The following is a 115343-nucleotide window of genomic DNA, read 5'->3' as shown; positions in this document are numbered from 1 at the left end:
GGGCCTCGTGCCGTACGGCGATATCGTGCCGATGACCGCCGAATGCCCGACACTGACGTTCAACACGATCGGCCGTCACCAGTCCCGCCTCGTGCGCACTCGCGTGGCTTCCAATCTGAGCCCGTGGCTGGCCAAGACCTCGGTCGGTGACGTGCACACCGTCGCCGTCTCCCATGGCGAAGGCCGTTTCGTCGCCTCCGACGACGTGCTCGCCCAGCTCAAGGCCAATGGCCAGATCGCCACGCAGTATGTCGGTGAGGATGGCGTGCCGAGCATGGATCTGGATGTCAATCCGAATGGCTCCCTGCTGGCCATCGAAGGCATCACCAGCCCGCACGGACGTGTGTTCGGCAAGATGGGCCATTCGGAGCGTTCCGGCAAGGGCCTGTACGTGAACGTGCCGGGCAACAAGTATCAGCCGCTGTTCGAGGCAGGCGTGGAGTACTTCACCGCCTGACGATACTGACCAACGGCTCGAAACGATTGATTCCCCGCATACGGCATATGGCTTGTATGCGGGGATTTTCACATGGATGATGAGGGGGAAACCAGGCCCGCTCCGATTCGGATTCTCGACCGACCGGTGAAGCTTCTCGAGACGAAGTTCATGCTTGTGCTCGTCCGTCCCGTGCTTCTCCTGATCACGTCGCATTCATGTTCGTGGCAATCCCTTCATCGCAATAATCCACAAAGGACAGCCCCATGATCAACCAGGAAATAGAAGAAATAGAAAATGAGATGTATCGCAGGGCGGCGGCTCTGATAGCAACAAGATATCCCATGGGCTGGGGAGGAGCCGGCGTGGTTCATACCTCCAACGGCAACTATTACACAAGTGTCTCCATCGAAACGGCCAATGCTTCCGCCGTCCTGTGCATTGAAACCGGGGCGATGCTGGAAGCCCATAAGTTCAATGAACGGGTGACCCACTGCCTCTGCTTGGTCCGCGAAAGCGAGCAATCCCCTTATCAGGTGCTGTCCCCATGCGGAATCTGTCAGGAACGACTTCGCTTTTGGGGAGACACCGTGCAGGTGGCTGTCACCACGAAAGAGGAAAAGGCCAAATTTGTGGAATTAAGGGAGCTACAGCCCTACCATTGGTCTGCAGCCTATCCTGCCGAAGAGCTTGAACATTGGAAAGAGTAGGATGCCCCTGTCTGCGGGGATTCGAGGACTGCGGACGGCACGCTGCAACGCAGTCCATGCCGGGGAGAACGTTCGGAGGTGCTGGTGTACATATACCGCTATATGTCGCCTTTGGGAGGTATCACGCTGTCCAGCAACGGGACGCAGCTCACAGGCCTTTGGTTTGATGGACAAAAGCATTTCGGAAGCACGCTTGCGAAGGATTATGAGGAGCATCCTCTGCCGATTTTCGAACGATGCATCCGTTGGCTGGATACGTATTTCGACGGAGAGGCACCTGATTTCATACCTCCGATGCACGTGCGGGATACCCCGTTCCGCACGATGGTATGGGACATCCTGTTGACCATTCCATATGGATGCACCATGACGTACGGTGAGATCGCGCAGCAAGTGGCACAGCGGCAGGGACGTCCGACGATGTCCGCCCAGGCCGTCGGCGGTGCTGTAGGGCATAATCCCATAGCGCTCGTTATTCCCTGCCATCGCGTTGTGGGATCGGACGGCGCTCTGACGGGATATGCGGGAGGCATCGAAAGAAAGAAGAGACTGCTCGCAATGGAACGAGCCAGTGCATAGAGTATGTTTTCAATCGAAAACAGTGTCTCGGCTCCATCAATTGACACACCGATGCATCCCTTATCAGGCGAAGCGTCCATACGCGGAAAAGGGCGGGACAAGATGTCTTGTCCCGCCCTGAGATAGTGACCGCAAAACGGTATGGAGCCATTCCGCCGATGCGCCTACAGACCCATTTCAGCCTTCATTCTGGCCAATTCATCGTCGACGGACGGAGACGTGGCACCGGTCAGATATCTGTCGGCCAGCTCATCCGTGGAACCGGCCACCGTATTCAGTTCGGCCTTCGCCTGAGCCGCGTCCAGCATGCGGTCCGCCTTTGTCTCCATGCGTTCAAAGGCCTCCATCGAGGAACGTGCGCGGTCTCCGCCGCTCGTGATGTCATTGACGTGTTCCTGCGCCTTCGCAGCCGCAATCTTCGCCTTGATGGCGCTTCTACGCGCTTCAAGACTTCCGATGTCGCCGACAAGCTTGTCATGCAGCTGCCGCATCTTCGTCGCGTTCGTGTCCGCGAGCTCGTACGCGTTGGACAGGCTCACGCGCGTCTGCTCATACTGTTGCTTCTTGGCCAGCAGTTCGCGGGCGTCCGTCTCGTTGCCGGCCTGCAACGCGGCGCGTGCCGCTTGATCGTATCGCGCGATCGTCGCATCGCAATCGTCCAATTGACGTTTCGTGCTACGGGCGTCCGCCATGACGCCGGCGGTTTCGGTTTTGACTTCGGCCAAATCGTGGCGTAGGTCGAGCAGCATCTGGTCGACCATTTTCGCCGGGTCCTCGCATTTGTCGAGCAGTGCGTTGATGTTGCTGCGCATGATGTCGCTGAATCGTTGAAGGATGCCCATGTTGTCCGCCTTCCTTGGTGATGGTTATTGGGATGATTGTCGAATGGCTGGTAAGGGGATCATTGCGTCGGTTGTCGAGAAGGCTGCGGCGCATCGGATGACGGCGACGCCGGACCCATGCCCTGCATGTCGACGGCTGCGCCATCCCGCCGTATTGAGGATTCGTATTTCGCCAGCGTGGGATCAGCCAAATCGTCAAGCGGTGTGTTCAGGATCCGTTCGGTTTCCACAGCCTTCTGCCGATCGCGCTGCTGTTTCTGCCGTACCAGCACCACTACCGTCACGGCGACGCCGATGATGACCGCACCGATCACCACCGCCACTGCGACGTCGGTACCGGTCAGACTGCGGCGCATGATCCGGTCGGCCGTCTTATCAAATACTGTCACCATCAGATCATCGGTCGACATATCGGAATACCAGTATTCGTCGATGTACGCCCAGAAAATGTCGATGGCCTCCGAGTCCATCACCGACGAAATCTGTTTGCCGTTCACCAATGCCATGAACCCGACGTCATCATCGACGTCCTCTTCCGCGAAGTACATGAACAGCAGCGTGCCTTCGTTGTCAATGTTGCCGTCATACCATTGTTCGGCGTAATCCTGCTTCTGCGAATCACTGGTCAAGGAAGCGTCATACGCGCGGAATACGACATACGGCTGGATGCCGGTTTCGTCATAGAAGGATTGCAATCGACGCTCCGTCGACGCGACATTGTCGAACCAGCCAAGCTCGTCTTCCACGCAATCGTTGCGAAACGCGACACCGGTATCCACCTTTTCGCGATTCACCGTGCTTGACGGAATGGCGGCGCTGCCGAAAGACGATGAGCCCCGCCATGCGAACACGATAATGAGCAGCACGACGATGACACTGAGGATGATCCACGGCAGGGAGCCGTTGCGACGCCGTTGCGGATACGGCGATATCGGCTGCCGGTCGAAAGGAATCGTGGGAGTGCCTTGCGGATTGAATCCAGGATTCGCCGGCGATGCCGGCTGGGACGGCATGGGATTTGAAGTATTGAAAATCAGGATATTCGGCAGTCGAGGCGGACGTGGCCTCCCATATGGATTCGGATTGAAGGGGCCTGTAAAGAAGCCGCCGTTCGAGGGGACATCATGATGATTCCGATGATAACCGCCACCGGAGAAGCCTCTGCCGGCCCGGCCTCCACCCACTCGATGGCCGCTGGATGAACGGCCGCCACCATGACCACTGGACGAGCGGCCGCCGCCTCGTCCCGCACCTGCCCTGCTCATGCGATGGTCCCTTCCTTCGTTGGATATACACCAATTGTACCGGTCGGGTCTTGAGCAGAGCCGAATTAACTCTCGTGGCGATAACGGCAGGCGGAGTCACTTGGAATTCGCGTCGGTCACCAATGCCAACGACCGGATGCGTTCCGGGAACGAGAACCACCGGTTGATCAGATTGATTACCGAGCCGACGCATAGCGCGGAGACGACGGTGCCCCAGCCGACGCCCTGCAATGTGCCGAAGAACAGAAACGACAAGACCACGGCGATGACGATCAGGGTGACATCGAAGATGATCTTGGTCGTACCGTATGCCACTCCACTGACCGTGGACAACGCTTTCACAGCTCCCTCCCCCGGTACCATCAGCACATTCGGCGATACTTCAATCACCACGCCCAGGCCCAGCACGATGCAACCGGCAACGACGCACGCCACGCGCTGCCACATCGCGGTCACATGCCAAAAACCAAGCAATGCCGTACTCACATCGATCATGACGCTGAACACCAGATTCACGGCGACCTGCAGCAGCTGCACCGCGGGGAAATTCCTCCGCAGCAAAACAATCTCCAACAGAATGAACAGCAGGTTGATCACAAACGTGGTCGCACCGAAGCTCAGGGGGAATCTCAGGCTCAGCACGTAAGGAACGCTGGAAATCTGCGATGTTCCCAAATCGCCTTTGGTGATCAGGGCGATGCCGAATGAGTTGATGATGACGCCGGCCACGAAAATGCCGAACCGTTGCGCGATATGATTCACACAGTCTCCTTCCCTGCACATTCTAAAACGGGGAAGGACATCAGCATATGAATCCTTCCCCGCTACACGCCATGCAAAGGAGCGGACCGTGGCCGGGAGCATCCCGAACTTCCGCCGGAATGCGTCTATTTCGGCGCGATCTCCCGACCGCCGAATTCGTGGTCGGACAGCCGCAGCCGCAATTGTCGGACATGCGCTTCGATCGCGTCGATCACCGCGTTGAATTCGTCGTCGGATTTTCCGGTCGGATCGTCCAATCCCCAATCCTCACGCAGTCTGCATGGGAGGAACGGGCACTGCACGTTGTATCCCATCGTGATCACCACATCCACCGCGGGGATCTCCGACAGCAGCTTGCTGTGCTGCGTGCTTTCCATATCGATGCCATAGCGCTGTTTCATCAGCCGTACCGCATCCTGGTTGATATGCGGCTTCGTTTCCGTTCCGGCGGAGTAGCTTTCGAATACGTCCGAAGCCAGATGCCTGCCAAGCGCTTCGGCGATCTGGCTCCGGCAGGAATTGTGCACGCAGACGAACGCCACTTTAGGCTTATCCGTCACTGCCGTCCCCGTATCTCCTGGATGACGGCCTTCGCCTCGTCCTTGCTCAGAACCTTGCCGAACGACGCGACCGTGCCGTCAACGACCAGCGCCGGCGTGCTCATGACCCCGTATGCGGCGATCTGCGCGAAGTCCGTCACATGGTCGATGGCATCGTCCATGCCCAGCTCCGCCAACGCGGCGCTGGCGGAAGCCTCCAAGGCCTTGCATTTCGCACAGCCCGAACCAAGCACCTTCACTCCACCGCCCTCGTTGACGGATCGTGCGGGATCATCCTTTCCTGCACCGCAGCCGCAGTTGCAGCCGCAGCGTTTCGTTTCCTTCCTGTCTGAAAACAGTCCCATGATGCGTTCCTCCTTTGATTCAGATCACAATATATTGAAAAACGTTGAACAGATAGCCGACGAGAACGATTCCGACCACGCAGACCGCGATGAAAACAGCCAGAAGCTTTGGCTTCACCGCCCTGCGCAGCATGACCAGAGACGGCAGGGACAGCGTGGTGACCGACATCATGAACGCCAGCACCGTTCCCAGCTGCGCCCCCTTGTACAACAGAGCCTCCGCGACGGGAATGGTGCCGAAGACGTCGGCGTACATCGGCACGCCGACCAGTGCGGCGAGGATGACGCCGAACGGATTGTCGCTGCCCAGCAAGGTTTCGACCCAGCTCTGCGGAATCCAGTTATGGATCAACGCGCCGATGCCCACTCCGACCAGCACGTACGGAAAGACCTTTTTGAAGGTTTCAACGACCTGGTCCTTCGCATAGGACAGTCGCTGACCAACGGAGAGTTCGGGGGAATCGATGTCCACGCCGGCGGCATTGCGAACGAAGTCCTCGATGCACGGTTCCATATGCAGCCGTTCGATGATTCCGCCGCCGACGACGGCGACGACCAGTCCCACGATCACATATGCGACGGCCACTTTAGCTCCGAATACGCTCGTCAGAAGCACAAGGCTTCCCAGATCCACCATCGGCGAGGAGATCAGGAACGAAAACGTCACGCCGAGAGGCAGTCCCGCACTGGTGAAGCCGATGAACAGCGGAATGGACGAGCAGGAGCAGAACGGGGTCACTGTTCCGAGCAGTGCGGCGATGACATTCGCTCCCAGGCCATAGAACCTACCCAGAATACGGCGGCTGCGTTCCGGAGGGAAAAAGCTCTGTATATAGGAGATCACGAAGATCAGCGTGCAAAGCAGGACCGTGATCTTGATGACGTCATAGATGAAGAACTGCAGGCTGCCGCCGATACGTCCGTCCACGTCCATGCCCATCGAAGACAGCATGCCGCCGATCAATGCGTTCAGCCATTTCATGCCCAGGACCTGATCCTGGATGAATGTCCATATCATCGGCAATCACACGACCTTCCCTCTTTCGTGCAGGAAAACGCGTCGAAGTATCCGCTGAACGCCTCCATCGCGGGGCGGTTCAGCGAATAGTGATTCCATCTCCCTTCTTTCCTGGCATCCACCAACCCGCATTCGCACAGTATCTTCATGTGGTGCGAAAGCGTCGGCTGCGTGATGTCGAACTCCTTCAACAGCTCGCAGGCACACCGCTCCCCGCCCGATAGCAGACGCACGATCTTCAAGCGATTGGAGTCCCCGAGGGCCCTGCACATCAACGCGATGTCCATCGTGCTCACAAGCACCTCCTTACATAGATGAGTATCTATATAAGGAACAATACACCATACATAGACCATCGTCTATATATGTCGTTCGCTCAGACAAAAATTCGACAGCCACAGACATCCTCAAGACATCAACGTTTTTCAGTACGAAGCTCGTTGTCCAAGGCTGTTTGGCGAATGATTTCCTCATAACCGGTCAGGGCCGCGAACGGCATGAACTGGGCCGCACGGTTTTGGCGCAGCATGGGCGCATGCGTTGCGGAACGATGATGCGGCAGATCGACGATGTCGTCATAAAGGTCGGTACGCTGCAACGTCATGCGGCATGGCCTCCGATCTGATTGTTGCGCTGCATGCCGGTGGCGCCTTCCTCCAGATTCATCGCCTTGATGACCGCATTGGCGCCGAATTTGTGCTTTACGGCCAGCAAGGCCCGCTGCACGTCATGTTCTTTGCGCTGCAATTGCCGGAGTCCCTCTTTGTCGGAGGCTTCGCTTTCCGCCTCGGCGAACAGGTCGGGCTGTTCGTATGCGCCATGCCCGCCGGCCTCGATGACAGGCATGTCATTTTCCACGCCGTCCCCCAAGTCATTTTCCCCGGATTCCCCGAATGCCCCGGCTTTCATCTCTTTCAGATCTGCCGCAACCACATTGATACGTCGCACCGCATACTGCGGATTCACGATTCGGTCATATAGTTTCATCATCGCTTCCACAATGGCATGCGTGGATGAGGTGTACTCGCCCAGATCAGCGCCGCCGGATGCTGGCTTGGGTACGGTTCTGCCATACCAGTCGGATGCGAGCACGGCATCGCGCGATGCCGCTGCGGCCGCTTGTGACGTCGTGTCATAGCCGACATATAGCCCGACCTGATGCGCGGTCAGCCCCTTGTCCACCAGTTCCAGCGTAAGTACGTCGGTCATTTCGCGCACGACCAGCCTTGCATGTTTCCAATCGTAGGGATGCTGCAATACCTGCCCGGAGCTTAGGGAACTGCCTTGCGGCCTGTAAGCCTTGATGTCGGCCATGGTGCACGGTTCCCATCCCCACGCGTGGTCGATAAGCAGTTCCGCGTTGACACCGAACATACGGTATAGCAGGTCTTCGTTGTAATAGTCGCTGGCTCGTCCAAGCGAGCACCGTGCGATGTCGCCCATGGTCATCAGGCCTTGCGCTTCCAGTTTCTTGGCGTATCCTCGCCCGACCCGCCAAAAATCCGTGAGCGGACGATGACCCCACAATAATCTGCGATACGACATCTCATCCAGTTCTGCCACGCGTACACCGTCCTTATCAGCGGGAATATGCTTGGCGACGATATCCATGGCGACTTTGGCGAGATACATGTTCGGCCCGATACCAGCAGTAGCGGTGATTCCGGTGGCTTTCAGCACATCTTGTATCATGCTTACCGCCATCTCATGCGCACTGCCGCCGAATGCTTTCAAATACGACGTCACATCAATGAAGACCTCATCAATGGAATACACATGAATATCGTCGGGCGACGCATACTGCAAATACACGCCATACACGTCAGCGCTACGCTGCAGATAATGTGACATGCGCGGTTTGGCGACGATATACGATGCTTTCAATGCGGGATCCGCGGCAAGTCGCATCGCATCATCGGATTCGCCAAGAAAACGATGCCGCGGCGCATGTCCCATCCGTTCGGCGTTTACGTCGGCCATCGCCCGTTCGACTTCGAACAAGCGCGCTCGCCCCGGCAAACCATACGCCTTCATCGACGGTGAAATCGCCAGGCATATCGTTTTTGACGTGCGCGACAAATCCGCGACGACCAAATTAGTGGTCAGCGGATCACGGCCACGCTCCACGCATTCCACAGAAGCATAGAAGGATTTGAGGTCTATGGCGATATATGCGCGCGCCCGCTCGCCATCCCCATCGTTTCCGGCGTAAGCCGTTCCCATTGCCGCCTCCCGTCACATCGCGGCTTCAACGCCGCACTCCATCATCTGCGCTTTGAATGCCTTTCCATATAACATCGTTCGAACAATTGTACGAATACGGCACGACCTCGCATTCAGGTGTAGACACTCGTTGCTATCGTGGACGGGTAATACTCCCTTCGTCCTTCAAGGAGTTGCTTGCATGTCTGCTGAGCTCGAAGACATCCATGAGGAATGCGGCATTTTCGGAGTCTGGGGTCATCCTGATGCCGCCCGTTTGACATATTTCGGTCTACACGCACTGCAACATCGCGGTCAGGAAGGCGCCGGCATCGTGTCCAATGACAACGGATGCCTGATTGGGCACCGCGGCATGGGCCTGCTGACCAAGGTGTTCAGCGACGAACACGAAATCGAACGACTGAAAGGCGACAGGGCCATCGGCCACGTGCGCTACGCCACCGCCGGCTCCGGATCGGCCGACAACATTCAGCCATTCATCTTCCGCTTCCACGACGGCGACATGGCGCTATGCCACAATGGCAATCTGACCAACTGCACTTCGCTGCGCCGCAAGCTTGAAGACACCGGCGCCATCTTCCATTCCAATTCCGACACCGAAGTGCTGATGCATCTGATCCGGCGCTCGATGCAGCCGACCTTCATGGAAAAGCTCAAGGAAGTGCTGAACATCGTCCACGGAGGGTTTGCATACCTGCTGATGACCCAGGACATGATGATCGGAGCGCTCGACCCGAACGGCTTCCGACCGCTGTCACTGGGCCGTATGAAGAACGGCGCATATGTGCTCGCCTCCGAAACCTGTGCGCTCGATGTGGTCGGCGCCGAACTGGTTCGCAACATTCGACCGGGCGAAATCGTCGTCATCAACGACTCCGGATATCAGATCATCCAGTACACCAATTCCACCCAGCTGGCCATCTGCTCGATGGAATTCATCTATTTCGCACGTCCCGATTCCGACATCTACGGCGTGAACGTGCATTCCGCCCGCAAGCGCATGGGCGCGCGTCTTGCCCAGGAATCGCCGGTCGAAGCCGACATGGTGATCGGCGTGCCGAACTCCTCGCTGTCCGCGGCCTCCGGCTATGCGGAAGAATCCGGCCTGCCAAATGAAATGGGTCTTATCAAGAACCAGTATGTGGCACGCACCTTCATCCAGCCGACGCAGGAGCTGCGTGAGCAGGGCGTTCGTATGAAACTGTCCGCCGTGCGCGGCGTCGTCAAAGGCAAGCGCGTCATCGTCATCGACGATTCCATCGTGCGCGGCACCACGTCCCGCCGCATCGTGCAACTGCTGAAAGAGGCCGGAGCGGCCGAAGTGCACATGCGTATCAGCTCGCCGCCGCTGAAGTATCCGTGCTTCTACGGCATCGACATCTCCACGACGAAGGAGCTGATCGCCGCAACAAAGTCCGTGGATGAGATCCGTGATTACATCGGCGCCGATTCGCTGGCGTTCCTTTCGCTGGACGGTCTTGTCGAATCCATCAATCTGCAGGAGGATGCGCCGTACGGCGGCCTGTGCGTCGCCTATTTCAACGGCGACTATCCGACCGCGCTCGACGATTACGAAGAGGACTTCCTCAAGTCCCTCACTCCGGAAGACCGTATCCGTCTTCCTGAATTCGCCCTGTACAAGAGCAAGTACATCGGCAACGAATACGCTGTGCCGGTCCTCCAGCACGACATGGACAAGTAGACGAAGTCCAACCAATGCATCGTCGTCAGACAACACAACGAATTTCTTAGAGAAAGGACCAACATGCCCCAGGCATATGAGAACGCCGGCGTAAGCGTCGAAGCCGGTTACGAGGTCGTCAAGCGCATCAAGTCCCATGTGGCACGCACCAACCGTCCGGGTGTGGTCGGTGGAATCGGCGGATTCGGCGGCCTGTTCGATCTGGCTTCCCTCGGATACAAGGAACCGGTGCTGATCTCTGGCACCGACGGCGTCGGCACGAAGCTCGTCGTCGCCAAAATGGTCGGCAAGCACGACACGATCGGCATCGACTGCGTGGCCATGTGCGTCAACGACATCGCAGCCCAGGGCGCCCAGCCGCTGTTCTTCCTCGATTACATCGCCTGCGGCAAGAACGATCCGGCCCTGCTGGAACAGGTCGTTTCCGGCGTGGCCGACGGATGCGTACAGTCCGACGCCGGCCTGATCGGCGGCGAAACCGCCGAAATGCCGGGCATGTATGCCGAAGACGAGTACGATCTGGCTGGCTTCGCCGTTGGCGTTGCCGAAAAATCCGCAATCGTGGACGGCTCGGGCATCACGGAGGGCGACGTGCTGATCGGCCTGCCTTCCACCGGCGTACATTCCAACGGCTTCTCTCTGGTGCGTAAGGCCTTGTTCGAGCAGGCCGGCTACACCGTCGACACCGAGCTGGAGGAATTGGGCGGAGCCAAGCTCGGCGATGTGCTGCTCACCCCGACCAAAATCTATGTGAAGACCCTCTCCCCGCTGTTCAAGGCCGGCGTGGTCAAAGGCGTCGCGCACATCACCGGCGGCGGCTTCATCGAAAACATTCCGCGCATGATCCCGGACGGCCTGGCCGCTCGCATCAATCTCGGTTCCTGGCCGGTGCTGCCGATCTTCAACGTGCTGGAAAGGGCCGGCGACATCGATCATATGGAAATGTTCAACATCTTCAACATGGGCATCGGCATGGTGCTGGCGGTCAGCGCCGACAAAGCCGACAAAGCCATGCGCATTCTGGCCGAGAACGACGAGCCGGCATATGTGCTGGGCAACATCGTGAAGAAGACCGGCGACGATGTCGAGCTGGTCTGATCCGACGCAGGCTTAGGAAAGGAACGAGAATATGAAGGTTCTGGTCATCGGTTCCGGCGCGCGCGAGCACGCCATCGCTCATGCGCTGATGCGCGGCGGCAGCGTTGAGGAAGTCACCGTCGCTCCCGGCAATCCGGGTATGGCGCTTGACGGTATCCGCACCACGCAGCTGAGCTCCTCCAATCATGCCGCCCTGATTGATTTTGTGAAGAACAACGGCTACGACTGGGTGTTCGTCGGTCCGGAAGTTCCGCTGATCGAAGGCATCGTCGACGCATTCGCCGCAGCCGGCATCAAGGCGTTCGGCCCGTCCAAGGCCGCCGCCCAGATCGAAGGCTCGAAGGATTTCGCCAAGCAACTGATGGCTCGCCACGATATTCCGACCGCACAATACCGCACCTTCGACGATTTGGAAGCCTCGTCCGCGTATGTGCGTGAGCATGGCGCCCCGATCGTCATCAAGGCCGACGGTCTGGCCGCCGGCAAGGGCGTCACCGTCGCCATGGACGAAGAGACCGCCCTGGCTGCTTTGGAAGACATTTTCGTCGATCACCGTTTCGGCGCCGCGGGCGCGAAGGTCGTCGTCGAGGACTTCCTGGAAGGTCAGGAATTCTCTCTGATGAGCTTCGTGAACGGCACCGATTTCTGGCCGATGCCGATTTCACAGGATCACAAGCGTGCGTATGACAATGATGAGGGCCCGAACACGGGCGGCATGGGTGCCTACAGCCCGGTTCCGCAGATTGGCCATGATGTCATCGACATGGCCATCGAGACCATCGTACGCCCGACCGTCGAAGCGATGGCCGAAGAAGGCACGCCGTTTACCGGCATCCTGTACGCAGGACTGATTGCCACCGCCGACGGCCCGAAGGTCATCGAATTCAACGCCCGTTTCGGCGACCCGGAGACCGAAGTCGTGCTGCCGAAGCTCACCTCCGATCTAGGCACCGCCATCAACGCGATTCTCAACGGCGGCACTCCGGAATTCGCTTGGGATGATGAGAATGCGACGCTGGGCGTTGTGCTCGCCTCCGACGGCTACCCGAACGATGTCATCAAGGGCGCGACGATTCCGCAGATCGACGTGGATGAGGATTCCCACGTGTATTATGCGGGTGTCACCAAGGACGACGAAGGCAAGCTGGTGGCCAATTCCGGCCGCGTGCTCTTGGTCGAAACCACCGCAGCCGACATCAAGGCCGCTCAGGACAAGGTGTATGCGATTATCGACAAGCTGGACACCACCGGCATGTTCTACCGTCACGACATCGGCTCCAAGGCGCTGAAGGCCGCCGAATAATCGGCCAGCTACTTAACACTTCGGGGGGGATCCGACTTCGTTCGCCCCCCGAAGTGTTTTATACGCCGCCTATCAAACATCAAAAACATCTGTGACTGAAAAAGGGGGCCCAAACGGTCACAAATGCTGAATCGGACGCAATCCATCAGCAAATGTGACCGAAAAGGAGGTCCAAAACAGTCACATTTACTGAAGGAATACGTTCGCATCAGCAAATGTGACCGGTTTTAAGACCCGTAACGGTCACATTTGCTAAAAAGGTGAAGCTTTCGACGACGATATGAAGCCGCCGCACAATCAGCTGAGCAGATTCACGATATTGATGATTGCATTGCGCAGTTTGTTGAACGGCGGGTATACCAGTTGCAGGGTGTCGGGGAATTGCGGCTTGCACAATACGGTTTTGACATGGCTGAATGTGAGGAAACCGTATTTGCCGTGGTAGGCGCCCAAACCGGATGAGCCCGAGCCGCCGAACGGAAGACGACTGGAGATCAAGTGTCCCAGCGGAATTTGGAAGCCAATCGCGCCGGAATTCGTATCACGTTCGAAGCGCCTGCGTGTTTTCACATTGCGCGAGAATACGTACAATGCCAATGGACGACTATGCGTATTGATGAAATCAATGGCCGCATCGGCATCATCCACTATCAAAATCGGTAGAATCGGGCCGAAAATCTCCTCCTGCATCACCGGTGCATCCGGCGACGTGCCGAACAGCACGGTCGGCGCAATATACCGATCCGCCCTATCCGTCTGACCGCCGCACACGATGCTGCCGGCGGACGAATCATCCGGCGTCGGCAGCAGCCGCGAAATCCTATCGAAATGACGCTTGTTCACAATGCGCGCAAAACTATCAGATTTCTGCGGATTCTCGCCGTAAAATTCGCGAATCGCAACGGCAATGCGATCAGCCAACGCCCGGGCCACATCAGGTGTGGCCAGCACATAGTCGGGGGCCACACACGTCTGGCCGGCATTCGTGAATTTACCCCACGCGATGCGTCGGGCCGCAGTCGTCAAATTCACAGTATTATCAACGAAACACGGCGATTTTCCGCCCAATTCCAATGTCACCGGCGTCAAATTATCAGCCGCCGTACGCATCACGATGCTACCGACGCGGCCGCCGCCAGTGTAGAAAATATGATCGAACGGCTGCTTCAGCAATTCCGTCGTCTCCTCGGGGCCGCCCTCAACGACGGCGAATGCATCAGGATCCAAGTATTTCGCCACCAAACGCGACGTCAGATGCGAGATATTCGGCGACAATTCGGAAGGCTTCAAACAAATCGCATTACCAGCGGCAATCGCATCCGCCATCGGCTCGAACGACAGCAAAACCGGATAATTCCACGGCGAAATAATCAGCACAACGCCTTTCGGCTCAGCCAAAGTCCAACCGCGAGCAGGCTGCAGCAACCAATGAATCGGCTTATGATGCCGCGACGCCCACACCGCCATGCGATTGCGCACAAACCGGGCCTCCCCCAGCACCAAGTCGATTTCCATCAGCACGGTTTCAGCGGCAGGCTTGTCGAAATCGGCTGCAACGGCGGCGGTGATCTCATCCTTGTTTTCACGCAGCATGCGAATCAGCGCGTTCAACTGCGCGCGACGCCACTTGAGCGGCTTCGTGCGGCCATCCATATACGTGCTGTGGAGCTTGTCAAAAACTGGAAACGTCATGGCTGTGCACATCACTTCCCGTTGCGGCCCGTGAAACCGTCCATGCCTTCGTTCAAACCAAACAAGCCGTAAATCGGATCGGCGATCTTCGGTGGCAACGCGGCGACCAGTCCGGCAACGGCGGCGAACGGCGGCATGATCAGACGTTCATGGCCCTTGGCGACGGCGTCCACAATCTTGTTCGCCACTTCCTCTTCCTTCAAAATCGGCAACAGCAGCGGGAACTTCGTGGTCACGCCTTCGAACATGCCAGTATCGATGTAATACGGGCACACCGTAAGGGTCTTGATATTGGAGCTGCTCTTCTTCAACTCACTACGCAGCGAATTCGTGAAGCCAACGGCAGCGAATTTACTGGCCGCATAATCGGTCTGCTTTGCCACGGCCACAATGCCGGCGGCGGATGCCACGGTGACGACGGCCGCACGACGATGACGTTTCAATTCAGACAGGAACGCTTTCGTAGTCCAGAACAAGCTCAGCGTGTTCACTTCGAACGTGCGGCGGATTTGCTGTTCCGCCAGTTCTTCGAAAGGCGCACCAGAAACGATGCCGGCATTGTTGATCAGCACATTCACCTTGCCGAGCGCGGCAATGGTGTCCGCTGCGGCTTGGCACACCAGCTTGCTATCGGTAACGTCGACCGTGAATGCGACGGCGGCCGGCTGCGACGCACTGCGACCATTGTTTTCGGCAATGGCGCAGGCCATGTCGGCCGTCGTCTGTGCGGCCTCGGTATTGATATCCCAAATCGCAACGCGACCGCCCATCTCGACGATACGTAACGCCATCAAACGCCCAATGCCGGATCCCGCACCGGTAATCACCACGCTGGCGCCGGAAAAATACTGCTTCGTATTCATCTGCACCTTCTTTCGATATGCAATCAGAGTACCGCACAATCACCAATTCTTTATTGCGCCGCTCATGCCGAGACGGGATTGGCGGGAATTGATGAGGATTACAGCTGAATAGGCCGAACCGGCAGATGGATTTAAATCGATAAGAAGCACGGCCAACAGAAGATAACGAGATCCGATGACCGACAGCCCGCCAGTGAGCCAAATCGGTAGGTAAAATCCGTTTATCATTCCACTAACAGCGACTCAATGAGATGATAAACGGATTTTACCTACCGATTTGGCTCACTGAAAGACAGCGGCCATCCGCCCCGGACGTTGGAACGTCTTACGGCAAATCCATGAAATCAGTATCTTTCAGATACCCCTTACCAGTGGTGATGTCATATTGAATCAGCTTGTAGTCTTCCACCAGCTGCTTCGTCTCGGCATCGAAATCGCTTTCGACGATCGGATTGCCGTCGGAATCCAAATAGATGTTCTGACCTTCCGGAATGCGATCCCAGCCTTGAATATTGTTGACGACAGGCGGTTCCATCGCAGCGATTTTCTCATGCATCTTCGTCAGGAATGCCAAATATGGCGACACCTTCGCATTCATATGCTCGGCGGCCTGTGCCACGAAGAAGTTCGGCGACGAATATGAGCTGTTGTCAATCTTGCTGCCGGCCGACGTGGATGCCTTATTCGACCAGATGAAATAATCAGTCAAATGCAGGGCCAGCGAATTATTGTCGTCTTCGCTCGCCGTGGAATAGATGCCCGGCAGATGGTCGCCATAGAATACGACCGTGATCGGCTTGTCGATCTCGTCCAATGCATCCAGGAATTCCTGCGTGGCCTGATCGGTCAGGTATGCGCCTTCGGCGAATGTCCGGATGGATTCGGTTTCGTCCTCGCCCAGCGGCGCGTCCGAATCGGTGGAGGTCACCGTGAAATCATTGTTCTTGTACCAGCCATGGTACGGCATGTGGTTCTGCATGGTGATGACCTGCAGGAACTGATTGTCGTCCGTGGCTTCCACCTGTTCCAACGTGCTCTTATATGTCGCTTCGTCGGAAACGTACGGCGAATCATCGATCTTGTCCTGATGCGAGATGATGTCCTCGCCTTCCAGCGTGTAGAAATGCGAGAAGCCGAACTTCTTATAGTTGGTCGCGCGGGAATACATGGACGGTTCGTACGGGTGCAGGCCTATGGAGTACTGCGCGCCGCCCCACATCTGGTTGATGGTCGGCGTCCAATGTTCCGTGGGCACCAGCTGCTGGTAGGGGCTGGTCAGCGAAGAGTTGAAATTGGCCATGCTCAAGCCCGTCAATCCCATATATTCCAGGTTTGCGGTGCCGCCGCCATAGCCGGATGACAGCATCAGACCGGATGTCGTATTTTCCTTGATCTTGCGGATATTCGGCATGGCGTCCTTATTCAATTCCAGGCCTGGCACACGCGAGGGATCGGAAAAGGATTCGGACAGCACATAGATCACCGTGCTGTCCGTCATATCGACGGTACGGGTCTCATTGATCTCGTCAGCGGCCTTCTCATAGCGAGCAGCGACTTCCTTCATCGTTTCCTCGCTGTAGTCGTCGATGTCATCCATGATTTTCGGATTCAGCTGACGAACGAAAGCGACGATGGGGCCGTTGCGCTGCGCGTCGTAGACGGAATCCCACATGGATGGGACGTCCCCCACCGCCTGCGAAAAACGGTTCGCCCAGGAATCCACCGTCGACACCTGCATCGCGTACAGTGTGAGGAACGTTCCGGGCACGATGATCAGCAGCAGCCGGCTGATGGCGTTCACACGTTTGTCACCGCAGAACAAGCGGCCACGACGTCCGTCCATATGATTCAGGAATACGAATATCGCAATCATCACGGCGAACGCCACGGCGGCGCCAAGAATCATCCATTGCGCATCCGTCGGCAGGAAGCTCATCAGGTTGCCGGTATTCGATCCCAGGAAATTCAAATCCGATGGCAGGATTGCCTCATATCGGATCTCGATTTTGAAATGTTCGATCAGTGAAATGACTGTGGCGATTGCCAGCAGTATCGGCGTTGCGATCCAAAAACGATTGAACAGCATCAGCAATATCGTGTAGACGATGCCGATCAGCAGCATATTGAGCAGCAGCACGAAATTGCCGTTCGTCCACATCTTCGCGACAAGATCGCCGAAACCGTTGAGCGGGCTCGACAATGTGACTCGCGTGCTTTGCAAGGTGACGCCCCACTGCAGAATCGCCGCCGCGCAGAAATCGAACACGAAAAACAGCACCGCGTACAGCCAGCCAGGAAACGCCTTACGTTCCTTGTTCGCCGTCTTGGCCGACCTGTCGGCCAATGGGATGTTCAGCTCTTCAATCGGCGTATCCGACGGATTCGGCGTATTCGTCGAAGCATCATTCATTACACGCACCACCACTTACATATTCATTACAACGCTGTCCGCCCGAGCAGACACCGTGTTATATTCTTACCTGTTTTTCCAAAAAAGAGCAGAAACCAGCATAAGCTTTACGATTGCCGCATATTTTTCAGCCTAATGCGACGTTATACCGAACAATCCCTGATAGGTTCCGGAATTATCCCTGAAACGCCCCTGAGAATCACCGGGCTCCACTCGTATCTCAGCCGTTGGCGGCTGCAGCGGCAGGAGGCCGTGTCACAAAGACACCCATATTTACGTCAGAGGGTCGGTGGTCCTGCAGACGGTTTTCGGATTGCATGACCGCATAGAACGCCCGCGCTGCGGCGGACTACAAACGGGACCGGCAATCCGGGCAGAGACCGAAGATTTCCACCGTATGCGATTCGACGGTAAAACCGTAGGATTCCGCCATTTTCTTGACCCAAGCCTCGCTGGGCGGGTCGATTTCCACGGTTTTGCCGCATGCCGTACACACCATGTGATGATGATGCCCGTCGTCACCGCACAGACGGAAAAGCTGCTGGCCATCCATTCGGACGATATCGGCCCGCCCGGAGTCGGCCAGCGCGTTCAGCTGACGGTACACCGTGGCAAGGCCGATATGCACGCCGGCATCTTCAAGTCTGCGATGGAGGTCCTGCGCGGAGATGAATTCATCACAATCACGCAGGGCCTCGCGAATCGCATCCTTCTGCTTGGTTTGACGCACAATGCGTTCGCCCATGCTTGGATCAGGCCTCCTTGAGGTCATCCCAACAGCCGGCGGCCTCGATTGCGGCCACTGTTGCGGCCGTGTCGTCAGTCAATACGGTGATGTGGCCCATCTTGCGGTTATGCTTCGCCTGAAGCTTACCGTAATCGTGCATATTCCATTCGGGATGTTCGCCGATCAGAGCACGCGTCGGCTCAACATGCTGGCCGAGCACGTTGACCATGACGGCGGGCTTGAGCAGCTGCGGCTGCGGAATGGGCCATCCGGCGATGCCGCGAATATGCGCGTCGAACTGGTCGATGGAGCAGGCCTCGATCGTGTAATGGCCGGAGTTGTGCGGGCGCGGAGCCAGCTCGTTCACCAGAACGCCGCCGGCTGCGGTGACGAACAGTTCGATGGCCAGCGTACCGGCAAGCTTGAAGCCTGCGGCCAATGTTTTGGCCAATTCATGCGCCTTGTCGGCCACTTCTTGAGGCACTTCAGCCGGAGCGATCGTCAGATGCAGGATGTTGTTCTTGTGCACATTGCGTACGATCGGGAAGGTCACGTATTCTTCGCCGTCGCCTGAAACCAGAATCGAAGCTTCGAACGCGAAATCGACGAAGCCTTCCAAAATCGCCTGCGGAAAATCATCATCCGGCCATACGCGGGCCAAATCATCCTCGGATTTAAGCACGATCTGACCGTGGCCGTCGTAGCCGCCTTCGCAGGTTTTCAGCACCGCCGGATAACCGATTTCGTCCAGTGCTTCACGCAGTTGGGCGTGGCCGTTCACGGCACGCCACTGCGCGGTTTCAATGCCGTGCTCGTTGATGAACGTTTTCTCGGCGATGCGATTCTGGGTGACGCGCAGCAGGTCGGTTCCCTGCGGCACTGCGGTTTCTCCGCGCACTTCGTCCAGCGCATCGGCGTCCACGTTCTCAAATTCGTACGTCAGCACATCGCTGCGTTCGGCAAGCTCGCGAATGGCCTTCTTATCGGCGTAGTCGGCGACGATCTGGAAGTCGCCGACCTGCGCGGTCGGGCAATCCGGCGTCGGATCGAGCACACCGACACGGAATCCCATGTATTTCGCGCTCAACGCCATCATGCGGCCAAGCTGGCCGCCACCGACGATGCCGATGGTGGAGCCGGGCATCAGACGCTTCACGGCGCCTTTGGTTTCCTCAGACAAGCTGGGCATTGGATTCAGCCACCTTTTCCTTCAGTTCATCGCGGTACTCCTGCAGTTCTTCGGCGAGGCGGGCATCGGTGGTGCTCAGAATGCTGACGGCCAGAAGGCCCGCATTCGTGGCGCCGGAATTTCCGACGGCGGTGGTGGCCACCGGAATGCCGCCCGGCATCTGCACGATGGACAGCAGCGAATCCCAGCCGGACAATGCATGAGAGCGCACCGGCACGCCGATAACCGGCAGCGTGGTCTGGGCGGCGACCATGCCCGGCAGGTGAGCGGCTCCGCCTGCGCCGGCGATGATGACCTTCAGGCCGTTGGCGCGGGCTTCATGCGCGAATTCGCCCATGAGTTCTGGGGTGCGGTGCGCGGAGATCACCTGCTTGATGTACGGTACATCGAAGCGGTCAAGCATTTCGCAGGCGTGCTTCATGGTCTCCCAATCGCTGGCCGACCCCATGATTACGGCGACTTCGGGCTTGCTGTCTGTCATATTCAATAACCTCCACCTTATTGAGAATGCTTTTACTGTACGCCTAGGCGTTGTCCGCTGACGAGGCGCTCAGGCGACGGAGCAGTCACAAAGTGATTACGACTTTTCCGAACACGTCGCCGTTCATCACTTTTCCGAATGCGGCGCGCGCATCATCAATACCGTATGTGATGTCGATGATGGGATGCAGATCGGCATGCTCAACGAATCGCAGTAGTCTGTCGAAATCGTCGCGGCTGCCCATGGTGTTGCCTTGCACGCGAATATCCTGGAAGAAAATGCGCGTCAATTCGGCGCCTGGCTGATCGCCGCTGGTGGCGCCGCAGGTGACGATGGTGCCGCCTGGACGTACTGATTTGACGGAATGATTCCATGTGGCGGCACCGACCGATTCGATGACGGCATCGACTTTGTGAGGCAGACGCGCGCCGTTTTCGAAGGCCGCGTCCGCGCCGAGAGCTTGGGCTTTTTCGCGCTTGGCTTCACTGCGCGAAGTGACGAATACTTCCAGACCGGCCGCGTGGGCGAGCTGTATTGCCGCTGTGGCGACACCGCCGCCCGCGCCTTGAATGAGCACGGTGTCGCCGGGTTTGACATTGGCTGAGGTGAACAGCATGGAGTATGCGGTCAGCCAGCTTGTACCCAGTGCAGCGGCCTCTTGCATGCTCAGATTGACAGGTTTACGGAAAATATTGGCCGATGGCACAGCCATCTGTTCGGCCATGGTTCCGGCGTAACGTTCGGAGAGGATGCTGCGGCGTTCGGCAGGCATGACACCATGGCCGTCGGTGCCGATGAAGGTGTACGGCACGACTTCGTCGCCGGCGTGTACGTCTTTGCGACCTGGAATGTCTTCGGTGAGGATGCCTGCGGCATCGGTGCCAAGAATCATCGGCGTTTGTTCTGCGGAAAGGCCCACGCCTTGCAGGCTCCAAATATCATGATGATTAACCGTTACAGCTTTGACATCTACAACCGACCACATCGGCTGAGGTGTCGGTTTGGCGGCGTCGCCGATTTCCAATACGGACAGCGGATCGTCGTAATTGATTCCCGCGGCATATACGGCCTTCATTGGCGTTCCTTTCTTACATGTTGCGCACTTCCCGCGTTGCGCCAACGCTTATTTACGCTTCTCACCATTGTGCCTTCCAAACACACAGATATGGGGATGTTGGGAGCATATTATGCAGTCGAGAGGTTGATTGGCGCGCTGTAGTCTAATATGTCGTTTTTGAAATATTATCATCGATTCCCCAGGGAGGCACAGGTATGACCGCCGGCATTCTGCACACCATCACAGGACCGGCGGATGTGCACGCTCTGCCCAAGGAACAGCTTGAACCGCTGTGCGCGGAGATTCGCGAAATACTCATCTCCTACAGTCATACGCATGGCGGCCATATCGGTTCGAATTTGGGATTGGTGGAAGCGACCGTCGCCTTGCATCGCGTGTTCAACTCCCCTCTCGACCGCATCGTATTCGATGTGTCACATCAAAGCTACGTGCACAAGATGCTGACCGGTCGCGCCGGCGCCTATTTCAATCCCGCGCTGTACGATTCCGTGACCGGCTTCACCAACCCTGAAGAAAGCGAACACGATCAATTCGTGCTGGGCCACACCGGAACATCCATTTCGCTGGCCTGCGGCCTTGCCAAGGCGCGCGATTTGCAGTGCAACGGCAACGTCGACAGCACCGGCCGCAACACCATCGGCAACGTGATCGCCTTGATCGGCGATGGCGCGCTCAGTTCAGCAGTCGCGTTTGAAGGTTTGAATAATGCCGCACAGCAGGGCGGCAATCTCATCATCATCGTCAACGACAATGAAATGTCGATTGCCGAGGATTCCGGCGGCATGTATGGATCGCTCGCCAAATTGCGCGAATCAAACGGAACCGCGCAACCTAATTTGTTTGAAGCTTTCGGCTTGGATTATCGCTATGTTGAGCATGGCAATGACGTCAACGAATTGATCACCGCCTTTGAAGCGGTGAATAATATCGATCATCCAATCGTCGTCCATATTCATACCACTAAGGGTTTGGGATTGGGGCCTGCCGATGCCGCCGAAGAGGGACACTGCGAGGGAAATCATTGGATCGACGCCGATGCCGTACAGCATCGTCCGCTGGGGGCGCGCAAACATTACGGTCAGCTTGCCATGCAGGAATTGGAATCCCGATTTGATAGCAATCCGGAATTGGTGGTCATCTCCCCTGCGACTCCCGGATCGAATGGCATTACACCGGAATTTCGCCAGCGTGTGGGCGCGCATTATGTTGATGTCGGCATCGCCGAAGAACATGCCGTCGCGTTCGCTTCCGGCATCGCCAAAGCCGGAGGCCGCCCAGTCGTCGCCACATCGTCGACGTTCTTCCAACGCACTTTCGACCAGCTGCAGCAGGAATTGTCGCTGAATGCGAATCCGGTGACGTTGCTCTCGTTCGGTTCCGGCATTTCCGCCGCCGACAATACACATTCGGGCGCGTTCGATATTCCGATGTTTTCCAACATTCCTGGGCTTACCTGCTTGGCGCCGACCAGCGGACGCATGTTTTTGAACATGCTGAACTGGTCGACAAGCGAGGCGAATCGTTCCCCCGTCGTCATTCAGGTACCGGGCGAGCGCATTCTCGCCTGTGAACGCGCGGCTGGCGCGCAGGACGCTGCGAATGCTGCGAATGGTGAATATGATGATTCGTTGACTATGCCGCCTGCGGGTGTCGACGTTTGCCCCTGGCAGCGTTACGACGTTGTGCGCCGCGGCGCGGATGTCGCGATTTTCGGCCTTGGCAACATGCTGCCGTTGGCGTATGAGACCGCCGATATGCTGGCTGACATGTCGGAGGATGCTTCGACAGCGCCGATTCACGCGACGATTGTTGATCCGCATCAATTTTCGACGTTGGACAAGCCGACGTTGGAAGCGTTGTATGCCGACCATCGGCTGGTCGTCACGTTGGAAGACGGACAGCTTGAAGGAGGCTGGGGCGCGAAAATCGCAGTATATTACGGCAATCATGATGAAGCCTCATCAGGCCATCACATGAGGACGCTGTGTTTCGGTGCCGACAAGGAATTCACCGACCGCGTTCCAGCGGCTGAATTATGTGAACGCTACGGTCTGACGCCGGCGCAGATTGCAGCGCGCATTCGTGAGGCATTGCGCAGCTGACTGATGGACATTGACCGCGATTGCCGATGACGCCATTCACGCGCGATTACGTTTTGTGACCTCGTTTGTGAAATCACAAAACGTAATCGAGAAAACGTGAATCACACGTCACAGCACCAAATCGCGATGCGAAAACACCACCAACGACACGCCTGCCGATGCGGCGGCCACAATTGCCATCAACACCGCAAGCCCACCCGCCTGCGCGTCGCCATCCGACAGGCCGTATCCGTCGAACATCGTAAACAATGTCAAAAATCGCGCGTTTTTCATATCATCGCCCAACTGTGACACCATCTGTATGACGAATTCCAACAGGCACAGGCCACCACCGGCCCACGATGCCGCAGCGGTACCGGCGAACAGGCATGCCGATAGCAGACATATCGCGGCAAGCAGCAGCCATAATGCGCATAGGCCGACGTCCACCATCAGCAATCCAGCAATATCAAGATCATCAGGAAACATCACCATCGTCGTGGCCAATTCCAATACGGTGACGTACGCCATCAGCACGGCCAGAGATACGACAAGCACTGACGTCATCGTGCCTGCTATCGGTATACGACCATGCGGGGAAGCCAGTAAAAACGCCATGGCGCCACGCTCAATCGGGCGTGCCACCAAACGTTGTACCAGCAGCAATATCAGCGCCAACGGCAGCAACGTCAGCAACGTCAGCAGAAAACCGTATAGATAGTCCAATTGGAATCCCAGCAATGTTGTTGCGGCATGGCTCATGCCGAGCGCGGCGAACAAATCCGGCATCGCCTGCATCATCTGATCCAATGTCGCGTTCATATCCGGGTCATACATGGCGGTTACCGCGACGATGTATACCGTCAGGATCGCAGCGAAAACGGTGACCAATGGAAGACAGCTTTTGAATTCCTTGGCGAACAACGTTCCAATCATCGTGCCCCCTCTCCTGCGACAGCGTTGTCTTTGCTGCCGGCAATGAGATCATCCTCACCGTCATCTTCGCTATAGATATGCATGAATACGTCTTCAAGCGTCTGCTCACACGACACGATATCGACGATGCGGTAACGAGCAAGGTCTTTGACGAACGAGTCCACCGTGCCGGCGACAGGTATGGTCAAGGAGGCGGCTTGCCGGGCGAATTCTGTTTGCGCCATATGCTGCGAATCGCGCCGCACGGCATGCTCGTTGCAGTATCGTTCGCATTCTTCGACATCGACGAACGTCACCGTGTTATTCGCGTCGCCGCGACGCCTGCATTTCAGACATCGACGCCACGCGTCCGACATGGCCGGCACGAATGAACGCCACGCGATTGCAAGAACGTTCCACTTCCGGCAACCGTGAGATTAATGTCGAATATGCCGCGGCCCCGACCGTAATCCTTGGTCAGATGTTTGATGGCGATGGCATCGTCACCGCCGGACGGCGCCGCAACACGTGACTCCACTTCCATCGCTTTCTTGTTGGCCTTATTCACGACTGCGTGTTTGCCCATGCCTACAGGCTAACGCCGAATACGCTGCCATTTACGGAATGCTGACGTGCCGTCACGCACTAAATCATACGGTGCAACCACACGATACAGGCCACGCAATGCAGTCACGCCACATGGCACGGCCATGCACGCAACCGCCCGACGAATCGCCCTACCGTCACGCAAGTGGACGACATGCTGTATGATAGCTCTTTGTTCTGCCCTCGTAGCTCAAAGGATAGAGCATCGGCCTTCTAATCCGCAGGTTGCTGGTTCGAGTCCAGTCGGGGGCGCTTTGATAAAACCGTCCGCCCATATACAGGTTATCCTGATGCGGGCGGGCTCGTTTTCATATGTCGCAAGCCAGCGTTGTGTCCTTTTCACATGGGGCAAACGATGACCGTATGTCCAAACACCTGCAAAACGGTCCGGTTGCGTCCTTTCGCATATACGGACATGAATGAAAACACCGCAATAGGGCGCAAAACGGAAGATATGATGCAGGATTGCCTGCGCGATGCATCGGACATCGTTTATTCTTCGAATTCACAGTCCTGGATAACACGGCCCGACCTGTCGAGCTGTGTGGAGAAACGGCCGTAATCACTTAAAATCACGCTCATGTACAGAATATCGACGACGGCAGTGTGGGCGACTCTGGAGAAAATCGCATTGCCATAAATCATATGTTCGCTGCGTCCCGTCACCAGGCACACGTCAGACCAATTGGCAAGCGCCGCATTCGACGTGTTGGTGATGCCGATGGTATGCGCGCCCGCCGATTTCGCCAACCGCAATGCTTTGACGGTATCGGCGGAATTACCAGAATATGAAAATGCGATGGCGACATCATTCGACGACAGATGCGCTGCGCCAATCTGCTGCATATACGCATCAGCATTCAGCCGGCAATTCAATCCCAGATAGCTGAGCTTCATGTACAGATCAAGAGCTGGCGACAACGAATTCTCCACGCCATACACATCGATCAACGGCGCCGTAGCCAGCAAGGAAACCGCACGGCGAACGATTTTCGAATCCAGCACATGCTGCAATTCGTCCAATAACGATTTCGCGCCATGAATCGCCTTCGCCGGAATATCATCCGCGTTATCCCAAGGATTCAAATCGAATCCTTCCAAAGGTTCGAAGGTTACCTTATGTTCGTCCTGCGGATGCTTCAGCACAAAACGTAGTTCGCGGTAGCCGGAGAATCCCAGTTTCCGCGCAAAACGGATAACGGTGGGCTCACTGACCTGCGTCGCTGCGGCAAGCTGTCCGACCGTCAACGTCGCAGCACTGTCGATGTTGTCGCGGATGAAACGCGCCACCGCCTGCTCGGCCGGACGCAGCATCGGATACACGTGATCAATGCGAGCGCGAATGCCAAGTGACGACTGCATAAATCCTCCAGCACTTGCCGTTCATATTGTGCGCCACCAAGAATAGGCGGCCTATGAATACGGCCGGCTCATTGCATCTGTCGGCAAAATGAACGGGAGGTGAAATGTTATGCCGTAATCACGCGAAGTTCATGCAAGCGACATACATGCGCGACGAAAATCTCACACGGAAATCACTTTATACGATGCATCCTCACGCAATGTGATTTTGCCGTCGCATTCCAAAATATTCAGCAGTTCCGTAGCCTGCTGACGATTCAGTCCGACTGTGTTCATCACATGCTCTCGTGTCAATGCGACGCCATCACGCGTCAGTAGACGCAGCGTGGCCTGTTCAAGCTGCTCAATATTGACGCCAATCAATTTACGGATCTGCTGCGTCGTCAGTGAAGCATCGATCTCCGTACGATTCAGGGAAACGCTGTGCAACGGGGCACACGATAGCACGCGGGCTTCAGCCAACAGCATCGGCGCATCAAACGAATCAAACGAACGAATCTGCGGAAACATGTAGCGAATCGCCTTGCGTCTGTCTTCGCCGCCGCCATCATCATTCGAATTATTCATCATGTTTTTGCGATATCTGGTGAAATCATCATCGTCATCGTCAATCGTATGGTGAATCATCCGCGGCAACACCATTGCCATGGAGGACGGGCCGACACGCAGCTTCGGACTGACCGAAACGGCATCATACGCATCCGTGATCCGCTGAATGCCGGTGCCGTAGTTATCGCTCCAATCCAATGCGCAAAATAGTTCGGCAAGCAACGGATTACGCGGCTGCGAAATGCCGTTGAGCAGATCGTTGAGTTCCAAGCCAGCCACCAGACCGCCCAAGGAAATGATTTCCACACGGTCGGCGAACACATTGACCAATGTCGGGCCGGAAAAGTTGTAGTCACGATGCAACACCGCATTGACCAACGCCTCCTGCAGCGCGTCATGAGGCCAATCATCCTGCGGGCAATGCGCATTGAGGAATTGCATTGTCCCGTCCAACTGCGACAATACAGAGCCGCGGAATTCGCTGCGTTCCACGATATGCGTTTTGATCTCGGAATCGAATGCGGCGCATTTCACGGAAAACGGGCACTGGTCGGAAACAAGCAACGCCAGATTCGTATACATGTCCCGTTCACCACTGGTCACGTGCATATCGCGCAGTTTTTGCTCGGACCATTCCACGCCTGCAGCGGCGCACGCCGCAATGGCAGCTTCGAAGGTCAGTTCCTGTGTGTCGCTGAAACGCTGCTCGAATGGCATGTTCTGGCACCGCACGCATGCGATGGCGCCATCCGATTCGGCATTGGACAGCCTGTCGACGAATCCTGTCTGCTTTATGGTGCCTTGCTCGTTTCCCATATCTCGATAGTAACTTTTCCGCAGTATCTATGAGCCGCGTGTTTGAAGCGGCACACAAACTACAAAACTACGCCAATCCTATGTAGTTTTACTCAGAATTCACCATTCTTTTAGCGAGCTTTATATCAGAACAGGTCTCAAACCCCGTATCCGACGTGAAGATGGAAGCACAAGGCGCGATACCGAGCGTAACAGAAAACAAAAACCGCAAACCACTTGCACCCGCCTGGAAAGTGACAAAGCGCCGATGGGGAAACGGGCCACAAGAGACGGCCCGAAAGACAAGAACATGCTTGAACTGAAGAACATCAGCAAATCCTTCGGCGGCACCCGCGTGCTCGACGACATCAGTCTGACGCTAGATAAAGGCAAAATCATGTCGATTCTCGGCCCATCCGGCGGCGGCAAAACCACACTGCTTAACATCATTCTCGGCATTACCGATGCCGCCAGCGGCCAGATCATGTTCGACGGCGACGATTTGACGCATGCGGCGGTGGAAAAACGCGGTTTCAACATCGTCTTCCAGGATTATGCGCTGTTTCCGAATCTTTCCGCATATGAAAACATCACGTACGGCCTGCGCAATCACCCCGGCGTCTCCTCGCCGGAGGAAATCAAAGACATGATTGCGTTGCTCGACTTGGAACAGCATTTCGACAAGTCGCTCGACCAGCTTTCCTGCGGCCAGAAGCAGCGCGTAGCCCTCGCTCGCACTCTGGTGATGAAGCCGTGTCTGCTGCTGCTCGATGAACCGCTTTCCGCGCTTGACGGCGTCATCAAGGAATCCAACAAAGCGAAAATCAAGCAGATCGTCGAACAATATCATCTGACCACCGTGATGGTGACGCACGATCCCGAAGAGGTCTGCACGATGAGCGACCGCGTGCTGATTCCCAACAAGGGACGCATCGCACAATACGACACGCCTGACAACATCATCGAACATCCGGCTGATGAATTTGTACGCACCTTCATCCTCAACCAGCTTGAAGTCAAACACGGCAACATCTGCTCCCTGTTCAACAACGACGACGCGCATTCCATGCAGGAGGCCTGACATGCCGTTCGAATCCGTCCAAGCAGGCAAGCTGCTGCCGAATATCGCTCCGGAATCATCAATCATGAACGCCGTCCGAAGCCGCATCAACAGCGTCAAAGTCTCCGCCGCAGCGGCCGTGCCTTCCGTAATTTTCGCATTCTGGCTGTCATATACGGCGAATTGCACAAATCTTCCACATAGCGCGAAAAAGGCGATTACACTACTCACGCAGCTGCCCATGCTGCTGCCTACCATCACCTACGGTTTCGCCATTATCTATTCGCTGAGCAAGCAGGGCCTGATCACGAAACTGTTCGGCGGCCATGTGCTGATCGACATCTACGGTTTCAACGGCCTGTTGATCGGCTATGTGATATACACGCTGCCCGGCATGGTGCTTGGCACCGCGTTCCTGTTCGCCTTCACCGGCACGAGCCTGCAGAACACGTTCGCCATCATCATCGTGTGCAATATCGTGCACTATTTCGCGACGCCGTACCAGATGATGAAGGATTCGTTGTCCAAGATGAACGTGTCGTGGGAGATCACCGGCAAACTGATGGGCGACACGTGGATCAAAACCGTGATCCGCGTGATTACGCCGAACGCATGGCCGACGATCCTGCAAGTGTTCGCCTACTACTTCGTCAACGCGATGGTCACCATCTCCGCGGTCGTATTCCTTACCGACGCACGCACCATGGTAATGACCACGCAGATCTCGGCGCTGCAGCATCTAGCGAAGTTCGACGACGTGTTCGCGCTCTCCCTGCTCATTCTCGCCACCAATCTTGCGGCCAAAGGCATCATCGCGCTTGTCACTTCGCTCGGCACGCATCGTATGGCCAGCAAGCAGATGGAGCGCGCCCGTCGCCGCCGCGAGCGCCAAAGCCTGACGGCACGTCTGACTGCGACGCTGCCCGGACGTGAGGCCACGGGAACGGCCGCCGTGCAGGCCGTCGCGGTACAGGCGGCCGCCACACAGACTGCCAACAAATAAAACCGACAGACCAACAAAGAAAAACATCAACGGAAACCAACGACTTCGACCGAGCAATTCGACCGTAGTAAGCAAGGAATCCTCATGAAAGCTCGTATTCTCTCCCGATTCGCCCGTACCGCCTTCGCTCTTGCCGCCGCAGGCGCACTCGCCTTCGGCATGGCAGGCTGCGGCTCGGCCGACGCCGCCGGAGCCGACCAGGTCGTCATCTACACCGACGCCGACGACGAAGCGGTGACCGCCTTCAAGAACGCGCTCGACGACAACGGCTATGCCGGCAGCAAGTACGTCATCCAGAGCTTCGGCACTTCCGAACTGGGCGGCAAGCCGATAGCCGAAGGGACGAACATCGAAGACGACATGATCACGATGTCGTCCTACTGCATCGACAGCGCGCAGGAGAAGAACAACATGTTCGCCGACCTGACCGAAGTGCAATCCGTGCCGCTGAACGATACGCCGGATTACCACCGCGACACCACCAGCCAGGAAGGCGCCCTGTTCTACAACACCGAAGCCTTGGAGGCCGCCGGGCTGGATGCGCCGACCAGCATCAAGGATCTCGCCGATTCCCAGTACAAGGATCGGATCGCGGTCCCCGACATCATGGGCTCCTCCATCGCCTGGCTGATGATCCAGGATGTGATCGCCGCATACGGCGAAGGCGATGAAGGCAAGGAGATCCTCACCGACATCTACAAGAACGCCGGTCCGCACATCGAACAGTCCGGTTCCGCGCCGATGAGGCCGCGGTCGGCTTCGGCCTGCGCCATCAGGCGGTCGCCGACAAGAACGAGGGACTGCCGATGGAATACGTCGATCCGACCGGGGGCAACTTTTCGCTGACCGAATCCGTGGCCGTCATCGACAAGGGCGACAAGGCCAAGTCCGATGTGCAGAAGATGGCCGCGACCATCATTGACAAGGGCCGCGCAACTGCAGAAGACCTATCCGAACCCGCTGTATGAGGGCGAAGAGCCGGCCGCCAACGAATCCGCCTACCCGAAGACTTTTGGCCAGCCGCTGACTGTGGACCTGCTCGAACAGCACCAGAAGCTCTCCGAGGAATGCAAGTCTGCCGCGGAAGCCTGAACCAGCATGTAAGGCGGTGCATGGGGCACGCCTGATCCGGCCGCGTCATGCATCCGACAAGCTCGCATTCCCCGCAATCATCATCTCAACTACTGACTGTCTTTTAGAAGGCGCCCCGCGTCGCATACGGGCGGGGCGGTCTTCTATGCCCAAAACATAATGACTTGGCGTCATCAGCGCGAAAACCGCAAAGCGTACAAACATCAGACGCCGAAACCATAAGCAACAATCCCAATCGAACAATCAATAACCACAGGAAAGAATCCCATGAATCACGAATACAAACTGCTCCCCCCCCGGCCCGCTGACCACTACCCGCACCGTCAAAGGGGAAATGCTGTTCGACCACTGCACGTGGGACGACGTTTACAAGGCCATCACGCAAAAGATTCGGCATCAGCTGGTCGAGCTTACCCAGTGCGATCCGGCGCATTACACCGCCGTGCTGATGCAGGGTTCGGGCACGTTCGGCGTGGAAAGCGTGCTCACTTCCGTAATCGGCGCCGACGACAAAGTGCTGCTATGCACGAACGGCGCATACGGCGATTGCCAGGTGAAGATCTGCGAACATGCCGGCATCGACTACGTGCAGTATGACGAACCGTACAACACCATTCCGAGCGCCGAACGCGTGGCCGAAATCCTGGATGCCGATCCGTCGATCACACATGTGTCGATGATTCATTCCGAAACCGCGTCCGGACTGCTCAATGACATCCAGGCCGTCGCCGCCGTCGCCAAGGCGCATGGCAAAACCTTCATGGCGGATGCCATGAGCTCCTTCGGCGGCGTGAACATTCCGGTCGAGGACTGGGGCATCGACTTCCTTGTCTCCTCCGCGAACAAGTGCATTCAGGGCGTGCCGGGCTTCAGCTTCATCATCGCCAATATCAGCAAGATTGAGGCTTCCAAGGGCAAGGCGCGCAGCCTTTCGCTCGACCTGTAGGACCAGTGGAACACGCTGGAGAAGGATGGCGGCAAATGGCGTTACGCCCCCACACACATGTCGTGCTCGCATTCCCCAAGGCGTTGGATGAGATGACGGCCGAAGGCGGGCTGGCCGCACGGGCTGCACGCTATGCGCTCAATAATCATCTGCCGATCGCCCGCATGAAGGAGCTGGACTTTACCACGTATCTCACCGACCATCAGGGGCCGATCATCACCACCTTCCTCTACCTGGAAGGCGTCGACTTCGATTTCGCCGACATGTACGCATATATCAAGGAACGCGGCTACGCGATCTACCCTGGCAAGCTGACCGATGAAGAGACCTTCCGCTTGGGCAACATCGGCGAAATCCACACCGGCGACATCGAACGCGTCACTGAATTCTTCGCCATGTATATGGCTGAACGCAGCCTGCTTGAAGCCTCACGCGGTTCCGCTGATTTGCCGCCGCATTAGCCGCGATGAACGCCGCCGGCGATGCCGTCAAAGCACAACGACACTGATTCACGACAACACCGATTGCGGCGACTACCACAACTACGAAATTGCTGTAGTCGCCGCAATTACAAGCATTACGACTATTACGGCAATTTCTCGATTTCACGATTGCAAGTGCTATAAAAGGAGATTTTCTATGGCCACTCGTTTTGACGCAGTGATTTTTGATTGGGCCGGCACCACCGTGGATTACGGCTGCTTCGCCCCAGTGCGTGCTTTCCAGGAGGCGTTCATCCAGTTCGGTATTGAGCCGACCATGGATGAGACCCGCCGACCGATGGGCATGCTCAAGCACGATCATGTCAACACGATGATGCATATGGACCGTGTCGCCCGTGCTTGGGAGGATCTGCATGGTGCGGCACCGACTGCCGACGATGTGGACGCCGTGTATGCGAAATTCGAGCCGATGCTGCTCGGCATCCTTGACCAGTATGCGGATCCGAAGCCAGGCGTGCTGGAAACGGTTTCCGAATTGCGCGCGATGGGTTTGAAAATCGGTTCGACCACCGGCTATACCAACGCCATGATGGATATCGTCGTGTCAAAGGCCGCCGAGCAGGGGTATGCGCCTGATTATTGGATCAGCGCCGACGGCGTGAACGGTTTCGGACGTCCGTACCCGTACATGATTTTCGCGAATATGCAGGCCCTGCATCTGGCTGATGCGCGCCGTGTCGCGAAGGTGGGCGACACGTTGTCCGATATCGGCGAAGGCAAGGCTGCGGGCGTGTTCACGATCGGCGTCATCGAAGGCAGCTCGCAGATGGGCATGACACTGAACGAATTCGAAGCGCTGTCGGATGCCGAGAAGACTGCCGCCCGTGCCGCCGTACGTGACACGTTCGTCAAGGCCGGTGCCGACGCGGTCATCAACACCGTGGGCGGGCTGCCGGCCCTGCTGCGTCAGATCGCCTGATGCCCATCGGGTGTCGAAGCTTTTGGACCCCGGTTTCGGTCACTTTTGCTGACGACAACGCATCCCGTCAGCAGAAGTGACCGAAATAGGGCCCTAAAACGGTCACACCTGCTGATGGAGATGGTCTTCTTCAGCAAAAGTGACCGAAAACAGGGGCGGAAACGGTCAGACCTGCTGGCAAGCGGGTCAGATCTGCCGGCGAGAAGGATGGCCGGCAGAAAAAGGCTCCGCGGAGACCGAAATCAGCCGATGTTGTTGCCGTACACCTGGCTTTGCAAGTCTTTGCGAGCAGCTTCCATGGTGGTGACTTCGCCGAGCAACGCGATTTTCTCTTCACCGTCCGGCAGCTGGGCCATGCGGCGTCGGGCCGCGCCGATCTTGCGCATGAAGCCGATATCGAGCAGGCGCGCCAGCAGTTCGGTCGCATACTGACGTTCGGCGGCCGTGGCCTTACGCAACTGCACGGCAGCGGAATGACCATCCTGATCGGAGCCCTCTCCGGCAGCGCCAACATCGACGCCAGCCCCAGACGCAACAGACGCAACGCCGACGGCTTCATCAGCTTCCGCAACAGGCAACGGCAGAGGCATCACCGCCAATTCGTTAATCACCGGTTCCAGCAATGGCCCGCCCGCCTTGGCGAGATTATGCATCCACAATCCCTGCGGCGTATTGTCTTCCGGCAATCCCCCGGCGGCCGCAATCGCTTGGAACAGCGAACGGAACACCGGCGTGATGAAATTCGACAGCGTAAGCCCTGCAAACAGATTACGGTCCACGGCACGAGGCACTTGGATCAGAGTCGCCATAAACTGTTGTTCGCAAATGAATACGGCATCGTCGACTTTGAAATAGGTTTGCGTCACTGCGGCATGGCGTTCCAGATTGCGACGTACAGCCGGATTCGCGAACGGATTACGCCCTGAGACGGCGTCCATTCGCGGCTCGGCCGACACATTGGCATATCGTTTTTTCGGCGCATACGCATCTTCGTCGCGCACATGCAATTGACGACGTGCGGCGCGTACTTCTCGCTGCATGATGTCCAATTCGACACCGATGCCGCGGGCCGCCTTGCGCGCATAAAAATCCCACAAGGAACGGTCGCGAATCTGCGCGATCAGCGGAGCCGCAGCCTTCACCGCTCCCATCTGACCAGTCGTATAGCTGGTGTCGAAACGTGCGATGGCCGCTTCGATCACGAAATCGTACAGCGGCTTTGCATTGGCGATCAGCGACCGTATCGCCTCGTCGCCGCGTTCGATGCGCAGATCGCAAGGGTCGAGATTATCGTCGGCTACTGCAACGAAAGTTTGCGTCAAAAACGCGGAATCAAGGCCAAACGCATGAATGGCGGCCTTCTGTCCTGCCGCATCGCCGTCAAAGGTGAACACGATGCGCGAGCTCAATGCCTGACCTTCGACCTTCAGCGGCCCAATCAATTGCACGGCGCCCAACGAATCGTCGGCAATCAATCGACGCACGATTTTCGCATGTTCGGCGCCGAATGCGGTGCCGCAGGTGGCGATGGCGGTGTCGATGCCGGCCAGATGCATGGCCATGACGTCGGTGTAGCCTTCGACGATGACGACCTGGCGTTTTTTCACGATGGCGGATTTCGCCAGATCGATGCCGTATAGCACTTGGTTTTTGCGATACAGCTGTGTGTCGGGCGTGTTGATGTATTTCGCGTTGATGGCGTCGTCTTCGTAGAGTTTGCGTGCACCAAAGCCGAGCGTGCGTCCTGTCGAATCGCGGATGGGCCAGGTGACGCGGCCTCGGAAATAGTCATAGATGCCGCGTTGGCCTTGGCGCGCGAGGCCTGCGTCGAGCACTTCCTGCTGGGTAAAGCCTTTGTTGGCGAGGTGACGGACGAGATTGTCCCAGCCTTGCGGCGCGTAGCCGCAGCCGAAGCGTACGCAGTCGGCTTGGCTGAAGTTTCTGCCGTCGAGCAGTTTGCGTGCGGGCAGCGCTTCTTTGGTCATGAGTTGGGAGGTGAAGAATCGTTGCGCTTCCTCGTTGGCATCGAGCAGGCGGGCGCGTTTTGATCCAGCGTGTTCTTTACGCGTGCCGGACTGTTCGTAATGCAGTTCGATGTGATATTTGTCGGCCAGCACTTCGACGGCTTCACGGAAGTCCACGTTTTCGCGTTGTTCGACGTAGCCGAATACGTCGCCGCCGAGACCGCATCCGAAGCAGTGCCATACGCCCAGGGCCGGGCGCACTGAGAAGCTTGGCGTTTTTTCATCGTGGAAGGGGCACAGTCCCACGTATGTGCCGGTGCCGGAGGGTTTGAGCGTAACCGTCGCGGATACGATATCGTACAGATCCGCGGCGGCACGCACTTTTTCAACGTCTTCCTTCAGAATCATTCCCGGCATAGCTTCCAAGAATACCGTGACCACTCATCTTGAACACGGTTTTATGCGCTGTTATGCGCGGTGTTGTGCGGGTTGTCACGCGCGTCGCCGCTTGTGCAGGCGGCGGGCGTGCTGCGCGCCGGGCGGCGCCCGAGTTGCGGTCATACGGCCGTGCTGCCGGAAGGCGTTACCGGGCGCCGCAAAGCATGGCGTGCAATGCCGTGGCTGACCCGTCGGTGAGCGAAGCGACTTGATCGATGGCGACGCGCAGTCGCTCGTCGTCGTTGGAAGCCGTCCGCCAATCGTCACGGAAGGCCGGTTCGAGCGCCGAAGGCAGTGCGGGTGAGACGCTCATAAACGCTTCTACCAGGTCAGTGACGATACGCTGTTCTTTGAGATATTCGTCGTCGCGTTCACGCGGCATCATCATGAAATGCGCGGCGATGCCTTTGAGCAGGGTGATTTCGTAGGCGATCGATTCAGGTGTGACGATGTCGGCATGATATCGAGTGAGCGGTCCCGCTCCATGCGCGTCGCGGGTGGCATGTTCTACGGATTCAGCAAAGCGTCCGATAAGCGCGCTGGTGATGTTTTTCAGATTGGCAAGCGCACGACGTGATCCGTCGAAAGATTCAGGCAACAATTGTGCTGTTGCAAGGCGTTGGAATGCCGCAACAAGACCGTCGCCGCCCCATTGCCGGCCATACCATTCGCGAGCGTCTTCCACGATGGCGTCCAGGATGCGAGATTGGTTGAGGATTGCTGGGTCGAATGCGCCGATGGCGATGGCGTCTTCCACATCGTGCACGCTGTAGGCGATGTCGTCGGCGAGATCCATGACCTGCGCCTCGATCGGTTTCTTTTCAGGATGTTCCGCACCTTGCTTCAGCCATTGGAATACGGGCATATCGTCCGGGTAGACACCGAATTTGAGGCCACGCGGAGCGTCTCGCGGAATAGTGTCGCCGCGTTCTTGCACGATTTTGATAGCGGTGGCATAGTCCCATGGATATTTGACGGCGGCATCCAACGAGGCGCGTGTCAGATTCACGCCTGCAGAACGCCCATCAGCATGTTCTATTTTCGGTTCCAAACGTGTCAGCAATCGCAATGTTTGCGCGTTGCCTTCGAATCCGCCGATATTGGAGGCCAACACAGCCAATGCGCGTTCACCATTATGCCCGAATGGCGGATGGCCTAGATCGTGTGCAAGACACGCACAATCGACGACGTCGGGATTGCATCCTAGTAATTGCGCGATCTGACGGCCGATTTGTGCGACTTCCAACGTATGGGTCAATCGCGTGCGGGCAAAATCGTCACTGCCAGCCACCAATATCTGGCTTTTCGCGCCGAGCCTGCGCAAGGCCGACGAGTGGATGAGCCGCGCGCGATCACGTTGGAAAGCGGTACGCGAGCGCGACTTCGGCGGTTCCGTCGCCCAGCGTTCCTCGTCGAAGGTGCTATACGACGGCGTTATGCGATGTCCGTGCGACATATCGATCATGATATGGTCCTCGCTTTCTTCACGCCGTCGTATTCACATGCGTTTCTGCAGGCGATTACAGCAGGCTGGTCGGGTCCAATTTTGCAAGGTCTTCCGGCGCCAGCACATCCGCGGCGTGCAGATACAGGCGCGGAATGCGATTGCGTAGACATGTGAAGATTTCATAGCTGATGGTGCCTGCGGCGCGCGCCCAATCGTCGGCGGTCGGCTCGCAGCAGGATTCGCCGCGACCCGGGCCGAACAGTACAACCGTGTCGCCTTCGTGCACGCCGAGCAAGGACGCGTGCTCATGCAAGTCGAGCATGAACTGGTCCATGCATACGCGGCCGGACACACGGAACAGGCACGGACCTTGCGCGGTCATAACACGTACCGGGCCGCCGGCCTTCTCCACATGCTTCGCGCCCTGCATATCGAAACCGGAGGCGGAACGGTGAATGCCATCCGCATAGCCGACCGGCACGATCGCCGTGGACGTGTCATCCGGCGTCAAATAAGTGCGGCCATAAGAAATGCCATGGCCTGCTTCCACATCTTTGACCGTGCCAAGCTGTGCCTGAAGCGTCATGGCCGGGCGCAGCGCATATGTGGACGGCGTGCCCATTGCCGGATCAGGCTCGTAACCATACAGGCCAATACCCGGCCGAGTCAGTTCAAAGCGGATTTCCGGGCGATTCAAAGTTGCTGCCGTATTGGCCAAATGACGGATGCGCGGCGCAATGCCGGCCTTTTCCATGCGTGCCGTGAACGCGTTGAACGATTCAACCTGACGGTCGGTGGAGGCGACGAATTCGGGAACATCCGGTGAATCGGCCACCGCAAGATGGCTCCACTGGCCGACCACATCCAACACGCCTTCATGTGACAGCGGCGCCAACAATTGGAGCGCCTCGTCAAAACTTTCTTCAGTGAAACCGTTACGGCCGAATCCGGAATCCACCTTCACATGCACACGAGCGGTTTTGCCGAGCTTGCGCGCCGCTTCGGCGACGGCGGTAATTCCGGACATCGAACCGATCGAAATATCAATATCGTTATCAATAAGCTCATCAAACGGCGCTGCCATACCGTTATAGACCCAAGTCAGAATGCGGCAACGATCGGGACCGATGCCGAGCTGACGCAGCAGCAGCGCTTCATGCGACTGTGCCGCCCCCAGCCAGGTCGCGCCGCCCGCCAACGCCGCCAACGCGGAAGGCAACAGGCCGTGGCCGTATCCGTCGCCCTTCACAATGCCCATGACTGCGGTGCCGGAATCCTTGCCTCCGACCATATTCACCAAATGACGCATATTGTCACGCAATGCGGCAAGATCGACGATAGCCTGCGCGGGATATCGCCGGCAAGCGGTCTCATAATTCGCCTTGCCTTCAGGGGATGAAAACTGCCATTCAGGTGCTGCGCTCAAAGTCATATCGCCTATTGTGGCGCTGTGCTATGACGAACGCGGGATTGTTGTTCGAAATATTGCAAATTCATAAAAACATCAGTAGCAATCAGCATCAAATTTTACGCCATCCCCCTTCTCTTCGACACCACCTCGCCTCTTGTGACATCACATTACACAAGTGTCAAAGAGGAAGCGTTTTACCAACAAGGACACGCAAATTGCATCATGTTTGTCCACACTATTCCCATACACTTTCATGTTATGTGCGCGGCATTGACGCATGTTTTCCGATGCCCGCATATTCTGATTCCCGGCGTTGAGGCGTGCCGGGGTCCCGGAAAACCGTCCGGTCTAGCCCTTAATCACTGCATATCTTGGGAGAAGACCATGGATCTTTTTCGCAAAAAATTAGTGGATCAGCTTGTCGCCGATTCCACGCCGCTCAAGCGCACAATGAAAACCTTTGATCTGACGATGCTCGGCATCGGCGCGATCATCGGCACCGGCATCTTCGTGTTGACCGGAAAAGGCGCACTGACGGCAGGACCTGCGCTTTCCGTTTCCTTCCTTCTTGCCGCGGTCTGCTGCGGTTTCGCCGGCCTGTGCTATGCCGAATTCGCAGCAATGGCACCGGTTTCAGGCTCCGCATACTCCTACGCGTATCTTGCATTCGGTGAAATCGTCGCGTTCATGATCGGCTGGGATCTGATTCTGGAATACGCGCTGCAGGCCGCAACCGTTTCCGCAGGTTGGTCGGGATACTTCAACCAGCTGCTCGAAGGCATCGGACTGCATCTTCCCGTCGAGCTGACCGCCGCATACGGCACCACACCGGGCGTCACCACCTACTTCAATCTGCCCGCTTTCATCATCGTGCTGCTGATCACGTGGGTGCTGTCCATCGGCATCAACCAGACGAAAAAAACGAACGACATCATGGTGATCATCAAACTGGTCATCATCGCGTTGTTCATCGTGTGCGTGATCTGGTATGTCAAGCCCAGCAACTGGAAGCCGTTCTCCCCATACGGCCTGTACACGTTCCAGCCGGATTCGACCCAGCCGTACGGCATTATTCCGGCTGCGTCCATCGTGTTCTTCAGCTTCATCGGCTTCGATGCCGTGTCTTCCTCCGCCGAAGAGACCGTCAATCCGAACAAGACGCTGCCGCGCGGCATTCTGATCTCACTGGCCGTCTCCACCGTGCTGTACATCGTGATGACGCTGATCATGACCGGCGTCGTGCCCTATCAGGAATTCGCGAACTTCATCGATGCTCCGGTCGCCGGCGTTATCCTCGCCACCGGCATGAACTGGCTGGCCGTAATCGTCAACATCGGCGCACTCGTCGGCATGACCACCGTGATGCTGGTGCAGCTGTACGGCCAGTCGCGCATCTGCTATGCGATGAGCCGTGACGGCCTGTTCCCGAAGTTCTTCGGCGAAGTGCATCCGAATTTCCTCACCCCATACAAGGGCACGTGGTTCTTCGGTCTGCTGACCGCGTTCGCGGGCGGTTTCATCAACATCAACGTTCTGTTCGAACTGGTGAACATCGGCACATTGTCCGCGTTCATCATCGTTTCGGCCGGCGTGCTGTGGATGCGTAAGACCCAGCCGAATGCGCGCCGCGGCTTCCGTGCGCCGCTCGTGCCGTTCACGCCGATCTGCGCGATCATTTTCTGCTTCATCCTGATCGCAGGCTTGAACTGGGAGACCTGGCTGCGTTTCGCCGTCTGGTTCGCGCTCGGCCTCGCCGTGTACTTCCTATACGCCCGCAAGCGTTCCAAGCTCAACGGCGCGAAGAGCGAAGCCGCCGTGGCGGCTGAATAGTCGATGGGGGCATGCGCGTTTCTGTACGCGTGTTTCTGTATGCGCGTTCTGTGCGCACGCTCTGCGCTCTGTGATTCGCGCATGCAATTCGCGCATGCAACTGCGTGATCGATTTGTCTGTCGCTTCTTGAATGCATAAGGCGACAGACAAATCGATTTTTCGGGGGGTTTGCATCATTTGATAAGTCAAGTCCGGTTTACCGCTTCGAAGACAGCGCCCCTCCAACATTGAAAAATTCATTTTATGCAGATGCTGATTAGAGATACGCGCAATATTTCAGACGATGCCATTGGTGGGCACCTGCAATCCCGCATCAGAAATTCCGATGATGGCGGCAAGGACAAGTTGCATGGTGATTCCCCTTTGAATCCGTTTTATATTGGCGAGACGGGCGATACCTTGATGATTCAGCGTTCCATATATGCCTTGACCGCGGCGATCGCGCGTTCCGTCATCTCTTCGACGGAGCCTTCGATTGAGATTTCCACGCCGTCTTCATCGCTTTGGAGCGGCTCCAGGATGGCAAATTGGCTGGGCAGCAGCGCCGGTGGCATGAAATGGCCCTTGCGTGCGGCCAGACGTTCGCCGATCAATTCCTCTCTGCCGGTGAGGTGAACGAAGAATACAGGGACGTTTTCGCGCAACACATCACGATATGCGCGCTTCAGCGCGGAGCTGGAAACCACGGTGTTCTCGCCGACGGATTCCTTGGCGGCCATCCATGAATTGAGGACGCGCAGCCACGGCCAACGGTCTTCGTCGGTCAGCGGAATGCCGGCGCTCATCTTGTCGATATTCGCCTGCGGGTGGAAGGCATCGCCTTCCACCATTTCAAAACCGAGACGGTCACGAATCGCTTCGGCAACGGTTGACTTTCCGCATCCTGCGACACCCATGACCACCACATGCGTTCTCATCAAGACTCCTTAACAACGTGCGACTGTGCACTTATCGGTGCAAGCAGATGTCCGCTGCGATATCTGTCGAAGAATACGATAAACCTTTTATAACTCTTCACCAAATCAAAAAGACTCTTTTTTATCAAATCGGGGTGTCTGTAGGCAATTGGTAATCTGAATCGCATGACTGCGGAATCCCTTATCACCAGCGCCGAGCACATGCATCTGCCCGTCGCCAGCCAGCTCGCCATCGACATCATAGACGGCGTATGGACCGCAGAACAGCCAAAGACACTGGAAGATCTCCAGTCGCAATTCGGCATATCAAGAACGGTCGCCCGCGAAGCCGCACGCCTGCTCGAATCGGCCAACGCCATCTCCATCCGTCGCCGCGTAGGCCTCGTCCCCAATCCCAACGACGAATGGCAAGCCCTTAATCCGCAGGTCATCACATGGAAACTGCATTCATCGCAACGCAAGCAGGAATTGCGTTGCCTCACCGAACTGCGCCTGTGCATCGAACCGGCCGCAGCGCGCTATGCCGCGGAACGAGCATCACTGGAAGACAAGGCAAAACTGCCCGTAATGGCACTGCGCATGAAGGAATACGGCGAAAACGGGACACTTGAGAAATTCCACGAACTGGATATCGAATTCCACTCGCTTATTCTCAAAAGCTGCGGCAACGAGCTGTTCTCATCATTCTCCGACACCATCGCGATCGTGCTGCGCGGACGCGTGGAAATCAACATGTACCCGGCCCAGCCGAAGGCGGAAGCACTGGACGCACACACCGCCGTGGCCGAAGCGATCTGGCGCGGCAACGAAGACGAAGCCTACGACGCCATGCGGCGAATCGTCGACGAAGTGCGAGACGCATTGCGCACGTCGCCCGACAATCAATAAGGCGAACGGTACAAGGAAACCAATAGACGGAAACAGACGCAACATAGCGGCATGCGACGCGGGACCCCACAACACAAAGGCCTCGCAACGTCACGACGACATCGCGAGGCCTCGCATATACCCGCCGCTCACTGAAGAGCAGTCCGACGAATCACCACTCGTGGCGCTGATACGCAATGCGTGTGGTGTCGGTCGGCCGATCGATCAGCTGAATCAGGCCGCAGCGCGCGAAACCATTGCTTTCCAACACATGCTGCATGGCCTTGTTGTTCGGATGCGTATCGGCACGCACATTGCCGTAATGCTTCAACGCCCACTTGATGCAGTCACGGGCGGCGTGGCGAGCCAAACCGGACGAGGCAATGCGGTGAATCGTCACATACGTGTCGTCATCCAACCAGGCGCCGTCGATCTTCGCGTACGTCGGATCCTTGCCGGGGCACAGCGCGAACTGGGCGAGAATACGCTCGTTACCGTCAACGGTATCGACCAGCAGCATCGTGCGCTGATTGGCGATATCGTCAAGAACGACTTCCTCACGAGGGAACGTGTGACCCCACTGCGTCGGATTGCCGTTGCGGGCCATCAGCTCACGCGCATGTTCGTAGATCTTCTGCATGCGGGGAAAATCCGCCATCGTCGCATGGCGAAAACGCCTTGGGGACGCCTCTTCAGTCACAGCACACCTCGTGATTCTTCTTCGGAAACTCCGAGGGTACAAATTAGCACGCTCAGTGCACATATGCCGGCATTTGACCATGCAACCGCGAAATATCACACCACCCTGCGTTCGAACGGGTCGGAACTGATGCCCTTGACCAGAATGTCGCGGCACCACTGCTTCGCCGTAAACAAGCTGTGGTCGCGGTAGTTGCCGCAGCTTTCCTCCGTTGTGGCCGGAACATCATCCCACGTGGCCTCTTCTGCGATGAACGTCAATGCCTCCTTCAGCGCCTTGGCCACGTCCTCGGTGGAATGCTCGCCCCACGTCAGCAGGTGGAAGCCGGTGCGGCAGCCGAACGGCGAACAATCAATGTAGCCGGGAATGCGTTCGCGCAGCAGCACCGCGATCGCATGCTCGATCGTATGCAGGCCGCCCGTCGGAATGGCGTTCTCGTTCGGTTGCACCAAACGCAAATCATAGTTCGAGATCACATCGCCGTTCGGGCCGGTCTGCGTATCGATATACCGCACATACGGCGCCTTCACCTTCGTATGATCCAGCTGGAAGCTTTCCACCACCGGCTTTTCGCCGTCCTTCTTCGATTCCGTCATATCCGCTCCTTTTCGATTACGGCCATTCACTCACCCATTATGCCGCACGGAAGGAGGCGACGGCTTGGATGAAACGGTCGCCATAGAGTTTGAGCTTGTTGTCGCCCACGCCGTTGACGAGCAGGAACTGCGAGGGTGTGACCGGTTTGATACGAGCCATATCGCGCAACGTTTTGTCAGAGAAAACAATGTACGGCGGTTTGCCGATTTCGCGCGCGATATCGAGACGCAGTTCACGCAGACGCTGGAACAACGCCTCTTCGTCGTCGTCGAGAACATACGATGACATGGCGCCGCCTGCCGTGCCGCTGGCTGCGCCACCACGCTTGCTCGCGGAGCCGCCCGTCGTAGTACGGTCGATGTGTTTGATTTCGTAATGGAACTCCGAAGCCACCGTTTCCGCGGCACGTACTCCAAAGCCGACGATCGGCATGCGCCCTTCGGAAATATGCAGGAAACCGTCGGTGGCCATCTGGTTCAGCACATCGCGGATCCTCGCTTCCGGCACATCCTTGAGCATGCCGAAGGTCGGCAGGCTTTGCGGGTTAAGCCATGCCAGATCCTGCGCCTGCGAACCGCGCAGAATACGTACGATTTTGCCTGAACCGACGCTTGCACCGGTATCGTGCACGCAACGGCTGATCGTGCGTGCGATGTCGGTGACGTCGATCGTCGCAAAGGTACTGTCGCAGTTGACGCATCCGCCTGCGCAATGCCGCTTTCCGGCAGCGCCAGCAACGCCGTCATCGCAAGCATCGCAATCGTCTGGCTCACCAAAATATCGCGTCATATACCGGTGCAGGCAGTCGGCGGTACGGCAGTAGCCCACCATGCCGTCCAACAGTCGGCGCTTCGACATGCGTACGATTTCCTGCTCGTCGGCGCTCAGCCGCTCATTCTCGTAATCGGAGTCGAGCAGACGCCGGCGCGTGACGATATCAGATTCATTCCACAGCAGCGTGCAACGACTGGATTCACCGTCTCGCCCGGCGCGACCCGCCTCCTGATAGTAGGCTTCGATGCTTTCGGGCATGTTGTGGTGGATCACGTAGCGCACATTCGACTTATCGATGCCCATGCCGAAGGCGTTGGTCGCCACGACCACCGGCACGAGGTCGGTGACGAAGTCGCGTTGCGCCTGATTGCGTTCTTCGGCTGGCATGCCACCGTGGTAGGCGACCGCGATACGCCCGTTGTCGAAGCCTGCGGACTCGCCAGCGCCGGCCATGCGCAATGCCGGTACGGCGTGGTTGAGGGATGCGGCGAGCGCTTCGGCGTCTTTGCGCGTCGCACAGTAGACAATGCCGGATTCATTGGCGCGTTCGGCGATGTACTGTGCCACCCACGCGGCTTTGCGTTTGGCTTCCAATTTGATGACGTCAAAATACAGATTAGTGCGATCGAATCCGGTGACGGCGATGCGCGGCTGCTGCAATCCCAGCAGTGCGATGATGTCGCCGCGCACACGCTCGGTTGCGGTTGCGGTGAAGGCCGCGACGGTCGGGCGCGTGGGCAGAGCGGCGATGAATTCGCCGATGCCGAGATATGAGGAACGGAAATCCTGCCCCCACTGGGATACGCAGTGCGCTTCGTCGACGGCGATCAACGATACGGGCACGCGTACGGCGAAGTTGCGGAAACGTTCGGTTTCGAGCCGTTCGGGCGCGACATACAGCAGTGTGATGTCGCCGCGGGCCGCTGCGGCAAGCACATCCTCCTGCTCTTCGTAGGATTGCGTGGTATTGATGTACGCGGCCGGTATGCCTTGCTCGTTAAGGCCGTCGACTTGGTCACGCATGAGTGAGATCAGCGGCGAGATAACGACGGTCAGGCCCGGCAGCATGGTTGCGGGCACTTGGTAGCACACGGATTTGCCTGCGCCTGTGGGCATGACGCCGAGGACGTCATGCCCTGCGAGAATCGCTTCGACAAGGCCCGCCTGCCCCGATCGGAACGAGTCGTAGCCGAAGTATCGTTTCAGCGCGTCAAGCGCAGTATTTGCCGCATCTGTCATGCTGCCAAGTGTAGCCGCCGTCCATGGCCGGCGCTTTGACATTCGGCCGCAATGCTATTCGGTACGCAATGCCGTGACCGGATCGCACTTCGCGGCGCCGCGCGACGGAATCAGGCCGCCGACCAGCGTCAGCACCATACTGAGCACGACCAGCGCGACCGCATTGCCGACCGGCAGCGCGGCACTGACATCGTTGGTGCCGATGGCGTAATGCAGAATCGCATTGCCTGGAATCAGCAGCAGTAATGTCACACCGATGCCAATCAGACCTGCCAGCAGGCCAATGATGCCGGTTTCCGCGTTAAACACTTGTGAAACATTGTGCTTTGACGCGCCCATGGCGCGCAGGATGCCGATTTCCTTAGTGCGTTCCAGCACGGAAATGTAGGTGATGATGCCGATCATGATCGACGACACCGCCAGCGAGACGCCGACGAAGGCGATTAGCACATACGTGATCACGTCGATGATGGTGGTGACGGAATTCATCATCAGGCCCACATAGTCGACGTAGACGATGCGGTCGGCTTCGTCGGCCGCATCGTTGTAATCATTGATGGCGTCGACGACGGCGTTCTTGTCGTCGAAGCTATCGACGTAAATGTTGATTGAGCTTGGCGCATCGCGGCTGACCAGTCCGAATGCGGACATGTTGTCGTTGTAGGAGCCCGCCGACACATATTGATCGTAGATGGCGACCAGCGACGTCTGATCGGCGGCGGCCATATACGCGTCAAGCTGGGCCGCCAGTTCGGATTCGCTTGCTGTGGCGAGCGTGGCGGTTGTCGAAGCGTCGCCGGACTGCCGTGCGGAGGCGGTCATCAGCGTGCGCGCCATCTGCGCTTTCTGGCTTACGCCCAACGTGGCGACGTAGGATTGGGCGTCGCTGGCTTTGGCTGCATCATCGCTAGGGGCAAAGGCCATGCCGTTGAGCACGTTGTGATCGGGGTCGGCTTTTTGATCGGAAACGATCTGGCTGGATTCGGCATGGTCGATCAGATAGTCGGTCAGTTCGCGCGTATAGCCGATGCCGGTGGCCAGCGGCGTCGCCTCAGCGTCTTTGATGGGCTTGACGATGCCGACGATGTTCAATGCGTTCTCATCGGTCATGTTCGATGTGATGTAATCCGCGTCATCGCCCTTATAGACGTAATGTCCGTCTTCGCCCTTCTCGTACTGGTCGCAGGCCGGGATGACATACAGCTTTTGGTCAAGCGCCTTTGAATAGTCGATTTTGCTGGTGTTGGTGGTGACGTCTTCGCCGGAGTTGAGCTGGTCCATCATGGTTTTGTATTCGCTTTGCGGCAACAGGCCCAGTTCATACAGCGTGGTCAGTGGAATGCTGTTGTTTTCGTCAAGCACCAGCACGACGTCGTTGCGATTGGACGGCCATTCGCCTTCAACGACCTTGTAATTGTCGCGAATCACTTTGCCGACCATCTGCTTGCCGTCGGCGCTGGGCATGATTTCACCGAACGCGTTCGGCGCGGCGTTTTCATCGCTTTGGCCGGTCAGCATGCTCATCTGCATGGAGGTCACGTCGGATGTCGTCATCGACTGCGTACTGCTGGTTGCCATGCGCGACGCCATGGATTGCGTGCCGCTGCCGCCGAACGTGACGCCGTCGGCGGTGACCAGCGTATCGTCCGGATCGTAGGCGAATACGGAGAATTTCGTATCGTACGAATATTGCACGCCGGCCGAGCCGACGTATTGGTTGATTTCGCTGCTGTCATCATCCAGATACCGCTTGAACGCGCTCAAATTGTTTTCGGTGATGCTGCCGGTCATCGTAGACGCGTCCTGGATGCTGGAATCATCCGGGTAGATGGCGTCGCTGCCATGCTTCTTTTGCGAGGTGGCATTGGACTGTGCACTCGACATGAGACTGGACATGTCGAAGGTTTTCGCGTCGATGGTGATCGGGTATGCGGTCATCGTTTCACGCTGGATATCGTCGATATAGGTGTTGACACCAGTCGAGATGGACATGATCAGCGCGATGCCGATGATGCCGATGGATCCAGCGAACGAGGTGAGGATGGTGCGCGCTTTTTTCGTACGCAGATTATTGAAGCTCAACGCCAGTGATGTTGCGAACGACATTGCGGCGCGTCCCATCGTCTGATGTACGGGCGCCGCAGCGCATTCGCTGCCGGGATTGAAAGGCGCGGAGTCGGAACGGATGCTGCCGTCGCGCAGTTCGACGATGCGCGTCGCATATTGGTGCGCCAGTTCGGGGTTGTGCGTCACCATGACGACGAGGCGGTCCTTGGCGACTTCCTTCAGCAAATCCATGATTTGCACGGAAGTATCGGAATCCAACGCGCCGGTGGGCTCGTCGGCCAGCACGATGTCCGGATCGTTGACAAGGGCGCGGGCAATGGCGACGCGCTGCATCTGACCGCCGGAAAGCTGGTTGGGCTTCTTATGAATATGGTCGCCCAAGCCGACACGTTCCAAGGCTTTGCAGGCACGCTCCTTGCGGTCTGCTCGGGAGACGCCGGAAATGGTCAGAGCCAATTCCACATTCGACAGGATTGTCTGATGAGGAATCAGATTGTAGCTTTGGAACACGAAGCCGATGGTGTGGTTACGGTAGGAATCCCAGTCGCGATCCTTGTATCGTTTCGTGGAAATGCCGTTGATGATCAAATCGCCGTCATCGTAACGATCCAGACCGCCGATGATGTTCAGCAGGGTTGTTTTGCCCGAGCCGGACGGACCCAAAATGGCTACGAACTCGTTGTCCCGTAGGTTCAGACTGACGTCATCCAATGCTTGCTGAATGAAGTCACCGGTTTTGTACCGCTTGGAGATACGGCTGATTTGAAGCACGATGCCTCTTCCTCATATCGACATAACACTTTTGTCTGTCAAGTCTACGCAAGGCGACCGAACAACAGCTGTGGTTTTTCACTCTGCACGGGTTTATTCGGATTGCTTCACCAACGACGGCCGCACTGAACGTTCGACGACGTTGGCGAACCCATGTTCAACCATCCATTCGTCGTCGAAGATCTTCTCCAAATACCCACGTCCGGAATCCGGCAGCAACGCGACCACCACATCGTTTTCGCCAAGGCCGTGTTCGTGCGCGTAGCGAATTGCCGCCGCCACCGCCATTCCGGAGGAGCCGCCGACCAGTAAGCCTTCTTGGGAGGCGAGCTGACGCGTCATTAGAAAAGAATCTGCGTCGCTGATCTTGACTATGTCGTCGACGACGCTACGGTCGAACGCTTTCGGATAGAAATCCTTGCCGGCGCCCTCCACCTGGTACGAGTGCACGCTTTGCGGATTCTCGGCGGAAAAAATCGAACCGTCGGGATCAGCACCAATCACGGTCACTGCGCCGCCGGATGCTTCCTTCAGATATCGGCCGGTGCCGGAAATCGTGCCGCCTGTGCCGATGGCGGCGACGAAATGCGTGACCGTATGGTCACTATCTTCCCAGATTTCCGGACCTGTGGTCGCATAGTGGCTCAGTGGGCCATTCGGATTTTCATACTGGTTGGGCATATAGGCGCCCGGAATTTCGCCGGCCAAACGTTTGGCCACACTGTAGTAGGAACGCGGATCGGTGCGCGGCACGCTGGTCGGGGCGACAATGATTTCCGCACCGTACGCCTGCAATACGGACCTTTTGATGAGGGAGACTTTGTCTTGTACGACGAAGATCGTGCGATAGCCGCGCTGCTGCGCCACCAGGGCGAGGCCTACACCGGTGTTGCCGGACGTCGGTTCGACGATGACGCCACCAGGCTTGAGCTGGCCACTGCGTTCCGCCTCATCGATAATGCGCCGGGCAATGCGATCTTTGGAGGAGCCTCCGGGATTCATGTATTCGACCTTGACTGCGATGGTGGATTTGACGCCTGCCGTCACATGGTTGAGGCGAACGAGTGGGGTGTGACCGATAAGTGCGGTGATGTCGTTATGGATGGTCATGACGCTGGCTCCTTTGGGCGGGGCTTTCGACGAATCTGAATTCCTGTGTAAATGAAACTCAAGGTTTTGTGGTGGATTGGGCGTTTTACGGAATTCAGTGGGTGCTTTTCTCGTTCACTGGGTGCTCGTCAGACTTAACCCGAATAGCAGCTTTATTGCAATCCCGGGCTTTTTCAAGGATTACATCATATGCGACTACACAATGAGGCACCCACTGAACGACAAATGCGCCCACTGAAGGGGCGGGTCATGTTCAGAGACAACAGTAACGGTGCATCATGCAGCCAACCATACCGGATTCCCTGCATCACCCCACCACATATGCCCGCATATCGGACTTCCCGGTCTCACATTCCAGCCTCTTCGCTCCCCAACTTCATGCCCCATCTCTTCACCCCACCCATTCCGCAAATCACCGCACCGCCATTCCATTTTTGAGGCGGATGAGGAGGATTTGGCGAAGGCGATTCGGATCATGCCGAAGCGGGAAGGGCGAAGATCCTGTCACACCAACGGGCGGCGAGTTCTTCGTCGTGAGTGATGACCAGCACGGCTTTCCCGGAGTCGGCCAACGACCGCAGCAAGGAGCCGACCTGCATCATATGCGCATGGTCCAATCCGCTGGTCGGCTCGTCGAGCACGATCAGGCGTTTGCCGCACATCAACGCCACGGCGATGGCGAGACGTTGCTTCTGCCCGCCCGACAGGGTCATCGGATGACGGTCGGCGAACTGAAGCAAATCCAGTGATTGCAGAATATCGTCGCAGCGCTGCCGCAACGCCTCCCATTGCTCAGACGTCTCCTCTTCCTGACCCATCAGCAGTTCACCACGCACGCTGTCGGCGAACAACTGATAGTTCACGTCCTGCATGACCAGAAAACTTGCGTCAGTAAGTTCGGTGCGCGTCGCCGGCTTGCCTTCCAGCATGATGCGACCGTCAAGGGACCGCTGCAGGCCACACAATGTGCGCGCCAACGTGCTTTTGCCTGCGCCATTGCACCCCATCAGACCGACGATCTGCCCAGAATGCAGGGCGAAATCATCAATGTCTTTGGCGAAATCGCAGGACTGTGCGGTTTTTTTGGAAGACCGTCTGCCGAACCATCGGCGATGCGAGACACCCACACGCAATTCCTGCGTCGCGATCAGCGGCGATGATGCGGCTTCTTCGTTCTCCTCGTTTCCGGCAACGATTTTCTGCCGGATCGCAACCTGATACGGCGTCATATCCAAGCCGCGCAGGCCTAAAGCTTCCACCTGTTCCGCCGGCAGGGCGCGGAATTTGACTGCGGTATATTCCTGCGTGGCCGCGCCGTCTTCGATGATGATGAATCGGTCGGCGACATCCATACACCAGGCAAGCCGATGTTCGGCGATAACAACAGTGACGCCGTCACGTTTCAATGCCACCACCATATCATGCAGGCGTCCGATTGCCGCCTGGTCAAGATTGCCGGTCGGCTCATCCATCACCACGAGTTTCGGATCCAGCATCATCGCTGTGGCGACGGCCAATTGCTGTCGTTGTCCTCCTGAAAGCATGGAGACATCACGGTCGAGCAGCATGTCAACACCGTATCGCTGCGCGACTTCGTGAATTCGCGCGTTGATCATATCCGAATCCATACCGCTGTTCTCGCATGGGAACGCCATTTCATCAGAAACATTCGCGTTGAAATATTGTGTTTTAGGATTCTGGAACACGCTCCCCACCAGCGGCACGTAGGCTTCGATAGAAGATGTTCCAGCCTGCAGACCGCAAGTCATATGTTCGCCGGACAATTCTCCGCCGAGCAGCCCTGGCACTAAACCGTTAAGCAATCGCGTATACGTGGTCTTGCCACAGCCGCTGCCCCCGCATAGAACCACCACTTCACCAGCGGCGACGTCCATATCAACATCATGCAACGCCGCCCCATCCGACGCCTGATACACGAATTTCACACCACGCGATCGCACGATTTCAGCAAGCGACGACGCCATCATCCGCCTTCCGACACCAATCACTAATCACCAAAATATCAATCACCACATATCGCATTCACAGCAGGCCTGTGACATGTGTAAGCGGCGGCAGCGCACAGCACAGCATTATCAGCCAATCGGCAGGCCGAACACGCAACCGCGCGCGACATGTGTGTTCCCCGGGCAATCCCAAGCCCTTCGTCAAAGCTGCCATCGACAAGTCCTGCGCAACATTCGTCGCATTCATCATCAACGGCACCAGCACATATTCCAAGCTTTGCATTGGACGTCGCAACAGGCCGCCAGCGCCATTCGCAATGCCACGCAAGGCCATCGCATGTCGAATCTGACGATAATCATGACGGATCGTCGGGAAAAAGCGAATAACCACAATGCAAGGAATAACAAAGTCTTCCGGCACATGCAGGCGACGCATCGCGCATACGAATTCGCTGGCCGACGTAGTGGTGAACGCGAAAGCGCCCGCAATCAGACTGGGCATCATCATGCGAATGCCGGATGATGCGAGGCCTACAAGATGCACCCATTCATATGTGTCAGCCATCGCCGCGGCAACACCGGCGAGAGCCAGCAAAGCCACATAGCATGCCAACCAATGTGCGGCGGCCACACGACGCCCGGCGACGAACATAGTCGCCAGCAGCAACGCGACCATCAAGGCTTCCACTGCAATACTTACACGCAGGAACAATGTCAGATTGGCAAACAGCAGCAATGCCAGTTTGGTGCGCGGATCCAGGATGAAGCGCATGCGATTGGTGCGGTGGCGTGTATTCATGTGATGTGATTCAGACGGTTCAAATGATGCGGATGAAAAAACGAATGCAGATGGACGCGGATTTACTCTTCGCCGCTGCCACCACTGCCGGCGGCGGCGATAATACCTGCTTTGACGAAATGCCGACGCATCAGACGCAGGCCAAACAAGCCGCCAAGCAGTGCGCATACAGCGATGGCAATCATGGAGATGACAAACGAGCCCATATTGATCTGTGCGAATACACCGTCGGTATAAGCCGCATCCTTGCCGCGCGATTCCAGGCTTGCGACATACATATCTTTCATGAACCAAAGAGGCAGAATCGGGCCGGTCAAGCCATAGCAAAACACGATGTAGCTGGCCAGCATAACAGTGCGATTGCGGTAGTGGCCAGCGCGTGCAATCAGATCGGCCGTCGCCGGAAAGATGATGCTGGCGAGAAAAGAGAAAATAAAATGGCCGGATACGAACAGGAACAGGCCGACAACCATGCCCATAATGGTGAGCCCGCCGAATTTGCCGATGCGCGCAGCAAGCAGCATGTATACGCCGCCCGATAGCAGGGCCGCAACCGACGGCAGCAGAATTTGGCCGAAACCGGCGAAGGCCACGGTACTGATCAACGTCGCCACGGCAACCAGCACGAAATACAGGGCGCTGAACACGCCGATGGTGATGAGGTCGGGGATGCTAAGTTTTCTGAGCCAACAGCCGGCCACAGGGCAAGCGCGTTTGCCGGGGTTGTTACGCGTTTTCAGGACCTGCTCAGATGCGTTAAGCGGCTTCATCATAAGTCTCCATACATTGAGGGCTTCAACGGGTCAGTGAAAAACGTCACCAGTCTCGGATCTACGCGGCGCACATTGTGTATGTGGCACCCACACAATGTGTATGTGGCACCCACCCATGCGCGCACCCAAAGCCTGCAACGCACAATGTGTGTCAAAACAGCGCACAATGTGCGTTCGAGCAACACACAATGTGCGTGTGACGCCCTAAAAACGCACCCAACTTGAGCGGCATCACACAATGTGCGTGTAGCACCCACACAATGTGCGCCACAACGACACACATTGTGTGCTCGCTACTTGTGCTCGCGCCATATGCCTGTACATGCCAAGCGCGCATGTACAGCGCAAAGTTTCTGGCCTTTGACGTTTTCCCAGCCCTCAATGTATCGGTGGGGACAATAAAAGGCAATACTTTTGTCGAAAATTCTCAGATTTATGCTGCCGCTTACAGTGATGGTCGACTTATAGTGAGGCCGCTGCGATGAGCTGGCGCGTGTAGGCGGATTGCGGTGAGGAAAGCACGCGAGCGCATTCGCCCGACTCTTCGATGCGCCCCTCATGCAGCACGATGATGCGATCGGCAACATGCTGCACGACGCCCAAATCGTGGGAGACCATGATCAACGCCATATTCGGGTTGGATTCACGGATTGCACGTATGGCGTCCAATATGTCAAGACGCGCGGCCACATCGATGGCGCTCATCGGCTCGTCGGCGAGCAGCACATTCGGGCGAGTGATGATGGCGCGAGCGATAGCGACGCGCTGCGCCTGCCCGCCGGAAAGATCCATCGGATAGCGCGCACGGAAAATCGCAGGATCCAATCCGACTGTATGCAATGCGCCATTGACTGATTCGCTGATTTCACCGATTGGAACACCGCGCAAGGCAAGCGGCTCGGCAACGGAACGTTCCACAGTCCAGCGCGGGTCGAGCGAAGCGAACGGATCTTGGAATACAAGTCCGGATTCTTGCCGTAACGTTTTAAGGCCTTCGCTACTGTGAGATCGCCGCTTTGTGACGTCAAGACCGCGGTAGTGCACGCTGCCGCTGTCGGCGGATTGCAGGCCAAGCATAATGCTGGTCAGTGTGGATTTACCGCAGCCGGAACCTCCGATAACGGCAAGGCACTCCCCCGCGCGCACATCGACGCCGACATTGAACAAAACTTGTCGACGGGCGCCGCGTGCGCCGAAATATTTGTTGATGTCAGCGGCTTGCAGCATGATTTCGCCTGATTGCAGGGCGCTGATTCGATCAGTCATTGTGCTGCTCCTTTATTGGCGTTGCGCTTGATGTGAAGGATTCCTTTGGCTGTGAGGCAGCCGCTTGCAAGGTCAATTCGCAGGCCGCTCGTGTCAGGCGTTGCGCCTGTGGCGTGTGCGGATTGGCCAAGATACGCGCAGTTTCTCCGTTTTCGACCATATGTCCGCCGTCGATCACGTAGCATTGCGTGGTTGCGCGCGACAATACGGCGAAATCGTGAGTGATGAACAGCATGGATGCGCCGGCATCGTCGACCAAGGAGACCAGAAGATCCACGATTTGACGTTGCATGATGGAGTCAAGCGCAGTGGTCGGTTCGTCGGCGATGATGAGTCGTGGGGATGTGATAAGGGCGGTCGCGATGGCGACGCGCTGCTGTTGGCCGCCGGAAAGCTGACTGGGATACTTATTGATGATTGCCGCCGGCAGACCGACTTTGACGAGCATTGCCATCACGCGATCGAGGCGTTCCTGTTTGGTCAGATCGTAATGCATACGCAATGGCAGTTCGATCTGACGTCCGACCGTCAATACCGGGTTCAATGCGGATGCAGGATTTTGGAATACCATCCCCATGGCGCGGCCGCGTAAGGCGGCCATGTCATGGTCGCTTGCTCCTACGAGCTCATGCCCGTCAAGCGTAATCGATCCCGTCACAGCGGCGTCGGCCGGCAACAGTCCCATAATCGCTTTCGAAATCATGGATTTTCCGGACCCCGAAGAACCGACCAATCCGACACGGCAGCCGTCTTCAATATTCAAATCAACATCGCTGACAATCGGCCTGCCGCCGATGGCAATGTTCAGTCCGCGAATAATCACACTCATCTCACGCCTCGCAATCGCGCATTCGTCAACGGATCGGCAGCGTCACGCAACGCGTCGCCGAACACATTCAACGCCACTACGGCAACGGTTACAATCAGGCCAGGCCACAACACGGTCAACGGGTACACGTTGATGAGTTTCACCGATGTGGCCAACGAATGGCCCCAGCTCGGGACACCGGACGGCACGCCGATGCCCAAATAGGTCAGGCCGCTTTCCGCCAGCACCGAGGTGCCGGCCGACAACGTCAACTGCACCAGCATCGTCGGCATGATATTGGGCACGACATGATCCACGAACACACGCCAATGTGTGGCTCCGTTCGACAATGCCGACGTCACATAATCACTGCGAGCCGCCAGCAATGCCTGCGGGCGTACTACACGAGCCAGATTCAGTCCATAACCGAAACCGCAGGCGGCTACGATCACGGCGATTGACGCACCGAAAGGTACGGCCAAGATCAGCGCTATCAGTGTGGTCGGAACGGAAATCAGGGCATCGATAACGACAACGGTGACGTTCGACAGCGCGTCAGAACGCGAAACCATAAGCGCTACCAGCAGTATGCCGAGCGCGGCCGTTACCAGCATCGTTAACGCGACAACAAGCAGATTCGTGGCGGAGCCTGCCATCAGCCAGCTCAGCACGTCCGCGCCCGTACCATCCGTACCCAGCCAATGGGAGAGCGAGGGCTTGGCCCACACGTTGTAGCCGTCCGTAGCCCACAAGGATTGCGGCGTCCAAAACAGCGACGCCAACGCGATCAGCAGCCACAAGCCCAGTACGATCAGCGAGAAACGGCCTTCGACGCGTGCCCAAAGGCTTCGTAGAACAATGCGCGCTTTCACGACTGCACCTCCTTTGCGGCATCAGGCAGCACTGCGGCACTGACCGGCACCGCATCATCATCCGACATGTCGCCGCCGTCGGCATCATCCGCCAGACGCGGATCCAACACACGATGCAGCACATCGACCAGCAGGCCGATCAGCAGGAAAAACGCCGACAGCATGAACAGTTCGCTTTGAACCGCAACCAAATCACGATTGCCCACGTCAACAATCAGTCCGTGGCCGATTCCCGGCAACGCGAACAGGTTTTCAATCACCATCACTCCAGTAATCATTTCAGCAAACGTCAAACCGACCACCGACACCAATTGCGGCGCCGCCAAACGCAATCCGACGCGCGCCAGCGCCTGCGCGCGCGTCATGCCACACGACATCGCCATATCAACATGCCCGGAATGCAGCATCTCCCCTAGTGCGGAACGCGTGTAACGCATCAGGCTTGCGCCGACGACGATGCCGACCGACAAAGCCGGCAGAATCAGCGAAGCAACCGCTCCTTCAGGGTCAGCCCAGCCGTCTGTGGGGAATCCTTGCGCAGGCAGGATGCCAATCAGTCCGACACCGCGTGAAAAGAGCAGAATCAGCAGCAAACCACTCCATAATGCAGGCACCGCACCGCCGATAATCGAAACGACATGGAATACAGAGCGCGCGTGACGGCTATTCGCCATCACCGAGGCACAGCCCAGAGGGAGGCCGAGAGCCAGCGCAATCAACAAGCCGAGCACGATTAGGGGGAACGTAATCGACGCGCGAACGCCGACCTGCGAGGTAATCGAGCGACCAGTCAGGATGGACACACCGAAATCGCCGTGCAACAACGCATCCATCCAGTCGACGTATTGCACGCCCCACGATTTGTTCAGCCCCAACTGTTCACGCAATGCTGCCACACGTTCGGGTGTCGAATTCGTGCCGGCCATAACGGCGGCGACGTCGCCGGGCAAAATGCGCAGCGCGGCGAACACCAACAGCGATATGCCGAACAACGCCAGAAGGAACAGGCCTAATCGGCGAATAAGGAAGCGCATTTTGGTTGCTCCGATGATTGACTGTGCGTGAAAACGGTGAAGGTTATTTTTTGAGATTGATTGGAAGATGCGCGATGCTGCGGCGGCGGCAACGCGCGACAGCCTGCAATACAAGACTGGCATATCGGCAGAATCGCCGCGCGCCGCAGCGCCTGGTCAGCCGATCACTGCGCGTTGTATACGACGTTATACAGCGGCAGCAGCGTCTGATTGAGGTTTACGGGGAAGCCCTCCAAGCCGTTCGCCCACGCGGTGGTCACACGATAGTTGAACAGCCAGTCGGCGGGCGCATCTTCGGACACGATGCGGGCGGCCTTCGCCAACAGCTCGTCACGCTGCTCGTCGGAGGTCGCGGCGATGGCCTGGTCGTACAGATCTTGCACTTCCTTGTTGTCATAGTGGTAGTAGTAGTCCGGCGTGGCCCACTGGTAGAAGTCGTGGCTTTCGTTGTGATCGACAAGTGACAGGTCGTAGTTGCCGTCGGTGTAGACGTCCTGCAGCCAAGTGGAGAATTCCACGATCTGCACGTCGAGGTCGATGCCGATTCCCCTCAATTGCGAGCGCAGCTGGTCGCCGATTTCATTCGGATACGTATTCGAATACGTCAGGGTCAGTTTCAGCGGGTTATCGGTGGAATAACCGGCTTCAGACATCAGTTCCCGGGCCTTGTCGACATCGTACGGGTATACGTCGGTCAGGTCTTCATAGCCGGGATCGAGCGACGGGATCGGGCCGCCGAGGACCACGTCGGCGCCGCCACGCGAGGCGATGATTTCTTCATGGTTGATGGCATAGCGGATGGCCTGACGCACGCGTTTGTCGGAGGTTTTTTCGCCGGTGCTGTTGAAGGCGAGCACATATTTGTCGGTATCGTCGCCGGCCTGAACGGTGTAATGTTCGCTGTCTTCAACGAAAGTGTCAGCAAGGGAGGCGTTGATTGGCGCCAGCACCTGCACGTCGCCGGATTTGAGCGCGTTCACGGCGGCGTTGTCATCGGCGTAATACTTGATGACGATGGTTTCGGTTTTCGCCTTGTTGCTGCCCCAATACCTGCTGTTGGCCTTCAGAGTGACGGAGTCGTTGGCAGTGAAGTTTTCGACGAGGTACGGACCGGAGCCGACCGCTTCGGTTTTCGCGTCATACTGCGCATCCTTGTCGAACACAAGGCCGGCGCGTCCGGTCAGCGTCCACAAAAGATTCGAATATGGTGCGCTCAGACGCAGTTCGACGGTGTTCTTGTCGACGGCAGTGATGGATTCGAAGTTGGTGAGCGACGTGGAATCATGGTATTCCTTGTCGATCAGTTCGTTGATGGACCATGCCACATCGTCGGCATTGAGTTCGTCGCCGTTCGAGAAGGTCATGCCTTCGTTGAGGTGGAAAGTGTAGACGGTGCCGTCATCGTTGCTTTCCCATGTTTTCGCGATGGCAGGCACGACATTGTTGTCGCTATCGCGTGCAACAAGGCCTTCGTAGACGTTGCCGATGAGGATTTGGTCAAGGGCCGAGCCTGCGGTATTGCGGATGTCAAGATTGGTCGGCGCCAATTTGAGACCGATGGTGACGGTATCGGCGGCACCGCTTTCGCTGTTTGCCGTTTCCTTTGGCCTGAACACGTTCCACCCAATGATGATTGCGATAACGGCGACGACAGCAATCAGCGCCACAAGCCATGGGCGCTTCGGTTGGTTTGTGTTCTTGTTTTTCGCCCGCGCTTCAAGTGAAGCGTCGGTGCTGGATGCAGGAGTGTTTGTGGTTGTGCCGCTGTTTGCGTGCACACCATTGTTTTGTGTCATGGTTCTTGTATTCCCTTGTATTTCACGGTCATCTCTCAGCCGTGGCCTGCGACGTCGCCTGCAGCGATGCATGGCTTTGTTATTTCCTCTTGCTTATTTGCTTCGGCTGGCCGCCATGAAGGTCGACCGCCGCGTTTCAGTCTAACCCACCCCCTGGCCTGACATACGACGATATACTGTAAACATTCCGACCTGAGACATCGGAAGCATTCGTGTCAAGGCCGACGACAAAGGGGGATGCATGCTTATTGCTGTGGATATAGGCAATACGAATATCGTGCTGGGATTCATGGAAGACAACGACATCGTCGGCACGTATCGCATTACGACGAAAGCTGAGCACACATCGGACGAATACGGTCTGATGATTACGCAGTTCCTCGCATTGAGCGGCTATCATCCGGATGACGTCGATGATGTGATCATCGCATCGGTGGTACCGAAGGTAATGCACTCTTTCCGCGCCAGTATCGTGAAATTCCTTGATATCGACCCGATGATTATCGGCCCCGGCATTAAAACCGGCATGAACATCCGCATGGATGACCCCAAGTCGTTGGGAGCCGATTGCTTGGCTGACTGCGCCGGCGCTTTCTACACATATGGCGGCCCGGTTTTGGTTACCGATTTCGGCACGGCGACGACCTTCAATTACGTCAACATTGAAGGCACCATCACTTGCGGACTGGTCACCACCGGCATTCGCACCGCCGCGGCTGCGCTTTCCGGTCAGACCGCGCAACTGCCGGAAATCGAAATCACCCGTCCGAAATCAATCCTCGCGACGGCGACGAAAACCGCAATGCAAGCCGGCCTGTATTACAACTATCTCGGCGGCATCGAACGGACGATCCAACAGTTCCATGCTGAAATCGGAGAGGATTTCCAAGTCGTCGCCACCGGTGGATTGGGCCGTATCTTCAAAGACGACACCATGCTGATAGACGTGTACGATCCGGATTTGATTTTCAAAGGCATGAAAACCATCTACGATCGCAACGCCGACTGATTCGGCCACACGCCTTCCGTGATTTCCCTAGGAAATTTACGTTTTAGGCTCTTCCAGGACCGCAGAAACGTAAATTTCCTAGGGAAATCACGGTTTTCAACCTCACGGAATCGCATTCCCGAAGCCATTAAAACCACGCGGATTCGACGGCTTCGCGGACCTCAGCAAAACACATATCGTAAAAAGGGCGCGGTGACGGAAATGTCAGGCTCCCAAATCAGAGAAGCAAACATCATGGGCCCACGGAATACGTTGTTATTGGATGACGAAGCCCTGATTGCCACCGTACTCTTTGAGATCGCGCTGCCAGGATGACAACCCGTCCATCAGACTGATTTCTTCAGTCTTCAAATCCTTGATTTCCTGTTTGATGCCGCGCTTCTTTTCAGTCAAATCAGCAATCGTCGTATCAATAGTTTCGTCATCAATCATGGAATACGAATTGCTGTCGGAATTAGTGGCTGCATCAGCTGAATCAGCAGCAGACGAATCACCATTGGACGGATTTGATGAATTCTCTGTATCAGACGACTTATCGGTATCAGACGGGTTCCCAGTATCCGACGATTTCGCAGTATCAGCAGCTGCCGCCACTTTTTTCGCAGCTTTAATCGCTTCAAAAATCTGCAATCGGGATTCCACTGATTCCAAACGCCTGTTCAATTTCAGCATTTCCGTCGACCAGCTGTACGCCGCAGCAACGGTATTTTTGAAATCATTGCGCGCATACACTTCAAACGGCAAATACTGATAGCCCGTCAACACGTCTTCCGCGGCGTCGGAAAGCACTTTATTGAATTCCTGCCCGCCGAAATACGGGATTTCGATGCCGCGCGCATCGGTAATGGTCGTTTTGGAAAGGAATTCCTCGCTATTTAACGTATTATTGTCGGCTGGAAAAGCGCCGCCGTCGACGCGCGCTTTGATGCCGGCCGCCTCATGGCAGGCGTATTCGATAAAACGATATGAGGCTTCCGGCTTACGCGACGTCTGCAATACGGTCAGCGCAGATCCGCCGTTCTCCGCATTGGCAGCATTGCCGTCCGAAGTCGGCATTTTCCCAACACGCCACAATCCTGCAGACCCCGGCACGTCAGCCAGCAGCAGCGACGGCATCCATGCGCCGGAAAACACCGAAGCGACACTGCCTTCGCCCAAAGCCTGCTTCCACCCATTGGACCATGTGGTCAGATTCGTGTTGATCAGTCCTTCGTCAATCATTTTCTGCCAGAATTCAGTGAAATCCTGCGTTCCTTCGTCGCCTGTCAGATTCACCGTCACGTTCAGGCCATCATTGGACACCTGATAGGGACGTCCGCCGGAAAGCCAGATCATCGCCGAATAGAAACTGGCATCACCGGAATCCGCGGCAATATATACGCCGATTTCCTTGAGCTTTTTCGCCGCTTCGTAAAAGTCGTTCCACGTGCGAATTTTCGACGCGTCCACGCCAGCCTGGCGGAAAACGTCATCATTGTAGAAGAATGCCATCGGACCGGAATCCATGGGCAGGCCATAAATACGATTATTCAACTGCACCGAGCTCCACGTGCCGGGCGTGTAGAAATCGCCGTATCCGGCCGCCCTGTCAGTAATATCAAGCAGCTGACTGCTGACCGCATACTGTCGCAGGGCGTAATATTCAAGTTGCGCGACGTCAGGCATGCCGTATCCGTCTTGAATGGCGTCGTTGAGATTGTTGTAGCCGCTGGTGTTTTTCCAGATCACATGCACGTCGGGATTTTCCGCTTCAAAACCGTCGATGACGGCTTGCATGCTCGGCTCCCACGACCATACGGTGATGGTGGTGCGGGTATCGGTCTGCGCGCAGGAGGCGATGCCGAACAACATGGCGACCGTACAGAAAATCGCCATCAATCGACCGAATCGTTGTTTCGGCATATCGCTCCTTTATCGCAGCCATTGATGATTCACGCGGCCGCATTTGGTTATTCGTCGGGCAACAGCCAATGTCACAGGCTGCAATATACCGTCGTAGTGTACGCCATAGAGCTGGAAATGTAATACCAGTACTGATATGACGGTTTGGAGACTTGGGGACAGGACGAAACGTCACAACAGTACCGATATGACGATGGTGTTTGCGTGATGCCATGTGATGCATAAAAAAATGGGCACGACCTTGATGGCCGTGCCCACTATGGTCACATTCGGAACGCTATGGATTAAGCGGACCTATGAGAGCCGTCACTTAACGGTGTAGCCCTGCTGGGTAGCGTACTCCTTCAGAGCGCTCTCCCAGGAGGCGATGCCTTTCTCCAGAGTGATGGACTTGTCGGTGAAGGCGGCGCCGGCATGATCGGCGTAGACGTTACGGGCGTTGACTTCGAACGGCAGGAACTTGTAGCCGGTGGAGACGTTGGCAGCGGCCTTGGCGAGCTCCTCGTTGAACTTCTGTCCGCCGAAGTACTCGTGAGCGTTGCCGTCGGCGTCGGTCAGGCTGGTCATGCTCAGGAAGTCATCAGAGGACAGAGTGTCGTTATCGGCCGGGAAAGCACCGCCATCGACGCGCACGCCGATGCCGTCGGCGTTGTGGCAGGCGTATTCCATGAACTTGTATGCGGCTTCGTCCTTGGCGGAGTCGTCGGTCTTGATCAGAGCCAGGGAAGAGCCACCGTTCTCGGAGTTGGTTTCGGAACCGTCAGCGGTCGGCATCTGGGTGATGCGCCACTTGCCGTCACCGTCCGGAGCGCCGGAGAGCAGGTTATACGGCATCCAGGCGCCGGTAAGCAGGGAGGCGATGGAGCCGTCGTTCAGGCCCTTGTTCCATTCATCGGTCCAGCCGGCGGTCTTGGTATCGATGAGGTCTTCGTCAATCATCTTCTGCCAGAAGTCGATGAAGGTCTGGACGTTCTTATCGCCTGTCAGGTTGATGGAAACGGTGGTGCCGTCCTCGGAGGTCTCGAACGGAGCGGCGCCGGCCAGCCAGGTCATGGAATCGAAGAAGCCGGCATCGCCGGAATCGGAGGTGATGTAGGAGCCGGTGGCACGAATCTTCTTGGCGGCCTCATAGAAGTCATCCCACGTACGCACCTGGGTCGGGTCAACACCGGCCGCGTCGAAGACTTCCTTGTTGTAGAACCAGGCCATCGGGCCGGAATCCATCGGCAATGCGTACACGCCGCCGTTGATGTTCACGGAGCTCCAGGTGCCCGGGGTGTAGAAGTCGGAATAGCCAGATGCCCCGTAATCAGACAGGTCGGAGACATAGCCGCGGATAACATATTCCGGCAGCGCGTAGTATTCAATCTGGGCGATGTCCGGAGCGCCGGAGCCTGCTTCCATGGCGTTGTTCAGAGCAAGGTATTCATCCTTGTTGGTACCTGCATTGGTGATGGTGACCTTGATGTTCGGATTTTCCTTCTCAAAACCCTTCACAGTGCGCGCAAGGGTGGAATCCCATGCCCACACAGTCAGTTCGACCTTTTCGTCGGACTTATCGGCTGTACCGGCGTTGGATGCATTGTCCGAGCCACATGCAGCAAGCGGCATGAGCATGGCGGCTGCACCAATCATGGCGATGACACGCTTATTGAACTTCATCGTTCTTCCTTCCTGTTGGCTTCGGCCGGCGATCCCGTATCAATCAGCCGTGCCGTTGCCAAACACACTAGCACCGAAATGATGTTTGCGCAAACAACACGCGGCCATAAAAAAAATATGTGTATTACCATGTTGTACATGTCTTACGAAAACAATAAAAACAATCCGGCCATGGACACGGATGCGGTCGTTTCCCTGCATCACGCCAAAGCCGTGGCCGACGTTCCCTCCCGCATGTTCGGCTCATTCGTCGAGCACCTCGGACGCTGCGTATACGGCGGCATCTACGAACCCACGCACCCGACCGCAGACGAGCACGGCTTCCGTCAGGACGTGCTCGATCTGGTCAGGGAGCTGGGCGTGACCTGTGTGCGCTATCCGGGAGGCAATTTCGTCTCCGCCTATAACTGGGAGGATGGCACCGGCCCCCGCGCGTCACGCCCCGTAAGGCGCGACCTCGCATGGCACTGCACCGAGACCAACGAGGTAGGCATCGACGATTTCTATCGATGGAGCCAGAAAGCCGGCACCGAAATCATGCTGGCCGTCAATCTGGGCACCCGCGGACTGAAGGCAGCGCTCGAGGAACTGGAGTACGTCAACGGCGCGCCGGGGACGGAGCTGGCCGACCGCCGTGTCGCCAACGGCATCGAGGAGCCAATGGGCATCCGCATGTGGTGCATCGGCAACGAAATGGACGGCCCCTGGCAGGTCGGACACATGTCGCCGGAGGAATACGCGTCCGCCGTGGACAAGGTCGCCCACGCTATGAAGCTCGCCGAGTCCGGTTTGGAATTGGTGGCCTGCGGATCCTCCAGCGCCCACATGCCGACGTTCGGAGATTGGGAGCGGACCGTGCTGACAAAGGCGTACGACAACCTCGACTTCGTCTCCTGCCATGCCTACTACTACGAGCGCGGCGCGAAGAACCTGCAGGACTATCTGGCATGCTCCGAAGACATGCGAGGCTTCATCGCCACCGTCACCCAATGCGCCGACGAAGCCAGGGCCGCGCACGACGGAGACCATGACATCGCCCTGAGCTTCGACGAATGGGGCGTATGGTATTCCGACGTCTGGAACCAGCAGGAGGCCGACTGGAAGGCAGCCGCAGGCGAGGGACTGCATCCGGACCCTTGGCCGAAGGCCCCGCATCTGCTGGAGGACATCTATTCCGCGGCCGACGCCGTCGTCGAAGGCTCCCTGATGATCATGCTGCTCAAGCACTGCGACCGCGTCCGCTCCGCATCCCGCGCGCAGCTGGTCAATGTGATCGCGCCGATCATGGCCGAGCCGAACGGACCGGCATGGCGTCAGACCGTGTTCTATCCGTTCGCGGAAGCGGCTCTGCACGCAGGCGGCACGGCATACGCCCCGGACATCGAATCACCCACGATCCATACGGAGGACTACGGCGACGTCGCCGCGGTGGATGCGGTCGTCACTTGGGACGAGGAATCGGGAAAGGGCCTGTTGCTGGCGGTGAACCGCGACATCGACTCCCCGCACGCGGTCTCCGTCGACCTGTCCTCGCTGCCCGGCGCGGCGCCGGACATGCTGCGTATCGACGCGTCCAAGGTCCTGCACGACGACGACCCGCATCGCCAGAACTCCGCGGACGATCCGAATGCGGTAGTCCCCCGGCCGCTGCAGGTCTCCCTCAAGGATGGAACCATCCGCTTCGGCATGCCTCCGATCGCGTGGACGGCCGTCGAGTTCTCGACCCGCTGACAACGACGCATACATGAAGCGGGCGGCGCGACCACCAAGTCGCGCCGCCCGCTTCATGTGTATATATGCTACGGACAGTGCATCGAAGACGTCGAGACTGCAACCGGCCATCCCGACGTCGACCGGTTCGGCATCAATGTTTCAGCACCAACACACCATTAGGACGAATCGACGCCGTGCCATCGCTCACGGCAGCCAACGAGGCCACGAGAGCTTCGCCTTCCACGGGCACGTCCACCGTGTCGTGCGTACGATTGAACAGGAACGTGAACGTCGGAGAGCCCTCGTCTTCGCCCACGCGATCCACGCGCATCAGGGAACCGGAATCCGACGGAAGGTCCAATCCCATCGCCTCGCACAATTCGGATAGGCTTCTGGCCAGTCCATCCCGGCCAAGACGGCATCCCACATAGGCGGCTTTGCCTTCGCCGTACGGATGGACGGTGATCGCGGGAACATCGTTCATGCCTGTCCACGCGTCCGCACGGTAGGTAGCCAGCACCTTGGTATCGCCCTCCACAGAGGTGATCCAATCGGCCATATCATGCGCCACCGCACCGTTGCTCAGGTCCAGATGGTCCATCGCCTGGAATTCGTCCTTGCCCATCGGCACGAATTCCTCGACTCGTACGCCGACGACGTCACGAATGGATCCGGGATATCCGCCCAGCCAAATGTGATCCCGCTCATCGGAAATGCCCGTGTAGTATGTAACGAACAGCTTTCCGCCATTGGCGACGTAGTCATGGACCCGCTTCGTATTGGCCTCGTCCAATAGATACACGCTCGGCAGCACGGCAGCCTCGTAGCCGTCCCATGCACCTCGGATCGGCACGACGTCAGCGGTTACGCCATGATCGGCGAAGGCACGGAACCAATCCAACGGCTCGGTCCAATGATGAACCTGCTGGCTTGGCGTAGCGGTGTGCTCCGTGGCCCACTGGCTCTCATAGTCGAACACGATGGCGACCTTGGACTTGGCCAGCTTGGTATCCAGCAATCCCGCATCGCCCAATCGCCGCAGGTCGTCGCCAAGCTCGCACACGTCTCGGAAATCCTGGCTGTTCTCACCTGTATGCGGGACCATGGCGGTGTGGAACTTCTCCGCGCCGGCCTTCGACTGACGCCACTGGAAGTAGCAGATGGCGTTTGCACCCATGGCCAGATGGGCAAGGGAATCGCGTACCAGCTGCCCCGGCTCCTTGCGGTAGTTGATGGGACGCCAATTCACCGCTCCGGTGGACTGCTCCATCAGGAACCACGGATTCTTGCGCGCGATGCCATCGACCAAAGAGGCCGAATACATCAATCCGTCCAGATGCATGTCGCCCGGCACGAAATAGTGGTCGTTGGACACGAAGTCGACCTCATAGCCCCAATCGTCATAGTCCAGACCGGTGCCGCTCTCCGACACCATGAAATTCGTGGTCAGGGGGCGATCGGGAGTGATTTCGGCCAGAACGTCGCGCTCGGCGATGTAGAAGTCCTTCAGGGCATCCGAACTGAACCGCTTCCAGTCCAGCAATTTACCAGGGTTCATGAAATTGCCGTCGCCGATGAAGCGGGGAGGAATGATTTCGGAAAAATCATTCATGCGTTGGGCCCAGAAGGACGTCCCCCACGCCTCGTTCACTGCCTCGATGGTGCCATAACGCTTTTCGCACCAACGCTGGAACGCGTACATCGCATCATCGGAATAATCGAAACGATTGTGGCAACCGTATTCATTGCCGACATGCCAAGCGACCACGTAGGGGTTGTCCTTGTAATGCTCGGCCATCTTGCGGCAAAGATTCAGCGCGTAATCACGGTAGACCGGGCTGGTCGGACGCCAATGTTGACGAGCCCCGGGCCAGCAGGTATCGCCACGGTAATCCTTCCAGAGAACTTCCGGATGCGCCTGCGTCAGCCACATCGGCGGAGAAGCGGTCGCAGAAGCCAAATCGACGGCAACGCCGGCCTTGCCCAGCTTATCGATGATGCGATCAAGCCAATCGAAATCGTATACGCCCTCACGTGGTTCGATCTTCGACCACGAGAAGATGCCGACCGACACCAGATTGACACCGGCCTGCCGCATCAGACGGATATCATCGTCCCATACCTCTTCGGGCCACTGGTCAGGATTGTAATCGCCCCCATACCAGATTCGGGCTTGCTGCCCCTCCAATGGCTTCGGCCATCGGAATGCTCTGTGCTTGTTCATCAAAGACCTCCCTGTCTTATCATGCCGCGATCGCACAGGTACGGCACGACACCGAAAAAATGGATATCAGACACACGCACGGGCCCCACATCCGATCTCGAAGATGAGGCCCGTACGTACGCAACGTCATGACCGTTGAATCATTCCTTGACAGCGCCGGCGGCCAGACCGGACTGCCAATACCGCTGCAGCAGCAGGAACGCGATCACCAGCGGGATGATCGTGATCAGGGAACCCGTGATCACCAGGTTCTGGATCGCCTGGCCACCGGCCGTGGACGCCTGGTCCTTCCACTGGTTCAGACCGATCGTCAACGGGTACCAGTTCGCGTCCTTCAACATGATCAACGGCAGGAAGTAGTTGTTCCAGGTCGCCACGATCGTGAACAGTGAGCAGGTCACGATGCCCGGGGCCAGCAGCGGCAGGCTGATCGTCCAGAAGGTGCGGAACTCGCTCGCGCCGTCCACGCGCGCCGCTTCGAGCAGCTCGGTCGGCACGGCCTGCTCGGAGAAGATCCACATCAGGTATAGGCCGAACGGGCTGATCAGGCTCGGGATGATCATGGCCCACGGCGTGTTCGTCAGACCCAGCTTGGCGAACAGCAGGAACTGCGGGACGGCCAGCGCGATGCCCGGCACCGAAATCGAGCCGATGATCACCGCGAACACGGCCTTGCGGCCCGGGAAGCGGAACTTCGCCAGCGCGTAGCCGCCCATAATCGCCAGCAGGGTCGCACCGCCGGCGCCGGCCACGACGTACAGAATCGTGTTCAGGAACCAGCGGGCAAAGATTCCGTCCTGATAGGTGAACACTGTCTTGATGTTGTCGAACAGCGCGAAGCTCTTGCCGAAGCCCAGGCCGAACGTGGACGTGAAGTCCGCCTGCGTCTTCGTCACGTTGATCACAAGATACACGAACGGGAACAGGCAGTACACCGCGAAGATCGCGCACAGCACGGTCATCAAAGTGCTCCTGCGCGGGTTCGCCACATTCGCGAAACCGCTCTTCGCGGCCCTCCTGCGCTCGGCGGCCTCATCGCGGGCCACCCTCTTGAGGCGCTCCTTCTCGGCCTTCTTCGCAGCCTTCTCCATCGCCTTCAAATCCATGCCGGTATCCGTAGTAGCGCTCACTTCATCTGCTCCTTCATGCTGTTGAGCTGCACCGCATACGCGATGGCCATCGTGATCACGGCCATCACGATCGCCATAGCGGCCGCGTAGTTGGACTGGTTGCCCGAGAAGCTCAGGTTGTACGCATACATGTTCGGGGTGTAGTACGTCGTGACCGCGTTGCCCGGCACCATGTTCTGCAGGATGCTCGGCTCGTTGAACAGCTGGAACGAACCGATGATCGAGAAGATCACCGTGATGGCCAGAGAGCCCTTCAGCTCGGGCAGCTTGATGGACTTGACGATCTGCCATTCGGACGCGCCGTCGATGGACGCGGCCTCGTACAGGGAATGCGGAATCGTGGACAGGGAGCTGTAGAAGATCAGCATGTTGTAGCCCACGAACTCCCACGTCACGATGTTGCCGATCGACGCGAGCAGCACGCTCGGGGCGAGCACATCGATATTCGTGCCGAGCAGGTCGTTCAGGGAACCGACCAGACCGTACTTCGCGCCGTAGATGAAGCCCCAGATCAGGGTCGAGACCACCGCAGGCACCGCATACGGCAGGAACGTCGAGATGCGGAAGAACTTCGTGCCGTGCAGCTTCATCGAATCGATGCACAACGCCATCACAGCCGAGAAGAACAGCATGATCGGCACCTGCACGATCGTGAACAGGGCCACACGTCCCACGGACGACCAGAACTGCGTATCCTGGAACAGGCGCGCATAGTTGTCCAGACCGGAGAACACCGTGCCGCCGATCATCTTCTTCTGGAAGAACGAAATGCAGATCGCGTACACGATCGGCACGATGAACACGAATACGAACACCACCGAGAACGGCCACATGAACTTCCAGCCACGCCAATCCGCGTGATGCCTATTCACGCGTACCGAGGCTTCGGACGACTGCACAGACGACATCTCCTGGCACCCCTCTCCTTCGAAGGTCGGCCACCGCACCACTGCGACACGGGGCATTTCTAAATGTTTACGTTATCATCATAACACATGTAAAATTTTCACCAGAACACTGTGTGTCATCAACGAGTCACAGCGGATCACAGCGATGCAATGATGACTAAAACACTTTGTGCCGCATCGGTTATCATGGATATATCGACAGGTGTGTAAGGAGGCACAAAATGGAACGCCCTCAGCCCGCGTCCATGCAGGACGTCGCCAGGGAAGCTGGCGTGTCATCGCAAACAGTATCGCGCGTCGCCAACGGAAGCGCCGCGGTCCGACCGGAGACCAGAAGACGCGTCGAAGCCGCCATGGAGCGTCTCGGATACCGCCCCAACTACGCCGCCAGATCGCTTAAACACGGAAAGTTCAACAACATCGGCGTCGTTCTGTCAAACATGACGTCCTTCGGCGACGCACGCATTCTCAACGGCATCACCGAAGCAGCCAATGCCAGCGGATATGCCGTCACGCTGCAGACCATGAACGAGGGCAGGCAGTACACGTTGGAGCATGCCGTCAATCAGATGAGGCAGATGCCGGTTGACGGCGTCATCGTCATCCTCGAAAAGCAAGCCCCCGATTTCGACGATTTCAGGCCAAGCCCGGAGCTGCCGGTCGTCCTCATCTCCGAAGATCCGGCGAACCACTGCCCCACCGTCGACGCCGACCAATACGGATGCTCCACCGCCATCGTCGAATATCTGCTCAGCAAAGGCCATCAGACCGTCTATCACATCACAGGCCCAGCATCCTCCCGTGCTGCCGCCAGCCGCGCACAAGGCTGGCAGGATGCGCTCAAGCAGTTCGGCAAGCGAGTCCCACCCACGTACATCGGCGACTGGGAGGCCGACAGCGGCTATCAGGCAGGGCTGGCATTGGCTCACGAAGCGGATTGTACCGCCGTCTATGCGGCTAACGATCAGATGGCATACGGCGCCATCCAGGGATTGGAGGCCGCAGGCAAGCGCGTTCCCGACGATGTGAGCGTCATAGGTGTGGACGATTCGCTTATCGGCATGGTCCCAAGGCTGAATCTGACGACGATGCGCATGAAGTTCCATCAGATCGGATACAAGGCCTTCGACATGGTCAAGGCGCAATGCGACGGCAGACATGTGCCGAGTGGCGTCAAACACGTGGTCCCCGCCGAATTGGTGGTGCGGGAGTCGGTCAGGGATTTGTCCTGACGCCACCACCCCGACGGGGAAGCTGCCCCATCACGCCGTCATCGAGCTGACCGTCGGGCACGGCAGGGCGGGGCACATCAGGCCATGCCCAACGGCTTTACGGCACAACCTGCGGCAAAAAGCCATGCGTTCAACGCTGGCGCATCCGCCCCGAATACCGGGTCAATTCAGCTCCTTCAGGAGGGCACCCGATCGCACACACCGTCGGTGACGTCATATCCACGCTCTCCATCGTCTGCCCCAGTTCGATATGCGAATCGAAGCGCCGAGGCTTCCCCGATATCGGATCGGTGAATTCCAACGTGCGGGCGATCAGCTCCAAAGGATGACGAAAATCGTCGTACGGATGTTTACGAATCGTCGGATAGAAATCGTCGCCAAGAATCGGAAGGCCCAGTGAATTCATGTGCACGCGGAGCTGATGCGTCTTGCCCGTGTGCGGATGCAGCACGTATTCCGCGACGCCGCAGCGTCCCGGTACAGCACCGACACGTTCTATGACAGTCCGGGCATTCACGACGCCGGGTTCCTCGTACGCCTGCAGAAAGCCCTTTTCCTTGACGATACGGGAACTGCGTTCCAACGGAAACGGCGTACGGGAGTCGATCCGACGAACGGTGCCGTAACGCGGCCTTGACACTGGGCGTAGCGGCGCTAGGCATTCATATGTCTTGGTGGTGCGACGCTCCTGGAACAGCATCTGATAGGCGCCGCGCAGCTCCCGCTTACGCACGAACACCACGACGCCCGCAGTCAGACGATCCAACCGATGCGCCGGCGTGATGTCAGGCTCGTCGAAACGTTCACGCAGACGGATCAACGCGGTTTCGCGGTACCACATCCCCCGAGGCATCGTGGCGAGAAAATGGGGTTTGTCGACGACGATAATGTTATCGTCAACATACAAAAGCTCAAATTCAAAGGGAATACGAGGCTCCTCGACCACATAGCGATGCGGCCGCAGTCTGCGCCCCGACCGTGACGCCCCTTGCACGTTCTGGCCCTCCGACACGAAAGCCGTCACTCCACCGTCACCGACTTGGCCAGATTACGGGGCTTATCCACGTCATACCCCTTGATCTTCGCCATATCCATGGCGAACATCTGCAACGGCACAACATCGACCAACGGACTCAGCAACGTCGGGCATTGCGGACGCCAGAACACCACGTCGGCATAGCGCTCGACGTCCTTATCGCCTTCTTCGGCCACTGCGATAATGGTGGCGCCACGGGCCTTGACCTCTTCAATGCCGGAAATCACCTTCGCGTGCAGCACATTACGGCCGCGAGACGGAGGCACGATGAACACCACCGGCTCATTCTCATCGACCAGCGCAATCGGGCCATGTTTCAATTCGCCCGCAGCGAATCCTTCGGTGAAGGTGTAAGCGATTTCCTTCAGTTTCAGCGCGCCTTCCAACGCCACCGGGTAGCCGACATAACGTCCCAGGAACAGGAAGGATTTCGCGTCAGCCATACGTTCGGCAGCTTCACGAATCACATCGGATTGCGTGTCGAGAATGCGCTGGATCTTGGCGGGCATGTCCTTCAACGAATCCAAGGTCTGACGAATTTCGTCACGGAACATCGTGCCCTTCGCCTGAGCCAAATACAGGCCCAGCACGTAGGCTGCTGTGATCTGAGCCACGAATGCCTTCGTGGAGGCGACAGCCACCTCCGGCCCTGCATGCGTGTACAGCACCGCGTCGGATTCGCGCGGAATCGAAGCGCCCTGCGTATTGCAGATGGCCAACACCTTCGAACCTTGTTCACGTGCATGACGCAATGCCATCAGCGTATCCATGGTTTCGCCGGATTGTGAGATGGCCACGACCAGTGTGCGCGACGTCAGAATCGGATCGCGATAGCGGAATTCATGAGCCAATTCCACTTCCACCGGAATACGCACCCAATGTTCGATCGCATATTTTGCGACCAGTCCTGCATACGACGCGGTGCCGCAGGCGATTACGACGATTTTGTCAATCGACTTGAAATCGTGTTCTTCAATACGTACTTCGTCCAGATTGATGTCGCCATCAGCGTTCAGGCGTCCCAGCAGTGTGCGCTGCACAGCAGCCGGGTCTTCGTGGATTTCCTTATCCATAAAGGAATCCCAGCCGCCCTTTTCAGCCGCCGAAGCATCCCAATCCACCGTATAGGTTTTCGGATCGTCAACAACATTGCCGTCGAAATCAGTGACGATAACGGAATCCGCGGATACCATCACGGCCTGATCCTGATCGATTTCCATGGCACTCTTCGTGTAGGCGACGAAGGCGGATACGTCGGAGCCAAGGAAGTTTTCGCCTTCGCCAAGGCCTACGACCAGCGGCGAATCGTGACGTGCACCGACGACGATATCGGGCTGGCGGCAATCAGTAGCCAGAATGGTGAACGTGCCTTCCAGCATACGGGCCAGACGACGGACAGCCCTGAACAGGTCGGGTTTGCCTTCTTCGGCGATGATGTTGTCGACGATTTTGCCCAGCATTTTCGCCGCGACTTCGGTATCGGTGGCAGACGAGAATCGGTAGCCTTCCGCCATTAGATTAAGACGCAGTTGGGCAGCGTTTTCAATAATGCCGTTATGGATGATGGCGACTTTTCCATCCTGCGATGTGTGCGGATGGGAATTCACATCGCTGGGGACTCCGTTGGTGGCCCACCGGGTGTGGCCGATGGCGACGGTCGCGGCGGGCATCGGATTCTTTTCGAGATCCTCGACCAGATTGGCGAGTCGACCCGACTTCTTACGTACCTGCACATGATCCATGCCGGGCGCACTTAATGCGACGCCGGCTGAATCATAGCCGCGATATTCCAAACGTCCAAGGCCTTGAAGGCACACTTCCAAAGGCTTTGCGCACGCGGTCGAAACATTTCCTGCATATCCAACAATTCCACACATGGTTTACCAGAGTATCTGTTGTTGGCGTACTTCGCCACATCAGAACACGCGCCCTACGCATAATCTTTCCGCAGTCGTAACATGACGGCAAAGCGAGTACAAAAACGCGACGCGTCGCAACATGTCATGCATATTGCGAAAGCGCCACGACCCGTCGCCTCTCAGCGTCACAGACTCATAGCACATGCTGCAGGAAATCACGGAATCGCGGCTCCTGTGGATTCGTGATGATATCCGGCCCGCCTTGTTCAACGACGACGCCATCGGCCATGAACACCACCTGATCGGCAACTTCACGGGCGAACGCGATTTCATGCGTGACGACGATCATTGTCATGCCTTCATCGGCGAGCGAGCGCATGACATTCAGCACTTCGCCCACCAGCTCGGGGTCAAGAGCGGACGTCGGCTCGTCGAACAGCATGATGCGTGGCTTCATCGCTAAAGCGCGGGCGATGGCGACACGCTGCTGCTGCCCACCGGAAAGCTGCGATGGATAATGGTCGGCACGTTCGCCAAGGCCTACGCGTTCCAATTCCTCAATGGCCAAAGCACGGGCGGCCTTGCGGTCCATATGCTGCACATGTACAGGCGCTTCCATCACGTTTTCCAACGCGGTCATATGCGGAAACAGATTGAAACGTTGAAACACCATTCCGAGTTTGGAACGTTGTGCAGCGATTTCCCTGTCGTTCAACGTCTGCAGCCGATCGACGCCGCCTTTGATCACATGTTTGTAACCGATCAGCTCGCCTTCCACCTCGATGCTGCCGCCGGTCAGCGTTTCCAGCTGGTTGATGAGGCGCAGCAACGTGGATTTGCCCGAACCAGATGGCCCCAGCAGCACAGTGACCGTACCGGGCATGACGGTCAGATCCACACCTTTGAGCACGTGTAAGTCGCCGTATGCCTTGTGTACCTGCGTGACCGTGACGGCTGGCGTCACCGAATCCGAAGCCTGTGATGCCGCCATCATATCGTTCTCATCGTTCATTGCGCTCATGTTCTTTTTTCCCTCCCCCTAAGCCGTCAACCCGTTGAAAGTCGCTTCGTTCTGCTTGGCAATGTCGTTATGCGGCTCGCCTGCGGTGTTTCCCGGCTGCGGACGTTTGCCACGCGTGCCGAGCGAACGCGCTTCGAACCCCTTGCCGAAATGCCGTTCCAGCCGCGACTGAATCACCATGAGGATGGATGTAATGACGAGATACCAGAAGGCCGCAACGACCAGCAACGGAATCGGCTTGTAGATTCGACTGGCGATGGCGTTGGTGGCGAACTGCAATTCGAGGGTGAACGGCACGGCCACGACAAGCGACGTGGTTTTCAACATGCCGATGGTTTCATTGCCTGTGGGCGGCACGATGATGCGCATCGCCTGCGGGAGAATGACGCGGCGCATAATCAGGGAACGGCTCATGCCGAGCGCCTGCGCGGCCTCGGCCTGGCCGGGGTCGACCGCTTCAAGTCCGGCACGCACGATTTCCGACAGGTATGCGGCTTCGTTCAGAGATAACCCGATCAACGCCGCGGCGAACGACGTCATGACCACGGACGAGTCGATGCTCCAGAATTCGACGGAAGCGAGCGGGATGCCCACGCTGATTTTCGGGACCAGGACGGAGAAAAGCCCCCAGAACACCAGCTGTGTATACACAGGGGTTCCGCGGAAGAACCAGATGAAGAACCAGCTGACGCCGCGTAGCACCGGGTTGATGGATTTGCGCATGATCGCCAGAATGATGGCCAAAACGATAGCGACCAGCATGGAAATCACCGTCAATTCCAATGTGTATCGGATGCCCGACAGCACGTTTTCGTTGAACAGGTATTTCCAGACGATATCCCATTCGAAACGCTCGTTGGTGGCAACGCCGTACAGCAGCGTAACGGCGAGGAATGCCACAATCACCGCCGCAACCACGGACCCCGGCCGCTTCACCGGCAGGGCATCGATCCTGTTGGGGATATCCAGCCCTTCCCCATCCTTCATCTTCGCCGATCTCATCGCTTCTCCTCTGTTTTATCCTCTGATGCATTGCGCAAACGCAATCACATGTTGACACGTATGGAATCCATCATGATGTCTTCCACGCCCCAGGCTTCCATAATCGCCTTATACGTGCCGTTGGCGGCCAATTCCTCCATGGCGGCCTTCACCGCCTCCGCCGTGGCGTCATCCCCTTTGGCGATGGCAATGCCCATTGGTTCCACGGATTCGTCTTCGCCAAGCAATTCCAATTGTCCTTCGGTCTGTTTCACGGCGAATCCCGCCACCGGCGTATCCGTATACAGCAGATCGACACGGCCGGCCACCAATGCCGTGGTCACATCGCTCTGACTCTGGTACGGCAGCAATTCGATGGGATCCTCGCCTTCCGCCATGCATTGGTCTTGCGCGTCATACATGACGGTCTCGCCGACGGTACCGGTCTGCACTGCGATTCTCATGCCGCACAGATGCTTAGGGTCGGCATTGGTGGGGTTGCCCTTTCGTACCGCGAAGCTCAATCCGGCCCGCGCGAACGTCACGAAATCAACGGCTTCAATACGTTCCTCGCTGACGGTGAATCCGGACATGCCAATGTCGTATTTGACGCCCACCGAGGGGATGATCGTATCGAATGATGAGTTGACGATATCGACCTGCAGTCCGAACACGTCCCCAAGGGCCTTCGCCAGGTCGATTTCATAGCCGACGGGGGTCTTGCCGTCGTTTGCAAGGAATTCGGCGGGGGCATATGTCAGATTCGAACCGACGGTCAGCTTGCCGTCCTTCGTCACCGTGTCCGGCAGCATCGCGGCTATGTCGTCGTTTTTCTCAACCGTCCCGACGACATAGCTGCGTTCGATGTTCGGATCCGTATCGGTGGCGTCCGTCGTGCCGCAGGATGCCAGCGGTGTCAGCATCATAAGGCAGGCCAGGGCCGCAATCAGCGACTTGCATCGTGTCATAGTCGCCAATCGTAGCGTGACGCTGTTACACGCCTTCGCAGCATCACCTTGAACGCATATTGCGGTAGCGCATGATGCGCAGTGCTTCGCGCTTATCCTGTTCCTCACGCAACGCCTGACGTTTGTCGTATTCCTTCTTGCCTCGAGCAAGCGCGATCTCCGCTTTGACCCGGCCATCCTTGAAATACAGGCTCAACGGAACAATCGTGTAGCCTTTGGCTTCGATCTGGCGGGACAGTTTCGCGATCTGTGCGGCATGCAGCAACAGCTTGCGCTTGCGCTTGGGGGCATGATTGTTCCACGTGCCATTCAGATATTCGGGAATATTCGCGCCTTCCAGCCAGATTTCCCCACGTCGGTCAATGGAGATGAAGGACTCCGCGAGCGAGGCGCGGCCTTCTCGCAACGACTTCACTTCGGTGCCGGTCAATACCAGACCGGCCTCATAGCGGTCCTCGATGGCATAATCATGCCTTGCCTTCCTGTTTTGTGCGACCATGATCGTACCTTGTTCCTTGGCCATCGGAACCTCCTTTCTCTGACATTGCGAACCGACAATGCGCTCACATTACGTGACCGCCTCAGACAGTGCTACGGCACGCCAACGCAGACCGATATGACCGCGGTATGCCACGGCATGCCGTAAAGGACGACGCTTAGTGCACGAACCAATACTGTCCGTTGTTGGTCAGCACACGGCTGTTCATGATGTACGGGCCACCCCAGTTCATTTCGGAAATCAGGAATGTGCCGTCACTGTACACCGCTTCGACCACGGCCACATGACCGTAGAAGCCATCGGCCCCATCCTGCCCGGGCAGAAACGAAAGCGCGGCTCCGACCTGCGGCGTGTGGTCGACCCGCAGACCGTAGCTGGGCGCGGTCAAATACCACTGGCCGCCGTTGCCCAGATAGGATGGCGTACTGATGCCCATCTCCTTGCGTCGGTTATAGGCGTACCACGTACACTGGCCGGCGACATACATATTGCCAACATCACCATTGCTGGTGCCCTGACCACTGCTGCTCGAGCTGCCGGAACCGCTTGAGGAACTGGAGCCGCCGGAGATGGAGCCGCCGGAGCTGCTCGATCCGCCCGAAGAACTCGATCCACCCGAAGAACTCGATCCGCCCGAAGGCTTCGTGGACCCTTGATTTCCGGAAGTCACATTGCCGGCCGCGTCGGCCTGTTCCTGTGCCCATTGACGATTCAGGTCATCCACCTGGGACTGTAACAGCACGGTTTGTGCAGCCTGTTTAGCCGCGTCAGAATCAAGCTGATCCTGCACATCCTCCAGTTCGGTACGCCTCTGCTCGCCTTCCACGCGCAACGCGTCAAGAGCGTCACGCTCGGACTGCGCCTCCGCAGCCGCGGCCTGTGCGGAAGTGGCCTTCGCATCGGCTTCCGCCTTCAGCGCGGTAATCTGTTTTTCGATCGCAGCAAGACGCTCACTGCGGTTCATCGACGTATTCAGGGTGGTCGCAGCGGCGGATGCGGCATTGGATTCGGTACGGGACAGCGCGTCTTGCGACTGCATCGCATTGATGTAATCGGTGGTGTCCGTCGCCCCGGTGACGATGCTCATCAAATCGGCGGCATCGGACCCTTGCATGTCCTCTCGCGCCATCTGCGCGACTGCGGCACGGGCATCATCATAATCCTTACCCGTCTGTTCAATCTGCGCTTCAAGATTCTTCTTGTCCTGCTGCGCCGCTTCCAGACGGCTTGCAGCGGAATCAGCCTCGGCCTGGGCATCGGCTGCGGCCTCATTCGCGGCTTCCACAGCACTTTGCGCCGCAGGGATCTGGGTGTTCGTCAAATCGTCAAGCTCGACGATCTTATCCGCAAGATCATCGCTGACGCCCTGCAATTGGGCGCGTAATTCCGCCTCTCGCTGCTGGCTGGCTTTTTTTTGGTTCTGTGCATTCACCAAATCGCCATACGTATCGGCATGCGCCGAAGAGACCACCAGCGACGACGGCAACACCGTCATCGTCACACACAGTGCTCCCGAAGCCATCACAGCGGCAATAGACTTGATCGTTCTGGCTTTCGTCATGAATTCATATCCTTTCCGCTTGGCCCATAACTGTATCAGGCTTTTCTGAAAATCCGCGGACGAAATCGTCACGCCTTCAAATACCGATGCAGGGACACCATCGATGCGACGGCCGACAGCAAGACGGCACCGACGACCAATACCGGCGCGGTCATCAACACAGTGGTCTGGTTGATGTAGGGAATCCACGTGATCGACGTCGCCAGCCAATCAGTGATGAACACTTTCACCAACAGCGACAACGCGGCGCATGCCAGCACGGACCCCAGTAACGACGCGACGACGCCTTCCAGAATGAACGGCAGCCGAATCGTCCAATTCGACGCACCGACAAGCCGCATAATCTCCGTTTCCGTGCGACGAGAAGCGGCCGACATACGAATCGTGGTACCGGTCAGCATAATTGCCACCAAAACCATTAGCGCAGCCAGAGCAGCGGTTGCGGCCGTGGCACGGTTCAATACGGCGAATACCGGCTCGAAAATCTGACGCTGGTCGCTTACCGTTTCCACACCTTCACGACCACTCAGCACTTCGGCGACAATCTGATATTTCGACGGATCCTTCAATTTCAGCCACAACGAATCCTGCATGTCATCCGCAGTCAGTGTACGACCCTGATATTGGCCGTCCGGATACTGCTTGAGGAAGGTGTCGTTGTAGAACTCTTCCTTGCTTTTAAACGTGATCTGGGCGACTTCATCATTAAGCTCGTTACGAATGACCTTTTGCAAATCATTGATCTGCGATTCCGTCGCCGCAGTGCCGGCCGCGCAATTCACGGATTGGCTGGTGCCATCCGGGCACATCCACACCACAACCTCAACCTTGTCATACCAGTCGCCCTTCGCCTTCGTGATCTGCGCCTGCGTCAACACGGAGGCTCCGATGAACAGGAAGGAGATAAAGGTGACCAGCATCACCGACAGCAGCATCGGAACATTGCGGCGCAGGCTGGTCCAGGTTTCAGAAAGGATGAAACGCAGTCGCATCAGTTATTCTCCTTCTGGACTTCACCATCAAGCTCATCATGCGCATCATGTTTCGCGGCTGGCGGCATCGGAGGCACGGGCGGCATAGGTGGCAACGGTACATCGAGTTCGGGGGCAATGTTCGACTGAGCGACGGTTGCCGAAATCGATTGTGCTGCCTCGGCTTCAACACGAGGCTGCTGGACTTGCTGTGAATCATCGTGAGACTCAGCCTGCTCAGTGGGCTGCGTTTCAGCCTGCACACCGGTTTTTGCTTCGATCTCACCGGAGGAATCGTCAGCAATATCATTTGCCGCAGAATCTGGCGCACGATCGCCATCGTGTTTTTCCGCAGCGGCCGTCTGCTGCTCGGCGTATTCCTCCAGCTTCAATCCCTTGCCCCAGGTCAGGGTCTGTTCGACCGGAGCGAACGCCTCGCCATAACGGCCTGTGCGACCGGAATGCACGGAATTGGCGAGGCGTGCGATACCGCTGTCGCCCTCACCATTGGTGATGGCGTCGGCGATGGCGTTGACCATATGTTCGGCCGTCTGTTGACGCGTATCGCCTTCGACGATAATCGCCGAACCATGCTGCACATCATCAGCATCGCTACGCATATCCGGAATGGATTCGATGGCCTGCTGCGATTTCGATTCGACTTCGGCATCCGGGAAATACAAGGCGGAATCATACGAGCCCTGCGCTTCATCGCGGACGATGCGCCCTGCATGCAATTCGACGACTCGCTTGCGCATGGAATTGACGATTTCTTCGTTATGGGTGGCCATTACAATGGTGGTGCCGGTGCGGTTGATGGCATCCAACACTTCCATGATGCCCAGCGATGTGGTCGGATCCAAATTACCGGTCGGTTCATCGGCGAGCAGGATCTGCGGATGATTCACATAGGCTCGGGCGATGGCCACACGCTGCGCTTCACCACCGGAAAGCTCATGCGGATAATTGTTTTCCTTGCCGGTGAGACCAACGGTTTCCAGAACCTTCGGCACCATCGACTTGATGGTGGAACGGCTGGTGCCAATCACTTCCAGCGCGAAGGCGACGTTCTGCCACACCGTCTTATTGTTCAGCAGCTTGTAATCCTGGAAAATAAAGCCGATGGAACGCCTGTAATGCGGCACCTGACGATTGGTCAGGCGTCGCAAATCGTTGCCAGCGACGCGAATCTCACCGTCCGTGGCCTCTTCTTCACGAAGCAGCAAGCTCAACAACGTGGTCTTGCCAGAACCGGAAGCGCCCACCAAAAACACGAAATCACCACGGTTGATATGCAAATCGATATCATCCAGTGCAGGACGGGTTCCACGCGGATAAATCTTGCTCACATGGTCCAGTGAGATAAGCGACATATCGTCTCCTTCACCAAAGGCCGGCCAGGGCCGGCCTGAAAGGTCGTCGGAATCTAAGTCTAGTTCTCCGCTTCTTCAGCGGCGGCACGACGCTGCTCGTGACGCCAGCGGATACCCGCATCAATGAACTCGTTGATGTCGCCATCGAATACGGCCTGAGTCTGCGAAGTCTCGCAACCGGTACGCAGATCCTTGACCATCTGGTACGGGTGCAGCACGTAGGAACGCATCTGATCGCCCCAGCTGGCCTTGATGTCGCCGGCAAGCTCCTTCTTCTTCTTTGCCTCTTCCTCATGGCGCAGCACCAGCAGTCGGGACTGCAGCACGGCCATGGCGGCGGCACGATTCTGAATCTGCGAGCGCTCATCCTGCATCGTCACCACAATGCCGGTCGGCAAGTGGGTGATGCGAACCGCGGAATACGTGGTGTTCACGCCCTGGCCGCCCGGGCCGGAAGCGCAGTACGTATCGACGCGAATCTCACTTTCCGGCACGTCGATATGATCGGTGGCCTCAACCAACGGCACTACTTCGACCGCGGCAAAGCTGGTCTGACGACGGCCTTGGTTGTCGAACGGGGAAATACGCACCAGACGATGCGTACCGCCTTCAACGGACAGACGACCATAAGCGTACGGCGCGTCGATCTGGAAGGTCGCCGACTTGATGCCGGCCTCTTCCGCATAGGATGTGTCCATGACCTTGGCCTTGTAGCCGTTACGCTCAGCCCAACGCACATACATGCGCAGCAGCATCTGCGCAAAATCAGCGGCATCGACGCCGCCGGCGCCGGAACGGATCGTCACGACAGCGGAACGCTCATCATACTCACCGTCCATCAGCGTCTGGATCTCCATATCCGCAAGATCCTTCTGAATGGACTCGATTTCAGACTGCGCTTCAGCCAGCGTGTCAGCGTCATTCTCTTCCTGGCCGAGCTCGACCAGCGTTTCAACGTCATCAATGCGCTGCGTCGCCGAAGCGAGGCGCTTCAACTGCGACTGCACGGCCGACAACTTGCTTGTCACCTTCTGCGCATTCTCCGGATCGTCCCACAAACCGGGCTCTGCAGCCTGCTCTTCAAGCTCCTTGGCCTGTGCGGTCATTCGATCAATATCCAGCGCGGCTGCAATGGACTCGTATTTAGCCCGCGCCTCGCTAATGCCCTGCGAAAAATCAAAATCTGCCATGAATCATCACCCTACGTAATATGCTGCGTTATCCAACCTATCCAAATGAGGTTGCGGCCAACCATCTAAGCCGACCCCGTCGCCGGTAGCTCATTGTATCGAGTCCCCTGCACAGGTTTTCGCACTCCACTAATAGCGAAGTCTGCATATCTATGCAATGCGTCGCGTCTTATCGGTTCTCGTCCGCGTCTCATTGTGCAGTCCACCATTGTGCATGTCGTGACGATTCAGTGGACGCGCGGGCGGTATCGTGGGAACGTCACTATTGAAATGACCGATCAAAAGACTGATTGCACAACCGTTAAGGAGCATCAATGACCGAACAGCGCACAGCATGGGGTTGGGGTCTGGCGAGCGTGGACGCCGCCGGCACGACCTTGGATGTCTGGTATCCGCAGCTCAATCTTGGCGAAGCTCCGGCCGATGCCGACCGTCCGAACCATAATTTCGAAGGCCTCGCCTATAGCGAGCCCGACGCGCGTGGCGTGCGCCGCGTACCTGTGTTCACCGTTTCCAAACTGGACGAGCCTATTGAAGACGCCGCCGACGCCTATCTGCGCCTGCATTTGATGAGCATGCGCATGGCCAAGCCGAACACATTGAATCTCGACGGCATCTTCGCAAAGCTAGCCACCGTCGTGTGGACGAATTACGGCCCGTTCGCCGTCGCCGATTTCGCACTGCGCAAGGCCGATGTGATGGCCGCCGCCCGCAAGGTCGCGCCAATGGGCATGCCGCTGGCCAACGTGGACGTGATCTCACTAGACAAGATTCCGCGCATGCTCGACTATGTCACGCCGGCCGGTGTGCGTGTGGCCGATGCCTCCCGCGTGCGACTGGGCGCGTACTTGTCTGAAGGCACCACCGTCATGCATGCCGGCTTCGTCAACTTCAACGCCGGCACCCTGGGCGTCTCCATGGTCGAAGGCCGCATTTCGCAGGGCGTCGTTGTTGGCGACGGTTCCGACATCGGCGGAGGAGCATCCATTATGGGCACGCTGTCCGGCGGCGGCAAGCATCGCGTCACCATCGGCGAACACTCCCTGCTGGGCGCCAATGCGGGCATCGGCATCTCATTGGGAGACAACTGCACCGTGGAAGCAGGCCTGTATGTAACCGCCGGCACGAAAATCGCCATCTACGACAAGGCCAAGGTCGAAGCGGGCGAACCGCTGGAAGTCGTCAAGGGCGCCGAACTGAGCGGCAAGAGCAACATCCTGTTCATCCGTAATTCGCAGACCGGCGTCATCGAAGCCCGCCACCGCAAGGTCGGCATCGAACTGAACGACAGCCTGCATAAGCACAACTAAATCCCGCAGCATCCTGCAACGCTGCATTGTGTGACGCCGCCAAGCGCAACGTCGCTCTACCGTTCGCCCGTCTGCCGGTTTGCAGCCGGAATATCATCAAACGCAATGATGTTTCGACTGCATCGCCGGCGGCGGGTTTCCTTGCGTCTACGCTCACGCCCGTATGCGTAGTTTTCCGGCGATGCGTATGATTACGGCAGGAAAATAACCGCTTGTAACATGACCGCTTTATTCGAGGACGCCATGAAAATCACATTGATCACCGTGGGCAAAGTCAAGGAATCGTATTTGCGCGACGCCATCGCCGAATATTCCAAGCGACTAAGCCGCTATTGCAAACTCGACATCGTCGAAGTGGCTGATGAAAAAACGCCAGACAACGCGTCCGACGCCGTCGAACGGCAAATCAAAGCGAAAGAAGGCGAACGCATCGCCAAACACATCAAAGACGACGCCTTTGTAATCGCACTGGCCATCAACGGCAGGATGCTTTCCTCCGAAGAGCTGGCCACGAAAATCAATACGCTGGGTATTCAGGGCACCAGCCATATTCAGCTTATCATCGGCGGCTCGCTCGGCCTTGACGATGCGATTCTGCACCGCGCCGATTTTCTGCTGAGCTTCTCGAAAATGACCTTCCCACATCAGCTGATGCGCGTGATCCTACTGGAGCAGATCTACCGCGCCTACAAAATCAACACCCACGAGCCGTATCACAAGTAGACGGCGAATTCTGCAGGCGACCGCCGAACACGAATCCGAGCGACGGTAACGGCGTCCACGGAGAACAAGCAAAACTCAATTCCAATCGGCATACCCGCCACGCATCACCGTTCATCAAGCGGCACATAGTCGCGCTGCGGCTCGCCGGTGTAGACCTGGCGAGGGCGTCCGATTTTCGTATTCGGATCGTCCAGCATTTCGCGATATTGCGCAATCCATCCGGGAATGCGGCCGAGGGCGAATAGCGTGGTGAACATACCCGGGTCGAAGCCGATGGCACGATAGATCAGCCCCGTATAGAAATCAACGTTCGGATACAGATGGCGGGCAACGAAATATTCGTCGTTGAGCGCGATGTCCTCCAATTCAGTGGCGACGTCGAACAAAGCACGCTCGTCGGGAGGCAGGCGCTTCGTATCCTCGCGGTCCATGATCTTTTCCAGATACTGGCGTGCGATGGCCGCACGCGGATCATACGACTTGTACACGCGATGGCCGAGGCCGGAAATGCGCTGCCCCTGCGCTTTCGCGTCTTCGACGAATTCACGCACGGTTTTGCCGGAATCACGAATCGCTTCCAACTGGCGCAGCACCGCTTCGTTCGCGCCGCCATGCAGCGGACCGGACAAGGCATTGATGCCGGCCGCTATGGACGAGTACAGGTTCGCATGCGCGCTGCCTGCGATACGCACGACCGATGTGGAGCAGTTCTGCTCATGGTCCGCATGAATGATGAGCAGGCGTCCCAGCGCATGCACATACAGTGGATCGGATTCGAACGGTTCATACGGCACGGCGAAGCACATGCGCAGGAAATCGTCCACATAACCACGCGCATAATCCGGATACAGCATCGGCTCATCACGGCGGCGACGGAAGATGTAGCTGACGATGGTGCGCACCTTTGCCATGATGATGACGGCGGCCTCGTCCAATTGTTCGGGATCCGACGGATCGGTGGTGTTCGGGTAGAACGTGGCCAGCGCGTTGACGGCGGAGGCGAGCACGCTCATCGGATGGGCAGTACGGGGGAAGGATCCCATGAACGTGCGGAAGTCCTCCCCGACCATGGTGCGCCGGTTGACCGCTTCGCAGTAGGACTCGAATTCCTGCGGGCTGGGCAGTTCGCCGTGTCGCAGCAACCATGCGACTTCAAGAAAATCAGACTGTTCGCAAAGCTGTTCGATCGGGTATCCGCGGTAGCGCAATACGGAATGCTGGCCGTCGATGTACGTGATTTTCGATTCGCATTGCGCGGTGGTCAGGAAGCCGGGATCAAGCGTGACCCAGCCGTCGTTGCGCAACGATGAGACGACGATGCCGTCCGCGCCGGATGTGGCTTTGACCACGGGCAGTGTGTATTCGCTGGAATCCACGTTCAGATGGGCCGTTGCCATATCGCAATCCTTTCGCTACTTGTGATGCACGTACGCTGCGCACGTGTGTGCGTCTGATTGAAAAGTATCGCTCACTATAGGGCACGTATATTGCAAGGATGCGCCACCGTCTCAAAATGGCGTCTCGGAACGACGGAACCGGACGTCTGCAGGTGTCCTCTTTCACGGCGCCTCGCCCATCGGGGACGCCACGGCATGTCGGAAACGCATGTTCCAAGGAGATACGTAAATCTGCATCAGACATCGACGATACTGTCGATAGACAGGGCGTCGCGTTCGTTCGGCCGCGGGGAACGGAGACGAACCGTGGTGAACGGGCTCTCGCTACGGGTCCGCGAAGGGAAGATCGTATGCCTGCTGGGACCGAACGGCGCGGGGAAGACCGCCACGGTCAAGATGGCATCCACGCGAAGACAGGACGGTCATGGTATGCGGCGTCGACGCGGTCGCCCGGCCCGCGCGGGCCAGACGCCACCTCTCGCTGGTGCTCGGCGGAGAACGGGGTCCTGCCTGCGGGCAAGCGCAATCGACAACATGCGCTTCTTCGTGCAGATCGCCGCGGTCCCGCACTGCGAGCAGGAACGCCGGATCGCCGACACCCTGGAACAGGTCTCGCTGATGGACCGGCGCGACGACGACCGGGTGCGGTGTCCCGGATGCGTCCGCAGCGTCGAACTGGGTGCGCACAACGGGGTCCGTATGATCGACGTCGCATGGTGCGGCGGGGGACGTGCTGTTCCTGGTGAACCTGTACAGGTTCGCAATCCCCTGCCGTGTGGCCTGGTCGCGCCGATGTCGGTGCTGCCGGCCCCGCTGCGATGGCTCGCCTACACCCTGCCACGTCATGGATGGCCGACGCGGCTCGCGCGTACACGACCGGCGACGCGGAACCAGCATGACGTCGTCTGTCCGTCGGAGTCGTGGTCGGCATGGCATGACTACTCGTCGCGATGCTGGTATTGAAGGCCGTTGCCGTCCTAGCCCGGAGGGACGGCACGTTCGACGCCGCCGCAATGTGAACACCGACTGGACACGCCCCGTCTCCGGGCCTTTCCCAAAAGATGCAACACGACTCTGAATCAGACTGTTCGCTGGAATCCGGTCAGGTCATTCCAACGAACCGTTTCCCGGACGAAACCAAAAATCCGCGCATAACAAAAAGACGGAATCGCAACCCCGCCGAAAGCGAGGAGACGATTCCGCCAGAATCGACGCAGACGCCGCACGCAACTAGCCACGGACGGTCAGAATGACCGGACCGTTTTCGGTGATGGCGATGGTGTGTTCGCTGTGGGCCCCTCGGGAGCCGTCCTGCGAGCGCAACGTCCAGCCATCCTTCGGATCCTGGTAGATTTCGTCGGTGGTCTTGAGGAACCATGGTTCGATGGCGATGACCAGGCCCGGGCGCAGACGATATCCGTGATGAGCTGTGCCATCGTTGGGAACATGCGGATCGCCGTGCATGATATGGCCGACGCCGTGGCCGCCGAATTCCAGATTGACCGGGTAGCCGTAGGAGCGGGCCACGTCGCCGATGGCGCAGGAGATGTCACCAAGACGATTGCCCGGCTGGGCCATTTCGATGGCTGCCGCCAGCGCTTCTTCAGTGCTCTTAATCAGTCTCAGGTCTTCCGGGTCCTGCTTATCGCCGACGATGAAGCTGATGGCGGAGTCCGCAACCCAGCCGTCCACCTTGATGGCGAGGTCAAGGCTGAGCAGGTCGCCGTCTTTGAGGTTGTAGTCATACGGCACGCCGTGCAGCACCGCATCGTTGACGGAAGTGCAGATGTAGTGGGCGAACGGACCGGTGCCGAAGTCCGGGGCATAATCCACGTAGCAGGATTCAGCGCCTTTGCGGTCGATGATGCGCTTATGGACGAATTCGTCGATCTCGAGCAGGTTGGTGCCGACTTTGGTGAATTCCTTGAGATCCCTGAGGATGCCGCCGACGAAACGTCCGGCTGGCTTCATCGCTTCAATTTCCTTTGGTGTTTTCAATTCGATCATGTCTCCACCCTACTTCGTGAGCTCTACTTCGCCCGCACCGGCATACCCCACTTGTGATGCGCGGGCATGCACCATCATCGGGTGTTCCTGCCGAAAGTGAAGGCACGAATGAGGGCGAACACTCCCAACACCAGCAATGCGATGCCTCCGAACACCACCATCCATATCGTCGAACTGATGGGCGAGCATAGCACGACCAGACCTGCGACGATGGAGATGACCGCATACACAATCGCCCATCCCGCTCCGGATGTGCGCCACGATTCGACCAGTGCCATGACTCCTTCGGACAGCCATCCGATGCCCACGACGACGGCGATCAGCAACGCCATGGCCTGCCCGGAGAACACGGCGTTTCTTACGACGACCACGCCGCCTGCAACGAACAGGACTCCGACGAGTATGTTAAGAACACGCCAACCATTAGGCAGACCGAGGCCGACAATCGACGTGACGACGCGGACGACACCGGAAATCGTGAAATACACGCCGAGCGCCGCGGCAGCGAACGACAAGGTGGATCCCGGCCACAGCAACAGCGCGGCACCGACTAGGATCGCCACCACGCCTACGACGCCGTAGACCGTGCGTATGGCGTTTTTCGCCTGGCGGGGCAGCATCCCCTCCATCAAGGCAAACGGGTCATTCATTGAGACATAGCCGTATCCATTGCCGTCCATTCCCGGCCTCGGATTCCACCGCGGGTCGTCGCTGCCGTTCCCATTGATATTCGAATATGTCATATTAGCTCCTTGACGGATTTCCCGATGCGCATGCATTCACCGTTTTGTCTTCAAAACAGCCATCGCATCATCTTGTTTCATTGTATGCGCGCGCATTTTTCTTTTCCGTAGGCTCAATCGTGGGCAAAGAACATGTCTTGTCTACATGTGTGGTATGGGATTGTTTCCCTTCCCGGATTTTGTCATCGAACGCGGATAGTGTGAAGCCATGAACACATCTTTGACTTCGGGAATTGATCCGGCATCGTTCTCCGCCGTGGTCTCCCCCTCCAACGACCTGTTCCGCTACGTCAACGGCCCTTGGATTGACATGTATCGCCTTCCCGACGACCGTTCCCGTTACGGTTCCTTCGACAAATTGGCCGAAGACGCCGAGAATCAGATTCGCGACATCCTTGAGGAGGACGACTGCCCGGCCGAAAAGTCGCAGGCGCTGTATCGCAGCTTCCTTGACACCGACGCAATCGAAGCGGCCGGTCTCGATCCCATCGCCGACGCGTTGAAAGCCATTGACGAAGCCGACAGCAAGGCTGCGCTGACTCGCGTGCTGGGCGCGCTCAATCCTGCGGGCGGCCCGGATTTGCTGGACATTTCGATTTACGGCGATCCGGGCGATCCGAATAACAATATCGCGCATATCGAACAGGCTGGCTTGGGCCTTCCCGACGAAGCCTATTACCGTGAAGATCATTACGCGCCGATTCGTGAAGCCTATGTCGGCATGATCGCCCGCCAGCTGAAGAACGCGCATTACGCGGATTCCGAAGAGGGAGCGGCAGAGGATGCGCGGCGTCTGCTGGAAGTGGAGACACGTATCGCCGCCACGCATTGGGATAACGTTGCCACTCGCGATTCGCAGAAAACCTATAATCCAACTGCTTTCGACGAACTTGCCGACATGCTTGCCGATTTCGATATCGCCGCTTGGATCGACGCCTGGCAGGCCGCGTATGATGCGACCGAAGCCGCCGCCAGCCAGCCGGTTGATTTCAAGGCCGCCTTGTCGCACGTGATCGTACACGAGCCAAGCTTCCTGACCGGCATGAACGCTTTCTGGAAGCATGCCGATCTTGATGATTTGAAGCTGTGGGCTCGTGTTCACATGATTGTCGGCTCCACGCTGGTGTTGCCGCATGAATTCGATGAAACGAATTTTGATTTCTACGGCAAGGTGCTGTCGGGACAGAAGAAGCAGCGCGATCGTTGGAAGCGCGCCGTTTCGCTGGTGAACGGCATTTGCGGCGAGGATGTCGGTCGTGAATACGTGAAACGTCATTTCCCGCAATCCTCGAAGCAGCGTATGGAAGAGCTTGTCGCGAACCTGATCGAGGCGTATCGTGTTTCGATTTCCAATTCCGACTGGCTTGGCGAAGACACCAAGGCGAAGGCATTGGAGAAGCTGTCGAAGTTTGTGCCGAAGATCGGCTATACGAATCATTGGCGTGACTACACTGCGTTGGACGTGCACGCGGGTGCCGGCCTGGCAGCGAATATGCGTGCCGCGAACCTGTATGAGACCGGATATCAGCTTTCGAAGGCCGGCAAGCCGGTTGATAAAGACGAGTGGCTGATGAATCCGCAGACCGTAAACGCCTATTATGAGCCGACCATGAACGTGATCGTGTTCCCGGCAGCCATTCTGCAACCGCCGTTCTTCAACCCGGATGCTGATGATGCCGCGAATTATGGCGGCATCGGCGCTGTAATCGGCCATGAGATCGGCCACGGTTTCGACGATCAGGGCGCGCAGTATGACGGCGACGGCAAACTCCATGATTGGTGGACCGAAGAGGATAAGAAGAATTTCGAAGCCCGCACGAAGGCGCTGATCGAGCAGTATAACGCGTTCGTACCGACACAGTTGGCAGAGAAGTATGCTGATAGCCCGTCCAAGGCGCCACACGTGAACGGCGCGCTGACGATTGGCGAGAACATCGGTGATTTGGGCGGCGTGAATATCGCATTGAAAGCGTATGCTTTTGCGCTTGATAAGGCCGCTGGACGCGATATCGACGGTTCCAATGAGGCGATTGAGGCTTCACTTGATGCTGCGCCCGAAATGGAGGGTTTCACCGGTCTGCAGCGTTTCTTCCTGAACTATGCGTCCATTTGGCGTACGAAGAACCGTGATGAGCTGGCCGAACAGTATCTGCAGATCGACCCGCATTCTCCTGCCGAATGCCGCACCAATGGCATCGCCCGCAACGTGGACCTGTTCTACAAGGCCTTCAACGTACAGCCCGGCGACGGCATGTGGCTGGATTCCGACCAGCGTGTGCGCATCTGGTAATTCAGCCCTCCAATACGCGTAACGTATAAAATACATACAGCGCATATCGTGCTTGTGTTGAACCACCGCCCTGCGGCGTAGCACAAGCACGATTTTTTTAATCGCCGAAAAACTGATCTTTCAATCGCATGATATTGCTTTCTATCCGCGCAATCACCTCTTTGAAATCCTCATCCGACTTTCCTGTTGGGTCTTCTAATCCCCAATCTTCCCTGTATTTACAGTCAAGCATCGGGCATTGCACATTGCAACCCATCGTAATGACCACATCTGCCGGCGGAATATCCACCAGCAACTTGCTGTGCTGGCTTTGCTCCATGTCAATGCCATACAGCTGCTTCATCAATCGCACGGCATCCTGATTGATCTGCGGCTTCGTTTCCGTGCCGGCTGAGTAGCTTTCGAACACGTCCGAGGCCAAACGCTTGCCCAGTGCCTCCGCAATCTGGCTGCGGCACGAATTATGCACGCAAATAAACGCAACCTTAGGCTTCCGCATCATCTTCCTTTATAAGTCGATTCATTCATCTACTTCTTTAAGTAAATCAAACGTTCTTGCCATACCGATTCATGGCTATCACGTATGCATTGCGTTCGTAAGGAGCACGCCGACTCAGAATTCGGGGCCTTCATCGCGGGTGTATTCATCGGGAGGATTCATGACAGCGTTGACTTGGTTGACGGCGGCGGCATGATCCGTCACCGCTTCGTTTGAGGACGCATCATTACCGACAACACCGGTATCGCTGCCGACGCCGGTATCGCAGACACCAGCATCGCCATCATCACCATCGACCGGAACAGGCTCCTCCTCCGCAATGTCGATTTCCACAGGCACCGCATTCACGTTCGGGACGGGCCCGTTCGTGAAATTCGTCGACGCATTCGCCACGTTGATGGCATCAGGCTCAACCGGCTGATCCTGCTGGCTTTGATTCTGAGCGTTCTTCCGCTGCTTCTCCGACCATCTGCGCAAATATGTTGTTCCATAATTCAAATCATGGCCGACGCTGTTGGCCTCCAATACTGTTCTCGAGCGCATTTCACCATGCTCATTCGCCCAGACTTCGGTGCTGAGCACGCCTGCAACAATCGCCGCATCGCCTTTATTCAACGATTGGCATACGTTTTCAGACAGATTCCGGTAGCATTTCACCGTTATCCACGTGGTCGGCAAATCCTTCCACGTCTGCGTACGCTGGTCAAGATAGCTTCTTGTACTGGCCAAACGGAACCTGCTCGCATGCGGCATGCCGTTTTTGTTGTATTGTTCCGGTTTGTTGCCCACAAAACCCGTTATGGTCACTATCGCCTGTTGCTGGGCCATGATGACCGCCTTTCATCACTTCATTGTCATCCGATTGTTGGCCCGCGGAAGCGCGAAAACGAAAGACGTCACATCATCGGTGTGAGGGGTCGACTGCTCGATGTTCAAATCTTCCATTCCGACTTCCGCGATATCACTACTATCAATGCAACGTTTTCCCCGCACAAGGCCAAACGGGTCTTGTGGACGAAGAGACGATTGCGCCGGCGCGTCGTGGATAGCGTGTGAACAATTTTCACTTATTCACAATTTCGAAAGGACAAACAAAGTGAATAAGCAAAAGGCGATTTCGCCTTCGTAGAAGCGGAATCGCCTTCAACTGCATCCTTCATCACCACACACAAGCGGTGATGTCAGCGATATTTCATCCCAACAGCACCGATAGACGGCCTGCAATCACCTTCGCGGCTTCGGCAGCCGGCACCGCCTCGGAATTCTCACCATTGCGGTCACGCACTTCGATGGTGCCATTGTTCACGGTATCGCGGCCTGCGACAGCGATCAGCGGCACACCGATCAGCTCGGCATCCTTGAACTTAACGCCCGGAGAAACCTTCTTGCGGTCGTCGTAAATAACCTCGACGCCGTTTTCTTCGAGTTCGGCAACCAGCTTTTCAGCGGCTTCGAAAGCGGCCTCATCCTTGCCGGTGGCCACAACATGCACTTGCGCCGGAGCGACGACGGCCGGCCAGGCAAGGCCCTTTTCGTCATGGTGCACTTCAGCCAGGCAGGCGAGCACACGGCTGACGCCGATGCCATAGCAGCCCATCCACACCGGAACGGTCTTGCCGTTCTGATCGAGCACCTTCAGGTCCAAAGCCTTGGAATACTTCAAGCCAAGCTGGAAAACCTGGCCGATTTCCACGCCACGCTCGAAGCTCAGCGGACCGGAGCCATCCGGGCTCATATCGCCGTGACGCACTTCCACGGCCTCCACTGTGCCATCGGCTTCGAAGTCACGGCCATACACTGCATGGAAGCGATGCTTGCCAGCTTCGTCGCCGCCGATAATCCATTCGGAACCGCGGGCGACATGGGCGTCAATGAAGAAGCGGACCGGCTCGGCCACGCCAGCAGCCTCACCCTGCTTACCGAACACCATCGGCCCCATGTAGCCGGCGACCATCTCCGGATGCTGCTTCAGGTCCTCTTCAGTGGCTTCTTCCAGTTCGGACGGGGCGAACTGCGCTTCCAGACGCTTCATGTCGACCTGTCGGTCGCCCGGAATGGCGACGGCGATGACTTCACGCCACGGCTTGTCATGATCTTCGTCTTCGGCGTGCAGCACGGTGACGGCGACGGTCTTCAACGTGTCTGCAGCGGTCCATTCGCGGCCGTCCTCACGTGGGTACAGGCGGTTCGCGGTGCCCACCAGATCGTCGATGGTCTTGGATTCCGGGGTGTCCAACGACTCCATGGCCGCGGTCGCGCTGCAATCGACTTGAGGCACTTCCGGAGTGGTCAGGGCTTCCACATTCCATGCCTTACCGGACGGCGCCAGTGCGAACGTATCTTCACCGATTGCCATCGGGGCAAGGAATTCCTCGGAAGCCGAACCGCCCATCGGGCCGGACATGGCGAACACAGGCACGTAGTCCAGGTGCAGACGCTGGAAGATGCGTTCGTATGCGCCGCGCTCATCCATATAGCACCGCTTCATGCCTTCTTCGTCCAGCGTGAACGAATAGGCGTCCTTCATCACGAATTCGCGTCCGCGCACAAGACCGGCGCGAGGACGGAATTCGTCACGGTACTTAGTCTGGATCTGGTACAGGGTAACCGGCAGATCCTTGTAGGAGGAATACATGTCCTTGACCAGCAGGGTGAACATTTCCTCATGGGTCGGCGCCAACAGATAGTCGGCGTCGTGACGGTCCTTCAGACGGAACAGGTTCTCGCCGTATTCCTCCCAACGGTGGGTCGTCTCATACGGCTCACGCGGCAGCAGTGCCGGGAAATGCACTTCCTGAGCGCCGATGCCATTCATCTCCTCACGGATGATGGCTTCGATCTTATTGAGAACGTTCAAACCGAGCGGCAGCCAGGTCCAGATGCCGGGAGCGGTTTTACGGATATAACCGGCGCGCTGCAGCAGCTTGGCGGAGTCGACGTCGGCGTCAGCGGGATCCTCGCGCAATGTGCGTAGGAACATGGTGGACATACGAAGTGCTTTAGTCATATGCCCAAAATATTAGCGTTATGGGACATTACCGCCCTAATGCCGTATCCTGCTCGACTTCGTCCTCCACCACTTCTTCCAACACTTCATGCTCAATGTCGAACGGCGGGTACGCGTAGATAATCAGCATCAGCAGGCATCCGATCAGATACAGCACATCCGCGAGCGGAACAATCGAAAGCAGCATCACGCTGTTGGGAATGAAAATGCCGACACATACCAGCACAATGCCGACGACCGGAAGGTAATACCACACCCAACGATGCCGCGCATTGGCCGCTTCTTTGCGTTTGATGGAATCGATATACATCGGCAATACGAACAGCAAGCCGCCGACGATGGTGAGAATATCAGTCAGTTTCACCGTCCCCCAGGCCGGCAGCGACGGCATGCCGAACATCAGGAACACCGCAAACAGAACAAGCAGACCGACTGCGGAGATCGCATACGACTTTACATGCTTCATGTGCTTCATCATGCACCTCCAAATCCGCGGAGTGGGCCTCCCCCGCCTCGCAACTCACCATTGAGTACATCCAATAATAGTGCCATCTCAATCGCTTTCCCCGCAGCAAAGCACCCTATAAGCCTGCAAAACCGCAAAAATCCTAGGGAAATTACGGAACTGCCCCGCACAGACATCCCCAAACCGGCAGAGCCACATGGTTTTAACGCAATGCGAAGCGGCAGAACAGCGTGGCGGCGCGGCGATTCACTACGACACTGCCATAACGGTTGAGACTCCGACAGCAAACAGACTTTCATATTGCAGCATCAAAAATACGCAAAAAATGGCTCGGCTCGTTGAAGACAATCTCTAAATGTTGCCGTTTCGAGGCTATCTTACGATTGTGTGTACCTGAGCCCAGTAGACCGAGTTCTCAGTTGTTGAAATTTCAACGAAAAGCCATTCCAATAACAGACTTATACGGCAGAGGGGTACACACAATCGTCAAATGCGCTTCAGAACATGCGGAAAAATCATACGAGGCAGCCGTTTTGCATCAAAACAGCGCGGCTTGGGCGAATTCGTCGAATTCTCCGTCCCCGACTGCACCGACCCCGTCTGCGAATAGTTCGGACTGCGGCTTGAATGAGGCTGCGCCTTGTTCGGCAAGCTGCGAACTAGCGGCTGCGGAATCAGCACGCAGCCGCCCGTCAAGCATCACCGCTTCCGGCGAAACCAAGAACATACGCTCATTGACGCCGCCCAAATACAAGCCGTCCAATCGTTCGACGCGCGACAATGCCACATATCCCATACCGGGCGCGAAAGTGCGCCGTAAATCCATAACGGCACGGTCAAGGGTCATGCCCTGTGATTTGTGGATGGTAATAGCCCACGCGCAGCGCAAAGGCACCTGGTTGACGGAGGCAAGCACGGTTTCGCCGTCCATCATTTCCCAACAGTTTTGCTTCATGGTGACGATGTTGCCGTTTTCGAATTCGACGATCGGCCATCCGCCTTTGTTTTCCGGCGCGAAGCCGCGCACGGTTCCCAGTGAACCGTTGACAAACTGATGGTCGGGATCATTGCGCACGGCCATCACGGCCGCTCCGGTTTTAAGCACGAGCTTGTCCGGCGCAAGCATATTCTTTTTCAAGCGTTCCACCAGATTCGCCGGACCTGCGGTTTCGGCATAGAATTCGTGTGCTTCACTGCGAATTTCGAACAGTCGCATGTCATTAAGCGTGTCGGCCTGCTTGTTTACGGGGAACAGATTCACAGCCTGCTGACCGGGCTGAGGCATAACGCCCAGTCGGGTGAGCAGTAGATTGCGGTCATCGTCATCCACAGCGCCTTCACGAATATCGGTGAGTACGCCGAGCAACTGCCCGTCGTCCTGTCGATGCTGTTCGGTCAGATAACACACGACCGGCGAAAGCGCATCCCAAACCAGCGATTCGGTGATGAATCCTTCCGGATTGCGCGCGGCTTTCGCATAGCGTTCACGACTGGCAATGAATTCCGGTGAGGGCGCGATCAGATCATGATTACGTCCCGAAACGCTGACAGGCGGCAGCTGAAAGAAATCACCTGATAATACGACTTGCAGTCCGCCGAAAGGCCGCTCATCATGACGGACACGCCGGCAGACTTCGTCGACCATGTCGAACAGCCACGCATGCATCATCGACACTTCGTCAATGACGAGAATGTCGGCGGCCTGCAATTTGCGTTTGCGCCGTGTGCGAATGGTTTTCAGCAGATTGTCGGTCAACGCGGTCGCCAATCCGACGCCACTCCACGAATGAATGGTCTGGCCGTTGATATGAGTTGCCGCGATGCCGGTCGACGCGGTAACCGACACCGATGCGCCTTCACGCCGCGCGCCGGCGATGAATTCGTTCAGCACATACGTTTTGCCAGCACCGGGGGCACCGGTGAGAAATACGTTTGCTCCTGAGTTGAGAATCGCCAACGCTTCGGATTGCCTCATATCAGCCGACCAGCCTGTTCACGACCTGCAGTACGCCGTGTTCCACATTCGTCGGCGCGATGTAATGTGCGGATTCCTTAAGACGCGGATGCGCATTGCCCATGGCGAAGGACCATTCGCCGGCTTCAAGCAGTTCCAAATCATTCAGATAATCGCCGAAAACCGCGGTTTGAGCCGGAGTCACATCAAGGTGACGCTGCAATGACAACGCACCCTGCTTTTTATCGACATTTTTATCCATAATATCAACCCAATGTGCGCCGGATACGACGGCCTGATAATCATTCATCAACGGCAGAAACAATTCGTTCGCCATCGATTCCACGTCGCCAAAATCGAAAATCGCAAGTTTCAAAATTTCGTCTTGTTCCGGAATGTCAGCCAGCACATCATGCAAATCCGGAACAATCTTCAACGCAGCATAATATTTGCTGCATTCCGTGACGAATGCGTCATCATCGCGCTGTATATACGCTGTTTTCAGGCCGCAGATCACCATGCCGATATCATGGCGACCTTGCTGCACAGCGTCATCGACCAAATCGATAACGCGTCGCGTGACGTCGACGTCAACGCCATACGTTTCGACAACGACGCCGTCGATGGCCACGACATTGCCGTTTTCCGCAATATATGACAGGTCGTCCGCTTTTTCGGCGAACATATTGCGCAACGTCGCATATTGACGCCCCGACGCAGGCACGAAGGTGACGCCGGCAGCGCGCAGTTTCGCCATCATGTCCCAAAAGCCTTCAGGAATGCGGCTTTGGCCGTCCAACAGCGTACCGTCCATGTCGGCGATCACAAGACGAATGTCCTGCGGGCCTTCAATGTTGGTCCAATCAAGTGCTGTCATTGCCGTCCTTTCACGATGCGAGCGGCCACGATTATTGCGATTCCGCGATTATTGTGATTGATACGCGGCAATCATTGATGTTGTCGCAATGATTGCCGCAGAATTTTGTATGTGCAACAATCATCGCAATTGATTACTGCGATTCAGCAGCGCGATTGCCTGCCGATGATTACAGCAATTGAATGCAGCATATATGCATATATGCTGCATTCAATGATTACTGCGCAATGCTGGTTGCGACGATGTCGTCGGCGATTGCCTTCGCTTCGGCGGCATCGGGGCCGGGGGCGGCCGCCATGAAGGCCTTGCGATAATAGCGAAGTTCATCCAAAGATTCAATGATGTCGGCCAGCGCGCGGTGACCGCCGTTCTTCGGCGGACGGTTTTCGTAGACGGCCGGATACCAGCGGCGTGCCAATTCCTTAAGTGTGCTCACGTCAACGACGCGATAATGCAGGTGGCTCATCAGGCCCGGCATGTAGTGGTCGAGGAATTTCTTGTCGGATCCGATGGAATTGCCAGCCAGCAGCGGGCGCACGCCTTGCGGGGTAAAGCGGGCCACGTATTCGGTGACCTTCGCTTCGGCATCTTCCAGGCTCAGACCGTTTTCCCATTCGTTGATCAATCCGGAACGGGTGTGCATGTCGCGCACGAAATCGTTCATGTGGGCCACGGCCTTGTCGGAAGGCTTGATCACATAATCGATGCCTTCGTCGAGCACGTTCAGGTCGAAATCGGTAGGCACAACGGAAATCTCGACCAGTTCGTCGCCGCCGAAAATATCCAAGCCCGTCATCTCGCAATCGATCCAGATCAGGCGGGAATCCTTCGCCGTGTACGTTTCACCATCATGTGCGTCAACCATGCTGATCACCTTTCCTCGATAGTCGCTAAACATTGAAGGATACCTTCTGGAAGGTACACGCCGTCTTCCGAATCACAGCAAGCCGGATCCCCCACCACGCCTCAAATCGTAAAACCCTAAAGAAATTACGAAACAGATGCCAGTCCGATCAGCAAATCCTCATGCCAGTACGGATATGACGAAAAATGCGCCCGCAGGTTACCCATAACGTCACAACCACGTGGATTTAACGAAAAACGAACCCGCAGATCACCCCAAAACGTCACAACCACGTGGATTTGACGAAATGGGAATCCGACGAGCCTACAAACCGTCATACCAGTACGGATATGACGGTTTGAATGCGTGAAAACAGAATACCTCCCGTTTCTTGGGAAAGAAATGGGAGGCATTCAGAGTTATGTCGCGCCGTTATTCACGCGTGCGTGAGACTAGTTACGGCCCGTGTAGTTCGGAGCTTCGGCGGTCATCACGATGTCGTGCGGATGGGATTCACGCAGGCCGGCGTCCGTGATGCGGATGAAACGGCCCTTTTCCGGCATTTCGGCGATGTTGTGGGCGCCGATGTAGAACATCGACTGGTGCAGGCCGCCGATCATCTGGTACAGCACAGCGTTCAGGGAGCCGCGGTACGGAACTTCGCCTTCGACGCCTTCCGGAATGACCTTGTCGTTGGAAGTGACGTCAGCCTGGAAGTAACGGTCCTTGGAGTAGCTCTTCTTGCCGCGCGGAGCCATGGCGCCCAAAGAGCCCATGCCACGGTACAGCTTGTACTGCTTGCCGTGCAGCAGGACCTTCTCGCCCGGAGCCTCCTCACAGCCGGCCAAGGTGCCGCCGAGCATGACGGAGCTTGCACCGGCCACCAGGGCCTTGGCGATGTCGCCAGAGTAGTGGATGCCACCGTCGGCGATGCACGGCACGCCGGCGGCACGGCAGGCCTGAGCGGCCTCGTACACGGCGGTCAGCTGCGGGACGCCGACGCCGGCGACCACGCGGGTGGTGCAGATGGAGCCCGGGCCGACACCGACCTTGACGGCGTCGACGCCTGCGTCGATCATGGCCTGGGCGCCCTGACGGGTTGCTACGTTACCACCGATGATGTCCACGCCCTTGAAGGCCGAATCGGACTTGATGCGGCGAATCATGTCAAGGGCCAGTTTGGCTTCGCCGTTGGCGGTGTCGACAACGAGTACGTCGACACCGGCTTCCATCAGAGCAGAAGCACGCTGCCAGGCATCACCAAGGAAGCCGATGCCGGCGGCGACGCGCAGACGGCCCTGTTCATCCTTGGTGGCGTCCGGGTACTGTTCGGTCTTGACGAAGTCCTTCACGGTGATCAGGCCGGTCAGGTGACCTTCAGCGTCGACCAGCGGCAGCTTTTCAACCTTGTTCTTGGCCAGCAGATCGTGGGCGTCTTCCTTGGAAATGCTGGACGGGCCGGTAATCAGGTTTTCCTTGGTCATCACGTCGCGCACCTTGAGGTGGTCGTAGTCCTCGGAGGCGATGAAACGCATGTCGCGGTTGGTGATGATGCCGACGAGCTTGTTGTCCTTGTCGACAACCGGCAGACCGGAGATATGGAAACGGCCGCACAGCTTGTCGAGATCAGCAAGCGTGACATCCGGGTTGACTGTCAACGGATCGGTAATCATACCGGATTCGCTACGCTTGACGATGTCGACCTGAGCGGCCTGATCATCGATGGAAAGGTTGCGGTGCAGCACGCCGATACCGCCGTTACGAGCCATGGCAATAGCCATTTCGGATTCGGTGACGGTATCCATGGCGGCGGAAATCGCCGGAACCTTCATCGTGATGTTGCGAGTCAGATGAGTGGTGGTATCCACTTCAGACGGGATGACGTCGGTTTCATTCGGCAGCAGCAGCACATCGTCATATGCGAGGCCCAACTGGGAGAAAATCGGCGGAAGAGGTTCGTATGGAGCTTGAGCATTCATATCGATTGTAGCCATAGGCTCACTATATGGGTGCGTGCTGACGAAACGACACGAAAGTGGTATAGCGGCATGCGCCATCATGTTCGATTCACATTAACCGAGCCACCATCTTCCCTTCATTTTCCGCTATTTCCGTCACTTCATGCTATCCTCAGCCGGCTTATTCGCATGCTTCGCCGCCTCCAATGCCGCATTCTCCTCGCGCATTTCAGGCAAACGGCACCGCAGATACGGATACATCGTAGCCCCCGTCAAAAGCGCCGCGGCAATCGCGAATCCAATCGCAACATATTGAATTTTAAAGAACAGCACCATCAACGATCCGAATGCGATCAGCGCCGCCCAACCCCATAGAATCAGCACGGCTCCGCGAACTGAATGTCCGATGCGAAGCATCCGGTGGTGCAAATGCATACGGTCCGGATGCATCGGCGACTGACCTTTGCGTACACGTCGCACAATCGCCATGCACATGTCCAACACCGGCAGGAACAACACCAGAACCGGCAGCAAAATCGGCATGAACACCGGCAAATAAATGCTCGCGTGGATTGAAGCCGGATCCAACCGTCCCGTCATCACAATCGACGCACATGTAATCAGATAGCCCAGCAGCATCGATCCGGAATCACCCATGAACAGCTTCGCAGGATTCCAATTATGCAGAATGAATCCGACGCACATGCCCACCATGGCAATGTCGATCAGTGTCGCCATCGACGCGTATGACGGCGAATTGCGGGCGATGATATACGAATAAATCGCAAAGGCGATGCCGCCGATTGCGACAATGCCCGATGCAAGGCCGTCAAGGCCATCCACGAAATTCACCGCATTAATCGACGCGACGATCAAAAACGCCGTAATCGTGATGGAAATACTCGGGGAGGCCGCGACGAGGGATCCCAACGGCAATGAAATGATCTGCAGTCCTCCCCAGGCGACGAATACCGCAATCAGCAGCTGTCCCGCCATTTTCAGCATCCAATCAAGATCCCACAAATCGTCGGCCATGCCCAGCAAACAGATCATGATGGCGCCCGCCAAAATCACCCACGCCTGTTGCGTATCCGTAAACAAACCTTCAATAAAAGGGATGCGGCTTGCGACCAGCATGGCGACGGTGAAGCCAATCAGCATGCCGAGGCCGCCCATACGCGGCGTCGGAATCGTATGCACGTCGCGAGCGCGCACTTCGCCGACCGCGCCGATGCCGATAGCCAGATGGCGAATCAGTGGTGTGATCAAGTATGTGGCGCCGCCTGCAATGGCCGCGATGAACAGGTAGACTCTCATGCGCCCAATGCACCGCCGTTCATGGTCAGGGCTTTGCGGATTACGGATTCGCGAATCAGTCCTTCGCGTAGGATTTCGATGCCGTCGCGTTCAAGAGGATTCGCCGCGACGACGGTGCTGGCGATATGACCTTGTGTCGGGCCGCCATCCAGATATAAATCGATGGCGTCGCCGAAGGCAGTCACCGCTTCTTCAATGGTTTGCGCGCTTTCGCCGCCAGACAGATTCGCGCTGGATGCAGCAAGCGGGCCGGTTGCGCGCAGAATACGCAAACAGGCTGTGGAATTCGGAATGCGGATGCCTTGTGTGGCGGGCCCGCCGTTGGGATCATGGTGCAGCGTTGCCAGCAAACAGTTTTCATGTGCGACGGCAATCGGCGAGAATGCGCCGGGAAGGAATTGCGCGGCAAGACGATTCAGCGGAACAGGCAGGTCGAGGCGCAGCGCGTCCAAATCGTCAGTGGAGGCGAGCAGAACCTGCAGAGACTTGTATTTCGGTCGCTGCTTCGCTTTGTATACACGCTGTATCGCTTCGATATTGCGCGGATCACAACAAATGCCGTACACCGTATCGGTTGGGATGACGATAAGGCCGCCGTCCCGGATAATTGCCTTGGCTTGGGCGAGGGAATCGTCGTCAATGGCTCGTACCTGACTCATGCTTCCTCCTTTATGCACACAACCTACTATTGCATCATTGTGCCGAGACTCATAGGTAATACGCACCCGGCTCGTACACAATATGAGTGCATGAACATGCCACGAATCACGACATTCCCGACGCCTTGCGAACGGCTATCATTGGAAGCGTCGTCAGAGATGAACCGTTAGAAAGGAATCGTTTATGGCACCGACGCCACCGGTCGAGCTACGACGTCCCCGTCGCAGCGAGCGTGAGGAAATGCTGGACGGGAAACTGTATAATCCCGCCGATCCGGAACTGACCGCGCTCCGCGAAAAGGCCGGCGACCTGTGCACGAAGTTCAATGCGCTTCCCCGCGGCGCTCATGAAGGTCGCGCAGCCGTTCTTGACGAGCTGTTGCCGGAGCATGGCGAGAACTTGGACGTGATGGGACCGATTTTCTTTGACTATGGCTGCCACACGTCGTTCGGCGACCGTGTGTTCATGAATTTCAATTTCACCTGTCTTGACTGTGCTCCGGTGACTATCGGTAATGATGTGCTGTTCGGGCCGAATGTGTCAATCCTGCCACCGATGCATCCGATTCGTTGGCAAGATCGCAATGTGCGCAAAGCCGCCGATGGTTCGTTTTATGACTACGAATACGGCTTACCAATCACTATTGGTTCGAATTGCTGGTTTGGTGGCGGCGCAACGGTATTGGGCGGCGTCACGATTGGTGATGGCTGCGTGATTGGCGCGGGCGCTGTGGTGACGAAGGACATTCCTGCGAACAGCGTCGCCGTGGGCAATCCCGCTCGCGTGATTCGTACGATTACAGATGCCGACGCTTCCGCGTACCAGGAGTATGCGGCGTAGCGTTGCGCGGCTTGAGCGCGATTGATTGGCATTGCAATTGACTGATGTATGCGGCCGTGCGGCGATGTTGCGTCGCACGGCCGCACATTTGACGGCCTTCTATTCTGCTGATTTGATGGCGAACAGATAGCGCGGGCGACCTGTCCAATCATTGCCGGTATAGGCGTTGGCGAAACCATGTCGTTGCGCGTATTCCACAAGGCTTGCACCCTGGGTGATGTCATGTTCCATGACGATGGCGCCGCCTGCGCGCAGCAGAGTGTACGTACGGTCAATGATGCGTTCGGGAATGAGCGTGCCATCCGGAGAACCGCCATATAGAGCGAGTTCAGGATCATGATTGCGCACTTCGGGTTGTTCGGGGATTTCGCTCAGCGGCACGTATGGAGGATTGGTAATGACCAGATCTATGGTGCCGTCCAATTCGTGCAACGTTTCCGGCGCGGTGGCGTCGCCGATGATGAGATGATAGCGGGATCGATCGCTGCCGGTCCGCAGCGTCGCGTTGCGGTTGCGCTGCGTCCATTGTGCAGTTCGTTCCGACAATTCGACGGCCCATACTTCGCTATCGCGCAGTTCGGTGGCGACGGACAGTCCGATGGCACCGCTGCCTGCGCACAGGTCGGCAACGCGCGGGGCACCGTGACTGTCGCCACTCTGCATACCATCGTCGTATCGCGACGCCAGCCAATCCAATCCAGCCTGCACGACGGTTTCCGTTTCCGGCCGTGGAATGAACACGCCCGGCCCCACGGCCAAATCCAGCCAGCGAAATGGTGCATGACCTGTAATATGCTGCAGCGGTTCGCGTGCTGCGCGACGAGCGATCATATCATCGAAACGGCGCAGGCTGCTGGCGATATCGCCGGCTGTTCCAGCAGCGGAATCGCCAGCGTCGGCGATCGCGCCGCCGACTATATCGCCTTCATCCTCAGCCTCATGTGCGGTCCAATGCACGACCTCAGCCAATGCCGAGACGTCATCTCGCATCAGCATCGCCTTATCAACATCACGCAATTCGCAGCCGAACGCCGCCGCAAGCAACAATTTGGCATCATGCTGCGGCATATCAACACCAGACTCCTGCAATATTGCTGCGGAGTGGCGTATCAGTTCGGCTACGGTTGCGGCGGCATTCATGGCACGGTCGACGATTCTTCAGCGATTACTTCTGGTTGGCGAGGCGTTCCGCTTCGTCGGCCTGAATATCGGAATCGATGACGGCCTGCAGATCGCCGTCAAGCACGGCGTCCAAATTGTAAGCCTTGTAATTAGTGCGATGGTCAACGATGCGGTTTTCCGGGAAATTGTAGGTGCGGATACGCTCGGAACGGTCCAGTGAACGCACCTGCGAATGACGCATGTCAGCGGCCTCGGCGGCCTCCTGCTCATGCTTCATGGCGAGCAGGCGGGACTTCAATACGCGCAATGCGGCGGCACGGTTCTGAATCTGCGACTTCTCATCCTGCATGCTTACGACGATGCCGGTCGGAATATGCGTCATACGCACTGCGGAATATGTGGTGTTCACGGACTGACCGCCCGGGCCGGAACTCATGAAGATATCGATTTTCAGATCCTTTGGATCGATTTCGATTTCATCATCGTCTTCATCGGCCTCCGGGAACACGATGACGCCGGCCGCGGAAGTCTGGATACGACCCTGCGATTCGGTAACGGGGATGCGCTGCACGCGGTGCACGCCGCCCTCATACTTCAAGGACGCCCACACGCCGTCTTCCGGCGCGGGCGTGCCCTTGGCACGGATGGCAAGCTGCACATCCTTGACGCCACCCAGTTCCGTGGTGTTTTCGTTCTGGATGACAGTGGTCCAACCGCGCTTTTCCGCATAACGCATATACATGCGCAGCAGGTCGCCGGCGAACAACGCCGCTTCCTCACCGCCGGTACCGGCCTTGATTTCCATAATGGTGTCGCGCGCATCGTCGGGATCGCGTGGAATCAGTGCGGTACGCAGCTTTTCGGTGACCTCCGGCAGCTGGGCTTCGAGACGCTTCGCCTCTTCGGCGAAGTCGGGATCTTCGGAGGCCATTTCCTTGGCCGCCTCCAAATCGTTCTTCACCTGCAGGTAGGCATTGTACGCGGAGACGATGGAACCGAGTTCGGCGTGACGGCGTCCAAGCTTGCGCATCGTATCGGGGTTGGACGCGACATCCGGCTCTGCCATCTGCTGCTCGATATTGCGGTATTCCTCCAATGCCGTCGCGGCTGCGGGGAATTGTTCGTCTGCCATGATGATGTTCCTTTCCGCTGGCGCGGCATTGTCGGTAAAAGCATGAAATGTATCGGAATATACAAAAACGCCAGTCCTTGCAAGACAACCAGGTCGCCAAAGCGACGCCGATCATGCATTGGACTGGCGCTGGGAAAGCTACTGAGCCTTCTTGCCGTAGCGCTTCTCGAAGCGAGCCACACGACCACCGGTGTCGAGGATCTTCTGCTTGCCGGTGTAGAACGGGTGGCACTGGGAGCACACGTCGGCCGTCATGGCTTCACCCTTGTAGGTGGAGCGGGTGACGAAGGTGTTGCCGCAGGAGCAGGTCACTCGCACGGCATGATAATCAGGATGGATACCCTGCTGCATAATTTTGTCTCCTAAAGATTCAGGTGACCCGGGTCGCCATACCCCTATGGCAGGCGTGAACCGGAACTTTCGAGATTATACTCCCCCGCCCGGATTTCAAGACACGCCGAATGGCTGCGAGAAGGAACCGGAGCGATTCCGGACCGTCACGGAAACACAAGGCCCGGGCCCGGCGTTCCGTGGCTTTCGGCGGCGGGAAATCCATACGAAAGGGCGGTCATGCGAACCTGCTCGCATGACCGCCCTTGACATGGGTAGGGGCGCACAGGCTTGAACTGTGGACCGACGGATTATGAGTCCGCTGCTCTAACCGACTGAGCTACACCCCCAACCGTCGATATGGAAACCGACGGTCATAGATAATAGCAGATATTCTGACCAGTCGAGACGCCACGCCGGATTCATGCCCCGCCATTCGCCGCGGAGCGACGCGGCACAGGCATTCGCATGACGACCGTGTTCACAATCCGGTTATGCAAGTCAGTCATTTGCGGACCGCCCTTCCCGAGGCCAACCGATCCAGAGCGCCGGTTCGGGCGATCGCCATGTAAAGATACCAGCTCATCACGCCGGCGATGGCAACGCCGCCGATGATTTCGCACGACATGTGGATGATGCCGCGCGGACTGAGCAAGGATACCCCCTGGTAACGCAACAGCAACAAATAGAAGCCGTATTCCAGCGCGGTCAGGGTGCCCGACATGATTGACATCGGCAGGCTGAATCTGCGGTAACGGGTCAGGGCGAACGGAATTTCCGAGAACAGGCCCTGCAGCATGGCCGAGATGAACACAAAACCGATGGAGAACTGGTTGCCCATCAACATTTCCGCGGCACCGCCGACCAGATTGACGAAAATCGCCGCGCCCGGCTTTCGAATGACCAGTACCGCCAACGTGCCGGAAAAATACCAGACGGCGTGCAGCAGGCTGGCCAATCCGGGAAGTACGGCGCCGAAAAGCGGAGACAATGAGGAATACGCGAAGTTGAAGCCCCAGAACACCACGCCGCATGCCACACCCAGCGCCGCGCCGACAGCGATGTCGGCGGGACGCCAACGCAAATGCGCGCAGGTGTCGGAGGTTACGTTCGCCACGTCGTTTTGATGGAAATCATTGCGTTGTGGTTGGGATGATGACGGTTTTTGGGCGCGTTCGGCCATAGGATGCTCCTATCCCCAATGACTGCGCACGGCAGGTATGCACACGAAGACACGCGGCCTGCGTCCTCCGCGGGCGCTCCTTGACCTGCGCAGTCCGGGCGGGAACGCCGTCGGCAACTATATCAGGCGCCTCGTAAGAGCGCCGTCGTCGACGACACGGCAACGCCGGTCAATCCTGTTTCATGAATCGCAGCGGATTGTCCACGAAGCGGCGCAGTCCGACCTGCGCCGTGCCAAGCAATGCCGGACGGTCGTTGACGTCGGAAATCAGCACACGCGCATGGGTACGCGATCCGCCAAGCACCTGCGGGCGGATCATGCGTTCCATGCGAGACGCCAGACCGTTTTCGAAATGGGCCCACAGACCGCCCAGAATAACCGTGTCGATATCACACATATTGATCGCGGACACAATCACTGATGTCATGGCCTCAATGGCGCAATCCACCACGGCGACGACGTTGGCGTCCCCCTGACGCCAACGTTCGGTCAATTCATCCAGGCACTCCCTGCTGGCCGCAGCGCCGCCGCTGGCGATTCCCGCGGCTTCAACCATGGCACGGCGTCCGGCATAGACCTCCAGGCATCCCCGCCTGCCGCAGCGGCACACCGGACCCCGCAGCTCAACCGACATATGGCCAAGTTCGCCGCCGAAACCATGGTCACCTACAATGACCTGGCCGTCACGCACGATCGCGCCGCCGATGCCGATATCCGTCGACAGATAGATGAACGAATCGGAGGGGCCGACCAACCCCTCGCCTCGACGCTGTGACGCATATCCCGGAATCTGCGCCAAAGCGGCCATATTCGCCTCATTGGCGACCTGAACGTCCATTCGGCGTACTATATCGAATGAGGTCAGATCCAACTGTTCCCATCCAAGATTGCGCGCCACCATCAGCTGCATGTCATCAGTGACCAATCCGGGCAGCGCCAACGCCGAACCGGTAATCGTATAGCCTTTCGCACCGAGGCGCTCCTCCAGCTCCAGCGCCATGCGGTCCAAAGACGAGAAAGCCTCCTCCGCGTCGGCGTTCGACATGTCTGCGTCAGCCCATTCGCTTCCCGCAATGGAACCGTCCAGGTCCAAGGCCACGACGCCGTAGCCGTCGGTGTTGATCTGCAACCCGAGCCCGCAGAAACGGCCTCCGCGTATGCACAGCGGCGTGCTGGGACGCCCGTACGCCGATTGCGCCACGGGCTCGCCTTCGCACAGTATGCCGTCATCCATCAGCAGCGACACCAGCAGAGACATCGTCGCCTTGGTCAGGCCCGTCTGCTTGGCCAGTTCGGCGCGGCTGGGCCTGTCCGTGGTACGCAGCAACGTGTCGAGCACCACGGAAAGGTTATGGTTGCGTAAATCATCCTGATTTATCCTGCGCAGTGAAGCCATGTCGCCCATCTCCCGTTCGCATCGATGCATCGTTGCATTGCCGCATCATTCCGCATTTTTCAAAACTCAAGAACAATGCTACACTGAACATCATAGTTCATTCATCTAACTATTTGTCGCGCGCCACACCGTTGTGCGCACGGCGAACCGTCGCATACAAGGAGGCACAATGACGAGAACACTGGTGGCCGGCATCGACACTTCCACCCAATCCTGCAAGGTGCGCGTCACCGACGCCGAAACCGGTGAAATGGTGCGCTTCGGACAGGCCAAGCACCCGGACGGCACGTCCATCAATCCGGACTACTGGTGGACCGCGTTCCAGGAGGCCGCACAGCAGGCCGGAGGCTTGGACGACGTGACCGCAATCGCGGTCGGTGGCCAACAGCACGGCATGGTCATCCTCGATAGGCAGGGCCGCGTGATCCGTGACGCCATGCTGTGGAACGACACCAGCTCCGCACCGCAGGCCGCCGCCCTGATCGAGGAGCTCGGCGCGGCGCCGGCCGAAGAAGGCGAGCCGGAGGACATCATCGCCCGCGGCAAGCAGCGCTGGGTCAAGGCCGTCGGCTCCTCGCCGGTCGCCTCCTACACGCTGACCAAGCTCAAGTGGGTCGCCGACAACGAGCCGGAAAACGCGGCCAGGATCGCGGCCGTCTGCCTGCCGCATGACTGGCTGAGCTGGCGCATCGCCGGCTTCGGACCGGTCGAAGAAGGCGAAGACGCCCATCTGGACGCCCTGTTCACCGACCGTTCCGACGCATCCGGCACCATCTACTTCGACGCTGCCTCCAACGAATACCGTTACGACCTGATCGACATGGCACTGGGCCGTCATGACGTGATCCTGCCGACCGTGCTCGGCCCGCACGATGCAGCCGCCGTCAAGGCCTCCCCCGCCATTGCGGGCAAGAATATCGAAGGCGGCTGCATCATCGCCCCGGGCGGCGGAGACAACGCAATGGCCTCCCTCGGACTGGGTATGGGCATCGGCGACGTGTCCGTGTCGCTGGGCACCTCCGGCGTTGCGGCGGCCATTTCCGAAAACCCGACCTATGATCCGACCGGTGCCGTCTCCGGATTCGCCGACTGCACCGGCCATTACCTGCCGCTGGCCTGCACCATCAACGGATCGCGCATTCTCGACGCCGGCCGCTCAGCCCTCGGTGTCGACTATGACGAACTCGCGTCCCTGGCATTCGCTTCCGAGCCCGGTGCCGGCGGCATCACGCTGGTCCCGTATTTCGACGGCGAACGCACGCCGAACCGTCCGGACGCGACCGCGTCCCTGACCGGTCTGACCTTGAAGAACACGACCAAGGAGAACCTGGCCCGCGCATTCGTCGAAGGCCTGCTGTGCTCGCAGCGCGACTGCCTCGAACTGATCCGCTCGCTGGGAGCTTCGATCGACCGTATTCTGCTGATCGGCGGCGGTGCGAAATCCGAAGCCATCCGCACGCTGGCGCCGGGCATTTTCGGCATGGATGTGACCCGACCGGCCACCGACGAGTATGTGGCCATCGGCGCCGCCCGCCAGGCGGCCTGGGTGCTGTCCGGCGAGGCCGAGCCGCCGGCATGGAAGCTCACCATCGACGGCGTGGAGACCGGAGAGCCGGTGCCGGCCGTATATGCGGCCTATGCGAAGGCCCGCGGCTGAGGCCCGCCGGATTTCTGGACCCCAGCGGCCGGTCGGTGATTCGATACCCTCGACGCGTAGCGTCGGAAACATCGCAATACCATGAAAACAGGCGGTGGCGGCTCCCTGGCGCCGGGAGCCGCCACCGCCTTTGCGTATATCCGCAACCGATTCGTTGTTATGCGACGGAGCCGTGCACAAGCATGCCCTGCACCCACACAGCATGAATGTTGGCCGGAGTGGACAGGTTGATGATCTTCTGGAAAACGTCGCGGGGATCTTCGTCGGCATCGAAGACCGGAAGATCGTTGCCGGGGGCGTGTACATCAATCAGCTGGGCGTCCCACACTTCGCCCGGCCGCAGTGCGCCGGCGTTGACATGCAGCGCGCTCGCGCCGCCGACCGTGGCCAGCCAGAACGCCTGGTCAAGCGTTATCATGCTGCCCGGGACACCTCTGCTTGCGGCAGGCATTGCGGGGTTCACGCCGTGCATCAATGCGCGTGAGGAGATGGCGGCCATACGGATCATGGAATAGATGCTCGGATCGTATCCGCCGGAGATGTCGGTGCCGAGGCCGACGGTGACGCCTTGCGAACGATATCGGCGAATCGGGGCGACCGCATCGCCGAAGTAGGCGTTCGACAGCGGGCAGTGTGCGACGGCAGCGCCCCGACGTGCGAACAGGTCGGCATCGGATTCGGAAAGGAACACGCAGTGATGCATGACCGTGCGATCGGTGAGCAGACCGAACGTGTCCAAGGCTTCAGTATCGCTGCGTCCGTATCGACGCATCGCCTCGCCGTGTTCCCAATCGCTTTCCGAGCAATGCGACTGCACGTACGCATGGTATTTCGCGGCAATCTCGCCCAAGCCCTCCAAGGCACGATCGGTGCAGCTGGGCACGAAACGCGGCGTTACCACCGGATGCACGCCTTGAGCGCACCGCACGCCATCGACGTCGTTGATGAACGCTTCGGTGTCGGCAAGCGCTTCGTCGGTGGTTTCGCGATAATAGTCGGGGCTGGCTTGCGGATCGTCCATGACGACTTTGCCGACGAAGGCGCGCTGGCCTTTGTCGGCGCAGATTTTCGCCAGTCCGACCGCCGATTCGCGGTGGATGGTGTCGAAATACAGCACGCTTGTGGTGCCGCGGGCGAGCAGCGCATCGACGAGATGCGCGTGTGCCCTGTCAGCGAAGGACTTGTCCGCAAAACGCGATTCCGTCGGGAATGTGTATTTGCCCAGCCAGCGTTCCAACGGCTCGTCAAGAGCGGTGCCATCCTGCACCCATTGCGGGGCATGCACATGAAGATCGCTGAACCCCGGCAGCAGATACTGGCCTTCGGCCAGCGAGGTCAGGCGCCCCAGCCGCGCGGCTTCGCCGCGAAGCGCGAAATATCGCGAATCGTCCGGGGTGAGGATGTCGGCGATGATGCCGGAGTCGTCGATGATATACAGGGCCTGCGGTCGGAATTCCACGGTGTTTTCATCCGCGCTGGCGAAGGCCGGGCCCTCGACCGCATGGCTCATACGGGCGGAAATGTCAGTAATCGTGCTCATTCTTTCACTATGCCATATTTCAGGCTTCGACTTCAGCAAAGGCCGGGTCGCAATCCGGCAGTTCGCGAATCACCCGGCACGGGTTTCCGACCGCGATGGAATTGGCCGGGATGTCCTTGACCACTACGGAACCCGCACCGATGATCGAATTGTCTCCGACGGTAACGCCCGGGCAGATGGTGACGTTGGTGCCGAACCATACGTTATCGCCGATGACAACGGGAGCGGTGTGTTCCCAGCCGTCCAATCTCGTTGCGGCATCCAGGGCATGGTTGGGGGTTGCGATGGAGCAGCGCGGACCGATAAGACAGTTCTTGCCGATGATGACGCGACCGCCTCCGACGATCAGGAAATCCTTGTTGATGAAGGTGTGGTCGCCGATGGCGAGGCCGATGCCGTAGTCCAGATTGATCGGCGGACGGAATTCCACACCTTCTCCGGCTTCCGGAACAAGCTCATGGAACAGTCGCATGGCTTCTTCCTGATTTTCAAAGAAAATCTGATTGATTTTCGTACATGTGGACTGCGCTTCCCAAGTCAGCCCCGGCAAGGATTTCGACTTGCGGTATTGCATGGGTCGCCCTTCGAACAGACGACGGACGTCTTCGTCAGCGTCCAACAATTCCTGAAGATCTGCGGTCATGTTTTCACCTTTCCGATTATTTGAACATCACTTAGTTCACTGCTTAAACCATACCCGTCTCCGGCCATGTTCAATCAGTCGGCATGTAAAGCGCGGAACACATAATCCTTGTATTCCGCCGCATGTAGACGACTGCACACGGACACGTTCGGCTCACGGCCCAACACATTGTTCACATCAACCAGCATCGCGCCATAGCTTGGCCCTTGCGACGTATCGACCTGGCAATAGTAGCGTTTGCAATCGGCGACGCATTGCGGATGCAATGCCGCCGCCATCGCAGCGGGATCGGCCATGTCAAGGCATTCATCATGGAAACGCTCGCGATTCAACGCCAGCAAATCCTTATTGCAATCCATCGCGAACCGCCCCAGATCACCGCTTTCGCGGATACGTTCAATATCGGCCTTCGTCAGCATGCAATCACCCAAGCAGGCGTCCCAGCCAACGAATGTGACATCCTGTAATCCGGCTTCCACCACGATTTTCGCTGCTTCCGCATCCTGCCAAATATTGAATTCCGCCACCGGCGACGCATTGCCTCGCCCCAATCCGGCACTGCCCATGATCACGATGCGCCGCGCGCGACGCACCGCCTGCGGATCGACGCGCAACGCCAATGCGATATTGGTCAACGGTCCCAATGCAATAATGTCAATCGACTGAATCTCATGCGAACGCAATGTTTCGATTAATTTGATAACGCCATTGCCATCCGCCGCATGCAAACGACGCGGCTTGAAACCGATATCCCCCATACCATCGCCGCCATGCGTTTCGTACGCGTATGACAGGTCGTTAAGCAGCATGCATTCGCTGCCACGGTATACCGGCGGCTCATACGTGCCCGCGTATTCAATCGTGGTAAGCGTATTCACCGTCGCCTGATCGACATGCACATTGCCTGAAACCGTTGAAAACATGAGGATTTCATAATTCGGGTCGTTCAACGCCATGGCGATGGCCACGGCGTCATCCGATCCGCAATCAGTGTCGATAATCAGTTTTTGGCGGGTCATGCGGTTCCTTTGTTACTATGTTGCATTGAGGTTTTCAATATGAATGCATGAATATCCTACTGTTGCATCCAGGGTTCATCGGCGACCGTCACGTCATGTCCAGTGCGCGACGATGCGCCTTGCCAGCAAAGGATTCCACCACTGGTTGTCAACAAAATCGTATAGACCATATCGGCCATCGCCGAAATCCAATGTCGCGACCGTGGATGTGTGAGGCTCCGGTTTGGGATCGGCAATCCATCCGTCAAAGCGCAGCGGGTCAACCATCGGTGCGGTAAACGAACGCGCATTAACGGCAACCGTCTTCAAACCAATATCCATATAGTCGCGCATCAGCGCCACCGCATGATACAGATGCGTCGAAGCGACCTCAACGCAATTCACCTGGCCGAGCGCGCCGGAACGCAACATATTCAGACGGGCGGCGTGCCCTGGCATTCGATAATACTGTTCGCCGACCTGCACCATATCAGCACGATCCGAAAGACGCTGCCATATCGCACGCAATCCATCCAGATCCGGCGCCGGAGGCGTTTCGCAATAGACATGATGGCCGGCATCGACCAAGTCGCAGACCGCCGTCGGGGCTGCCAGCCATGATACCGCAACAGCCACGAAATCCGTTTTATACGAATCCAGCATTGTCAGTCCGAACAGACCGGCACCTGGTATTCCTGCTGGATGCGCCGCATCGCATCATCATGTTTACCGACGACAAGCGCCACTTTCAATCTGTCCGGTATCGACCGTGCCACACGGCAAAAGAAACGACTCCGCCATCCGTCACCGATGATGGCAATACGATACGGTTCGTTCATATCTCCTCCTTGAAAAAGACCGTGCGTTTCCCGCGGGAAACGCACGGCAACGAATCCGATTCAAGTCAAGCAATGTCACGAGGCGAGAAAGCCGCGATCGACGATGAATTCACAAAACCGTCGGTATCAGTCAGTACCGGGCCGACGGCGTTCACACGAATGCCCCGCGTTTCTCCGGCAACGGCACGTAAACGCCTTTGCAACTGTCATATCAGCGTTCCTTTCAAATTCCAAAGACGCAAGCCGGCTCAGAAGGTCACGGGAGCGACGCAGTCGGCGAGGATGGCACGGGCGTCATCACGTGTAATCGCACGATAGGAACCGCCGGCGTTGCCGGCATGGTCGGCAAGCCTGTCGAGCACCGCATCAAAGTCCTCACCGTCGGCGGGCACACCGATTTCGGCAAAGGTGCGCGGCGCTCCTACGCGAGCGAGGAAATCGGAATACCGTTCAATGCCTTCCTCGGCAATGACCTGTTCGCTCTTGCCGGTGGCATCAACGCCCCATACGTTCACTGCCCAACGGGCGAAGCGAGCAGTGGATTCAGGGCAGAAACGATACACATACTTCATCCAATGCGGGTGCACGACGGCCAGACCGGCCCCGTGCGCGACGTCATAGTAGGCGCTGATCGCGTGCTCGATGCCATGCGTCACCCAATCCTCTTCCTTGCCGCGGGAGATCAGACGGTTCAACGCCAACGTGGAATCCCACATCGCGTTGCTGCGCGCGCGATAATCCTTCGGATCACGCTGGCAGTCTCGCCACGAGCGCAGGATATGGCGCTGGATGGCTTCGGCCATTTCGTCGGACAGGTTGTCGTCGCTGGGCAGCGACAGATACTGTTCGCAGGTGTGACAGAACATGTCGACGAAACCGTATGTGGTTTGAACATCCGGCAGCGTCATCAGATAGCTGGGATCAAGTACGGAGAATTTCGGCGTCAGCGGGAAGGACGTGTAGCCGAGTTTGCGATGGCGCTCCCAATTGGTCAGTACCGCGGCGTCGCCCATTTCGGAGCCGGTGGCTGCGGTGGTCAATACGACGCCCAACGGCAACAGATGTTCCGGCGCGGGCTTGCCGGTTTCGATATAGTCGTCCCAGACGTCCTCGTCTTCGCCGATGCCGCTGGCGAGACAGATGAATTTGGCGCAGTCGATTGCCGAGCCGCCGCCGACCGCAAGTACCAGGCCCACATGATGGCGGCGCACCAATTCCACGCCTTCCAGCACTTTGTCAAGGCGCGGGTTGGGCGTGACGCCACGCAATTCCACGACTCTGCTGCCGGCTTCGGACAATGCAGACATCACATCGTCGTAGGCGCCGTTGCGTTTGATCGACCCACCGCCGTACACCATCAGCACGGCACCGTCATATTTGCGGGCCTCCTGTGCGATGTTCGCAGCCTGTCCTTTGCCGAAATAGATTTTCACAGGATTGTGGAAAATGAAATTGCGCATGACGTTCCTTTCACCAAATGCTTTCTCAGGATGTACAGCCGACGATGGGCGACCATGTCTGTTTGCCGGCGAACCATTATGCGGCAGGGACGATCTGCAAAGACCGTCCCTGCCTATGCATCAGTATTCACACATCAACTGTATGCCGTCACAGGCCAGATGCCTTTCGATCTGTTTCGGTGAGCCAATCCGTCTGCATGCCCGGCTTTTGGCACAAATGCATGGCAGGGCATTTCTCTCCGACGCAACGACCCCATGTGGGCAGCGGCGCTCCGTCGCGGTCCGTTCCGTTGGGATCGCCATTGGCGGCGAAATTGGTCCAATACAAGCCCATTCGCCTTGCCAGATCGT

The 115343-nt window shown here is 57.5% G+C and carries 102 protein-coding genes, 2 tRNA genes and 2 pseudogenes (2 of these 106 running past the window's edge); 28 read left to right on the top strand and 78 right to left on the bottom strand.

All coding sequences use genetic code 11. The features are described from left to right. The 3 genes from AC1AWD_RS02025 to AC1AWD_RS02015 all read left to right on the top strand — a co-directional run. Nucleotides 1-457, top strand: the 3' end of a protein-coding gene (locus AC1AWD_RS02025; RefSeq protein ID WP_476563385.1) for a phosphoribosylformylglycinamidine synthase. It extends 3266 nt beyond the left edge of the window; only the last 457 of its 3723 coding nucleotides appear in the window; its start codon lies beyond the left edge, outside the window; it ends in the stop codon at nt 455-457. A 245-nt stretch (nt 458-702) separates the two neighbouring features. After that, on the top strand, nt 703-1146 hold the full coding sequence (locus AC1AWD_RS02020) for a cytidine deaminase (protein ID WP_476563384.1): 444 nt from the start codon (nt 703-705) through the stop codon (nt 1144-1146). Nucleotides 1147-1224: 78 nt separating this feature from the next. Further along, complete coding sequence (locus tag AC1AWD_RS02015; protein ID WP_476563383.1) at nt 1225-1725, top strand: methylated-DNA--[protein]-cysteine S-methyltransferase; 501 nt, start codon at nt 1225-1227, stop codon at nt 1723-1725. Nucleotides 1726-1889: 164 nt separating this feature from the next. Here AC1AWD_RS02015 and AC1AWD_RS02010 read toward each other — a convergent pair whose 3' ends face one another. The 9 genes from AC1AWD_RS02010 to AC1AWD_RS01970 all read right to left on the bottom strand — a co-directional run bounded on the left by AC1AWD_RS02010 (nt 1890) and on the right by AC1AWD_RS01970 (nt 8739). Continuing rightward, nucleotides 1890-2567: a PspA/IM30 family protein gene (locus AC1AWD_RS02010; protein WP_476563382.1), complete on the bottom strand. Its 678-nt coding sequence runs from the start codon at nt 2565-2567 to the stop codon at nt 1890-1892. Nucleotides 2568-2626: 59 nt separating this feature from the next. Further along, the gene (locus AC1AWD_RS02005; RefSeq protein WP_476563381.1) at nt 2627-3580 is read right to left on the bottom strand and encodes a hypothetical protein; all 954 of its coding nucleotides are present in this window, start codon (nt 3578-3580) and stop codon (nt 2627-2629) included. A gap of 348 nt (nt 3581-3928) precedes the next feature. Then, nucleotides 3929-4594 carry a YczE/YyaS/YitT family protein gene (locus AC1AWD_RS02000; protein ID WP_476563380.1) on the bottom strand — a complete coding sequence of 222 codons (666 nt, stop codon included), beginning with the start codon at nt 4592-4594 and terminating at the stop codon, nt 3929-3931. A 125-nt stretch (nt 4595-4719) separates the two neighbouring features. Continuing rightward, nucleotides 4720-5154, bottom strand: a complete 435-nt coding sequence (locus AC1AWD_RS01995) for an arsenate reductase ArsC (RefSeq protein WP_476563379.1) — start codon at nt 5152-5154, stop codon at nt 4720-4722. Continuing rightward, the gene (locus AC1AWD_RS01990) at nt 5151-5498 is read right to left on the bottom strand and encodes a thioredoxin family protein (protein WP_476563378.1); all 348 of its coding nucleotides are present in this window, start codon (nt 5496-5498) and stop codon (nt 5151-5153) included. The genes AC1AWD_RS01995 and AC1AWD_RS01990 overlap by 4 nt, the downstream gene beginning before the upstream one ends. Nucleotides 5499-5517: 19 nt before the next feature. Then, on the bottom strand, nt 5518-6480 hold the full coding sequence (locus AC1AWD_RS01985) for a permease (RefSeq protein ID WP_476563377.1): 963 nt from the start codon (nt 6478-6480) through the stop codon (nt 5518-5520). A gap of 32 nt (nt 6481-6512) precedes the next feature. Beyond that, on the bottom strand, nt 6513-6803 hold the full coding sequence (locus AC1AWD_RS01980; RefSeq protein ID WP_476564531.1) for an ArsR/SmtB family transcription factor: 291 nt from the start codon (nt 6801-6803) through the stop codon (nt 6513-6515). A gap of 128 nt (nt 6804-6931) precedes the next feature. Beyond that, entirely contained in the window at nt 6932-7120 is a 189-nt protein-coding gene (locus AC1AWD_RS01975; protein WP_476563376.1) for a hypothetical protein, read from the bottom strand. Further along, nucleotides 7117-8739: a Y-family DNA polymerase gene (locus AC1AWD_RS01970; RefSeq protein WP_476563375.1), complete on the bottom strand. Its 1623-nt coding sequence runs from the start codon at nt 8737-8739 to the stop codon at nt 7117-7119. Before AC1AWD_RS01970 ends, AC1AWD_RS01975 begins: the two co-directional genes overlap by 4 nt. Before the next feature lie 181 nt (nt 8740-8920). On the opposite strand from AC1AWD_RS01970, the gene purF reads away from it, so the two are divergent. The 3 genes from purF (at nt 8921) to purD (ending at nt 12842) form a co-directional block, all read left to right on the top strand. Next, a complete protein-coding gene (gene purF / locus AC1AWD_RS01965) occupies nt 8921-10441 on the top strand; it encodes an amidophosphoribosyltransferase (protein ID WP_476563374.1) in 1521 nt (506 codons plus the stop codon). Nucleotides 10442-10504: 63 nt separating this feature from the next. After that, on the top strand, nt 10505-11539 hold the full coding sequence (gene purM, locus AC1AWD_RS01960; RefSeq protein WP_476563373.1) for a phosphoribosylformylglycinamidine cyclo-ligase: 1035 nt from the start codon (nt 10505-10507) through the stop codon (nt 11537-11539). Between the two features lie 31 nt (nt 11540-11570). After that, the gene (purD, locus tag AC1AWD_RS01955) at nt 11571-12842 is read left to right on the top strand and encodes a phosphoribosylamine--glycine ligase (protein WP_476563372.1); all 1272 of its coding nucleotides are present in this window, start codon (nt 11571-11573) and stop codon (nt 12840-12842) included. A gap of 297 nt (nt 12843-13139) precedes the next feature. Here the strand turns inward: purD and AC1AWD_RS01950 are convergent, their stop codons facing one another. The 7 genes from AC1AWD_RS01950 to AC1AWD_RS01920 form a co-directional block, all read right to left on the bottom strand. Then, complete coding sequence (locus AC1AWD_RS01950) at nt 13140-14534, bottom strand: aldehyde dehydrogenase family protein (protein WP_476563371.1); 1395 nt, start codon at nt 14532-14534, stop codon at nt 13140-13142. 11 nt (nt 14535-14545) lie between these two features. After that, the gene (locus tag AC1AWD_RS01945) at nt 14546-15397 is read right to left on the bottom strand and encodes an SDR family oxidoreductase (protein WP_476563370.1); all 852 of its coding nucleotides are present in this window, start codon (nt 15395-15397) and stop codon (nt 14546-14548) included. A gap of 325 nt (nt 15398-15722) precedes the next feature. Then, a complete protein-coding gene (locus AC1AWD_RS01940; protein WP_476563369.1) occupies nt 15723-17807 on the bottom strand; it encodes an LTA synthase family protein in 2085 nt (694 codons plus the stop codon). A 349-nt stretch (nt 17808-18156) separates the two neighbouring features. Beyond that, nucleotides 18157-18552: a Fur family transcriptional regulator gene (locus AC1AWD_RS01935; RefSeq protein ID WP_476563368.1), complete on the bottom strand. Its 396-nt coding sequence runs from the start codon at nt 18550-18552 to the stop codon at nt 18157-18159. A 7-nt stretch (nt 18553-18559) separates the two neighbouring features. Next, the gene (gene purK, locus AC1AWD_RS01930) at nt 18560-19723 is read right to left on the bottom strand and encodes a 5-(carboxyamino)imidazole ribonucleotide synthase (RefSeq protein WP_476563367.1); all 1164 of its coding nucleotides are present in this window, start codon (nt 19721-19723) and stop codon (nt 18560-18562) included. Continuing rightward, nucleotides 19707-20204, bottom strand: a complete 498-nt coding sequence (gene purE, locus AC1AWD_RS01925; protein ID WP_476563366.1) for a 5-(carboxyamino)imidazole ribonucleotide mutase — start codon at nt 20202-20204, stop codon at nt 19707-19709. Before purE ends, purK begins: the two co-directional genes overlap by 17 nt. Before the next feature lie 85 nt (nt 20205-20289). After that, a complete protein-coding gene (locus AC1AWD_RS01920; protein ID WP_476563365.1) occupies nt 20290-21279 on the bottom strand; it encodes a zinc-binding dehydrogenase in 990 nt (329 codons plus the stop codon). A 197-nt stretch (nt 21280-21476) separates the two neighbouring features. Between AC1AWD_RS01920 and AC1AWD_RS01915 the strand changes: the two genes are divergently transcribed. Further along, nucleotides 21477-23384, top strand: a complete 1908-nt coding sequence (locus AC1AWD_RS01915) for a 1-deoxy-D-xylulose-5-phosphate synthase (RefSeq protein WP_476563364.1) — start codon at nt 21477-21479, stop codon at nt 23382-23384. A gap of 108 nt (nt 23385-23492) precedes the next feature. On the opposite strand, the gene AC1AWD_RS01910 is transcribed toward AC1AWD_RS01915, so the two are convergent. Continuing rightward, on the bottom strand, nt 23493-24299 hold the full coding sequence (locus AC1AWD_RS01910) for a hypothetical protein (RefSeq protein ID WP_476563363.1): 807 nt from the start codon (nt 24297-24299) through the stop codon (nt 23493-23495). Beyond that, the gene (locus AC1AWD_RS01905) at nt 24296-24595 is read right to left on the bottom strand and encodes a hypothetical protein (protein WP_476563362.1); all 300 of its coding nucleotides are present in this window, start codon (nt 24593-24595) and stop codon (nt 24296-24298) included. The genes AC1AWD_RS01910 and AC1AWD_RS01905 overlap by 4 nt, the downstream gene beginning before the upstream one ends. Before the next feature lie 71 nt (nt 24596-24666). Here AC1AWD_RS01905 and AC1AWD_RS01900 point away from each other — a divergent pair, with 71 nt between their 5' ends. Then, the gene (locus AC1AWD_RS01900; protein WP_476563361.1) at nt 24667-24810 is read left to right on the top strand and encodes a hypothetical protein; all 144 of its coding nucleotides are present in this window, start codon (nt 24667-24669) and stop codon (nt 24808-24810) included. Nucleotides 24811-25063: 253 nt separating this feature from the next. Further along, nucleotides 25064-25136: transfer RNA gene (locus AC1AWD_RS01895), tRNA-Arg, on the top strand. Between the two features lie 240 nt (nt 25137-25376). Here the strand turns inward: AC1AWD_RS01895 and AC1AWD_RS01890 are convergent. Together AC1AWD_RS01890 and AC1AWD_RS01885 are read right to left on the bottom strand one after the other, a co-directional pair. Next, nucleotides 25377-26246: a MurR/RpiR family transcriptional regulator gene (locus AC1AWD_RS01890; RefSeq protein ID WP_476563360.1), complete on the bottom strand. Its 870-nt coding sequence runs from the start codon at nt 26244-26246 to the stop codon at nt 25377-25379. Nucleotides 26247-26408: 162 nt separating this feature from the next. Beyond that, complete coding sequence (locus AC1AWD_RS01885) at nt 26409-27611, bottom strand: ATP-binding protein (protein WP_476563359.1); 1203 nt, start codon at nt 27609-27611, stop codon at nt 26409-26411. 289 nt (nt 27612-27900) lie between these two features. On the opposite strand from AC1AWD_RS01885, the gene AC1AWD_RS01880 reads away from it, so the two are divergent. The 8 genes from AC1AWD_RS01880 (at nt 27901) to phnX (ending at nt 33113) form a co-directional block, all read left to right on the top strand. Further along, nucleotides 27901-28671, top strand: a complete 771-nt coding sequence (locus AC1AWD_RS01880; protein ID WP_476563358.1) for an ABC transporter ATP-binding protein — start codon at nt 27901-27903, stop codon at nt 28669-28671. A 1-nt stretch (nt 28672) separates the two neighbouring features. Then, entirely contained in the window at nt 28673-29653 is a 981-nt protein-coding gene (locus AC1AWD_RS01875) for an ABC transporter permease subunit (RefSeq protein ID WP_476563357.1), read from the top strand. An 84-nt stretch (nt 29654-29737) separates the two neighbouring features. Further along, entirely contained in the window at nt 29738-30499 is a 762-nt protein-coding gene (locus AC1AWD_RS01870) for a type 2 periplasmic-binding domain-containing protein (protein WP_476563356.1), read from the top strand. Beyond that, nucleotides 30460-30621 carry a hypothetical protein gene (locus AC1AWD_RS01865; RefSeq protein WP_476563355.1) on the top strand — a complete coding sequence of 54 codons (162 nt, stop codon included), beginning with the start codon at nt 30460-30462 and terminating at the stop codon, nt 30619-30621. The genes AC1AWD_RS01870 and AC1AWD_RS01865 overlap by 40 nt, the downstream gene beginning before the upstream one ends. Beyond that, on the top strand, nt 30572-30745 hold the full coding sequence (locus AC1AWD_RS01860; RefSeq protein ID WP_476563354.1) for a hypothetical protein: 174 nt from the start codon (nt 30572-30574) through the stop codon (nt 30743-30745). The genes AC1AWD_RS01865 and AC1AWD_RS01860 overlap by 50 nt, the downstream gene beginning before the upstream one ends. 334 nt (nt 30746-31079) lie before the next feature. After that, on the top strand, nt 31080-31691 hold the full coding sequence (locus AC1AWD_RS01855; protein ID WP_476563353.1) for an aminotransferase class V-fold PLP-dependent enzyme: 612 nt from the start codon (nt 31080-31082) through the stop codon (nt 31689-31691). Nucleotides 31692-31726: 35 nt separating this feature from the next. Beyond that, on the top strand, nt 31727-32152 hold the full coding sequence (locus AC1AWD_RS01850) for a hypothetical protein (protein ID WP_476563352.1): 426 nt from the start codon (nt 31727-31729) through the stop codon (nt 32150-32152). A gap of 178 nt (nt 32153-32330) precedes the next feature. Continuing rightward, nucleotides 32331-33113 (top strand): phosphonoacetaldehyde hydrolase, encoded by a 783-nt coding sequence (gene phnX / locus AC1AWD_RS01845; protein ID WP_476563351.1) that lies wholly within the window; start codon nt 32331-32333, stop codon nt 33111-33113. 242 nt (nt 33114-33355) lie between these two features. On the opposite strand, the gene dnaG is transcribed toward phnX, so the two are convergent. The 3 genes from dnaG to alr all read right to left on the bottom strand — a co-directional run bounded on the left by dnaG (nt 33356) and on the right by alr (nt 38394). Next, nucleotides 33356-35494: a DNA primase gene (gene dnaG, locus AC1AWD_RS01840; protein WP_476563350.1), complete on the bottom strand. Its 2139-nt coding sequence runs from the start codon at nt 35492-35494 to the stop codon at nt 33356-33358. Between the two features lie 166 nt (nt 35495-35660). Continuing rightward, nucleotides 35661-36980, bottom strand: a complete 1320-nt coding sequence (locus tag AC1AWD_RS01835; protein WP_476563349.1) for a deoxyguanosinetriphosphate triphosphohydrolase — start codon at nt 36978-36980, stop codon at nt 35661-35663. A 55-nt stretch (nt 36981-37035) separates the two neighbouring features. Continuing rightward, on the bottom strand, nt 37036-38394 hold the full coding sequence (gene alr / locus AC1AWD_RS01830) for an alanine racemase (RefSeq protein WP_476563348.1): 1359 nt from the start codon (nt 38392-38394) through the stop codon (nt 37036-37038). Between the two features lie 363 nt (nt 38395-38757). Here alr and AC1AWD_RS01825 point away from each other — a divergent pair, with 363 nt between their 5' ends. Then, nucleotides 38758-40203: an amino acid permease gene (locus AC1AWD_RS01825; protein ID WP_476563347.1), complete on the top strand. Its 1446-nt coding sequence runs from the start codon at nt 38758-38760 to the stop codon at nt 40201-40203. A gap of 408 nt (nt 40204-40611) precedes the next feature. On the opposite strand, the gene AC1AWD_RS01820 is transcribed toward AC1AWD_RS01825, so the two are convergent. After that, complete coding sequence (locus tag AC1AWD_RS01820) at nt 40612-41121, bottom strand: gluconokinase (RefSeq protein WP_476563346.1); 510 nt, start codon at nt 41119-41121, stop codon at nt 40612-40614. Nucleotides 41122-41286: 165 nt separating this feature from the next. On the opposite strand from AC1AWD_RS01820, the gene AC1AWD_RS01815 reads away from it, so the two are divergent. Continuing rightward, nucleotides 41287-42009: a FadR/GntR family transcriptional regulator gene (locus AC1AWD_RS01815; protein WP_476563345.1), complete on the top strand. Its 723-nt coding sequence runs from the start codon at nt 41287-41289 to the stop codon at nt 42007-42009. A 151-nt stretch (nt 42010-42160) separates the two neighbouring features. Here the strand turns inward: AC1AWD_RS01815 and AC1AWD_RS01810 are convergent, their stop codons facing one another. From AC1AWD_RS01810 to AC1AWD_RS01750, 13 genes and pseudogenes are all read right to left on the bottom strand, one after another. Beyond that, entirely contained in the window at nt 42161-42646 is a 486-nt protein-coding gene (locus AC1AWD_RS01810; protein WP_476563344.1) for a GNAT family N-acetyltransferase, read from the bottom strand. Nucleotides 42647-42783: 137 nt separating this feature from the next. Next, nucleotides 42784-43284 carry an S-ribosylhomocysteine lyase gene (locus AC1AWD_RS01805; protein WP_476563343.1) on the bottom strand — a complete coding sequence of 167 codons (501 nt, stop codon included), beginning with the start codon at nt 43282-43284 and terminating at the stop codon, nt 42784-42786. A gap of 37 nt (nt 43285-43321) precedes the next feature. Continuing rightward, on the bottom strand, nt 43322-45298 hold the full coding sequence (locus AC1AWD_RS01800) for a RecQ family ATP-dependent DNA helicase (protein ID WP_476563342.1): 1977 nt from the start codon (nt 45296-45298) through the stop codon (nt 43322-43324). A 54-nt stretch (nt 45299-45352) separates the two neighbouring features. Beyond that, nucleotides 45353-48136, bottom strand: coding sequence for an ABC transporter ATP-binding protein/permease (locus AC1AWD_RS01795; RefSeq protein WP_476563341.1), 2784 nt, complete (start codon nt 48134-48136; stop codon nt 45353-45355). A gap of 93 nt (nt 48137-48229) precedes the next feature. After that, nucleotides 48230-49246 carry a pyridoxal-phosphate dependent enzyme gene (locus AC1AWD_RS01790; protein WP_476563340.1) on the bottom strand — a complete coding sequence of 339 codons (1017 nt, stop codon included), beginning with the start codon at nt 49244-49246 and terminating at the stop codon, nt 48230-48232. A 473-nt stretch (nt 49247-49719) separates the two neighbouring features. Next, complete coding sequence (locus AC1AWD_RS01785; protein WP_476563339.1) at nt 49720-51231, bottom strand: ABC transporter ATP-binding protein; 1512 nt, start codon at nt 51229-51231, stop codon at nt 49720-49722. 58 nt (nt 51232-51289) lie between these two features. Beyond that, nucleotides 51290-52012: an energy-coupling factor transporter transmembrane component T gene (locus tag AC1AWD_RS01780; RefSeq protein WP_476563338.1), complete on the bottom strand. Its 723-nt coding sequence runs from the start codon at nt 52010-52012 to the stop codon at nt 51290-51292. Nucleotides 52013-52074: 62 nt separating this feature from the next. Further along, nucleotides 52075-52785, bottom strand: coding sequence for an MptD family putative ECF transporter S component (locus AC1AWD_RS01775; protein ID WP_476563337.1), 711 nt, complete (start codon nt 52783-52785; stop codon nt 52075-52077). Nucleotides 52786-53247: 462 nt separating this feature from the next. Next, on the bottom strand, nt 53248-54051 hold the full coding sequence (locus tag AC1AWD_RS01770; protein WP_476563336.1) for an ABC transporter ATP-binding protein: 804 nt from the start codon (nt 54049-54051) through the stop codon (nt 53248-53250). Then, nucleotides 54044-54880 carry an ABC transporter ATP-binding protein gene (locus tag AC1AWD_RS01765; RefSeq protein WP_476563335.1) on the bottom strand — a complete coding sequence of 279 codons (837 nt, stop codon included), beginning with the start codon at nt 54878-54880 and terminating at the stop codon, nt 54044-54046. Before AC1AWD_RS01765 ends, AC1AWD_RS01770 begins: the two co-directional genes overlap by 8 nt. Continuing rightward, a complete protein-coding gene (locus AC1AWD_RS01760; protein ID WP_476563334.1) occupies nt 54877-55731 on the bottom strand; it encodes an ABC transporter permease in 855 nt (284 codons plus the stop codon). The genes AC1AWD_RS01765 and AC1AWD_RS01760 overlap by 4 nt, the downstream gene beginning before the upstream one ends. 92 nt (nt 55732-55823) lie before the next feature. After that, nucleotides 55824-56765: pseudogene (locus AC1AWD_RS01755) on the bottom strand (ABC transporter permease); the annotation flags it as partial. 164 nt (nt 56766-56929) lie between these two features. Further along, nucleotides 56930-58561, bottom strand: coding sequence for an ABC transporter substrate-binding protein (locus AC1AWD_RS01750; RefSeq protein ID WP_476563333.1), 1632 nt, complete (start codon nt 58559-58561; stop codon nt 56930-56932). Nucleotides 58562-58802: 241 nt separating this feature from the next. Here AC1AWD_RS01750 and AC1AWD_RS01745 point away from each other — a divergent pair, with 241 nt between their 5' ends. Continuing rightward, a complete protein-coding gene (locus AC1AWD_RS01745) occupies nt 58803-59570 on the top strand; it encodes a type III pantothenate kinase (RefSeq protein ID WP_476563332.1) in 768 nt (255 codons plus the stop codon). 255 nt (nt 59571-59825) lie between these two features. On the opposite strand, the gene AC1AWD_RS01740 is transcribed toward AC1AWD_RS01745, so the two are convergent. After that, a complete protein-coding gene (locus tag AC1AWD_RS01740) occupies nt 59826-61472 on the bottom strand; it encodes an ABC transporter substrate-binding protein (RefSeq protein ID WP_476563331.1) in 1647 nt (548 codons plus the stop codon). Nucleotides 61473-61778: 306 nt separating this feature from the next. Continuing rightward, a complete protein-coding gene (locus AC1AWD_RS01735; RefSeq protein ID WP_476563330.1) occupies nt 61779-63134 on the bottom strand; it encodes an ABC transporter substrate-binding protein in 1356 nt (451 codons plus the stop codon). A gap of 171 nt (nt 63135-63305) precedes the next feature. On the opposite strand from AC1AWD_RS01735, the gene AC1AWD_RS01730 reads away from it, so the two are divergent. Next, entirely contained in the window at nt 63306-64865 is a 1560-nt protein-coding gene (locus AC1AWD_RS01730; RefSeq protein WP_476564530.1) for an alpha-N-arabinofuranosidase, read from the top strand. Between the two features lie 133 nt (nt 64866-64998). Here the strand turns inward: AC1AWD_RS01730 and AC1AWD_RS01725 are convergent, their stop codons facing one another. The 3 genes from AC1AWD_RS01725 to AC1AWD_RS01715 all read right to left on the bottom strand — a co-directional run bounded on the left by AC1AWD_RS01725 (nt 64999) and on the right by AC1AWD_RS01715 (nt 69109). Further along, the gene (locus AC1AWD_RS01725; protein WP_476563329.1) at nt 64999-67071 is read right to left on the bottom strand and encodes a beta-galactosidase; all 2073 of its coding nucleotides are present in this window, start codon (nt 67069-67071) and stop codon (nt 64999-65001) included. A 140-nt stretch (nt 67072-67211) separates the two neighbouring features. Then, nucleotides 67212-68177 (bottom strand): carbohydrate ABC transporter permease, encoded by a 966-nt coding sequence (locus tag AC1AWD_RS01720; protein ID WP_476564528.1) that lies wholly within the window; start codon nt 68175-68177, stop codon nt 67212-67214. Between the two features lie 20 nt (nt 68178-68197). After that, complete coding sequence (locus tag AC1AWD_RS01715; RefSeq protein ID WP_476564526.1) at nt 68198-69109, bottom strand: carbohydrate ABC transporter permease; 912 nt, start codon at nt 69107-69109, stop codon at nt 68198-68200. Between the two features lie 221 nt (nt 69110-69330). Between AC1AWD_RS01715 and AC1AWD_RS01710 the strand changes: the two genes are divergently transcribed. Then, nucleotides 69331-70341: a LacI family DNA-binding transcriptional regulator gene (locus AC1AWD_RS01710; RefSeq protein WP_476563328.1), complete on the top strand. Its 1011-nt coding sequence runs from the start codon at nt 69331-69333 to the stop codon at nt 70339-70341. Nucleotides 70342-70579: 238 nt separating this feature from the next. Here the strand turns inward: AC1AWD_RS01710 and AC1AWD_RS01705 are convergent. From AC1AWD_RS01705 to prfB, 10 genes and pseudogenes are all read right to left on the bottom strand, one after another. Beyond that, a pseudogene (locus AC1AWD_RS01705) lies at nt 70580-71287 on the bottom strand (pseudouridine synthase); the annotation flags it as partial. 74 nt (nt 71288-71361) lie between these two features. Beyond that, nucleotides 71362-73254, bottom strand: a complete 1893-nt coding sequence (gene glmS / locus AC1AWD_RS01700) for a glutamine--fructose-6-phosphate transaminase (isomerizing) (RefSeq protein WP_476563327.1) — start codon at nt 73252-73254, stop codon at nt 71362-71364. A 175-nt stretch (nt 73255-73429) separates the two neighbouring features. Beyond that, nucleotides 73430-74257, bottom strand: coding sequence for an amino acid ABC transporter ATP-binding protein (locus tag AC1AWD_RS01695; protein ID WP_476563326.1), 828 nt, complete (start codon nt 74255-74257; stop codon nt 73430-73432). 18 nt (nt 74258-74275) lie between these two features. After that, on the bottom strand, nt 74276-75259 hold the full coding sequence (locus AC1AWD_RS01690; RefSeq protein ID WP_476563325.1) for an amino acid ABC transporter permease: 984 nt from the start codon (nt 75257-75259) through the stop codon (nt 74276-74278). A 44-nt stretch (nt 75260-75303) separates the two neighbouring features. Beyond that, nucleotides 75304-76206 (bottom strand): ABC transporter substrate-binding protein, encoded by a 903-nt coding sequence (locus AC1AWD_RS01685; protein ID WP_476563324.1) that lies wholly within the window; start codon nt 76204-76206, stop codon nt 75304-75306. 43 nt (nt 76207-76249) lie between these two features. Continuing rightward, nucleotides 76250-76729 (bottom strand): SsrA-binding protein SmpB, encoded by a 480-nt coding sequence (gene smpB / locus AC1AWD_RS01680; protein WP_476563323.1) that lies wholly within the window; start codon nt 76727-76729, stop codon nt 76250-76252. Between the two features lie 133 nt (nt 76730-76862). After that, nucleotides 76863-78200 (bottom strand): CHAP domain-containing protein, encoded by a 1338-nt coding sequence (locus tag AC1AWD_RS01675; protein ID WP_476564524.1) that lies wholly within the window; start codon nt 78198-78200, stop codon nt 76863-76865. 134 nt (nt 78201-78334) lie between these two features. After that, entirely contained in the window at nt 78335-79258 is a 924-nt protein-coding gene (gene ftsX / locus AC1AWD_RS01670; RefSeq protein ID WP_476563322.1) for a permease-like cell division protein FtsX, read from the bottom strand. Next, complete coding sequence (ftsE, locus tag AC1AWD_RS01665; protein WP_476563321.1) at nt 79258-80610, bottom strand: cell division ATP-binding protein FtsE; 1353 nt, start codon at nt 80608-80610, stop codon at nt 79258-79260. Before ftsE ends, ftsX begins: the two co-directional genes overlap by 1 nt. Before the next feature lie 59 nt (nt 80611-80669). After that, nucleotides 80670-81800: a peptide chain release factor 2 gene (gene prfB, locus AC1AWD_RS01660; RefSeq protein ID WP_476563320.1), complete on the bottom strand. Its 1131-nt coding sequence runs from the start codon at nt 81798-81800 to the stop codon at nt 80670-80672. Between the two features lie 314 nt (nt 81801-82114). On the opposite strand from prfB, the gene dapD reads away from it, so the two are divergent. Together dapD and rlmH are read left to right on the top strand one after the other, a co-directional pair. After that, complete coding sequence (dapD, locus tag AC1AWD_RS01655; protein ID WP_476563319.1) at nt 82115-83110, top strand: 2,3,4,5-tetrahydropyridine-2,6-dicarboxylate N-succinyltransferase; 996 nt, start codon at nt 82115-82117, stop codon at nt 83108-83110. Between the two features lie 243 nt (nt 83111-83353). After that, the gene (gene rlmH / locus AC1AWD_RS01650) at nt 83354-83833 is read left to right on the top strand and encodes a 23S rRNA (pseudouridine(1915)-N(3))-methyltransferase RlmH (RefSeq protein WP_476564523.1); all 480 of its coding nucleotides are present in this window, start codon (nt 83354-83356) and stop codon (nt 83831-83833) included. Between the two features lie 104 nt (nt 83834-83937). On the opposite strand, the gene AC1AWD_RS01645 is transcribed toward rlmH, so the two are convergent. Then, on the bottom strand, nt 83938-85230 hold the full coding sequence (locus AC1AWD_RS01645) for a citrate synthase (protein WP_476563318.1): 1293 nt from the start codon (nt 85228-85230) through the stop codon (nt 83938-83940). A gap of 195 nt (nt 85231-85425) precedes the next feature. Between AC1AWD_RS01645 and AC1AWD_RS01640 the strand changes: the two genes are divergently transcribed. Then, entirely contained in the window at nt 85426-86193 is a 768-nt protein-coding gene (locus tag AC1AWD_RS01640) for an ATP-binding cassette domain-containing protein (RefSeq protein WP_476563317.1), read from the top strand. A 267-nt stretch (nt 86194-86460) separates the two neighbouring features. Here AC1AWD_RS01640 and map read toward each other — a convergent pair whose 3' ends face one another. Then, entirely contained in the window at nt 86461-87237 is a 777-nt protein-coding gene (map, locus tag AC1AWD_RS01635) for a type I methionyl aminopeptidase (protein ID WP_476563316.1), read from the bottom strand. A gap of 74 nt (nt 87238-87311) precedes the next feature. Then, on the bottom strand, nt 87312-87980 hold the full coding sequence (locus AC1AWD_RS01630) for an HdeD family acid-resistance protein (protein ID WP_476563315.1): 669 nt from the start codon (nt 87978-87980) through the stop codon (nt 87312-87314). A gap of 208 nt (nt 87981-88188) precedes the next feature. On the opposite strand from AC1AWD_RS01630, the gene AC1AWD_RS01625 reads away from it, so the two are divergent. Next, the gene (locus AC1AWD_RS01625) at nt 88189-90270 is read left to right on the top strand and encodes a M13 family metallopeptidase (protein WP_476563314.1); all 2082 of its coding nucleotides are present in this window, start codon (nt 88189-88191) and stop codon (nt 90268-90270) included. A 97-nt stretch (nt 90271-90367) separates the two neighbouring features. Here the strand turns inward: AC1AWD_RS01625 and AC1AWD_RS01620 are convergent, their stop codons facing one another. The 10 genes from AC1AWD_RS01620 to AC1AWD_RS01575 all read right to left on the bottom strand — a co-directional run bounded on the left by AC1AWD_RS01620 (nt 90368) and on the right by AC1AWD_RS01575 (nt 101851). After that, nucleotides 90368-90769: an arsenate reductase ArsC gene (locus AC1AWD_RS01620; protein WP_476563313.1), complete on the bottom strand. Its 402-nt coding sequence runs from the start codon at nt 90767-90769 to the stop codon at nt 90368-90370. Nucleotides 90770-90883: 114 nt separating this feature from the next. Beyond that, the gene (locus tag AC1AWD_RS01615) at nt 90884-91597 is read right to left on the bottom strand and encodes a single-stranded DNA-binding protein (RefSeq protein WP_476563312.1); all 714 of its coding nucleotides are present in this window, start codon (nt 91595-91597) and stop codon (nt 90884-90886) included. A 364-nt stretch (nt 91598-91961) separates the two neighbouring features. Then, entirely contained in the window at nt 91962-93758 is a 1797-nt protein-coding gene (locus tag AC1AWD_RS01610) for a proline--tRNA ligase (protein ID WP_476564521.1), read from the bottom strand. Between the two features lie 46 nt (nt 93759-93804). After that, nucleotides 93805-94242 (bottom strand): permease, encoded by a 438-nt coding sequence (locus tag AC1AWD_RS01605; protein WP_476563311.1) that lies wholly within the window; start codon nt 94240-94242, stop codon nt 93805-93807. Between the two features lie 538 nt (nt 94243-94780). Further along, a complete protein-coding gene (locus AC1AWD_RS01600) occupies nt 94781-96217 on the bottom strand; it encodes a PIF1 family DEAD/DEAH box helicase (protein WP_476563310.1) in 1437 nt (478 codons plus the stop codon). Between the two features lies 1 nt (nt 96218). Then, a complete protein-coding gene (locus AC1AWD_RS01595; RefSeq protein WP_476563309.1) occupies nt 96219-97073 on the bottom strand; it encodes a Cof-type HAD-IIB family hydrolase in 855 nt (284 codons plus the stop codon). 217 nt (nt 97074-97290) lie between these two features. Then, entirely contained in the window at nt 97291-97938 is a 648-nt protein-coding gene (orn, locus tag AC1AWD_RS01590; RefSeq protein ID WP_476563308.1) for an oligoribonuclease, read from the bottom strand. Nucleotides 97939-98369: 431 nt separating this feature from the next. Then, entirely contained in the window at nt 98370-99911 is a 1542-nt protein-coding gene (guaB, locus tag AC1AWD_RS01585; protein WP_476563307.1) for an IMP dehydrogenase, read from the bottom strand. Between the two features lie 120 nt (nt 99912-100031). Continuing rightward, nucleotides 100032-101192 (bottom strand): MraY family glycosyltransferase, encoded by a 1161-nt coding sequence (locus tag AC1AWD_RS01580; protein ID WP_476563306.1) that lies wholly within the window; start codon nt 101190-101192, stop codon nt 100032-100034. After that, complete coding sequence (locus AC1AWD_RS01575; protein ID WP_476563305.1) at nt 101189-101851, bottom strand: L-threonylcarbamoyladenylate synthase; 663 nt, start codon at nt 101849-101851, stop codon at nt 101189-101191. The genes AC1AWD_RS01580 and AC1AWD_RS01575 overlap by 4 nt, the downstream gene beginning before the upstream one ends. A 184-nt stretch (nt 101852-102035) precedes the next feature. Here AC1AWD_RS01575 and AC1AWD_RS01570 point away from each other — a divergent pair, with 184 nt between their 5' ends. After that, a complete protein-coding gene (locus AC1AWD_RS01570; RefSeq protein WP_476563304.1) occupies nt 102036-102692 on the top strand; it encodes a sugar O-acetyltransferase in 657 nt (218 codons plus the stop codon). 99 nt (nt 102693-102791) lie between these two features. On the opposite strand, the gene prmC is transcribed toward AC1AWD_RS01570, so the two are convergent. The 6 genes from prmC to AC1AWD_RS01540 form a co-directional block, all read right to left on the bottom strand. Further along, nucleotides 102792-103832, bottom strand: coding sequence for a peptide chain release factor N(5)-glutamine methyltransferase (gene prmC / locus AC1AWD_RS01565; protein WP_476563303.1), 1041 nt, complete (start codon nt 103830-103832; stop codon nt 102792-102794). A 25-nt stretch (nt 103833-103857) separates the two neighbouring features. Beyond that, nucleotides 103858-104946: a peptide chain release factor 1 gene (gene prfA / locus AC1AWD_RS01560; protein WP_476563302.1), complete on the bottom strand. Its 1089-nt coding sequence runs from the start codon at nt 104944-104946 to the stop codon at nt 103858-103860. A gap of 138 nt (nt 104947-105084) precedes the next feature. Further along, nucleotides 105085-105297, bottom strand: a complete 213-nt coding sequence (gene rpmE, locus AC1AWD_RS01555) for a 50S ribosomal protein L31 (RefSeq protein ID WP_476563301.1) — start codon at nt 105295-105297, stop codon at nt 105085-105087. A 255-nt stretch (nt 105298-105552) separates the two neighbouring features. Continuing rightward, nucleotides 105553-105626 (bottom strand) — tRNA-Ile (locus AC1AWD_RS01550). Nucleotides 105627-105781: 155 nt separating this feature from the next. Continuing rightward, a complete protein-coding gene (locus AC1AWD_RS01545; protein WP_476563300.1) occupies nt 105782-106459 on the bottom strand; it encodes an ECF transporter S component in 678 nt (225 codons plus the stop codon). A gap of 169 nt (nt 106460-106628) precedes the next feature. After that, nucleotides 106629-107855 (bottom strand): ROK family protein, encoded by a 1227-nt coding sequence (locus AC1AWD_RS01540; RefSeq protein ID WP_476564519.1) that lies wholly within the window; start codon nt 107853-107855, stop codon nt 106629-106631. Between the two features lie 169 nt (nt 107856-108024). Between AC1AWD_RS01540 and AC1AWD_RS01535 the strand changes: the two genes are divergently transcribed. Then, the gene (locus AC1AWD_RS01535) at nt 108025-109512 is read left to right on the top strand and encodes a xylulokinase (protein WP_476563299.1); all 1488 of its coding nucleotides are present in this window, start codon (nt 108025-108027) and stop codon (nt 109510-109512) included. 157 nt (nt 109513-109669) lie between these two features. On the opposite strand, the gene guaD is transcribed toward AC1AWD_RS01535, so the two are convergent. The 7 genes from guaD to AC1AWD_RS01500 all read right to left on the bottom strand — a co-directional run. Next, nucleotides 109670-111052: a guanine deaminase gene (gene guaD / locus AC1AWD_RS01530; protein WP_476563298.1), complete on the bottom strand. Its 1383-nt coding sequence runs from the start codon at nt 111050-111052 to the stop codon at nt 109670-109672. Between the two features lie 19 nt (nt 111053-111071). Then, nucleotides 111072-111695 (bottom strand): sugar O-acetyltransferase, encoded by a 624-nt coding sequence (locus AC1AWD_RS01525; protein ID WP_476563297.1) that lies wholly within the window; start codon nt 111693-111695, stop codon nt 111072-111074. A 74-nt stretch (nt 111696-111769) separates the two neighbouring features. Continuing rightward, a complete protein-coding gene (locus tag AC1AWD_RS01520; protein ID WP_476563296.1) occupies nt 111770-112714 on the bottom strand; it encodes a nucleoside hydrolase in 945 nt (314 codons plus the stop codon). Nucleotides 112715-112807: 93 nt separating this feature from the next. Then, a complete protein-coding gene (locus tag AC1AWD_RS01515) occupies nt 112808-113329 on the bottom strand; it encodes a Gfo/Idh/MocA family oxidoreductase (RefSeq protein WP_476563295.1) in 522 nt (173 codons plus the stop codon). Between the two features lie 29 nt (nt 113330-113358). Further along, complete coding sequence (locus tag AC1AWD_RS01510; RefSeq protein ID WP_476563294.1) at nt 113359-113532, bottom strand: hypothetical protein; 174 nt, start codon at nt 113530-113532, stop codon at nt 113359-113361. A gap of 248 nt (nt 113533-113780) precedes the next feature. Beyond that, nucleotides 113781-114992 carry an iron-containing alcohol dehydrogenase gene (locus AC1AWD_RS01505; protein ID WP_476509545.1) on the bottom strand — a complete coding sequence of 404 codons (1212 nt, stop codon included), beginning with the start codon at nt 114990-114992 and terminating at the stop codon, nt 113781-113783. A gap of 148 nt (nt 114993-115140) precedes the next feature. After that, nucleotides 115141-115343 carry the 3' portion of a carboxylesterase/lipase family protein gene (locus tag AC1AWD_RS01500; protein WP_476509598.1) on the bottom strand. It continues 1249 nt past the right edge of the window, so the window shows 203 of its 1452 coding nt (coding positions 1250-1452); its start codon lies off the right edge, out of view; the stop codon is at nt 115141-115143.

This window comes from Bifidobacterium sp. LH_512, from assembly GCF_056356435.1.
Note: the sequence above shows the minus strand (reverse complement) of the source record. Positions and strands in the feature narration are given on the sequence as shown.

Excerpts from the sequence above, each read along its gene's own strand:
- AC1AWD_RS01725 (WP_476563329.1), bottom strand. The coding sequence starts at position 67,071 with ATGAACAAGCACAGAGCATTCCGATGGCCGAAGCCATTGGAGGGGCAG.
- AC1AWD_RS01645 (WP_476563318.1), bottom strand. The coding sequence starts at position 85,230 with ATGGCAACGGCCCATCTGAACGTGGATTCCAGCGAATACACACTGCCC.
- AC1AWD_RS01950 (WP_476563371.1), bottom strand. The coding sequence starts at position 14,534 with ATGACGTTTCCAGTTTTTGACAAGCTCCACAGCACGTATATGGATGGC.
- AC1AWD_RS01885 (WP_476563359.1), bottom strand. The coding sequence starts at position 27,611 with ATGGGAAACGAGCAAGGCACCATAAAGCAGACAGGATTCGTCGACAGG.
- purE (WP_476563366.1), bottom strand. The coding sequence starts at position 20,204 with ATGACAGACAGCAAGCCCGAAGTCGCCGTAATCATGGGGTCGGCCAGC.
- AC1AWD_RS01935 (WP_476563368.1), bottom strand. The coding sequence starts at position 18,552 with ATGGGCGAACGCATTGTGCGTCAAACCAAGCAGAAGGATGCGATTCGC.
- guaB (WP_476563307.1), bottom strand. The coding sequence starts at position 99,911 with ATGGCTACAATCGATATGAATGCTCAAGCTCCATACGAACCTCTTCCG.
- AC1AWD_RS01600 (WP_476563310.1), bottom strand. The coding sequence starts at position 96,217 with ATGAGGCAATCCGAAGCGTTGGCGATTCTCAACTCAGGAGCAAACGTA.
- AC1AWD_RS01940 (WP_476563369.1), bottom strand. The coding sequence starts at position 17,807 with ATGAATGATGCTTCGACGAATACGCCGAATCCGTCGGATACGCCGATT.
- AC1AWD_RS01745 (WP_476563332.1), top strand. The coding sequence starts at position 58,803 with ATGCTTATTGCTGTGGATATAGGCAATACGAATATCGTGCTGGGATTC.
- AC1AWD_RS01735 (WP_476563330.1), bottom strand. The coding sequence starts at position 63,134 with ATGAAGTTCAATAAGCGTGTCATCGCCATGATTGGTGCAGCCGCCATG.
- AC1AWD_RS01575 (WP_476563305.1), bottom strand. The coding sequence starts at position 101,851 with ATGAGTCAGGTACGAGCCATTGACGACGATTCCCTCGCCCAAGCCAAG.
- AC1AWD_RS01890 (WP_476563360.1), bottom strand. The coding sequence starts at position 26,246 with ATGCAGTCGTCACTTGGCATTCGCGCTCGCATTGATCACGTGTATCCG.
- AC1AWD_RS02010 (WP_476563382.1), bottom strand. The coding sequence starts at position 2,567 with ATGGGCATCCTTCAACGATTCAGCGACATCATGCGCAGCAACATCAAC.
- AC1AWD_RS01870 (WP_476563356.1), top strand. The coding sequence starts at position 29,738 with ATGAAAGCTCGTATTCTCTCCCGATTCGCCCGTACCGCCTTCGCTCTT.
- dapD (WP_476563319.1), top strand. The coding sequence starts at position 82,115 with ATGACCGAACAGCGCACAGCATGGGGTTGGGGTCTGGCGAGCGTGGAC.
- AC1AWD_RS01730 (WP_476564530.1), top strand. The coding sequence starts at position 63,306 with ATGGACACGGATGCGGTCGTTTCCCTGCATCACGCCAAAGCCGTGGCC.
- AC1AWD_RS01505 (WP_476509545.1), bottom strand. The coding sequence starts at position 114,992 with ATGCGCAATTTCATTTTCCACAATCCTGTGAAAATCTATTTCGGCAAA.
- AC1AWD_RS01810 (WP_476563344.1), bottom strand. The coding sequence starts at position 42,646 with ATGGCGGATTTTCCCCGCATGCAGAAGATCTACGAACATGCGCGTGAG.
- AC1AWD_RS01800 (WP_476563342.1), bottom strand. The coding sequence starts at position 45,298 with ATGACAGATGCGGCAAATACTGCGCTTGACGCGCTGAAACGATACTTC.
- AC1AWD_RS01630 (WP_476563315.1), bottom strand. The coding sequence starts at position 87,980 with ATGACATATTCGAATATCAATGGGAACGGCAGCGACGACCCGCGGTGG.
- AC1AWD_RS02020 (WP_476563384.1), top strand. The coding sequence starts at position 703 with ATGATCAACCAGGAAATAGAAGAAATAGAAAATGAGATGTATCGCAGG.
- map (WP_476563316.1), bottom strand. The coding sequence starts at position 87,237 with ATGATCGAATTGAAAACACCAAAGGAAATTGAAGCGATGAAGCCAGCC.
- rlmH (WP_476564523.1), top strand. The coding sequence starts at position 83,354 with ATGAAAATCACATTGATCACCGTGGGCAAAGTCAAGGAATCGTATTTG.
- AC1AWD_RS01685 (WP_476563324.1), bottom strand. The coding sequence starts at position 76,206 with ATGACACGATGCAAGTCGCTGATTGCGGCCCTGGCCTGCCTTATGATG.
- AC1AWD_RS01580 (WP_476563306.1), bottom strand. The coding sequence starts at position 101,192 with ATGAGAGTCTACCTGTTCATCGCGGCCATTGCAGGCGGCGCCACATAC.
- AC1AWD_RS01865 (WP_476563355.1), top strand. The coding sequence starts at position 30,460 with ATGGAATACGTCGATCCGACCGGGGGCAACTTTTCGCTGACCGAATCC.
- AC1AWD_RS01980 (WP_476564531.1), bottom strand. The coding sequence starts at position 6,803 with ATGGACATCGCGTTGATGTGCAGGGCCCTCGGGGACTCCAATCGCTTG.
- AC1AWD_RS01720 (WP_476564528.1), bottom strand. The coding sequence starts at position 68,177 with ATGGATTTGAAGGCGATGGAGAAGGCTGCGAAGAAGGCCGAGAAGGAG.
- AC1AWD_RS01835 (WP_476563349.1), bottom strand. The coding sequence starts at position 36,980 with ATGATCGATATGTCGCACGGACATCGCATAACGCCGTCGTATAGCACC.
- alr (WP_476563348.1), bottom strand. The coding sequence starts at position 38,394 with ATGACTTTGAGCGCAGCACCTGAATGGCAGTTTTCATCCCCTGAAGGC.
- AC1AWD_RS01815 (WP_476563345.1), top strand. The coding sequence starts at position 41,287 with ATGACTGCGGAATCCCTTATCACCAGCGCCGAGCACATGCATCTGCCC.
- AC1AWD_RS01740 (WP_476563331.1), bottom strand. The coding sequence starts at position 61,472 with ATGCCGAAACAACGATTCGGTCGATTGATGGCGATTTTCTGTACGGTC.
- AC1AWD_RS01855 (WP_476563353.1), top strand. The coding sequence starts at position 31,080 with ATGCTGTTCGACCACTGCACGTGGGACGACGTTTACAAGGCCATCACG.
- AC1AWD_RS01825 (WP_476563347.1), top strand. The coding sequence starts at position 38,758 with ATGGATCTTTTTCGCAAAAAATTAGTGGATCAGCTTGTCGCCGATTCC.
- AC1AWD_RS01975 (WP_476563376.1), bottom strand. The coding sequence starts at position 7,120 with ATGACGTTGCAGCGTACCGACCTTTATGACGACATCGTCGATCTGCCG.
- AC1AWD_RS01675 (WP_476564524.1), bottom strand. The coding sequence starts at position 78,200 with ATGACGGTGTTGCCGTCGTCGCTGGTGGTCTCTTCGGCGCATGCCGAT.
- AC1AWD_RS01605 (WP_476563311.1), bottom strand. The coding sequence starts at position 94,242 with ATGAAGCATGTAAAGTCGTATGCGATCTCCGCAGTCGGTCTGCTTGTT.
- AC1AWD_RS01785 (WP_476563339.1), bottom strand. The coding sequence starts at position 51,231 with ATGGCGTCGTCGCTTGCTGAAATCGTGCGATCGCGTGGTGTGAAATTC.
- AC1AWD_RS01510 (WP_476563294.1), bottom strand. The coding sequence starts at position 113,532 with ATGAACGAACCGTATCGTATTGCCATCATCGGTGACGGATGGCGGAGT.
- ftsE (WP_476563321.1), bottom strand. The coding sequence starts at position 80,610 with ATGTCGCTTATCTCACTGGACCATGTGAGCAAGATTTATCCGCGTGGA.
- AC1AWD_RS01990 (WP_476563378.1), bottom strand. The coding sequence starts at position 5,498 with ATGGGACTGTTTTCAGACAGGAAGGAAACGAAACGCTGCGGCTGCAAC.
- prfB (WP_476563320.1), bottom strand. The coding sequence starts at position 81,800 with ATGGCAGATTTTGATTTTTCGCAGGGCATTAGCGAGGCGCGGGCTAAA.
- AC1AWD_RS01620 (WP_476563313.1), bottom strand. The coding sequence starts at position 90,769 with ATGCGGAAGCCTAAGGTTGCGTTTATTTGCGTGCATAATTCGTGCCGC.
- AC1AWD_RS01920 (WP_476563365.1), bottom strand. The coding sequence starts at position 21,279 with ATGAAGGCCGTATATGCCGCGGGAATCAATTACGACGATCCGCTGTCC.
- AC1AWD_RS01750 (WP_476563333.1), bottom strand. The coding sequence starts at position 58,561 with ATGACACAAAACAATGGTGTGCACGCAAACAGCGGCACAACCACAAAC.
- guaD (WP_476563298.1), bottom strand. The coding sequence starts at position 111,052 with ATGAGCACGATTACTGACATTTCCGCCCGTATGAGCCATGCGGTCGAG.
- AC1AWD_RS01880 (WP_476563358.1), top strand. The coding sequence starts at position 27,901 with ATGCTTGAACTGAAGAACATCAGCAAATCCTTCGGCGGCACCCGCGTG.
- AC1AWD_RS01610 (WP_476564521.1), bottom strand. The coding sequence starts at position 93,758 with ATGTCCACCATGTTCCTACGCACATTGCGCGAGGATCCCGCTGACGCC.
- purF (WP_476563374.1), top strand. The coding sequence starts at position 8,921 with ATGTCTGCTGAGCTCGAAGACATCCATGAGGAATGCGGCATTTTCGGA.
- AC1AWD_RS01540 (WP_476564519.1), bottom strand. The coding sequence starts at position 107,855 with ATGGCTTCACTGCGCAGGATAAATCAGGATGATTTACGCAACCATAAC.
- AC1AWD_RS01985 (WP_476563377.1), bottom strand. The coding sequence starts at position 6,480 with ATGAAATGGCTGAACGCATTGATCGGCGGCATGCTGTCTTCGATGGGC.
- AC1AWD_RS01625 (WP_476563314.1), top strand. The coding sequence starts at position 88,189 with ATGAACACATCTTTGACTTCGGGAATTGATCCGGCATCGTTCTCCGCC.
- AC1AWD_RS01545 (WP_476563300.1), bottom strand. The coding sequence starts at position 106,459 with ATGGCCGAACGCGCCCAAAAACCGTCATCATCCCAACCACAACGCAAT.
- purK (WP_476563367.1), bottom strand. The coding sequence starts at position 19,723 with ATGCCCAGCTTGTCTGAGGAAACCAAAGGCGCCGTGAAGCGTCTGATG.
- AC1AWD_RS01900 (WP_476563361.1), top strand. The coding sequence starts at position 24,667 with ATGAACGCCACGCGATTGCAAGAACGTTCCACTTCCGGCAACCGTGAG.
- AC1AWD_RS01770 (WP_476563336.1), bottom strand. The coding sequence starts at position 54,051 with ATGACTGATCGAATCAGCGCCCTGCAATCAGGCGAAATCATGCTGCAA.
- AC1AWD_RS01570 (WP_476563304.1), top strand. The coding sequence starts at position 102,036 with ATGGCACCGACGCCACCGGTCGAGCTACGACGTCCCCGTCGCAGCGAG.
- phnX (WP_476563351.1), top strand. The coding sequence starts at position 32,331 with ATGGCCACTCGTTTTGACGCAGTGATTTTTGATTGGGCCGGCACCACC.
- AC1AWD_RS01915 (WP_476563364.1), top strand. The coding sequence starts at position 21,477 with ATGACCGCCGGCATTCTGCACACCATCACAGGACCGGCGGATGTGCAC.
- AC1AWD_RS01850 (WP_476563352.1), top strand. The coding sequence starts at position 31,727 with ATGGCGTTACGCCCCCACACACATGTCGTGCTCGCATTCCCCAAGGCG.
- AC1AWD_RS01710 (WP_476563328.1), top strand. The coding sequence starts at position 69,331 with ATGGAACGCCCTCAGCCCGCGTCCATGCAGGACGTCGCCAGGGAAGCT.
- AC1AWD_RS01775 (WP_476563337.1), bottom strand. The coding sequence starts at position 52,785 with ATGATGAAGCCGCTTAACGCATCTGAGCAGGTCCTGAAAACGCGTAAC.
- AC1AWD_RS01805 (WP_476563343.1), bottom strand. The coding sequence starts at position 43,284 with ATGACGGAATCGAAGAAGGACGGCGAAAAGCCGGTGGTGGAAAGCTTC.
- ftsX (WP_476563322.1), bottom strand. The coding sequence starts at position 79,258 with ATGCGACTGCGTTTCATCCTTTCTGAAACCTGGACCAGCCTGCGCCGC.
- AC1AWD_RS02005 (WP_476563381.1), bottom strand. The coding sequence starts at position 3,580 with ATGCCGTCCCAGCCGGCATCGCCGGCGAATCCTGGATTCAATCCGCAA.
- AC1AWD_RS01875 (WP_476563357.1), top strand. The coding sequence starts at position 28,673 with ATGCCGTTCGAATCCGTCCAAGCAGGCAAGCTGCTGCCGAATATCGCT.
- AC1AWD_RS01520 (WP_476563296.1), bottom strand. The coding sequence starts at position 112,714 with ATGACCCGCCAAAAACTGATTATCGACACTGATTGCGGATCGGATGAC.
- AC1AWD_RS01695 (WP_476563326.1), bottom strand. The coding sequence starts at position 74,257 with ATGAGCGCAATGAACGATGAGAACGATATGATGGCGGCATCACAGGCT.
- purM (WP_476563373.1), top strand. The coding sequence starts at position 10,505 with ATGCCCCAGGCATATGAGAACGCCGGCGTAAGCGTCGAAGCCGGTTAC.
- AC1AWD_RS01535 (WP_476563299.1), top strand. The coding sequence starts at position 108,025 with ATGACGAGAACACTGGTGGCCGGCATCGACACTTCCACCCAATCCTGC.
- orn (WP_476563308.1), bottom strand. The coding sequence starts at position 97,938 with ATGGTTGACGCACATGATGGTGAAACGTACACGGCGAAGGATTCCCGC.
- AC1AWD_RS01780 (WP_476563338.1), bottom strand. The coding sequence starts at position 52,012 with ATGAATACACGCCACCGCACCAATCGCATGCGCTTCATCCTGGATCCG.
- AC1AWD_RS01715 (WP_476564526.1), bottom strand. The coding sequence starts at position 69,109 with ATGTCGTCTGTGCAGTCGTCCGAAGCCTCGGTACGCGTGAATAGGCAT.
- AC1AWD_RS01690 (WP_476563325.1), bottom strand. The coding sequence starts at position 75,259 with ATGAGATCGGCGAAGATGAAGGATGGGGAAGGGCTGGATATCCCCAAC.
- AC1AWD_RS01910 (WP_476563363.1), bottom strand. The coding sequence starts at position 24,299 with ATGATTGGAACGTTGTTCGCCAAGGAATTCAAAAGCTGTCTTCCATTG.
- prfA (WP_476563302.1), bottom strand. The coding sequence starts at position 104,946 with ATGGCAGACGAACAATTCCCCGCAGCCGCGACGGCATTGGAGGAATAC.
- AC1AWD_RS01615 (WP_476563312.1), bottom strand. The coding sequence starts at position 91,597 with ATGGCCCAGCAACAGGCGATAGTGACCATAACGGGTTTTGTGGGCAAC.
- AC1AWD_RS01820 (WP_476563346.1), bottom strand. The coding sequence starts at position 41,121 with ATGAGAACGCATGTGGTGGTCATGGGTGTCGCAGGATGCGGAAAGTCA.
- purD (WP_476563372.1), top strand. The coding sequence starts at position 11,571 with ATGAAGGTTCTGGTCATCGGTTCCGGCGCGCGCGAGCACGCCATCGCT.
- AC1AWD_RS01970 (WP_476563375.1), bottom strand. The coding sequence starts at position 8,739 with ATGGGAACGGCTTACGCCGGAAACGATGGGGATGGCGAGCGGGCGCGC.
- AC1AWD_RS01765 (WP_476563335.1), bottom strand. The coding sequence starts at position 54,880 with ATGAGTGTGATTATTCGCGGACTGAACATTGCCATCGGCGGCAGGCCG.
- AC1AWD_RS01790 (WP_476563340.1), bottom strand. The coding sequence starts at position 49,246 with ATGACCATCCATAACGACATCACCGCACTTATCGGTCACACCCCACTC.
- prmC (WP_476563303.1), bottom strand. The coding sequence starts at position 103,832 with ATGAATGCCGCCGCAACCGTAGCCGAACTGATACGCCACTCCGCAGCA.
- dnaG (WP_476563350.1), bottom strand. The coding sequence starts at position 35,494 with ATGCCGGGAATGATTCTGAAGGAAGACGTTGAAAAAGTGCGTGCCGCC.
- glmS (WP_476563327.1), bottom strand. The coding sequence starts at position 73,254 with ATGTGTGGAATTGTTGGATATGCAGGAAATGTTTCGACCGCGTGCGCA.
- AC1AWD_RS01595 (WP_476563309.1), bottom strand. The coding sequence starts at position 97,073 with ATGACAGCACTTGATTGGACCAACATTGAAGGCCCGCAGGACATTCGT.
- AC1AWD_RS01525 (WP_476563297.1), bottom strand. The coding sequence starts at position 111,695 with ATGACCGCAGATCTTCAGGAATTGTTGGACGCTGACGAAGACGTCCGT.
- AC1AWD_RS01640 (WP_476563317.1), top strand. The coding sequence starts at position 85,426 with ATGTCGGAAACGCATGTTCCAAGGAGATACGTAAATCTGCATCAGACA.
- smpB (WP_476563323.1), bottom strand. The coding sequence starts at position 76,729 with ATGGCCAAGGAACAAGGTACGATCATGGTCGCACAAAACAGGAAGGCA.
- AC1AWD_RS01945 (WP_476563370.1), bottom strand. The coding sequence starts at position 15,397 with ATGAATACGAAGCAGTATTTTTCCGGCGCCAGCGTGGTGATTACCGGT.
- rpmE (WP_476563301.1), bottom strand. The coding sequence starts at position 105,297 with ATGCAGCAGGGTATCCATCCTGATTATCATGCCGTGCGAGTGACCTGC.